This is a genomic window from Aeromicrobium sp. MLTX1 (assembly GCF_046452335.1).
Taxonomy (GTDB): domain Bacteria; phylum Actinomycetota; class Actinomycetes; order Propionibacteriales; family Nocardioidaceae; genus Aeromicrobium.
The window spans coordinates 849,193-961,373 of record NZ_JBKFDN010000001.1; the positions used below are offsets into that span (position 1 = coordinate 849,193).

The window sequence follows — 112,181 nt, forward strand, 5'->3', positions numbered from 1 at the left end:
GCGGTGCCGTGGGCGGGATCCGTGATCACGGTCGGCGCCGCGAGCGACTGACCGGACTCGCTGTCGTCGTTCGACCGCACGTCGATCGTCCGCGGCGTCTCCACGGACGTCGTGGCCGAGTCGTCGTCCGCCGTGACCGTGTTCGCGCCCACCGTCACCGAGACGGTGACGAGGGTGCACTGCACCGGGCTCGAGGTGTCGCACACGCGGACCTCGAACTCGTCGTCACCGGTGTAGCCGGCGGCCGGCGTGTAGGTCAGCTCGCCCGTCGTCGGGTCGACCGTGACGGTCCCGTGCGAGGGAGCGCCCGGGACGGTCACGCGCGTCGGGTCCAGCGGGCGGCCCGAGCTCGAGACGACGTCGTCCAGCTCGATGGTCTTCGCGGTGTTGTGCGGCGTCGAGACGCCGTCCTCGGCCGCGGTCCCGTCGGAGAAGACGTTGTCGACGGTCACCGTCACCGTGGCGGTGTCGCACACGGCGGTCGGCGTGGAGGTGTCGCACACCTGGTACTCGAACGTGTCCTCGCCCGAGAAGCCGTCGGCCGGCGTGTAGGTGATCCGGCCGTCGGACTCGACCACGGCGGTGCCGTGGGCGGGGTCCGTCGTCACGGTCGGCGCCGCGAGCGACTGACCCGACGCGCTCTCGTCGTTGCTGCGGACGTTGATCGTCCGCGGCGTCTCGACGGTCGTGGTGGCCGTGTCGTCGTCGGCGGTGACCGTGTTCGCGCCCACCCTGACGGAGATCGTGACGGTGGTGCACTGCACCGGGTCGGACGTGTCGCACACGCGGACCTCGAACTCGTCGTCACCGGTGTACCCGGCGTCCGGCGTGTAGGTCAGCTCGCCCGTGGTCGGGTCGACGGTGACCTCGCCGTGGCTCGGGACCTCCGAGACCGTGACCTTGGTCGGGTCGATCGGCTGGCCGGTCGCGGAGACGACGTCGGCCAGCGGGATGTCCTTGGCGGTGTTCTGCGGCGTGCTCACGCCGTCCTCGACGGCGGTCTCGCCGGCGAACACGTTCGTCACCGTGACCGTGACCGAGGCGGTGTCGCACACCGCGGTCGGCGTGGAGGTGTCGCACACCTGGTACTCGAACGTGTCCTCGCCGGAGAAGCCCGCGTCCGGGGTGTAGACGACGCGGCCGTCGATCGTGACGGACGTCGTGCCGTGCTCGGGCTCCGTGGTCACGGACGGCAGCGCGAGCGCCTGGCCCGAGGCCGACGTGTCGTTCTGGCGCACCAGCACGGGCACGGCGGTGCCGACCGGGGTGGTCGCGGTGTCGTCGACGGCCGTCACTGTGTTGGCGCCGACCGTGACGGAGATCGTCACGGTGGTGCACTGCGAGGGGTTCGAGGTGTCGCACACGCGGACGTCGAACTCGTCGTCACCGGAGTAGCCCGGGTCCGGCGTGTACGTCAGCTCGCCCGTGGCCGGGTCGACCGTCACGTCGCCGTGCGCGGGGGCGCCGGGGACGGTGACCTTGGTCGGGTCCAGGGGACGACCCGTCGCCGAGGCGACGTCGTCGAGCGGGATGTCCTTGGCGGTGTTCTGCGGCGTGCTCACGCCGTCCTCGACGGCGGTCTCCTCGACGAAGACGTTGCTCACCGTGACCGTCACCGTGGCGGTGTCGCACGCGGCGGTCGGCGTCGTGGTGTCGCAGACGCGGTACTCGAAGGTGTCCACGCCCGAGAAGCCGTCGGCGGGCGTGTAGGTGATCCGGCCGTCGGACTCCACCTGCGTGGAGCCGTGGGCCGGGGCGGTCGTGACCGTCGGCGCGGCGAACGGCTGGCCCGAGGCGCTCGTGTCGTTGGTCCGGACGTTGATCGTCCGCGGCGTCTCGACGGTCGTCGTGGCCTCGTCGTCGACGGCGGTCACCGTGTTGGCGGTGACCGTGACGGAGATCGTGACGGTGGTGCACTGCGCGGGGTCCGAGGTGTCGCAGACGCGCACCCGGAACTCGTCGGCACCGACGTAGCCGGGCCTCGGCGTGTACGTCAGCTCGCCCGTGGTCTCGTCGACCGTGACCTCACCGCGGACGGCCTGGTTCGCGACGGTGACCGTGGTCGGGTCGATCGGCTTGCCGGTCGCGGAGACCACGTCGTCGAGCGGGATGTCCTTCGGCGTGTTCTGGCGCGTCGTGATGCCGTCCTGGGCCGCGGTCTCCTCGACGAAGTCGTTGGTCACGGTGACGGTCACCGTGGCGGTGTCACAGATCGCCGTCGGGGTCGACGTGTCGCAGACGCGGTACTCGAAGGTGTCCACGCCCGAGAAGCCGTCGGCGGGCGTGTAGGTGATCCGGCCGTCGGACTCCACCACGGCCGAGCCGTGGGCGGGATCCGTCGTCACGGTCGGCGCCGCGAACGGCTGGCCCGAGGCGCTCGTGTCGTTGGTCCGGACGTTGATCGTCCGCGGCACCTCGACGGACGTCGTGTCCGAGTCGTCGACGGCCGTGACGACGTTCGGGGTCACCGTGACCGAGATCGTGACGGTGGTGCACTGGACCGGGTCCGACGTGTCGCAGACCCGCGCCACGAACTCGTCGTCGCCGATGTAGCCCGCGGTGGGCGTGTAGGTGAGCTCGCCCGTCGTCGGGTTCACCGAGACGGTGCCGTGCGCCGGCACGCCGGTGACGGTGACACGGGTCGGGTCGAGCGGCCGACCGGACGCGGAGACCAGGTCGGCCAGCGGGATCCGCTTCGGCGTGTTCTGCGGCGTCGTGACGCCGTCCTCGGCGGCGCTCCCGTCGCTGAAGACGTTCGCGACGGTGATGGTGATCGTCTGCGTGACGTCCTGGCCGGAGGCGTCGCGCAGCGTGTACGTGAAGCTGCCGGTACCGGAGAACCCGGCGGTCGGACGGAAGGTCACGACGCCCTGGTCGAGGCTGACGGTGCCGTTCTGGGCGCCGCCCACGGCGTGCAGCGTGAGGCCCGAGCCCTGGCCGAGCGCCTCGAGGGCGCCCGCCGTGATCGTCACCGGGGTGCCGACGGTCGTGGACCGGCTGTCCGGGTCCGCCTCGGGCGTGACGTTGATGATGACGGTCACGAGCGTGCCGTCCGAGGTCCGGTAGGTGAAGGAGTCGGGTCCGGAGTAGCCGGCCGGCGGGGTGTACGTGTAGCGACCGCCGGCGTAGGAGATCGTGCCGCCCTGGACCGAGGTGCGGTCGTAGGTGCCGTTCGAGCTGTCGGTGACCGTGGCCGGGACGTCCACCTGCGTGGCGATGACGACCTGGGTCTCCGCGGAGGTCGGCGGCGCGGGATCGGGATCCTCGTTGCCGATCGCGTAGGCGCGGTTGATCAGCGGGCCGGGGGTCGAGGGCGCGGTGGCGCGCACGGTGACGACCGCCTCCTGGCCGACCTCGAGGTAGCCGCCGTTGCAGGTCGCGATCTTCTGCGTCGTGCCGGTCACGACGCACGACGTGTCCGTGCTGGTGACGGAGAGGTTGGCGAGGTCGTTCGGGAGGATGTCGTTGAGGACGAAGCCCGACGTGTTGCCCGGGCCCTCGTTCTTCACGACGACGCGCCACGTGATCGGGTTGCCGACGACGACCGTGGCCGGGCCGGTCTTCGTCACGCTGAGCTTGGACGGGAGCGCGGTGGAGCAGTTCGTCGCGTCGCTGCGCTGGTTGGCCGGCGCGGTGACGCGGCTGATCAGCTCGAAGGTGGGCGACGCCTGGTCGGCGTTCCGGATCGCGATCTGGTACATGAAGCCGTTGGTCGCGATGAGGGCGAGGTTGCCGTTCGTCATCGTGAACGCCGAGCCGTAGGAGTTCGTCGGCATGACCGCGGTCGGGACGGCGAAGCTCGTGACCGCACCCGTGGTCGGGTTGATCCGGTAGAGCGTGGAGGACTGGCCGTAGTTCGCGGCCCACAGGTAGCCCTTGAGGAACGTCAGGTCGGCGAATCGGATGCTCTGCGACAGCGTGATCGTGGTGCGCGTCGGGCGCGGGGTGCTCGTGGCGCTCGTGACGTTCTTCAGGCCGGCGATCTTCTGGATCGTGGTGGTGCCGGCGTTGCCCGAGGCCACGTAGTAGTTGCCGTCGGCGTCGAACTCGCCGCTGTCCCACAGGGTGCTGGGAGGCGCGCCCAGGGCGGTGTTCGCATCGCCGAGCGGCGTCACGACGCCCGAGCGGTTGATGCGCGCGAACGAGCCGCGGATGTTGGTGCCCGAGGTCTGGCCGTAGAACGTGCCGTAGAGGTATTCGTCGGTGGGGTTGAACGCCAGACCGTTGAACACGTTCTGACCGGTGAAGTTCGACCCGATCTGGGTCCACTGCGAGCCGCCGGTGGTCGTGTACGAGCCGGAGTTGAGCTTCACCGTGCCGACCGGCTCCTCCGCCTGGGCGAAGAAGCGCGGGACCGTGCAGTCGAACGCCGGCGCCGGCGCCGCCTCCGCGGCCGGTGCGGGCGCCAGGACCGTCATGGTCCCGGCGAGGCTGAGGGCGATCAGCATGAAGGCTGAGGCACTGGTGAGCAGTCGGCTGCGCAGGCGGAACGCCATGGACATACGAGACCTCTCGGGCGGGAGATGCAGAGCACGCAGGAAGGCGCGAGATCGCACCGTCCGGCGCGACCTGGACCGTCATTGCCGCGGCCCCGAAGGAGCGCGATCCGACTCCCTCAGGATCCGCTCGCCCGGGACGCTACCTGTGACAGAGGGTGCTGGTGGTGTTTTCGGGGCGCGGTCGGCGAAGACCATCCTCAAAGGGTCCCAAAGAACTACACCATCAGGACCAAAGTGTCATGACACACACCACACGAGTCACAGGAGGCGCACTCAGAACCACCCGTCGCGTGTCGGCGACGCTGGCGGCTACGGCGCGAGACCCACGTACTTCGTCTCGAGGTACTCCTCGATGCCCTCGTCGCCACCCTCGCGACCGAAGCCCGAGGCCTTCATCCCGCCGAACGGCGCGGCCGGGTTCGACACGACGCCCTGGTTGATTCCGACCATGCCGGTCTCGAGGCCCTCGTAGACCTTGATGGCGCGCGAGTAGCTCTGCGTGAACGCGTAGGCCACGAGGCCGAACTCGGTGTCGTTCGCCATCCGCAGCGCCTCGTCGTCGTCGGTGAACGTGAAGATCGGCGCGACGGGACCGAAGATCTCCTCGCGCCAGACGCGGGCCTCCGTCGGGACGCCGGTCAGCACCGTGGGCGGGTAGAAGTAGCCCGCGCCGTCCGGCACCTCGCCGCCGGTGAGGACCTTCGCGCCGTGCTCCTTCGCGTCGTCGACGAGCTCGGCCACCTTGTCGCGCTGCTTCGCCTCGACGAGCGGGCCGACCTCGGCCTGCTCCATCCGCTCGGCGAAGCGGCGCGAGAACTCCTCGGCCAGCGACTCGTGCACGATGAAGCGGTTGGCGGCGGTGCAGGCCTCGCCGATGTTGCGCATCTTCGCCAGCATCGCGCCGTCGACCGCCTTCTCCAGGTCGGCGTCCTCGAACACGAGGAACGGGGCGTTGCCGCCGAGCTCCATCGACACGCGCAGCACGCCCTCGGCCGCCTGCTCGATCAGCGTGCGGCCGACCTCGGTGGAGCCGGTGAAGGTGAGCTTGCGCAGCCGCGGGTCCCGGATGATTGGCTCCATCACCTCGCCCGTGCTCTTCGTGGTGACGATGTTGAGGACGCCGTCGGGCAGGCCGGCCTCGGTGAGGATCTCGCCCAGGGTCAGCATCGTGAGCGGCGTGAGCGACGCCGGCTTGACCACCATCGTGCAGCCGGCCGCGATCGCCGGGCCGATCTTGCGGGTGCCCATCGCCAGCGGGAAGTTCCACGGCGTGATCATGAGGCACGGCCCGACCGGCTGCTTGAGCGTCAGCAGGCGCGTCGCGCCGTTCGGCGCGACGGAGTGCCGGCCCGAGATGCGCACGGACTCCTCCGCGAACCACCGGAAGAACTCGGCGCCGTAGGCGATCTCGGCCTTCGACTCGCTGACCGGCTTGCCCATCTCGGCGGTCATCTGCTCGGCCAGCTCGTCGGTACGCTCGGTGATGATCTCGAACGCGCGCCGCAGGATCTCGCCACGATCGCGGGGAGCCGTGCGCGCCCAGTCGGCCTGCGCAGCCACGGCGGCGTCGAGCGCGGCCCGGCCGTCGGCGGCCGAGGCGTCGGCCACCGTGGCCAGCGTCTCCCCCGTCGCCGGGTTCTCGACCTCGAAGGTCGCGCCGCCCTCGGCGTCGCGCCACTGTCCTGCGATGAAGAGCTGGTGGGTCATGCTTCGACGCTACCGCTGACGGGGGAACCCTTCGACCTGTCAGAATGCGGACCGTGCTCGACACCTTGCGGGGGGTGCTGCGTCCAACCCTCCCGGGACTGGTCGGCGCCCTCGTCTTCGCTCTCCTCTCGCTGACCCCGTCCCTGCTGCCGCGCCCGGCGCTGTTCCAGGGGCTCGTCACCGGCATCACGGCCGTGATCGGCTACGGGCTGGCGGTCGCCCTGGCGTGGGTCTGGCGCGCGTTCGCCGACCGCGAGGCGCGCCGGCCCTCGCGACGCGTCTGGCTCTGGACCGTGGGCGTCGGCGTGGTCGCACTCGGCATCGCCGACATCGTCAGCGTCCGCCAGCAGGACCGGGTCCGTGAGCTCATGGGCATGGGCGACGCGAGCACGTGGCGGTTCGTGACCGTGCCGCTCGTGGCGGTCGTCGTGTTCTGCCTGCTGCTCGCCGCCGGACGCGGGCTGCGCCGGGCCGCGCGCTGGCTGTCGGACCTGCTCGCCCGGCGGATCGGCGCCCAGGCCGCCCGGGCCACGGGCATCGTCGTGGTCGCCGCGCTCACGTTCTTCACGCTCAGCGGCGTCGTCTACGACAACGTCATCGCGGCCGTGGACTCCTCGTTCGCGCTCGGCGACCAGCAGGTCTCGTCGCGCCTCGACCCGCCCGAGAGCCCGCTGAGGTCGGGCAGTCCCGCGTCCGAGCTCGCCTGGGAGGACCTCGGCCGACAGGGCCGTCGCTTCGTGGCGCGCGGGCCCAGCGGCGACGAGATCGCCGCGTTCACCGGCCGGCCCGCGCTCGACCCGATCCGCGCGTACGCCGGGACCGCGAACGCCGAGGACGTCGAGGAGCGGGCGCGGCTCGCCGTGGACGACCTCGAGCGCGCCGGCGGCTTCGAGCGGGCGAACCTGCTGGTGGCCGGCACGACCGGCTCGGGCTTCATCGAGCCGAGCGCCTCGAACTCGTTCGAGTACCTGACCGGCGGCGACTCGGCGATCGTGTCGATGCAGTACTCGCACCTGCCGTCGTGGGTGTCCTTCCTGGTCGACCAGCGCGCCGCGCGCAACGCCGGACGGGCGCTCTTCGACGCCGTCTACGAGCGCTGGAGCACCCTGCCCGCCGACTCCCGGCCGCGGCTCTACCTGTTCGGCGAGAGCCTCGGGTCGTTCGCGCTCGAGACCGCGTTCAGCGGCGAGGCCGACCTGCGCAACCGGACCTCGGGCGGCCTGTTCGTCGGGCCGCCGGGGTTCAACTCGCTGTACACGGAGTTCCGCGAGCAGCGCGATCCCGGCAGCCGCGAGATCGAGCCGATCTTCCGCGACGGACGCACCGTGCGGTTCACGAACGACCCGTGGGGGCCGACGATCCCGCTGACCCGACCGTGGGACGGCCCGCACGTGCTGTACCTCGTGCATCCGTCGGACCCGATCACGTGGTGGAGCCCCGACCTGATCTGGAGCAAGCCGGACTGGCTGTCGGAGCCGCGCGGCTCCGACGTCGCGAACGCGATGCGCTGGTACCCGATCATCACGTTCTGGCAGACCTCGGCGGACATGGCCGTGGGGATGGCCGTGCCCTCGGGCCACGGCCACGACTTCGTCGGCGAGCACGTCGCCGGCTGGGCCTCGGTGCTCCAGCCCGAGGGCTGGACCTCCGCCGACCTGCGCCGCCTCCAGCAGCAGATCGTCGACGCCGACGCGGAGAACGCGGGCGTCCCCCCGTCGCTGCGCGACTGACCGTCGGTTTCCCCGGTTACGTGGGTTTCCTGTCACTGACCGGGGGTTGCGATCCCCGGGATGTGCAGGCGAACCCCGGCCGGTGGGGCCGCTCGGCCCTCGCGACGACTGAACGAGGTTTCCTGTCACTTAGCGAGGTTCGCAAACCCCGTGAAGTGACAGTTTCCCCGCTTAACCGGGGAAACCGTCAGTGCTCGCGCGGGTCGCGGAGCTCGCGGACGCGCGTGATGACGAACCAGCCGCAGACGACGAGGACGGCGAGGATCACGAGGCGCTGGAACCAGTCGGCGTAGGGCTCGATGACGTGCCAGTTCTCGCCGAGGGTGTAGCCCGCGCCGACGAAGATCGAGTTCCAGATGAGGCTGCCGAGCGTGGTCAGCAGGAAGAAGATCCCGAAGGGCATCCGCTCGACGCCGGCCGGGATCGAGATGAGGCTGCGGAAGATCGGCACCATCCGGCCGAAGAAGACGGCCTTCGTGCCGTGCTTGGCGAACCAGGCCTCGGTGACCTCGAGGTCGCGGACCTTCAGCAGCGGCGTCTTGGCGAACACGAGGGCCGTGCGGTCGCGACCGAAGGCCCGGCCGAGCCAGTACATGATGCACGCGCCGATGACCGACCCCGCCGTGGTCGCGAAGAGCGCGCCCGCCAGCGTGAAGCGACCCTGGCTGGCCGCGAGGCCCGCCATCGGCAGCACGATCTCGCTGGGAATCGGGGGGAAGAGGTTGTCCAGGCCGACCGCGAGGGCGGCGCCGAGCAGGCCCATGCGGTCCATCAGGTCGACCATGAACCCTGCCAGTCCATCGATCTGCTGGTCGCCCGCCTGCATCATCACCCGGCAGAGCATAACGAGCGGTGCACAGCGTGTCGCCGTTCAGACGCGGCGGGTACCGTCGCCCGGGTGCACCCGATCCGCAGAGCCCTCGCCACCGCCGGTGCGGCGGTCCTGCTGACCACTCTCCTGGCCGCGTGCGAGGGCGAGGACGGCCCGCCCGAGGCCGAGCAGGTGACCGCCGCGGAGCCCGACGGACTCACCGCCGCCTCGGCCGACGACGTCGTCGCCGTCTCCCGCTTCCTGCTCGACTCCGCGTCCGCCGTGGTCCTCGTACCCGAGCAGGACCCCGACGCGGCGTTCGCGCGCGCCCGCGACCTCGGCGTTCCGGCGCTGCCCGACACCCAGGAGGGCCGTGCGGAGGCCGAGCGACTCGGCGCCCGCATCCTCGGCCCGGACGAGAAGCCCGGGGACGAGGCCGAGCCCGTACAGCGCTCGGAGGCCGTCACGGTCGCCACCACCCGCAGTCCGTCGCGCGCGTTGGTCGACCTCGTCGCGCTGGGCGACGCGCGGCTCGTCCGGATCGCCTCCGATCCCCGCCGCCACGCCCCGTCGGCGAAGCTGCTCCGGAGCGATCCCGAGGGGCCGCTGCTGACCCTCGGCGCCTCGGGCTACGCCGTCCGCGTGATCCGCGCGAACGCCGAGGCCGTCGGCGGCGGTTGGTTCGCCACTCGCGGCAAGCACCTGCTGGCGATGTACGGCCATCCGTCGGGCCCGGCGCTCGGCGTGCTCGGCGAGCAGGGCACGCAGGCGTCGGTGGCGCGCGTCGAGCGGCTCGTGCGCAAGTACCGCAAGGTCGCCCCGGACGAGCACTTCGTCCCCGCCTTCGAGATCATCACCACCGTCGCGGCCGGCGAGAAGGGCCCGCACGGCGACTACTCCGCCCGCACGTCCGTGAAGGACCTCGAGCCGCTCGTCGACGCCGCCGAGAAGGCCGGCATCGTGGTGATCCTCGACCTCCAGCCCGGGCGCTCCGACTTCCTCTCCCAGGCCAAGGAGTACGAGTCGCTGCTGCGCCGGCCGCACGTGGGCCTCGCCCTCGACCCGGAGTGGAGGCTCGGCCCGAAGGGCAGGCCGCTCCAGCGGATCGGCCACGCGCAGGCACGCGAGATCAACCGCACCTCGGCGTGGCTGGCCGAGCTCACCCGCAAGCACACGCTGCCGCAGAAGGTCTTCGTGCTGCACCAGTTCCAGACCCAGATGATCCGCGACCGCGAGAAGGTCCGCACCGACCATCCCGAGCTCTCCACGGTGATCCACGTCGACGGCCAGGGCAGCCCGGGCGCCAAGTTCGGCACGTGGGGCGTCATCCGCGGCGACGCGCCGGAGAACGTCTCGTGGGGTTGGAAGAACTTCGTCGACGAGGACGAGCCGATGCTCGACGTCGCGCAGACCTGGCGCCGCGTGCGCCCGCACCCGGCGCTCATCACCTACCAGTGACGGTCAGAGCGTCGCGGCGATCCGCTCGAGGATCTGAGCGAGGCGCTCGGGGCTCGTCCCGAAGTTGAGCCGGGCGTACGTCGAGGAGTCCAGCGGCGTGTGCGCCGTGAAGTCGGGCCCGGCCGAGAGCCGCACCCGGCCGCGCTCGAGGATCGCGCCCGCGGGGTCCGCGGCGATCGACGTGCCCGCGAAGTCCAGCCACGCGAGGTAGGTGGCCTCGGCCGGCACGACGCCCACGCCCACCTCGGCGGCCCACGCGGTGATCGTGTCGCGGTTGCGCTGCAGCACCTCCACCAGCTCGGCCAGCCACGGTCCACCCTCCGTCCACGCCGCCACGGCCGCCGCACGCGAGAGGGTGCTGACGCCGCCGAGGTAGGCGAAGGGCAGCGCCGCGAGCGGCTCGCGCACCCGCGCCGGCCCGAGGTGGGCGACGGCGCACTGCAGCCCGGCGAGGTTGAACGCCTTCGACGCCGAGGTCACCGTGACGGTGCGGTCCTCGACGTCGGTGCCGAGCGACGCGAACGGCACGTGCGGCCGGCCGTCGAACGCGAGGTCGGCGTGGATCTCGTCGGCGAGGACCACCAGGTCGAGCTCGGCCGCCGCGTCCGCGAGGGGCCGCAGCTCCTCGGCGTCGAGCATGCGGCCGAGTGGGTTGTGCGGGTTGACCACCACGACCAGCCGGACACGCTCGCGCCGCCAGGTCGCGACGAGCTCGTCGGCGGTGGCGTTGAACGGGATCGGCACGACGCGACGGCCCGAGTCGTGGACGGACTCGAGGAACACCGGGTACGTCGGCACGTGCAGCGCGATCCCGTCGCCGGGCTCCGTGAGCAGGTCGGTCAGCACCTGGAACGCCTGGATGACGTCGGTGAACAGCCGGCCGCGACCACCGGCGGGCGTCCAGCCGTGGCGCTCGGCCATCCGCGTCTCGAAGGCCGCCACGAGCGGGTCGGGCGCCTCGAAGTCGGGGTAGCCGACGTCGCCGCGGGCGAGCTGCTCGTGGACGCGCCGCGTCACCACCTCGGGGACCGCCACGTCCATGTCGGCGACCCACGCGGGGATCACCCCGTGGGTGGTCGTCGTCCACTTCAGGTTGTCGCGGTCGCGCAGCGCCTCGTCAGTCCGGTCAAACACGCCTCGAGTCTGCCGCGCCCGCTCCAACTTTTGTGACGGGATTCGCCCCTGACGGGCGCCGACGGCCGAATCCCGTCACAAAAGTCGGGCAAGGCGTCACAAAAGTCGGGGCCGGGGACGGAAGCGGGCGGGCCGGGCTCAGTCGGCGAGCGCGCGCTGGGACTGCCAGGCCGTCTGGACCACCAGCAGCACGATCGCGACGATCGCGATCACGAGAGCCGGGGTGGACTCACCCGCGACGGCCGCGATGATGCCGATGAGCGCCCACACGACCGCGGCCGCGTAGAAGGGGCTCCGCGGCAGCTGGGCGTTCACGCCGAGGGCGAAGAGCGCGGCGCCCGCGAGCAGCGCGAGCTGCCAGCCGTGCTGGGCGGGCTGCGCGAGGTCGAGCTCGATCACGCCGGTGCCGAGGTTGAGGAACACGGCCGCGCTCACCCAGCCGGCGTAGACGCCCGACGTGGCGCGGGCGAGCCACGTGGTCCACGCGGGGTCGTGCAGGCGGGCGCGGGCGGCCAGGCGGGCCGCGTCGATCGCGACCACGGTCATGAACGCCAGAACGAGGAAGGTGGCCCAGCTGATGCCCGCGGCCGAGACGGCGATCCACACGGCCGCGCCGAGGTACAGCGCGATGAGGTCGCCGAGGAACCGGCGGCTGCCCACCCCGTCGCCCTTCCACAGCGTGACGACGGCGTGCGCCAGGGCGAGCCCGTAGATCAGGCTCCAGATCGAGAAGGCCCAGCCTGCGGGCGTGATGAGCAGGTCGTCGCTGCCGTCGCCGGGCTGCGACACGTCGGCCAGCGCCTGCACGACAGGGGCGGCGATCTGCGCGATGGCCGCCGCGAGCAGTGCCCAGCCGAGGCGTCGGTCGGTGTGCACGTCCGTGGAGGTCATGCCCTCCACGCTAGGCGCGGCCCACCGGCCCCGCATGGCGGCGACGGGCCGGTCAGTCCTTCGGGAACAGCACGTCGGCGACGTCCCGCGGCGCGAAGCGCTCCTCGAAGTCGCGCTCGTTCGGCTCCCAGACCTCGGCCCACACGCGGTCGTGGTCGTTGCCCTCGGCGCGGTCGCGCAGGATGCCCCGCTGGGTCGCGGTCCACAGGTCCAGGTCGCACCAGACGGTCAGGTCCAGCAGCGGCAGGGTGACGGGATGGAAGAGCCCCACGAGGTCGACCACCAGCACCTCGGCGCGCGGGACGGGCTCGGGGTCGGAGAGCCGGCCCAGGTCCCAGTCGTACCGCCGGAACTCCCCCGGCACGCCGTCGCGGAAGGGGCGGAGCACGTCGTCGACGAGCCGCTCGCGCTCGACGCCGTCCCAGTCCGGCGAGCGCCGGTGGACGCGGGCGGGATCGAGGAAGTCGTCACCGCGCAGGCGCACGGCGTCGGGCAGGGCCGAGACCAGGGTGCGGGCGAGCGTGGACTTGCCGGAGCCGCCGTAGCCGGAGATGCCGACCACGATCGGCCGGGCGAGCTCCCGCCGCCGTTGCAGCACGACACGGGCCAGCTCGTCCAGATCGCTCATCGACGTCCAGCCTCACCGGGCCGGGCGGACGGCGCAACCTCGGGCACGCATCGGCCGGGACGTGCAGCGCGCGTCCCGGTCGATGCGTCCCCCCGAGTAGGTCCCTCCCGAAGATTCGGGCGTGCCGCGGAGTGGTCCGACACCATGCAAGGTCCTCCCGACCGGAGCGAGCCCCGGCGTCTCCACAGACCCGGTTCCATCCTCACGGGGTCCCGCCGCGCGCGGAACCCCCGGAACCGGGGGGTCACTCCTCGTCGAGGACGTCTCCCGGGGCCAGGCCCACGGCGCGCTCGATGTCGCCGGGGCTCGTGTGCTGGAGGTAGTCGCGCAGCTTGCGGCAGGCCACGCGGTAGTGCTCGCGCGCCGTGTCCTCGGTGATGTAGAGGGTCGAGGCGATGTCGGCCCAGTGCCGGCCGCGGGCACGTCCCGAGATCACCTGCCGCTGGCGCGTGCTGAGGTCGAGCTTGGCGCCGCGGCGGTCGAGCAGCTCAGTGAGGCCGACGAGCGACTGCGTGACCACGACACGGTCGGCGTGCACGTCCTGCACCGCCTGCATCGTCACGTGGGGCGGGTCGGCCTTGTGGACCACGCCCTGCGCGCCGGCCCGCAGGCACAGCGCCAGCACGATCGGTCGCCGCTCGTCGGTGTAGAGGCAGACCTTGAGGCCCCGCTCGCGCAGCGCCCGGATCGCCGCGCGGCCCTGCTTGGTCGTGGTCGAGGTCGCGCGCTGCGGTCCGCGCAGCAGCAGGTCGAGCACGACGACGTCGCAGTCGACGCCGGAGGCCTCGAAGTCCTCCACGGTCGGGAACGTCGCGACGACGTCGAGGTCGGGGTGCACCGTGGCGAAGCCGCCCCGGATCACGGTGCTGTCGTCGATCACGACCACGCGGATCCGCTCGGTCATCGGGCCTCCTCGTGCACCGGGCCGGTGATGGTCACCGAGGTCCCGCGGCCGGGCGCCGAGCGCAGGTCGACCGAGACGCCGACGTCGCGCAGCGCCTGCCCCACCTGCGTGTCGAGGCCGAAGCCGAGGGGCTGGCTGTCCTGGTCGAAGCCGACGCCGTCGTCGGACACGACGACCTCCCACGTCTCGCCGTCGGTGTCGGCGTGCACGACGACCTGGTGGGCGCGGGCGTGCAGCCGGACGTTGTGCAGGACGGTGGTGACCGCGCGACCGGCGGCGACCCAGACGTCCTCGTCCAGCTCGACGTGGGCGCCGAGGGCGACGGCCGGCTCGAGCGGGAGGTCGTCGAAGCCCTCGAGCGCCGTGGCCAGCATCGCGCCGACCGTGCGCACCGAGGGGTGCACGGGTGCCGACTCGGCGCCGAGGTAGTTGCGCAGCCGCTTCGCCTCGCGGTCGGCCTGGACGCGCAACCCCGGCAGCACCTCGGCGGGCGTGTCCTCGTCGGACAGCAGGCGCAAGATGCTCGAGGCGTCGTGGACGGTGAGCTGGTAGCGCTCCAGCTCCAGCGCGCGGGTCGCCGCGACGGCGTCCTCGCGCGAGCGGTCGGCGTCGCGGGCGAGCGCGCGCAGGTAGTAGGTCAGCAGCGCGACGACCGCGGCGTAGCCGGGGACCGTCAGCGCGTTGCTGAGGTTGGTCTCCCACGAGGTCGTCCCGGCCGCGGAGGTCCAGACGAGGTACCAGCCGCCGAGCGCGAGGCCGTGACCCACGGCCACGGCCGGAGGCATCCAGGCCGCGGCGAGCGCGGCGACGTTGATCGCGAAGCCGGACGCCCACGCCTCCCACGTGCCGACGACGTGCGAGCCCGGCAGCAGCAGGTTCATCGCCGGGATCGCGATCCACGCGAGCAGGACGTCGGGCCAGTGCCACAGCCCCCGGCGGACCGATCCCGTGACGAGGCACTGGGCCATCAGCAGCACCGAGACCGCGATGACGCACAGGGTCAGCGCCCAGTACGCGACCGCGTGCACCGAGATGCTCGCGCCCGACGTGACGCTCAGCAGGATCTGCACCACCACGATCGCGCGCATCGTGGGCGCGACGAGCGCGATGCCCCACTCCGCACGGCGTGCGGAGGACCGCGACGACGCCCGGCTCAGCGCCTCGGATCGACTGCCCACGCCTGCCATCGTCGCAGACCGGCACGGCGCGGCCGTTCACTCCCGTCTCACCCGTAGCCTGTTGCGGTGCGACTGACCTCCCTGCACCGCTACCCGGTGAAGTCCGCGCGGGTCGAGGACCTGGCGACCGCCGACGTCGAGCCGTGGGGCCTGGCCGGCGACCGGCGCTGGATGGTGGTGGACGAGCGCGGCCACTTCATCTCGGCCCGTGAGTCGCACCGGCTGCTGACCGTGCACCCCCGCCTGGACGGGTCCGGACTGCGCCTCAGCGCGCCCGGCGTGGAGTCGATCGAGGTCGCGGCACCCGACCCGGCGCGGCAGGTGCCGGTCACGCTGTGGAAGACCACCTTCACCGCCGCGGAGGCGAGCGACGCGACCGCGTGGCTCAGCGAGCTCCTCGGCGGCGCGGTGCGGCTCGTGCACCTCGACGACCCCACGCGCCGGCCGATCACCGGCTTCGCCCGCCCCGAGGACCGCGTCAGCCTCGCCGACGGCTACCCCCTCCTCGTGACCACCGAGGCGTCGCTGACCGCGCTGAACGAGGCGATCGTCGACGGCGGCGGGGACCCGGTGCCGATGGAGCGCATGCGCCCGAACCTCGTCGTCGACGGCGACCTGTCGTGGATCGAGGACGACTGGCGCGTGCTGCGCGTCGGCGACGCGACGTTCCGAGCGGTGAAGGGCTGCGCGCGCTGCGTCATCACGACCCTCGAGGCCGACCACGCGTCCGGCGCGGTCGCAGGCGGCAAGGAGCCGCTGCGCACCCTCGCCCGCATCCGCCGCTTCGACCGCAAGGCCTGGTTCGGGGTGAACCTCATCCCCGACACCCCCGGCGCCGTCGTCCGCGTGGGCGACGAGGTCGAGGTCCTCGAGGCCGCCCCGCCCGGCGGCGGCCCCCTCCGCTGACCTCCTCCAGTCATCCCCGCCTCCGGCGGGCGAGATGTGTAGCGGTATCCACCCTTTTTCCGGTGGATCGGCCGAGAAAGGGTGCAGAGCGCTACAGATCTGGCGCTCGGAGAGCGACCCCGGCGGCCTACGCGAGCAGGTGGTCGACCCAGCGCGGGACGACCTCCGTGGCCGGGCCCTCGTAGACCGTGTGGAAGTCGCCCTGCGGCGTCGGCACGAGGTTGAGCTCGACCGTCGTGGCGCCGGACGCGTGCGCGTAGTCGACGAAGCCGGCCGCCGGGTAGACGACGCCCGAGGTGCCGATCGCCGCGAAGACGTCCACCTCGCTGAGCGCCTCGTGGATCTCGTCCATGCCGTGCGGGTACTCGCCGAACCAGACGATGTCGGGCCGCAGCGCGCGCCGCCGGTTGCAGGCCGGGCAGCGCGGCTCGTCGGCGAGCGTGCCGGTCCACTCGTGCCGCACGTCGCACTTCAGGCAGCGCACGCGGCGCAGCTCGCCGTGCATGTGCAGCACACGCCGAGAGCCGCCGCGCTCGTGCAGGTCGTCGACGTTCTGGGTCACCAGGAGGAGGTCGTCGCCGAGCGCCTCCTCCAGCCGCGCGAGCGCCTCGTGCGCGGCGTTCGGACGCACCCGGGCGAGCGACGCCCGCCGCTCGTCGTAGAACCGCTGGACGAGCGAGCGGTCGCGCCGGAACGCCTCCGGCGTGGCGACGTCCTCGGGGCGGTGGCCCTCCCACAGGCCGTCGGCGTCGCGGAAGGTGGCGAGCCCGCTCTCGGCGGAGATGCCGGCGCCCGTCAGGACGACGACCTTCATGCCTCGCCTCTCAGGGCGGCGGTCAGCTCGCGCACGGCGGTGGGCGGACCGGCCACCGACCACGCGAGTCCATGGGCGTCGACGCGCTCCGCGGCACCGCCGAGGCCCGCGACGAGTGCCGTGCCGGGCAGCCAGTCCCAGTCGGGCGTCGAGTGCTGGAACCAGCAGCCGAGCCGTCCGGTGGCCACGCCGACGAGGTCCATCGAGCCCGACCCGAGCATCCGGATCGTGGCCGGCAGGGCAGCGGCGCGGGTCCAGGCGTCGTACCCGGGACCGCTGCCGATGAAGGCCGGGTGCGCGTAGGTCGCGGCGCCGAGGCCGGCGAGCGGCGCGTCGGCGATCGGCGCGAGCGGATCGCCGTTGCGCGTCGTGGGAAAACCCGGCCCGCCCACGAGCACGGTGCCCGAGGCGTGGTGCGCGACGGCGCCCAGCAGGACGTCGTCGCCCTCAGCCAGCGCGATCGCCGAGCACCAGTAGTCCGAGCCGGTGGCGAAGTTGTAGGTGCCGTCGACGGGGTCGATCACCCAGCGGCGACCCGACGTGCCCTCGCGCGCCGTCCCCTCCTCGCCCAGCAGCCCGTCGTCGGGCCGGTCGCGGTCGAGCCGCTCCACCACGAGGGCCTCGGCGGCGAGGTCGGCCTCCGTGACGACGTCGGACACGTTGGTCTTGGCGCGGGTCGCGAGATCGCCCGTGTCGCGGATGCGGGCGGCGAGCGCCGCGGCCTCCACGACGAGGTCTCGGGCCAGGGTCACGTCGTCGGGTGTCACGCTCACGCCTCCACCGTAGGAGGTCGACCGAGGCCCGGTCCCCGTCAGGCCTCGGCCACCGGCTGGCGCAGGATCGTGCGGAGTCTCTCGGGCGCCGCGCGGCGCGGATCGCTGAGGTAGATCTCGTGGTGCCGGCCGGTGCGCACGAGCCCGCGTGCCGGGATGACCTCGTCGTGCATCCGCTCCAGCACCGGACCCTCGGCGTCGTACGGACCGAGGTGCAGGGTCTGCACGCAGAGGCCCTCGTCGAGCGTCTCCACTCGCAGCGCGTCGAGCCGCGGCGCGCCCTTGCGCTCCACGGTCGCGAGCGCCGCCTCCAGGTGCGCCTCCTTGATCCAGTCCGGGACGAGGCTCAGCACGGTCCAGTCCCACTGTGACTTGTCGCGCGCGGTGGTGAACGCCGCCATGTCCTCGGCCCACCACAGCGCCTCGAGCGGCGGCACCACGTAGTCGCGCTCGAGCTCCTTCTTGCTGAGGAACTTCAGCGCGTAGGCCATCGGGTAGAGCGTCGCCAGCGAGGCCTCGTACTCGGCGGCCACGTTGGGGTCGCCGTGGCCGTCGATCATCAGGTAGCGCAGTGGCGGCACGGTGACGAGCTCGAACTCGCCGTGCCGCGCGGCGTACGTGGGCACCTGCCTCTTGAGGTCGACCTTCATCCGCCCTCCTACGCGCCGGCGCCCGCCGCCATCAGCGCGGTCTGGAAAACGTAGCGGTTCCACGGGTCACGCGGATCGCGTCCGGTCGCGTCGGCGAGGCGGCGGAGCCGGTAGCGCACGGTCTGCGGGTGCAGGTGCAGTCGCGCCGCGGCCGGGGCGGCGCCGCCGGACTGCAGCACCGCGTCGAGCGTGGCCAGCGCGTCCGCGTCGGTGGCCACCGAGCCCAGCACCGTGGCGGCGACGCGCGCCGGGTCGGCGTCGGCGTGACCGGCCGCGAGCGCGATGACCTCGAGGTCGCCGTCGTCGAGCACCGGCCGCGTCCAGGCGAACTCGGGCGCGTGCGAGACGGCGTGCAGGGCGAGGCGGTGCGCCCGCGGCGCGAGGCGCGGGGAGACGCCGCGCTGGTGGGCGGCACGCAGGCCGTGGCGATCCAGCACCGCGCGCAGGTCGGCGTCGTCGGCGTGCGCCAGCAGGACGACGCCGACCCCGTCCATCACGGTGTGGATCGAGGAGACGAGTGGCCCGTCGGCCTGCTCGCGCACACCCGCGATCGCGGCGGCCGCCTCGGCGGCGTCGAGGCCGCCGGGCCGGACGACCACGAGGTCGAAGGTGGGCGGCAGCTGGGCCTCGAGCTCGCGCAGCCGTCCCGCGAGCGTGCCGGCGTGGCTCTGCCGACCGAGCAGCAGGTCGGACAGCAGCTGACGCAGCGAGCTCTCGCGGTCGGCGCCGAGCACCCGACCCGTGGCCTCGTACCCGTCGTAGATCGCCTCGGACAGCTCGTCGAGGACGGCGAACCAGACCCGCACGAGCGAGGTGACGTCGTCGATCGACACGTCGTCACGGAAGTGGTCGGAGACCTGGTCGAGGAAGACCGTGGCGGCCACGCGGTAGGCCCGCAGCACGGCCGACAGCGGGCGACCGTCGCGCGCGCGGACGGCGCCGACGCCACGGAAGAGGCGGATGTCCTCCTCGGTGAGCGAGCCCTCCTCGGCCCACAGGTCCAGCACCCGGCGCAGGGTCCACACGATGATCGAGCGGACCTCCTGCAGCTGCCGCTCGTCGAGTGTCGCGTACGCCGGGATCTCGCGGGAGATCGTGGCCAGGAAGGTCTCGGCGAGCGGGCCCTCTTCCTCCATGAGGACGGTCGCGATCGCGCGGCGCCGGTCGGTGGACGGTGGCATGGTCTCCTCGCAGGTCCTGACAACGTTCGTTGTCATGTGGGCACAAAGGTACTGGTCTCGCGGCGATCCGTCGGCGACCGTGTTCCCATGTCCTTCACGCCCGATGTCATCGTCGTCGGCGCCGGCCTCGCCGGTCTCGTCGCCACCCACGAGCTCGCCCAGGCGGGCAAGCGCGTCCTCGTGGTCGAGCAGGAGAACCGCAAGAACCTCGGCGGCCAGGCGTTCTGGTCGCTCGGCGGGCTGTTCTTCGTCGACAGCCCCGAGCAGCGCCGCACGGGCATCAAGGACTCCCCCGAGCTGGCGATCCAGGACTGGCTCGGCTCGGCCGGGTTCGACCGCCTCGACGACGAGGACGTCTGGGGCCGCCGCTGGGCCGAGGCCTACGTGGCCTGGGCCGCGGGCGGCAAGCGCGAGTACCTGCGCGAGCTCGGCCACCGCGTCATGCCGATGGTGGGCTGGGCCGAGCGCGGCGACGGCTCCGCCACCGGCCACGGCAACTCCGTGCCGCGCTTCCACATCACGTGGGGCACCGGGCCACGCCTGGTCGAGACCTTCGCCGACCCCGTGCTCCAGGCCGAGACCGGCGGGCTCGTGCAATTCGCGTTCCGCCACCAGGTCGACGAGCTCGTCGTCGAGGACGGCGCGGTCGTGGGCATCCGCGGCTCGGTCCTCGAGCCCGACGAGTCCGAGCGCGGCGTGAGGTCCTCGCGCACCGTCGTGGGCGAGTTCGAGCACCGCGCCGGTGCGGTCGTCGTCACCTCGGGCGGCATCGGCCACAACCACGACCTCATGCGCGCCAACTGGCCCACCGAGCGCATCGGCGCCGCGCCCGACCACCTCATCTCGGGCGTGCCCGCGCACGTCGACGGCCGCATGCTGCAGATCTCCGAGCAGGCCGGCGGCCGCATCGTGAACCGCGACCGGCTGTGGTCGTACACCGAGGGCATCACCAACTGGGACCCGATCTGGCCCGACCACGGCATCCGGATCCTGCCCGGTCCGTCGTCGATGTGGTTCGACGCGAACGGCCGGCGCCTGCAGGGCATGTCCGGCGTCCCCGGCGCCGACACGAACGGCGCGATGAAGCAGATCGTCGCGACCGGCCACGACTACTCGTGGTTCGTCCTGACGCAGTCGATCATCGAGAAGGAGTTCGCCCTGTCGGGCTCGGAGCAGAACCCCGACATGACGGGCCGCGACATCAAGTTCCTGCTCAAGAGCCGGCTCGCGAAGGGCGCCCCCGGCCCCGTCGAGAAGTTCAAGCAGCACGGCGTCGACTTCGTGGTGGCGTCGTCGCTCGACGACCTCGTCGTGGGGATGAACGAGATCGCCCGCGGGCCGAAGCTCGACCCCACGCTCTTCGAGCGGCAGATCGTGGCGCGCGACCGCGAGTTCGACAACCCGTTCACCAAGGACGTGCAGGTCATGGCGATCCACAACGCGCGCCGCTCGCGGATGGACAAGATCGTGCGCGTGGCCAAGCCGCACCGGATCCTCGACCCGACGAAGGGCCCGCTCATCGCCGTGCGGCTCAACATCCTGTCGCGCAAGACCCTCGGCGGCCTCCAGACGAACCTCGACTCGCAGGTCATCGGCCAGGACGGCGCCCCCGTCCCCGGGCTGTACGCGGCGGGCGAGGTCGCGGGCTTCGGCGGCGGCGGCGTGCACGGCTACAACGCGCTCGAGGGCACGTTCCTGGGCGGCTGCATCTTCTCCGGCCGCGCGGCCGGGCGCGCGCTCGCCCGCTCCTGACCCTCCGCGTCTTCCGGGTTCCCCAGACCAGATGTGTAGCGGTATCCACTGAATTCCGGCCGTTCCGGAGACGAGAGGGTGGATACCGCTACACATCTTGCGTCGCGGAGCGGCGGCCGCGGGCCCGGGGCGTGTCACCCTGAGGACGGGAGGTCCCATGCGCGCTCGGTTCGTCGTCGTCCTCGCCCTCGCGGCGCTGGTGCTCGGCGCCGCGCCGGCCGTCGCCGAGGACGCCCCGCGCCTGTCGAGCATCGCCGCGGCCGAGCGCGACATCGCTCCCGGCACCCGGGCCTGCTTCTCGGGCGCGGAGTCGGGCGAGACGCGGGCGCTCCCCTGCCACTACGGCCGGAAGGGCCCGCGCCTGCTGCTGATCGGCGACTCCCACATGCGCGCGATCTCGCCGGCGTTCCGGCGCCTGGCCGAGGCCGGCACGATCCGCGTCACCCTCCTCATCCGGTCACGGTGCGGGTGGTCGTCGCGGCCGATCAAGAACCTCAAGGCCTGGGTTCGCGACGACTGCCAGACGTGGCGCGCGAACGTGACCCGCTACATCCGGCGCCAGAAGAACCTCAGCGCGATCGTCACGCACCACCGCGCCTCGACGATGCCCGGCACCCGGGCCCGGCGCGGGCCGGACACGGTCAGGTCGTGGAGGGTCGCGCTGAATCGGCGCATCCCGGTGATCGCGGTGTCCGACTCCCCGAACTGGGTCCTCTCGCATCCCTCGCCCACGCAGTGCCTGCGCAAGAACTCCGCCCCTCGCGAGTGGCGCCGGTGCTCGGCCGAGGTCGGCGACGTCATGTGGTTCGACTGGACCGTGCCGTCGGTGAAGCTCGCGCGGAAGAAGTACGGCCCGCGCGCCGCGCTCCGGATCTCGATGAAGGAGACCTTCTGCCCGAAGCGCCGCTGCCGGGTGGTCACGCCGCGCGGTCAGATCATGTTCCGCGACCACCAGCACCTCACCGCGACCTACACGCGCTCGCTGGCGCCCCTGTTCGAGCGGAGGCTGCGCAGCCTTGGCGTGCTGCCGTCATAGGAACAGCTGCCCGAGGACCCCGGCCGCCACGACCGCGAGCCAGATCGGGACCCGGCCCCACCACTGCGAGGCGAACACCGCCACGGCCACCGCGAGCGTGCCCCACGAGATGATCCCCTGCGTGATCACCGGGTCGTAGAGCGCGGCGGCGAGGATGCCGACGACGGCCGCGTTGACGCCCATCACCACGCGCCGCGCGGTGGGAGCCTGGCGCAGCCGGTCCCAGAACGGCAGCACGCCCACGACGAGCAGGCCCGCCGGCAGGAAGACCGCCACCAGCGCGATCGACGCGCCCAGCACACCGCTCGGACCGGACTCCATGCTGGCGCCGAGGTAGGCCGAGAAGGTGAACAGCGGACCGGGCACCGCCTGCGCCGCGCCGTACCCGGCGAGGAACGTGTCGGCGTCGACGAGTCCGGCCTGCACGGTCTGCGCCTCCAGCAGCGGTAGGACCACGTGGCCGCCGCCGAAGACCAGCGCACCCGTCCGGTAGAAGATGTCGGCCAGCCGCAGGGTCGGGTCGTTCGTCACCGCGACGAGGATCGGCAGCGACACCAGCAGCACCGTGAACAGGACGAGCGCGACGATGCCGCCGCGGTGTGAGACGCGAGCGAGGTCGCGCACCGTCGCGGGCTGGTCGGCCCGCAGCCAGAGCCAGCCGATGAGGCCGCCCAGCACGATCACGCCGACCTGCGCCACCGGGCTCGCGACGACGAGCAGGACCGCGGCGCCCACCGCCGCGATCACGAGGCGCTTGAGGTCGGGCGTCAGCGTGCGCGCCATCTGGATCACGGCCTGCGCGACCACCGCGACCGCGGCCGCCTTGACGCCGTGCAGCCAGCCCGCGTCCGCGACGTCGCCGAACGCCGCGACCCCGTACGCGAACGCCACCAGCAGGATCGCCGAGGGCAGCGTGAAGGCGACCCACGCGGCGAGCAGGCCACCGGGTCCCGCGCGCCGCAGGCCGATCACCATCCCGACCTGGCTCGACCCGGGACCGGGGAGGAACTGGCACAGGGCGACGAGGTCGGCGTAGGCCTCGTCGGTCAGCCAGCGGCGGCGCTCGACGAACGCCTCGCGGAAGTACGCCAGGTGCGCCACCGGCCCGCCGAACGAGGTCAGCCCCAGGCGCAGGAACACCCAGAACACCTCGGCGACCGAGCCACCGCGCGCCGTCCCCGTTCCGGTCATCGCGACCATCATGACCCGTCGCCGCGCACGACCGCCCGCCGAGGGAGGGCTGCCACGTGCCGGACCCTCTTTCAGCCCCCGTTTGCGGGGGTATCCGCCGGATCGGCCCGGCCCGATCGTGGGGTCATCGGGTCCTCGACGACGCGGGCCCTCGGCGGAAGGACCCCACCATGACCACCTCCCGAACCCTGCGCGGCGGCGCCATCGCCGGCGCGACGGCCGTGCTCGGCCTGACGATGCTCGCCGCCCCACCGAGCCAGGCCTCGGCCTCGACCTCCCTGTGCTCGAACGTCATCACGGTCGTCGTCCGCGGCAGCGACGAGGCCGCCGGCACCACCAACACGGCCACCACCAGCACCGCGCTGTACGCCTACCGCACCGGCATGGGCCGGCCCGGCCCCGTGGCGGGCGACCTCCAGACGGTCAGCAAGAAGACCGTGTACATCTCCGGACTGAAGTACGCGGCGTCCATCGGCTGGGCCGGACTGGCATACAACAACAGCCGGCACGGTGGCATCGTCGCCCTGCAGAAGTCGCTCAACTACCTCGCCACGAAGTGCCCGAACTCCAAGACCGCGCTGATCGGGTTCTCGCAGGGCGCGCACGTCATCGGCGACGCCCTCTCCGCCAGCAGCGGGGTCCGCCCGAACGCCACCGCACGCGGGAAGATCGCCGCCGTCGTGCTCTACGGCGACCCGATGTACAACCCCACCGAGCCGTTCGTCGCCACGAAGGGGCTCACGAAGTTCGGCATGCTCGGCACGCGGGCGACGGGCGACCTGAAGGCCTTCGAGGGTCGTCTGCGGTCGTACTGCTACTCCGGCGACCCGGCCTGCCAGGGCTCGTCCAAGCGCGGCGGCCAGAACCTGCTCGCCCTCGACAACAACCCGACGGGCCTGACGATCCACCGCTCGTACTTCACCGCGCGCTCCACGCCGCGCGTCGGAGGGGTCAACTTCATCGCCGGCAAGACCGGCTGAGCCGCAGGCGGCTCGGGGGTCAGGCGAAGTCGGCCCCCGAGGCGCCGCCGGAGGCGCTCTCGGGCTCGCGCGCCATCGGCGTGAAGCGCGAGTAGTGGCCCTGGAACGAGACGGCCACCTTGTTGACCGGGCCCGAGCGGTTCTTGGCCACGATGATGTCGGCCTCGCCGGGGCGCTCGGACTCGCCCGCGCCGTGGGCGTCGGGGCGGTTGAGCAGCAGCACGATGTCGGCGTCCTGCTCGATCGAGCCGGACTCACGCAGGTCGGAGATCTGCGGCGTCTTGTCGGTGCGCTGCTCCGAGCCTCGGTTCAGCTGGCTGATCGCGACGACCGGGACGCCGAGCTCCTTCGCGAGCAGCTTGATCTGACGGGAGAACTCCGAGACCTCGACCTGACGGTTCTCGACCTTCTTGCCCGAGGTCATCAGCTGCAGGTAGTCGAGCACGACGAAGTCGAGGCCGTGCTGCTTCTTGATGCGGCGGGCCTTCGAGCGGATCTCGGGCATCGTCATGTTGGGGCTGTCGTCGATGACGATCGGAGCGGCCTGCACCATGGCCATCGCCCGGCCGATCGCGTCCCAGTCACGGCTGGACATCGAGCCGGCGCGCATGTGGTGGATCGCCACCTTCGCCTCGGCCGAGAGCAGTCGCATCGCGATCTCCGAGCCCGTCATCTCCAGGCTGAAGATCGCCGAGGTCATGCCCTGGCGGATCGAGGCGTTGCGGACGAAGTCGAGCCCGAGCGTGGACTTGCCGACACCGGGTCGGGCCGCGACGACGATCATCTGGCCCGGCTTGAAGCCCGTGGTGAGACGGTCGAGGTCGGGGAAGCCCGACATGACGCCGTGCACCTCGCCCGAGCGCGTCTCGAGCTCCTCCAGCTCGTCGATCGTGGAGGACATGAGGTCGGACAGGACGTTGTAGTCCTCGCCCGACTTGGTGCCGTCGACGTCGAGGACGGCCTTCTGGGCGCGGTCGACGATGTCCTGGATCTCGCCGGTGCCCGCCTGGCCGAGCTGGGCGACCTGCTGGCCGACCTCGACGAGGCGACGCAGCACGGCCTTCTCGTGGACGATCTCGGCGTAGTAGTCGACGTTGGCCGCGATCGGCACGCCCTGGACGAGGTCGTGCAGGTAGGCGGCGCCGCCGATGCGACCGATCTCGCCGCGGCGCGTGAGCTCGGCCGCGACGGTGATCGCGTCGGCCGGCTCGCCGCGACCGGACAGGTCGGTGATGACGTCGAAGATCAGCTCGTGGGCGGGGCGGTAGAAGTCGCGGCTCTCGAGCAGGTCGGTGGCCGGGTCGATCGCGTTCTTCGACAGCAGCATCGCGCCGAGGACGCTCTGCTCGGCCGCCATGTCCTGGGGCGGAACGTAGCCCGACGCCGCGGAGTCCGAAGGTCGCTCGGACTCGTACAGATCGGTAACGCTCACGGCACTCCTCGACGTGATCGGCAGCTGGATTGGAGGCTACGCAGTCCCACCGACAGTCCTGCCGATCACCGGCTCCCCCCGGCGCGGGACATCCACCTCGGGTGACCTTACGGGCCGGTAGGACCAGGGTCGAGACAGCAGTGCACAAGGGATGTGAAGAACTCCGGCAAACCTGTGGAAAACGCCGGTGATGAGTGTGCACAGTCGGTGGACGACTCTGTGGAAACCGTGGTGTGGCACGCGTCACACAGGCCTCTGACCTGCGGAAACGTGAGTCACATGGTGTGGAGCGAGGAATCCCGAGTGTGATTTTCGCGGTCGAGGTTTTCCACGGGTGCTAGCACGCCGAGCACCGACATGTCGATAAATCCACCACATTCGTCACAGGAGTATCGTCGCCCGCGTGCCGATCCCCTCTCTCGACCGTCGGATCCTGGCCATCACCCTCCCCGCCTTCGCCGCCCTGATCTGCGAGCCCCTCATGCTGATGGCCGACACGGCCATCGTCGGACACCTCGGCCGGGCCGAGCTGGCGGCCCTCGGAGCGGCCTCCACGATCCTGACGACCATCGTCGGCCTGTGCGTCTTCCTGGCCTACGGCAGCACCGCGACGGTCGCGCGGCACCAGGGCGCCGGCGAGCCGCGGCGGGCCCTCGAGTCCGCCCTCGGCGGCGTCTGGCTGGCCCTGCTCATCGGCGTCGTCCTGGGCGTGCTCGCGGCGCTCACCGCGGGGCCGCTCGGCGAGGCCCTCGCCAGCTCGAGCCGGGTCGCCGAGCTCACCACCCAGTACCTGACGATCGCCGCCGCGAGCATCCCCGCCGTGCTGCTCGTCCTGGCCGCCACCGGCGCGCTGCGCGGCGTGCTGGACCTGCGCACGCCGCTCGTCGTGATGATCGCCGCCAACGTCCTCAACGTCGTGCTCACGGTGGCACTGGTCTACGGCGCCGACCTCGGCATCCGCGGTGCGGCGCTCGGCCTCGTCCTGGCGCAGTGGGCGGCGGCGCTCGCGCTGGTGGGACAGGTCGTCCGCCGCAGCCGCGCCGCGCACGCCTCCGCGCGGCTGCGCTGGGCCGACGTCGTCCGTGCGGGCCGCGACGGCGTGCCGCTGCTGCTGCGCACCCTCAGCTTGCGCGCCGTGCTGCTCCTCGCGACCCTCGTGGCGGCAGGCTTCGGCGACGCGTCGCTGGCTGCCCACCAGATCGCGACCACGATCGTCATGCTGCTGGCGTTCGCCCTCGACGCGTTCGCGATCGCCGCCCAGACCCTCACGGGACACTCCCTGGGCGCCGGGGACGCCGAGGGCACCCGCCACGTCACGCGCCGAGTGATCGCGTGGGGCCTCGGCTTCGGCATCGTGTCGGGAGTCCTGCTGGCCGTCACCTCGCCGTGGGTCGCCCGCGCCTTCACCCCCGACGCCGACGTGCGCGAGGCCGCGATCCCGGCCCTGCTGATCGTCGCGCTGATCCAGCCGGTCTCCGGCGTCGTCTTCGTGCTCGACGGCGTGCTGATCGGCGCGGGCGACGGCGTCTACCTGGCCTGGGCGGGACTCGTCACGCTGCTCGTCTACACGCCCGTGGCCCTGCTGATCCGCGAGACCGAAGCCGGGTTCACGTGGCTGTGGGCGGCCTACGCGCTGTTCCAGGCCACGCGCTGGGTAACCCTGTGGCTGCGCCAGCGCGGCGACCGGTGGCTCGTCCTCGGCGCGCGCTGAGATCACGCCGAACGTTCACCTGCGTTTCAGCCCACTGACAGGTTCGCCCGCTGAGGTGGAGACATGAGCCTTCCCGTCATCGACGCCCTCCGGGGCCCGCGCTCACGTCGCGACCGCATCGGCCGCGTCTACGTCGTCTCCACCTCCGAGCTCGACTCGGTGCTGCGGCACCTCGGTCCGCACGAGGTCGTCTCCCACGAGGGACTGGCCAGCCACGTGGTCCGCGGGACGACGCGACCCGTCGGCTGGCTGCGCCTCGTCGGGCGTCCGCGTCACGTGCCGTGCGGCGACGTCGACCGCACCGAGATCGACCTCCCGAACGGCCGGGCCTGGATCGACCGCGAGCTCGGCACCGAACGGGTCGTGGTGCGCACGTGGGCCCCGCGCGACGGCTCGGAGCTCGACCACACGCTGTGGTGGCAGGGCCACCCGGTGGCCGCCCGCCAGCTCCACGCAGCCTGACTGAACGAGGTTTCCTGTCACTTCACGTGGTTCGCAAACCCCGTGAAGTGACAGTTTCCCCGGTTAACCGGGGAAACCGTCAGCGCCGCCAGTACCCGGTGGCGTCGAGGCAATCGCGCGGGACGGCGCGGTCGTCGGCGAGGTGGCGGCGCACCTGACGGACGGCGCCGGACTCGCCCGCGACCCAGCAGAACGTGGGCACGTCGGACCACGGCAGCTCGCGCACGGCCTCGACCCAGGCCTCGGCGCCGTGCACCCACCGCACCGTGACGCCGGGCAGGTCGGGCAGGTCCTGGATGCCGGCCGGGGAGGCGACCTCGACCACGACGTCGGCGGTCATCGTGCCCGGCCAGGCGTCGAGCAGGCGCGCGATGGCGGGCAGCGCGGTCTCGTCGCCCGCCAGGACCATCCGCTCGACCCCCTCGGGCAGCAGCAGCGACCGCGTGGGGCCGACGATCCACGCCGGGTCGCCCGGGGTGGCGCGACGGGCCCAGCCCGCGGCGAAGCCGCCCTCGTGCAGCACGAAGTCCAGGTCGAGCTCGCCGTCGGCGAACCGTCGCGGCGTGTAGTCCTTGGCCACGGGGCGGCCACCCGCACCGCCCCACTCGAGGCGGTCGGGGCCCTGCACCGGCAGCGGCGGCCGGTCGGTGCCCTCGAGCGGCACGAGCAGCTTCACGTGGTCGTCGAAGCCCTCGGAGCGGAACGGCGCGGCGGTGCCGCCGGCGACCTCGAACTCCTCCAGCTGGTCGCCGACGAGCGTGACGCGGCGCGTGGTCTCGGTGACGTCGGCGACCCGCACGACCCGCAGCTCGCGCAGGATCGTGGGCGAGGCCACCGCCCGGCGCCGCGTGCGCGCCATCAGTCGCCCTTCTTCTTCGCCGCGAACCCGACCTCGGTCCAGTCCGTGTCGGCGAGCGCCGCGGGGCCGTAGTTCCGCACCGTCGGGTCGACCGCCAGCACCTGCGGGATCACCGCGAGCGGCATGATCGACGCCTGCGCCCGCGCGACCTCGTCGATCGCCGCGACCTGACGGGCGCGGGCGTCGTCGTCGAGGTCGGCGATGGCCTCGTCGAACGCCTTCCCGATCGCCTTGGACGCCTTGCCGGTGAAGTTCATCGGGCTGTCGATCGGGGTGAACAGGCGGCGCGTGTCGGCGAGGTCGAACGGCCTCACGCCCCACGCGAACGTGGTGAGGTCGAAGTCCAGCGGGATGACGACCTTCTCGAAGAACGTGGCGCCCGGGACGGTGGTGACCTTGACCTGGATGCCGACCTCGGCGAGGTCCTCGGCGATCGCCTCCGCCCGCTGCACGGCGCCCGAGCGGGTGTCGGGCACGGGCAGGCTGAGGGTGAGGGGCTTGCCCTTGCGGAGCGCGGGGCCGGCGCCGTCCTTGCGCCGCCAGCCGGCCTTCGCGAGCAGCTTCTCGGCGCGGGCGAGGTCGCGGGCCACCGGCTTGCCGGCCGGGGCGCCGACCTGGCCCGGCAGCAGCACCACCGAGTCCATGGCCACCGCCTCGACGCCGTAGCGCTTCGAGGTGTCGTCGACGATTCCGGGCCCATCGACCGCGAGCATGACGGCCCGCCGGACGTCGGCGTCGGCGAGCGCGCCGGTGCCGCCGTTGATCGTCAGGTGAGACCACTCCGAGCCGAGCGCCGAGCGCACGTCGGCCTTCGCGAGGGCCTCGCGGTTCGCCGGGGTCACGGGCGCGGACTCGAGCTCACCGGCGGTGAACGCCTGGGCGAGCACGTCCTCGTCGCCGATCCGCCACACGATCGAGTCGAGCCGGCCCGGCTCGCCCCACCAGCGGGGGTTGCGCTCGAGGGTGATCGTGCCGGTGCGGCGCTCGATCTCGGTGACCACGTACGGCCCGTTCGCCGAGGGCGCCTTCGCGGCGAGGCCGCGGTTGAACGTCTTGACCGACTTCGTGTACGCCTTCGGCAGCATGGGGTAGACCGCGGCCGGCCAGTCGGCGGTGGGCTCCTCGAACTCGACCTCGTACGCGAACTTCCCGTCGGGCTCGACCGAGTCGACGAGGTCGTAGACGGGCGCCGGCGCGGCGGCGTACTCGTCGTCCTGCATCGCGTCGACCCACGCGACCATGTCGGCCGAGGTGATGGGGGTGCCGCCCTGCCACACGGCCTGACGGTTGAGCTCGACGCGGACGGTCAGCGGGTCCTGGTCGACGACCTCGACGCTGCTGGCGTAGTCGGTGTCGACCGACCACGAGCCGTCCGGGCCCACCCGCACGGCGCTGCCGAGCGTGGGCTCGAGGATCTGGGGCGCGGTGCTGGCGACGCCGTCGGTGTGCACCGGGTTGAACTGCGCGGGGAAGGAGGTGATGCCCAGGCGCAGGGTGCCGCCGTCGCGGACGTCGGCCCGCTCGGCCGCGTGCACGTCGGCCATCGGCAGCGACGTGTCCTCCTCCGCGGCGGTCTTCTCGCCGGAGGAGTCATCTCCCCCGCCGCCGAGGCAGCCGGCGAGCAGCAGGCCCGCCAGTGCCCCGACAGCAAGGCGCCGGGCCCCGCGTGAAGCGGGACCCGGCGTCTTGAGGATCACTTGGAGGCGACGACGTTCAGCTTGACCGTCGCGACGACCTCGGGGTGCACGCGGACGGAGACCGTGTGCGCGCCGAGGCTCTTGATCGGGTTGCCGACCTCGATACGACGCTTGTCGACCTTCGCGCCGGCCTGGGCCAGCGCGTCGGCGATGTCGGTGACGGTGACGGCGCCGAACAGGCGGCCGCCCTCACCGGCGTGGGCCGGGACGTTGATCGCGGACGACTCGAGGTTGCCCTTGATCGACTGGGCGGTCTCGAGGTCGTGCACGGCGCGCGCGTCGCGCGCGGCCTTGATCGACTCGACCTGCTTGGCCGCGCCCTTCGTCCAACGGATGGCGAAGTTGCGGGGCAGCAGGAAGTTGCGGCCGTAGCCGTCCTTGACCTCGACGATGTCGCCGGGCTGGCCGAGGTTGCTGACCTCGTGCGTGAGGATGAGCTTCATCTGTCTCGTGCTCCTGACTCAGCGACCGCTGGACGTGTAGGGCAGCAGCGCCATCTCGCGCGCGTTCTTGATCGCCTTGGCGATCTGGCGCTGCTCCTGGACGGAGACGCCGGTGACGCGACGGGCGCGGATCTTGCCGCGGTCGGAGATGAACTTGCGCAGCAGCGCAGTGTCCTTGTAGTCGATGGTGGTGACGCCGGCGGCCGCGAGCGGGTTGCTCTTCTTCTTCGGCTTCCGGACTACGGGCTTGGCCATGATGCTCCTGGAAATGTTCTTGCTACGTGTGATGGATCAGAAGGGAGGCTCGTCGCTGGAGCCGGATCCGCCGCCCCAGGGGTCGTTGCCCCCGGAAGGCTGCTGCGGCGCCGAGGGCTGGGCCCACGCGCTCGCATCGGACTGCTGACCGGGCTGCTGGCCACCGAAGCCGCCGGAGTTGCCACCGGCGTTGCCGCCGAAGCCTCCGGAGTTGCCCCCGCCGAAGCCGCCCTGGCCGCCGCCGCCACCCGACGTGCGGGTGACCTGTGCGGTGGCGTTGCGCAGCGACGGGCCGACCTCGTCGACCGTCATCTCGACGCTCGTGCCGCGGCCGCCGTCCTGGCGCTCGTACTCACGGACCTTCAGGGCGCCGGTCACGATGACGCGGGTGCCCTTGGTCAGCGAGCCGGCGACGTTCTCGGCCAGCTGCCGCCAGGCCGAGCAGCGGATGAACAGCGTGTCGCCGTCCTTCCACTCGTTCGTCTGACGGTCGAACGTGCGCGCGGTGGACGCGACGGTGAAGTCGGCGACGGCCGCGCCCGACGGCGTGAACCGCAGTTCGGGATCGCGGGTCAGGTTGCCGACGAGGGTGATGGTGGTTTCGCCTGCCATGGATCAGCCTTCTCTCGAGGTGCTCTTCGCGACGAGTCTGTCGGATTCGGGGGACGGAAACACTCCGTCCACAGAATCACTTCGCGTCGGGACGCGTGACCTTCGTGCGGACGACGGACTCGTTCAGCGAGAGCTGGCGATCCAGCTCCTTGACCGAGTCGGGACCGGCGGACAGACCGATGACGGCGTAGATGCCCTCGGACTTCTTGTTGATCTCGTAGGCAAGACGGCGCTTGCCCCAGACGTCGATGTTGTCGACCGAGCCACCGTCGGCGACGATCGTGTTGTTGAGGTAGGTCGAGAGGCTCTTCTCGACGGAACGCTCATCGATGTCGGCATCGAGGATGACCATGACTTCGTACTTGCGCAGTGCCACTGCGGGTTCTCCTTTGGACTGAGCGGTGACGGGCTTTCCGTCACAGGAGGGTGTCGCCTCGAACGGCAACCTCACGAGTCTATCAGCGGGCCGTCGTTCCGGACGAATCCGTCGATGACCGGCTACTCGCCCGTGATCGCGCGCAGCACGTCGAGTCGCGCCGCGCGGCGGGCGGGCAGCACCGCGGCGAGCACGCCGACGAGCGCCGAGACCGCGACGAACACCGCGAGCGAGCCTGCCGGGATCGCGAGGTCGCTGATGCCGTCGTCGGCGAACGAGCGCTGCAGGGCGACGCCGAATAGCAGGCCCGCCCCGATGCCCAGCACGGCGCCGAGGATCGCGATGGCGACGGACTCCAGCCGCACCATCCGGCGCAGCTGCGGCCGGGTGAGGCCGACCGCGCGCAGCAGGCCGATCTCGCGGGTGCGCTCGATGACGCTCAGCGCGAGGGTGTTCACGATGCCGAGCACGGCGATCACGATGGCCAGGCCCAGCAGCGCGTAGATGAGGTAGAGCAGCGTGTTCACCTGGGCGCGCTGCGCCTCGGCGTAGCTCTGCTTGTCCTGCACGACGATCGTGGGGTTGTCGCCCACGGCGCGCTCCAGGTTGGCACGCACCGTGCCCGTGCCGGTGCCGGGGGTGGCGTTAACGGCGAGCGTGGTGTCGCCGCGCTGGATGCCGGCGGTGGTGACCGTCGACAGCGGCACGACCGCCTGTCCGACGATGTTGCTGTCGGCGAAGACGCCCGTGACCGTGGCCGGCACCTTGCCGGTGGTGAACGAGAGCTCGACGGTGTCGCCCGTGGTCTTGCCGAGCGACTCGGCGAGCGACTCGCTCAGCGCGATGGTGTCGTCCGCGGCGGGGGCCTGGCCGGAGACGTAGTCGAGGTCGAAGACCTCGCCGAACCGTGCCGGGTCGGTGGCCGACCCGAACACCTGGCTGCCGTCGGCGCGGAACACGATCGCCTGCACGGGCGACACCGCCGCGACGCCCGGGACCTCGGTGACGCTCTTCGCGATGCCCGGCGAGAAGGCCTGGCCGCTGACGTTCTGGATGACGAAGTCCGCCGAGAACTCGCGCTCGACCCCGGCGTCGATGGACTTGTTGATGGAGGCGCCGAGGATCGACATCGTCGTGACCAGGGCGAGGCCGATCATGAGCGCGGACGCGGTGGCGGCGGTGCGGCGCGGGTTGCGGCGGGCGTTCTGCGCGGCGAGCAGGCCGACGGAGCGGTAGACGGCGCGGTAGAGCGCGCCGAAGACGGCGAGCACGGGGGTGGCGATGATCGGGCTGCCCAGTGCCACGGCCATGAGCACGCCGAAGATGCCCGCGCCGACCCAGATGATGGGCCGCGGCACGTCGAGCCACGACCCGGCCGCCATCGCCCCGGCGCCCGCCAGGCCGAACAGCAGCGCGAGCACGAGACGCCAGCGCAGCGACGACTCCGGCATCGCGACCTCGTCGCGCATCGCGGCCACGGGCGGCACCCGGGCGGCCCGCCGGGCGGGGATCCATGCCGCCAGCATCGTCACGAGCACGCCCACGACGTAGGACAGCACGACGGTGCGGCCCCGGAAGACCAGCGACGTGCCCGACAGGTCGAGACCGAAGTTGCTGAACAGCACCTTGAGCAGCATCGCCAGGCCGAAGCCCAGGGCCAGGCCGAGCGTGGACCCGATGACGCCGATCACGAACGCCTCGGTGAGCACCGAGCGGCTGACCTGGCGGCGCGAGGCGCCGAGCGCCCGCAGCAGCGCGAGCTCGCGGCTGCGCTGGGCCACCAGGATCGAGAAGGTGTTGACGATGAGGAACGTGCCCACCACGAGCGCGATCCCGGCGAAGACCAGCAGGAAGGTGTTGAGGAAGCCGAGGAGCTGGTCGAAGAGGTCCTTGGACTCCTCGGCGACGGCGTCGCCCGTGACCGCCTCGGTGCCCTCGGGGATGACCTGCGCGACCTCGTCGGCCACCTGCTGCTGCGTGGCGCCGGGTGCGGCCTCGATCTGGATGACGCTGTACGCGTCCTCCCCGCCGAGGAAGTACTGCTGGGCGCTCGCGTCGTCGAACATCACGAGCGTCGCGCCGGCGAGCCCGCCGGAGGTGAAGTCGAAGATGCCGACGAGCTTCGCCTTGAGGATCGGCGGGTCCGCGGGCAGCGCGATCTTGACGGTGTCGCCCACGCGGTAGCCCGCGACCTCGGCCGAGCGGGAGTCGAGCGCGACCTCGCCCTCGCTCGCCGGGGGACGGCCGCGCTCCCAGCTCAGCATCTGCTGGCCCGCGGCGTTGGGGATCGGGTCGGCGGGTCCGGCGTTGAGCGCGATGGTCGGGGCGCCCGTGCCGCCGAGCAGCTTGTTGTTCTTCTTCACCACGAACAGGCCGGCTCCGTTGACGGCGCCCTCGGCGCGCGCCACGCCCGGGAGCGCCGCGACGTCGTCGATGACCGAGGCGGGGATCGTGCGGGCCTCCCGGTTGACGCTCATCGCGATGGCGTCGCCGTCGCCGGTGACCGGACGCACGGCGACGTCGGTGACCGTGCCGTACGCGATCTGGTCGAAGCTCCGGCCGATCGTGTCGGTGAACACCAGGGACCCCGACAGGAACGCGATCCCGAGCACGATCGCGAAGGCGCTCAGGAGCAGGCGGACCTTGCGGGCGACGAGGTTGCGCCAGGTGACCCGTCGCACGTCACGCGCCGATCCGGCGCTGCACCGCGCTCATGCGCTCGAGGACCTTCTCGGCGGTGGGCTCGCGCAGCTCGGACACGACGCGGCCGTCGGCGAGGTAGACGACCCGATCGGTGTAGCTCGCGGCGTGCGGATCGTGCGTGACCATGACGATCGTCTGGCCGAACTCGTCCACGCTGCGGCGCAGGAACGAGAGCACCTCGGCGCCCGACGTGGAGTCGAGGTTGCCGGTGGGCTCGTCGGCGAACACGATCGACGGCCGGCTGACCAGCGCCCGCGCGCACGCCACGCGCTGCTGCTGGCCGCCGGACATCTCGTTCGGGCGGTGCTTGAGGCGGTCGGCGAGGCCGACGGCGTCGATGACGTTGCGGTACCACGCGGCGTCGGGCTTGCGGTTCGCGATCGACAGGGGCAGCAGGATGTTCTCCTCGGCCGTCAGCGTGGGCACGAGGTTGAACGCCTGGAAGACGAAGCCGATCTTCTCGCGCCGCATCACGGTGAGGGCCTTGTCGTCGAGCTTGGCCAGCGTGGTGGGGCCGATCGTGACGCGGCCGGAGTCGGGGGTGTCCAGCGCGGCCATGCAGTGCATGAGCGTGGACTTGCCCGAGCCGGACGGCCCCATCACCGCGGTGAACTCGCCCTCGTAGATCTCGAGCGAGACGCCGTCCAGCGCTCGGACCTGGGCATCGCCCTTGCCGTAGGTCTTCGTGAGCTCGTGCGCGTGCGCCGCGACGGTCTTCTCCATGGCGGAGAGCCTAGGCGAGAAACGCCCAGAAACCATGCGGTGTCACTCAGAGTTACACGATGTGAGCAGAACCACCCCACAGATCGACCCGCGCATCGGCGTCGTGGCCGACCAGCTCGTCGATCCGGGAGAGCTCCTCGGCGGTGAAGTCCGTGCTGCTCGCGGCGGCCACGTTCTCGTCGAGCTGGCGCGTGCTGGAGGCGCCGATCAGGGCCGACGTGGCGGCCCCCGGACGCAGCACCCACGCGATCGCGAGCTGGGCCAGGGTCTGGCCGCGCTCGCGCGCCAGGTCGGCCAGCCCGCGCAGCCGGTCGCGGTTGCCCTCGACGACGGAGGCGTCGAACGAGGACCGCCCGCCGGACCGCTCGACCGGCTCGTCGCCGAGGTAGCGGTCGGTGAGCAGGCCCTGCGCCAGCGGGGTGAAGGCGATCGAGCCCATGCCGGTGTCCTCGAGGGTGGCGAACAGCTCGTCCTCGACCCAGCGGTTGACCATCGAGTAGGCGGGCTGGTGGATCACGAGCGGCGTGCCGAGGTCGGCGGCGACCTCGGCCGCGCGACGCGTGCGCTCGGCGGAGTAGGACGAGATGCCCACGTAGAGCGCCTTGCCCTGGCGCACCGCGGTGTCGAGCGCGCCGACCGTCTCCTCGACGGGCGTGTCCGGGTCGGCGCGGTGCGAGTAGAAGATGTCGACGTGGTCGAGGCTCATCCGCTGCAGCGACGCGTCGAGGCTCGACAGCAGGTACTTGCGCGACCCGAGGAAGCCGTACGGGCCCGGCCACATGTCCCAGCCGGCCTTCGTCGAGATGACGAGCTCGTCGCGGTAGGGCGCGAAGTCGCCGCGCATCATCCGGCCGAAGTTCTCCTCGGCGGAGCCGTACGGCGGGCCGTAGTTGTTGGCCAGGTCGAAGTGCGTGATGCCGAGGTCGAACGCGTGGCGCAGCACCTCGCGCTGGGTGTCGAAGGTGCGGTTGTCGCCGAAGTTCCACCACAGGCCGAGGCTGATCGGCGGCAGCAGGAGGCCCGACCGGCCGACGCGGCGGTACTCCAGACCCTGGTAGCGGTCGGCGTCCGCCTGCCACGGCTGATGGGTCTCGGGAACGCGGTTGCGGGTCCAGGCGGTGCTCATGGCTCCACCGTAGGGCGCGCCGCGGACACCGGCGACCGGCGCGGGTGCCGGTCCGCCGCGCTCAGGCCAGGCGGGTGATCTCGACCTCGACGGCGGTGGTGAACTCGCCGCTCGTGGAGTAGATGCCGCGCAGGTTCGGGTTGTCGTCGAAGTCGCGGCCGCGGGAGACCACGATGTGGCGCTCTCCCGGGGCCTCGCCGTGCGTGACGTCCCAGCCCACCCAGCGACCGTCCCACCACTCGAGCCAGGCGTGCGGCTCGGACGCGACGGGAGCGTCGACCTCCGGATCGGCCTCGGGGTGCACGTAACCGGCGACGAAGCGCGCCGGGATCTGCGCGTGGCGCAGCGCACCGATCGCGACATGGGTGATGTCGTGCGTGACGCCCTTGCCGGACTCCCACGTCTCCTCGGCGGTCGCGCTGACGTGCGTGGCCGCGACGAGGCGCTTGACGCGGCCGCGGATCAGCTCGACGACCCGCTCGACGTAGTCGCCCGGCGTGGCGGACGAGGCGCGGATCGCGTCGAGCTCGGCCACGAGGGAGTCGGCCGGACGCACCTTGTCCTGCTGGTGCACGAACTCGCAGTACCGGTCGAGGGTGTTGGCGTCGAGGGCGTCCCAGCCGATCGACTCGCCGGGCTCGGCCGGGTCGGCGGTGTCCACGACCGACGTGGCCACCACGGTGAGCTCGTCGTGCGGATCGGTGACCTCGAACGCGGTGACCGTGGCGCCCCAGTAGTCGCGGTACTCCTGCGACCACGCGGTGGGCGCGATCTCCAGACGCGACCGGCGCACGTACTGGTCGGCGGTGGTCTGCGGCGTCAGGCGTGCCTCGCTGTACGAGGCCACCGTGGGCTCGGAGTAGGTGTAGGTCGTCGCGTGACGCACCCTCATCCGCATACTCACAGCGACACCCTCCCCGTCCAGCTGTGCCAGTCCTCCTGGGCGAAGTACCGCGCCGTGACCGCGTCGCTGGCGGCGGCGCAGGCGCGCTGCAGCCGCTCCATCTCGAACGGCATCGTCTCGAGGATCTCGTTCAGGGGGCGGTACTCGATCTCGGTGCGCGCGCGACCCAGCAGCCGCAGGCCCTCGTCGGAGAAGCCGGCGCGGCGGCCGGCGACGTCGAGCCGGGTCAGCGCCCGCTCGGCCTCGCTCAGGCTCGACACGATCGAGCGCGGGAACCAGCGGTCGAGCAGCAGGTACTCGGCCGCGGCGGTGTCGCGCTCGATGCCGCGGTAGGTGCGCAGGAAGCTCTCGTAGCCGCCGCAGGCGCGCAGCGTGTTCTGCCACGCGATCCCGGAGGCGCCGGCGCTGGCCGCGGTGGACAGCAGCCGCGCGGTCATGTCGGTGCGCTCGATGCTGCGGCCGAGGACGTAGAAGTACCAGCCCTGGTCGCGCGGCATCGAGTCGTCGGCGGTGCCCGAGATCATCGCGGTGCGGCGGCGGACCCAGTTGAACATCTCGACGGGGCGCATCGACGTGGCCGCGGGGACGCCCTGCCACGTGGTGTTGATGGCCGACCAGACGTCGGTGGAGAGGGTCTCGCGGGCGCTGCGGGCGGCCTCGCGCATCGAGCCGATCACCGAGGCGATCGCGCTCGGCGACTTCTGGTCGTACGCCAGCAGGTCGAGCATCGACCAGCGGTTCGGCACGCCCTCGAAGTCCTCGATGCCCATGACGGCGAACAGCTGCTGGCAGCTGGTGACCTCGTCGGTGGCGGGGTCCTCCACGAGCATCTGCATCTGCACGTCGAGCAGGCGCGCGGTGTCGTCGGCGCGCTCCAGGTAGCGGCCGATCCAGAAGAGCGACTCGGCGATGCGGCTGAGCATCAGGCCTCCCCCCTCAGCGGTGCGTTGATCGGTGCCATGGTCTGCGTGGTGGTGACGGGGTCGAGGTCGTCGTCGGGCTCCTCGATCGGCTCGGTGGGCCTTGCCAGCACCCACGTGTCCTTGGAGCCGCCGCCGCGGCTGGAGTTCACGATCAGCTCGCCCTCGGGCAGCGCCACGCGGGTGAGGCCGCCGGGCAGGACCCACACGTCGTCGCCGTCGTTGACCGCGAACGGGCGCAGGTCGACGTGGCGGGGGCGGATGCCGTCCTCCACGAGCGTGGGCACGGTGGACAGCGAGATCACCGGCTGGGCGATCCAGTCGCGCGGCGCCGCGATGACCTTGGCGCGCAGCTCGTCGAGCTCCTCGCGGGTGGCCGACGGACCGATCACGATCCCCTTGCCGCCCGAGCCGTCGACCGGCTTGAGCACGAGCTCGTCGAGACGGTCGAGCACCTCCTCGCGCTGGTCGGCGTCGCCGCAGCGCCACGTGTCGACGTTGCGCAGGATCGGCTCCTCATGGAGGTAGTACCGGATCAGGTCGGGCACGTAGGTGTAGAGCAGCTTGTCGTCGGCGACGCCGTTGCCGACCGCGTTGGCGATCGTCACGTTGCCGGCGCGCGCCGCGTTGATGAGTCCCGGGACGCCCAGCGCGGAGTCGGCGCGGAACGACAGCGGGTCGAGGAAGTCGTCGTCGATGCGGCGGTAGATGACGTGCACCGGGGCGAGGCCGTCGGTGGTGCGCATCATGACGCGGCCGCCGTGGCACACCAGGTCGCGGCCCTCGACGAGCTCGACGCCCATCGTGCGCGCGAGCAGCGTGTGCTCGAAGTACGCGGAGTTGTAGACGCCGGGCGTGAGGACCACGACGGTCGGGTCGCTCACGCCGGCGGGCGCCGCGGCGCGCAGGGCCGAGAGCAGCTGGCGCGAGTAGCGCGCGACCGGCCGAATGCGGTGGTCGGCGAAGACCTCGGGCAGGCCGCTGGACATCGCCCGGCGGTTGGTCATGACGTAGGAGACGCCCGACGGCACGCGCGCGTTGTCCTCCAGCACGCGGAAGTCGCCGTTCCCGTCACGGATCAGGTCGATGCCCGAGACGTGGATGCGCACGCCGTTCGCGGGGTCGATGCCGGCGACGACGCGGTGGTAGTGGCTCGAGGTCACGACGGTCTCGCGCGGGACGACGCCGTCGCGGAAGAGCTCGCCGGCGCCGTACGCGTCGGCCAGGAACGCCTCGAGCGCCTTGACCCGCTGCTTCACGCCGGCCTCGACCTCGTCCCAGGCGTCGGCCTCGATGATGCGCGGCACGATGTCGAGCGGGAAGGGCCGCTCCTCGCCCGCGACGCCGAACGTGATGCCCTGCTCGAGGTAGGACGAGGCGAGCCCGTCGGCCCGCTGCCGGACCTCCTCGGGCGGCATCTTCCCGAAGGCCGCGTGCACGGCGGTGTAGAGGTCGCGGACGCCCGACTCGCCGTACATCTCGTCGTAGCCCGCGACGGGTCCGTATCCCTCGAACAGTTGCGCCTCGGTCACGCCCACCACCTTAGGGGCGGATTGTCACTTGCACGTTTCGGCGAGCGTTCACCCCGGAATGACCGCGTTCTGGTTACGCTTCGTAGCGGAAAGGGGCGCGCCCATGACCGCTGGTGACGTCTTGGTGCTCAACGCGAGCTACGAACCTCTGCAGCGCGTGTCGCTGCGCCACGCGATCAAGATGCTGGTGCGCGAGGTGGCGGTCATCGAGGAGGCGGCCGACGACTCGTTCGGCCCGTTCCCCCGGCCCCGGGTGCTGCGCCTGGTCCGCTACGTCGTCGCTCGCTGGATGCACCGCCGCTCGCACCTGTGCACGAAGAGCGCCATCAAGGCCCGCGACCGCTCGTGCGCCTACTGCGGCGGCCTGGCCGAGACGGTCGACCACGTCATCCCGCGCTCGCGCGGCGGTGGGCTCACGTGGGAGAACGCCGTCGCGGCCTGCCTGCGCTGCAACCACAAGAAGGGCAACCGCACCCCCGCCGAGGCCGGCATGCCCCTGCTCATCACCCCGGCGCGTCCGGCCTCGTTCGTCGCCTGATCCGCCTGCTGGACGGTCGGGTGACCCGGCTCGGCCCGTCGGTTAGGCTCGCCTAACTCGACCGAGGAGGAGCCATGGCGAAGGCGAGCGAGCTGGTCAAGCCGGACCGTCAGCAGCTGATCCGGCTGGAGGTCCTGCGGAGCGAGCGGATCTCGCCGCACTTCCAGCGCGTCACGGTGGGCGGCGGGTCGATCGAGCAGTTCACTCCGATGGGCTGGGACCAGTGGTTCCGCATGTTCATCCCCACCGCGGGCGAGACCGGGCTCGACCAGCTGCCCGACCGGGTCAACCTGCTCGGCTACCTGCGCTACCTGCGGATCGACAAGGGCGAGCGGCCCGTGCTGCGGAACTACACCGTGCGGGCGTTCCGCTCGGTCGGCGTCAGCGGCCCCGAGCTGGACATCGACTTCGTCATCCACGGCAGCCCCGAGGACGGCACCGCCGGACCCGCCTCGACCTGGGCGCAGACGTGCCGGCCGGGCGATCCGATCGGCATCGTCGACGAGGGCATCGCCTTCAACCCCGGCCGCGGGACCGACCGCGTGCTGCTGCTGGCCGACGAGACCGGCGTGCCCGCGGTGGCGGGCGTCCTGGCCAGCCTGCCGGACACCGCGACCGGCACCGCGATCCTCGAGGTGCCGACGCAGGAGGACCGGTTCGACCTGTCCCACCCGCCGGGCGTCGACGTCTGGTGGCTGAGCCGCCCCGCCGAGGCCCACGCGGGCGACATCGCCCTGCCGGCCCTGGTCACGGTCAGGCCCGAGCCCGACGTGCACGCGTTCCTCGTCGGCGAGCAGTCCATGGTGCAGGGAGCGCGCCGCCACCTCGTCACCGCCGGCGTCCCGAAGGACCGGATCAGCTTCGTCGGCTACTGGCGCCGCGGCACCGCCGGCCACTGACCGCGCCTCCGGCGCGCAAGATCTGTAGCGGTATCCACCCTTTTTCCGGGGGATCGGACGAAAAAGGGTGGACAGCGCTACACATCTGGCGCCGCAGCGCGGCGGGAGTCAGAGGCCGACGGACTCGTAGATCGTGTCGAGCTCGTCGAGGTAGGCGCCCTCGTCCTCGCCGGCGCGCTGGTAGGCCTCCATGGCCTGCGCCTGCACCTGCTCGGCGACCTGCTCGTAGCGGGCGTTCCACTTCTCGGCCTCGATCTGCCAGTAGCCGCACGTGTAGAAGGACGCCTGCGGCCAGCCGAGCTCGCGGCGCAGGTGCTTGCGCGTGGCGCGCCCGGCGCGGGCCTCGCCGGCCACCCAGACGTAGCGGCCGGACGGGTCGACGGGCAGGTCGCGTCCGCGGACCACGGCCTCGATCGCGTCGGGGATGTCATGGTCGTTCTCCACGACCTGCCACGTCACGGTGACGTCGGCGACCGACGGCAGCGGGACCTCGTCGGCAGCATCGGTGAGGACGACGTGCACGTCGGCGCGGACGCCGGGCTCGAGGCCGCGGAGGATCCGCGCGAGCGCGGGCACGCCGGTGAGGTCGCACACGAGCAGCTGGTCGGTGGCATCCGCCGCGGGTCGGTAGAGGCCGTGCGGCTCGAGGATGCCCACGCGGTCGCCGGGCTCGCACGTGCGGGCCCAGTCGGAGCCGATGCCGTGGTCGTGCAGCGCGACGTCGACGTCCACGCGCACGCGGCCGTCGACGATGCGGTGGTCGGAGATCGTGTAGACGCGGGGGACGAGCTCCTCGGCGCCCTCGGGGTACGTGATCGACCAGTCCTCGCCGATCTCGGGCAGCACCACCGGCGCACCGGGACGCGGCGGCAGCAGCAGGCGGACGTACTCGTCCGGGATGCCCGTGGACTCCCACGCGTCGATGTCACCCAGGGTGATCGAGACGAGGTGCGGGGTCAGGACGCGGCGACCGAGCACGGTCGCGACAAAGGTCTTCACGAGGATTCCTCCAAGGTTTCGGCCTCGGGGCCGACGGCCCGGAGCGGCGTTGGGGCACGTCCGGGGTGCTTCGTTAGGAGAGCCTAACAAACATCGTTGGATAGCCTCGAGCCGTGAGCCTGCACGTACGGACCATCGGACCCGATCAGCACCTGGCGTTCGTCGCCTCGCGCGGTTCCGCGAGCTTCCTGCAGACCCCCGCGTGGGCGGCGGTCAAGGGCGAGTGGCGCGGGGAGTCGATCGGCTGGTTCCGGGGCGACGAGCTCGTCGGCGCGGGCCTCGTCCTCTACCGCCAGGTGCCGAAGCTCAAGCGCTACCTGGCCTACCTGCCCGAGGGTCCGGTCCTCGACTGGAGCGGCGACGTGGCCGAGGCGCTCGACGCGATGCGCACCCACCTCAAGGCGAACGGCGCGTTCGGGATCCGCATGGGTCCCGCGCTGGTGACCCGCCGCTGGGGCGCCGCCACCCTGAAGGCCGCGCTGGCCGACGACGTCCTCACGCGGCTCGGCGACGTCCCGGCCGACCACACCGACGACGCCGCGCTGGCCGTGGCCGACCAGCTGCGCTCGCTGGGCTGGCGCGAACAGGCGGCCGAGGGCGGCTTCTCCGCCGGGCAGCCCAAGTACAACTTCCAGGTGCCGCTCGCCGGCCGCTCCGAGGACGACGTCCTCGCCGGCATGAACCAGCTGTGGCGCCGCAACATCCGCAAGGCCGCGAAGCAGGGCGTCGAGGTCACCACGGGCACCCGCGAGGACCTCGCCGAGTTCCACCGCGTGTACGTCGAGACCGCCGAGCGCGACCACTTCACGCCGCGGCCGCTGTCGTACTTCGAGACGATGTGGGACGCGATGACCGCCGAGGATCCGCAGCGACTGCGCCTCTACCTGGCCCGCCACGAGGGCGACCTCGTCGCGGCGACCACGCTCGTGCAGGTGGGCACGCACGCCTGGTACTCCTACGGCGCCTCCACCACCGCCAAGCGCGAGGTCCGCGGCTCGAACGCCGTGCAGTGGCAGATGATCCGCGACGCGCTCGCGGGCGGCGCCGAGGTCTACGACCTGCGCGGCATCACCGACACCCTCGACACCGAGGACTCCCACGTGGGCCTGCTGCAGTTCAAGGTCGGCACGGGCGGCGAGGCCGTGGAGTACCTCGGCGAGTGGGACCTGCCGATCAACAGGCCGCTGTACGCCGCCTTCACGGCCTACATGAAGCGCCGCGGCTAACCTCGTCCTGGCCTTCCGCGGGCCCGCCCGCGCCAGATCTGTAGCGGTATCCACCGTTTTCCGGCGGATCCGCCCGAGAAAGGGTGGACACCGCTACACATCTCGCCCGCCGGAGGCGGGAGCTCGGGAGCGGTCCGGAATGATGGAGCCATGGCGTTCGACCTCGAGATCCGTGCCGCCGACTGGCGGGCCCACCTGGCCGCGACCCACGCCGCCCTGCCCGGGCTCGTGCCGGTCGTCAAGGGCAACGGCTACGGCCTCGGACGCCAGCGGCTCGCGCACGAGGCGAGTCGCCTCGGCGCCGACCTGATCGCCGTCGGCACGTACGAGGAGGCCCACGAGCTGCTCGGCTCGTTCCTGGGCGACGTGCAGGTGCTGACGCCGTGGCGCCCGTTCCTGCCGCGGGTGTCCGACCCGCGCCTCGTGCACACGCTCGGCCGCCTCGCCGACATCCCCGCGCTCGCCCAGCAGCAGCCCGGCGCGCGCGTGGTCGTCGAGATCGAGACGTCGATGGCGCGCCACGGCTTCGACCGCCACCACCTGGCCGAGGCCGCCCGCGCGATCGCCGAGGCCGGCCTCAAGGTCGAGGGCTTCGCGATGCACCTGCCGATGACCGGCGGCAACCTCGAGGAGGCCCGCCTGTGGTGCGCCGTCCTGGAGGCGTCGGCCCTCGAGACCACCACCGTCTTCTGCTCGCACCTGAGCCTGAACGAGCTCGAGCAGCTGCGCGGCGAGCGACCGAACCTCACGCTGCGCCCCCGGGTGGGCACGAGCCTGTGGCTCGGCCGACTGGACACCCTCGCGGTGCGCGCCACCGTGATGGACGTCCACACCGTGCAGCGCGGCGAGCGGATCGGCTACCGCCAGGGCCGCGTGCCCCGCGCGGGTCACGTGCTCGTGATCGCGGGCGGCACGAGCCACGGCATCGGCCTCGAGGCGCCGCGCGCGGTCGCCGGGGTCGCGGGTCGCGGCAAGGCCGCCGCCAAGGGAGGCCTCGCGGCCGCCGGTCTCGCGCTCTCGCCCTTCACGATCGACGGCAAGCTGCGCTGGTTCGCCGAGCCTCCGCACATGCAGGCCAGCATGGTGCTGCTGCCCGAGGGCGCGACGGTGCCCGCCGTCGGCGACACCGTGCCGGCGCAGGTGCGCTACACGATCGCCAGCTTCGACACCGTCCGCGAGATCTGAGAGGGCCCGCCCACCCCGAGGGGTGAGCGGGCCCGAGCTCAGTCCTGACCGGCTCCCTCGCCGGGCGCCGGGATCGACGGCTCGGTCGGATCCGGCGACGGCGGAGGCGTGGTGACCGGCGGCGGCGTCGTGGGCGCCGGGGTGGTGGGCGCCGGGGTCGTCGGCTTGGGCGCCGGCGTGGTCGGACGCTTCGTGGGCTCGGTCTTCTTCTTTTCCGGCTCCTTCTTCTTCGGAGCCTGGTTGAAGATCTTCGTGCCCTTCTCGCCCTTGATGTTCGCGCGCGCCGGGAAGGAGCCGCACTCGGATCCCTCGAGCGCGCTGTTCATGTACGCGCGGAAGGTCTGCGCCGGGTACGTGCCGCCGAAGAACGGGTTGAGGTAGCCCTCGAGCTCCTCGTTGCCCTTGCCGCGGTTGTACATGACGGCCGTGGCCATCTTGGGCGTCGCGCCGACGAACCACGAGGACGAGACGCGCTCGTTGTCTCCGTCGCCGTCGGTGGCGGTGGCGGTTCCGGTCTTGCCGGCCGTGGGGCAGAAGGTGCGGGCCTGGACGCCCGAGCCGCTGCGGACCACGGTCTGCATCGCCGCGAGCGTGTCGGCCGCGACGTCCTCGTCGATCGCCTGCGTGGTGGCGACCTTGTGCTCGAAGACCTTGGTGCCGCGCGCGTCGCTCACCCGGTCGATGACGAACCAGTCGGCGCGCTTGCCGTCGGCCGCGAGGGTCGCGTACGCGTTGGCCATGTCGATCGGCGAGACCGGGGCGTAGCCCAGCGAGACGCCGATGACGGGCTCGATCCGGTCGATCGTGGACTCGGGGATGCCGGCCTCGCGGGCGGCCTCGATGATCTTCTCCGGACCGTCCTCCATCTGGTCGGTCAGGTCGACGAACGCGGTGTTGACCGAGAACTCGGTGGCGCGCTCGAGGTTGATCTGGCCGTACGACCGGCCACCGGAGTCGCCCTGGTTCTGGATCTCGGCGTCGCCGATCCGCAGCGGCGCGTTGCCGTTCAGGCTGGTCTGGAGGCTGTAGCCGTTCTCCAGCGCCGCGACCACCGCGAACACCTTGAACGTCGAGCCCGGCTGCGTGCCGAGCGTGGCCCAGTTCAGCTGGTTCTTCAGGTAGTCGGGGCCGCCGTACAGCGAGCGGACGGCGCCGGTGCCCGGCTCCACCGAGACGAGGGCGGTGTTGAGCTCGTCGAGGCCGTCGGGACGGACCTCCTTGACGGCGGCGACGGCGTCGTCCTGCATGTCCTTGTCGATCGTGGTGACGACGCGCAGGCCGCCGCCCTCGATCTCGGAGTCGAGGAAGCCCTCGGTGCGCATCTGCTTGCGGACGAGGTCGAGCACGTGGCCCTTCGGACCCTCGAACCGCTGGTTGGCGCGCTGCTTCTTGAACTTCGGGAACTTGCCCTTGTGCGCGGCGGCCTGCTCGGCGGTGATCGAGCCCTGCTTGACCATGCCGTCGAGCACGTAGTTGTAGCGGGGCAGCACGCGGTCGGCGGCGCCCTCGGCGTAGGGGTCGAAGTACGAGGGGTTGTTGATCACGGTGGCCAGGAAGGCGGCCTGCCCGACGTTGAGCTTCGCGGCCGGCTTGCCGAAGTAGGTGCGCGACGCGACCTCGACCCCGTACGAGCCGTTGCCGTAGTAGATCGTGTTGAGGTAGCCCTCGAGGATCTCCGACTTGGTCAGCTGGTTGTGGATCTTGACCGAGAGAATGGCCTCCTTGATCTTGCGCGTGTACGAGCGCTCCTGGTTGAGGTACAGGATCTTCACGTACTGCTGCGTGATCGTGGAGCCGCCGCCGGTGATCTGACCGCTCGTGGCGTTGTTGCGGGCGGCGCGGACGATGCCCTTCACGTCGATGCCCTGGTTCTCCCAGAACGTGCGGTCCTCGGCGGCCACGACGGCGTCGCGCATGACCTCGGGGATCTCGTCGAAGTCGAGGCTCTCGCGGTTCTGCGTCGCGAAGCTGCCGAGCTTCGTCTTGCCGTCGGAGTAGTAGACGTTCGTCGTCTCGGTCTGGAAGTCCGCGTTGGGGTCGGGGATCTTCGTGGTGGCGTACAGGATCGCCACGGCGAGAGCGCCCAGGACGAATCCGATGACGCCGAGGAACAACAACCACCGCAGGACGCGCACGGGCCACGACCCGGTGCCCCCGATCCTGCGGGCGAACCGCGAGAGCGGTCCTTGCTTCTGCTTCGTGCGAGTTCTCGCCACGAATCGGTTCCTTTCGGACGACGACTACCAACGAGCCAGTCTGACGGAGATTCCTGAGAAACGAATGACCGGCGGGCCGGGGTCTCGATATTCGCCCGACTCGATGTATCGTACCGATATAGCCATTCGTGGCATCGAATGGAAGCACGTGCAGGGGAAGGGGGCGACACATGGCGCGACGCGGAGCAGCTCTGGAGCTGGCCGTCCTCGGCCTGCTCGCCGACTCGCCCATGCACGGGTACGAGTTGCGCAAGCACGTCAACGGTCTGCTCGGCTGGACCCGGCTGCTGTCCTACGGCACCCTCTACCCCTGCCTCAAGCAGTTGACCCGCGGCGGCTTCATCGCCGCCGACAGCGAGACGTCGCCTCGCGGCAAGCGGCCGCGGATCGTCTACCGGCTCACCGCCGAGGGCAAGGAGTACTTCACCTCCCTGCTCGAGGACGGCGGACCGTCGGCGTGGGACGACGAGAACTTCGGGGTGCGGTTCGCCCTGTTCGCCCGCACCAGCTCCCCCACCCGGGTCCGCATCCTCGAGGGACGTCGGTCCCGCCTCGAGGAACGCCTCGAGAACGTCCGTTCGGCCGCGGTCCAGCGCCGCGAGCGGATGGACGCCTACACCCGAGAACTCCAGCGACACGGCCTCGAGTCCGTGGAGCGCGAGATCAACTGGTTGACCGAGTTGATCGACCGTGAGCGCGCCGACGCGTTCACGGAGCAGGAAGAAACCAGTACGACAGACAAGGAAAAGTGAGGTCTCCATGAGTTCGGAGAACAAGGTCCGCGTGGCCATCGTCGGCGTTGGAAACTGCGCCACGTCCCTGATCCAGGGCGTCGAGTTCTACAAGGACGCCGACCCGGAGGGCACCGTCCCCGGGCTCATGCACGTCTCGTTCGGCCCGTACCACGTCGGTGACGTGGAGTTCGTCGCCGCGTTCGACGTCGACGCCAAGAAGGTCGGCTTCGACCTGTCCGAGGCCACCCAGGCCAGCGAGAACAACACCATCAAGATCACCGACGTCCCGCCGCTCGGCGTGACCGTCCAGCGTGGTCCGACGCTCGACGGCCTGGGCAAGTACTACCTCCAGACCATCGAGGAGTCCGACGCCGAGCCCGTCGACGTCGTCCAGGTCCTCAAGGACACCCAGGCCGACGTGCTGGTCTCGTACCTGCCCGTGGGCTCGGAGGAGGCCGACAAGTTCTACGCGCAGTGCGCCATCGACGCGAAGGTCGCGTTCGTCAACGCCCTGCCCGTGTTCATCGCGTCCGACCCCGAGTGGGCCAAGAAGTTCGAGGACGCCGGCGTCCCGATCATCGGCGACGACATCAAGAGCCAGGTCGGCGCCACCATCACGCACCGCGTCATGGCGAAGCTGTTCGAGGACCGGGGCGTCGCCCTGGACCGCACGTACCAGCTGAACGTCGGCGGCAACATGGACTTCAAGAACATGCTCGAGCGCGAGCGCCTGGAGTCCAAGAAGGTCTCGAAGACGCAGGCCGTCACGTCCAACCTGCACGGCTCGCTGGCCGGCAAGGTCGACGACAAGAACGTCCACATCGGTCCCTCGGACTACGTGGCGTGGCTCGACGACCGCAAGTGGGCCTACGTGCGCCTCGAGGGCCGCGCGTTCGGCGACGCGCCCCTGAACCTGGAGTACAAGCTCGAGGTCTGGGACTCGCCGAACTCGGCCGGCATCATCATCGACGCCATCCGCGCGGCGAAGATCGCCAAGGACCGCGGCGTCTCGGGCGCCCTGCTCTCGGCCTCGTCGTACCTGATGAAGTCGCCGCCGGAGCAGCGCCCCGACGAGGAGGGCCGCGCCCGCCTCGAGGCCTTCATCGAGGGCACCGAGGAGCGCTGAGCCAGCCTCAGCCCGTGTCGAGCGACGCACCGGATCCTTCGGGATCCGGTGCGTTTCTCGTCTCGGTGGGCCGTAGCATGCGGTCGTGACGACCTACCTGTCCTTCCTGCTGTTCGCGACGCTGCTGGCGGTCGCCCCGGGACCGGACACCTTCCTGACCCTGCGCGCCTCCGTGGTCGGGGGCCGCCGCCGCGGCCTGTTCACCGCCGCCGGCATCACGCTGGCCTGCGCGGTGCAGGGCATCCTCGCCGCCTCGGGCCTGGGCGCCGTGATCGCGCACGCCGAGCCGGTGTTCCAGGCGATCCGCTGGGCGGGCGTGGCGTACCTGACGTGGCTGGGCTTCACGGCCCTGCGGTCGGCGCTGCGACGCGACTCCAGCGTGTGGGCCGTGGGCCAGTCCGGGCCGAGCGTGAGCGCGCGTGCCGCGTTCCGTCAGGGCTTCGTCTGCAACATCACCAACCCGAAGGTGCTGGCGTTCAACCTCGCGGTGCTGCCGCAGTTCGTCAGCCCGGGCCAGGGCCTGCCGGCGCTGCTGGCCTACGCGCTGACCCTGGTCGCGGTGGGCGCCGTCGTGCTGCTCGTCGTGATCGAGATCGCGAACGCCGCCGCGAACAAGCTGGTGCGGCCCACCTTCCGCCGCGTCGTCGACGGCTCGACGGGCGCCGTCATGCTCGGCTTCGCCACCGCGCTCGCCGTGGAGTCCTGAGCGCTCACCCTCCGCCCGGTGACGAGATGTGCTCCATTTTCGACTTTTGAGAGGTCTTGAAAGGTCGAAAACGGAGCAGATCTCGGGACGGGACGGGGTCAGTGCGCCGCGGAGGCCGTGCCGCGGCGGAGGCGCTTGACGCCGTTGACCAGCAGCACCACCACGGCGCCGATCAGCAGGCCCAGCACGGCGGAGGCCGCGGTGTTGGCGACCCACTCGAACGCGCCGTCCGCGAAGGGCATGACGCCGGCGATCCAGTGCTCGAGGTCGTGCACCCAGCCGTAGAGCGTGTGCCAGCCGAGGTCGTCGGTGCCGACGAGGATGATGTGCCCGCCGACCCACAGCATCGCCGCGATGCCGATGATCGCGAGCGCCGACAGCACCTTGGGCATCGCCTTCACGAGCAGCGTGCCCGTGCGCTGGGCGAGCGTGGAGGTGCGGGCCGCGAGGCTCACGCCCACGTCGTCCATCCGCACGATCAGCGCGACGACGCCATAGACCAGCGCCGTGATGCCCAGCGCCACGATCACCAGGATCACCGCGCGTGACAGGAACGGCTCGTCCGCGACCTCGTTGAGGGAGATCACCATGATCTCGGTGGAGAGGATGAAGTCGGTCCGGATCGCGCCGGAGACGACCTGCTGCTCGGCCTCGGGGCCCTGCGCACTGGAGGGCTCCTGCTTCTTCTCGTGGTGCGCGTGCAGCACGTGCCAGATCTTCTCGGCGCCCTCGAAGCACAGGTAGGCGCCGCCGACCATGAGCAGCGGGGTCAGCACCCACGGCAGGAACTGGCTGAGCAGGAGCAGTCCCGGGAGGATGAAGAGCAGCTTGTTGCGCAGGGAGCCCTTGGCGATCCGGCCGATGATGCTGAGCTCGCGCTTCGGGTCGACGCCGTGCACGTAGCGGGGCGTCACGGCCGCGTCGTCGACGACGACACCGGCCGCCTTCGCGCTCGCCTTGCCGGCCGCCGCCGCGACGTCGTCGACCGACGCCGCCGCGAGTCGGGCGAGCGCAGCCACGTCGTCGAGCAGGGCGACAAGTCCTCCAGCCATGCGCTCAGCGTAAGGCCGGTCGTTGACACCCACGAGCGGACGCCGCGAGGATGACCCCCACTGTCCGCGATCTCGGGGGAGCCTCTCCATGTCCGCACGCCGCCATCAGCTCTTCCAACGGGCGGTCGCCGCCACCGGAGCCGTCACGCTGGGCATCGGCCTCATGTCCGCCACAGCCTCCGGCGCCAGCGCGAGCCCCGGCGAGGTCGACCTCCGCGAGGCCCCACGGACGGCGACCGTGGACCCGGGCGCGGCGAGCAAGGCCGCCCGGACGCCGGCCTCCTCGAGCACCGACTTCTCCCAGGGCGCCATCAACCGCTCCGCGCGGATCGCCGACCCGCTGCCCTCGCCGAACGACGGCACCGTGGTGCGCACCGACGTGGTTCAGGACCTCGCCGCGCAGCGGCTCAAGGCGACCGTGACGTTCCGCGGCACCCCCAGCGGCGATCCCGCGGTGCTGGTCTACTTCGGCGAGCTCAGCGGGTCGAGCTGCGTCCGTCGGGTCGGGATCGGTGGCGCGGCGAGAACGGCCGAGGCGAGCGGGCAGTTCCTCGAGGCCGGGAGCAGCTTCGCGGTCAGCCGCTCGCGCTCCGGCTCCGTCCTCACGCTGACCTCCCAGGCGCTCTCCACGTTCCGCACCGCCGAGTACGACTGTGCCTACGTCTACGTCACCGACGGCGCGAGCACCGTCACTCAGGCGTTCTACGCCGAGAGCCTCGTCACCCGCTGGACGCCGAGGCTCTCGATCGCCGGCGGCCACCCGGTCAAGGCCGCCCAGAAGGGCAAGTGGGTCCGGGTGCGGCTCGAGGTCAGCAACACCGGCCGTGCGCCAGCCGCGAACACCCGCGTCGTGGCGAGCGGTGCGGGCCTGAAGATCTCGCCGCGCAGCCGCAGCCTCGGCACGGTCGGCTCGCGCTCGACGAAGTACGGCGTCACCTTCAAGGTGCGCGTCGCGAAGGGCGCCAAGACCCGCAACCTGCGCTTCACCGCGACGGCGAGCGGCGCCAAAGCCACGAAGGCCTACAAGGTCGGCGTCGCGCCGAAGCCGCGCACGTACAAGAGCCTCAGCGGCCGGTACTTCTGGGGCTTCGCCACCACCTCGGTGTCCGACAGCCAGGGCTGGGACACCCAGACCGTGTGGTTCCTCAACAAGCGGTGGGCGTACGTGGGCGAGGCCCGCCACGGTGTGGTGCCGAAGTGCCGCAAGACCACGAGGACCTGCAAGAAGTACTCGTACAACGCCAGGAAGGGCATCGCGCGCATCGGCGGTCAGAAGGTCAAGGTGAACACCTACGGCTTCACCTACCGGGCCAACCGCAAGGACGAGCGACGCTTCTACGAGCCCGCGACCTTCCCGCGCAAGGGCGCCCGCATCGGCGCGAGCCTGACGAACCGCGACTGGAGCGGCAACTGCCTGCTGTCCTGCACGTCGACGACGACGAACCTCACGCTCGACCGCGCCGGCCGGTTCGTCCGCAGCAGCGTGTCTATCGGCTCGTGGCCGGGCCTGGGGTCGTCGTGGGCGTCGTTCCCGCCCGACCAGCGCGGCACCTACCGGATCATCAGCAAGGGACGCATCGAGCTGCGGTTCGCCAACCGCAAGATCGAGCGTCACCGCATCGGCCTGCTGCACGATGCGCTCAACCGTCCGTCGGCCACGACGGGGCTCGTCCTCGGCACCACGAACTACTACTTCGAGGACTGAGCGGACGCCGCGACCCCCGGAAGCCTCGACGAGCGACCTCGCGCCGCTAGGGTTCTGGCATGGCCATGGGGTTCGGGATCGACATCGGCGGCACGGGCACGAAGGGGGCACCGGTCGACCTCGACCAGGGCACCCTCGTGGGTGAGCGGTTCCGCATCCCCACACCGAAGCCCGCCACTCCGCGTGCGGTCGCCGAGGTCGCGGCGCAGATCGTCGAGCACTTCCCCGACGCGGCCGACGTGCCGCAGATCGGCGTCGCCATCCCGGCGGTCGTGCAGCGCGGCGTGGCCCGGTCGGCGGCCAACATCGACCCCTCGTGGATCGACACCGACGTCGACGCGCTCTTCACCGAGGTGCTCGGGCGCAACGTGCACGTGGTCAACGACGCCGACGCCGCGGGCGTCGCCGAGAACGACCACGGCGCGGCCGTCGACGAGCACGGCCTGGTCTGCGTGATCACCCTCGGCACGGGCATCGGCTCGGCCCTCATCAACGCCGGCACCTTGGTGCCCAACACCGAGTTCGGCCACCTCGAGGTCGCGGGACACCCGAACGCGGAGAAGTGGTGCGCGACGAGCGCCCGCGAGCGCGAGGACCTCACGTGGGAGGAGTGGGCCGAGCGCCTGCAGGTCTACTTCAGCCACCTCGAGAAGATCCTGTCGCCCGACCTGTTCGTCGTGGGCGGCGGCGTGAGCAAGAACAGCGAGAAGTTCCTGCCGCTGCTGAGCCTGCGCACCCCCATCGTCCACGCGACGCACCGCAACAACGCGGGCATCATCGGCGCGGCCGCCCTCGGCGCCCGGGGCTGACCGAACGAGGTTTCCTGTCACTTCACGTGGTTCGCGAACCTCGTGAAGTGACGGTTTCCCCGGTTAACCGGGGAAACCATCACACCGAGCCCAGCAGGGCGCGCACGGAGCGCTCCATGACCTGACGGCAGTGGTCGGCGGGGTAGCCGTGGTCGTCGAACAGCAGCGACCACGCGTTCCAGCTGACGGCGACCGTGAGGGAGTCCACCAGCTGCACGGGGTCGTCGACGAGGGCGAGCTCGGTGGCGAAGGTCCGCTCGACGTCGGCGCGCACCCGCGTGATGTGCCCCTGACGGCTCGCGCGCAGCGCCTCGTACTCGGGCTCGCCGAGCACGGCTGCCCGCGCGGCCGGCGCGATGTTCACGAGCCGGCGCTGCCGTTCCGTGCAGAACCGGTCGATCCGCTCCTCCAGTGAGGCGGCCGGATCGATCTCGGTCCGCAGCTCGTCATCGAGCCGGAACCAGTACGCCACGGTGCTGCCGAGCAGGTTCTCCATGTCGTGGAAGTTGGTCCACAGGGTGCGCCGCGACACGCCCGCGCGCTCGGAGATCTGCGCGGCCGTGGGCTTGAGGACGCCCTCGCGCAGCAGGTCGACGTGCGCCTGCACGATCAACGCGCGGGTGCGCTCGCTGCGCTGCATCCGCCCGTCGGTCTGCCGATATTCCATTGCTCCCACCGCTCCATGGTCGCGGAGGGATCTCCGACGACGACTTTCGACACACCGAGTGTAGATAGGTAGTGACTTGACTCACAACGTATGTGAGGATGTCGTCACCTTCATTTGAGGGGCTGCCGAACGAATCGAGGGAGTGAAGGTTTGCTGACGGTCAAGAACCTGGAGGTCGTCTACAACGACGTCATCCTGGTCCTGCGCGGCGTGAGTCTGACGGTGCCGCAGGGTCAGATCGTGGCCCTGCTGGGTGCCAACGGTGCCGGCAAGACGACATTGCTGCGCGCGCTCTCGGGCCTGCTGGACATCCACGACGGCGAGATCACCAAGGGCGAGATCACCCTGCGCGACGTGCCCATCCAGAACGCCGACGCACCCAAGATCGTCGCCGCCGGCCTCGGCCAGGTGCTCGAGGGTCGCCGCGTGTTCGGCGAGTTCACGGTGGAGGAGAACCTGCGCGTCGGCGGCCACACCCGTCGCGGCAGCCTCGCCGAGGGCATCGAGGAGGTCTACGAGCTCTTCCCCGTGCTGAAGGAGCGCCGCAAGAAGACCGCGGGCTACCTCTCCGGCGGCGAGCAGCAGATGCTCGCCATGGGCCGCGCGCTCGTGGCCCAGCCCGAGATCCTGCTGCTCGACGAGCCGAGCCTGGGCCTGGCGCCCCGCATCGTGTCGCAGATCAAGGACATCGTCGTCCAGATCAACGAGCGCGGCACCACCGTCCTGCTGGTGGAGCAGAACGCCACGATGGCGCTATCGATCGCCCAGCACGGCTACGTGATGGAGCACGGGAAGATCGTGATGGACAAGCCCGCCGCCGAACTGCTCGACGACGAGGACATCCGCGACTTCTACCTCGGCCGCGGCGACATGGCCACGAGCTACCGCGACGTCAAGCACTACAAGCGCAGGAAGCGCTGGCTGTCGTGACCCCTGCGTCCCCCCACGTCCCCCTTCCCACACCGTCCCGTCCCGGAGGGTTCCCTTGTCACAACCTGTCGTGAGTGTCCGCGGCGTCGAATTGTCGTTCAGCGGGGTCAAGGCCCTGCAGGGCGTCGACTTCGACGTCTTCGACAACGAGCTGTTCGCCGTGATCGGCCCGAACGGCGCCGGAAAGACCTCGATCTTCAACGTCCTGTCGGGCGTCTACCGTCCCCAGCAGGGCTCGGTCGAGTTCGCCGGCGCCGACATCCGCGGCATGCGGCCGCACCGCATCGCGAATCTCGGCATGGCCCGCACGTTCCAGAACATCGAGCTCTTCGAGAACCTCGACGTCGTCGACAACCTCATGCTCGGCCGCCACGCCCACCTGGGCTACGGCTGGCCCGCCGCGGTGGCGTGGCTCGGCAAGGCAAAGCACGCCGAGGTCGCCAACCGCCGCCGGGTGGAGGAGATCATCGACTTCCTCGAGATCGAGGGCTACCGCCAGCTGCCCGTGGGGATGCTGCCCTACGGCATCCAGAAGCGGATCGAGCTCGGCCGCGCCCTGGCGATGGAGCCGAAGCTGCTGCTGCTCGACGAGCCCGTCGCCGGCATGAACGGCGAGGAGACCGAGGACATGGCCCGGTTCATCCTCGACATCCGCAACGAGCTGCACATCCCGATGATCCTCGTCGAGCACGACATGGGTCTGGTCATGGACCTGGCCGACCGCGTCATGGCGATGGACTTCGGCAAGCCGGTCGCCACGGGCACCCCGCACGAGGTGCAGTCCCATCCCGACGTCATCCGCGCCTACCTCGGGCCCGTCGACGACGCCACGCTGGCCGAGGTGCAGGGGGAACTGGCATGACCACGCTGCCGCAGCGCATCCGCACGCGCGCCCAGGAGACACCCGACCGCATCGCGATGCGCGAGAAGAACTACGGCCTGTGGGACGAGATCACGTGGGCCGACTACTGGGAGCGCTCCTCCCTGGTCGGTCACGCGCTGCTCGCCCTCGGCGTCGAGGTCGGCGACCGCGTCGCCGTCCACAGCGAGAACCGCTGCGAGTGGCTGTTCTCCGACATCGGCATCACGGCCGTCCGCGCCGGCACGGTCGGGCTCTACCCCACCAACCCCGCGCCCGAGGTGCTGCACGTCCTGCGCGACTCCGGCTCGTGCGTCCTCATCGCCGAGGACCAGGAGCAGGTCGACAAGTACCTCGAGATCGCCGACGAGCTGCCGGACCTGCGCACGGTCGTCTACATCGACCCGCGCGGCATCCACGACCGCTACACCGACGAGCGGCTCATGTCGTGGGACGCGTTCCTCGCCCTCGGCGAGCAGCACCGCACCGAGCACCCCGACGCCGTCACCGAGCGGCTCGAGGCCGCCCGGCCCGACGACCTCGCCACGCTCGTCTACACGTCGGGCACCACGGGCCCACCCAAGGGCGCGATGCTCTCGATGGACAACGTCGAGTTCGTCATCGAGACGCTGCAGAGCGGCGGCGCGTTCGTCGACCCGCCGGCCAGCGACCGCGACCTCGTCGTGTCCTACCTGCCGCTGTGCCACGTGGCCGAGCGCGTGTTCACCACGTGGTTCAACGCCGCCGTCGGCTCGCAGGTGAACTTCGCCGAGTCGATCGAGACCGTGCAGCAGGCGCTGCGCGAGGTGCAGCCCACGCTGCTGTTCGGCGTGCCGCGCATCTGGGAGAAGATCGCGGCCGGCGTGCACATCCGCATGAGCGGCGCGTCCTGGTTCAAGCGCAAGAACTTCGAGTTCTGGATGAAGCGCGCCGAGTGGATCGGCCGCACCCTCGTGGAGAACCAGGGCAACCACACCGCGTCCACCAAGGCGGTCTACGCGCTCGGCTGGCTGTGCCTCTACCGCCCGCTGCGCGAGCGGCTCGGCCTGGCCAAGGTCCGCTATGCGGCCTCGGGCGCGGCGCCGATCGCGCCGGAGGTGCTCGAGTTCTTCATGGGCATCGGCATCCCGATGCACGAGGTCTACGGCATGACCGAGAACTCCGCGATCGCCACGGCCAACATGGCCGGACGCGTCAAGGTCGGCACGGTCGGCGAGCCCCAGGTGGGCGCGGAGGTGCGGATCGACGACGAGACCGGAGAGATCCTCACCCGTCACCGCGGCACGTTCGTCGGCTACTGGAACAACCCCGAGGCCACGGCGCGCACGATCGACGCCGACGGCTGGCTGCACACGGGCGACGTCGGCGAGTGGGTCGACGGCTCGCACATCAAGATCACGGACCGGATCAAGGACATCATCATCACCGCGGGCGGCAAGAACATCAGCCCCAGCGAGATCGAGAACAGCCTGAAGTCCTCCCCGTACATCAAGGAGGCCATCGTCATCGGCGACCGCCGCAAGTACCTGACGGCCCTCATCGGCATCGAGCTCGACACCGTGGGCAACTGGGCCCAGGAGCGCAAGCTCGGCTTCACCACCTACCGCGACCTGTCGCAGAAGCCCGAGGTCATCGCACTCGTGCAGTCCATCGTCGACGAGACCAACCGCAAGTTCGCCAGCGTCGAGACGATCAAGCGCTTCGCGATGCTCCCGAAGGAGCTCGATCACGAGGAGGGCGAGCTGACCGCCACCCAGAAGATCAAGCGCTCGGCCATCAACGAGCGGTTCGCCGAGGCGATCGAAGGCCTCTACTCCGACTCGAGCCAGGAGGTGAAGGCATGACCACGTTTCTGCAGTCCCTGTTGAACGGGCTGGCGCAGGGCTCGATCTACGCGCTGTTGGCCCTGGGCTACGTGATGATCTACAAGGCCACCCACGTCATCAGCTTCGCCCAGCCGGCGCTCATGGTGTGCGGCGGACTCTTCGCCTACCACGCGACGAGCGAGTGGGGCCTGGGCTTCTGGCCCGCCCTCGTCGTCGCCATCATCCTCGGCGCGCTGCTGGGCATGCTGGTCGAGCGACTCGCGCTGCGCCCCATGGTGGGCAAGCCGGTGTTCACGCTGGCGATCATCACGATCGGCGTCGACATCGTGCTGCGCATCTTCGCCAACCGGTACATGGGCCCCGACCCGCGGTCGGTGCCGTACCCCGGCGGCAGCGAGCGCTACGAGTTCTGGGGCCTGTCGATCTCGCACCAGCGCCTCGGCCTGATCGCCGTCACCACCGTCACCGTCATCGCGCTGGCGCTGTTCTTCCGGTACGCCAAGACCGGCCTGGCGATGCGCGCCACCGCGCTCAGCCAGGAGACGGCGCTCGCGCAGGGCATCCGGGTCGGCGCGATCTTCGCCCTCGCCTGGGCCATCGCGGGCGGCCTCGCCGCCATCGCCGGCACGTTCGTCGCCGCGACCGGCGCCGGCCTGGAGCAGAACACCTGGATCATCGCGCTCAAGGCACTGCCGGCCATCATCATCGGCGGCCTCGACAGCATCCCCGGCGCCGTCATCGGCGGTCTCGCCGTGGGCGTGGTCGAGTCGGTCACCGCCGTCTACCAGCCCGACGTCGCGCCCTGGCTCGGCAACAACTTCGCCCTCGTGGCGCCCTACGCCCTCATGTTCGTGGTGCTGCTGGTCAGACCGTACGGACTCTTCGGCACGAAGGAGGTGGAGCGGGTATGAGCACGATGCTGCGCTCGACGCCCTCGAAGCACGCCCGCAAGGCCACCGGACTCCGGGGCCGCCCCCTGCTGCGGACCAGCTACGACCAGGACCTCACCCTGGCGAACACCCCGGCCAAGCGCCGCAGTGTCGTCGCCCTGGTGATCGCCTCGTTCGTGGTGCCGTTCCTGCTCACCGACGACCTGCTGCAGGTCCTGACCCTCGGCATGATCTCGGCCGTCGGCGCGATCGGCCTCAACCTCGTCACCGGTTACGCCGGCCAAGTCTCGCTGGGTCACGCCTTCTTCATCGGCGTCGGCGCCTACACCGGCGCGGTGCTGGGCGGCGACCCCGACGGGGCGCTGCTCGGCTACGGCCTGCCGATGTGGATCTGGCTGCCGGCCGCCGGCATCGTCGCGGCGATCGCCGGCCTGCTGGTCGGTCCGCTCGCGGTGCGCCTGCGCGGCCTCTACCTCGCGATCGTCACCCTCGGACTGGTGTTCCTGGGCGACCACATCTTCCGCGAGGCCCGGAACATCACCGGTGGTCCCGGCGTGGGCCGCCGTGGCGCCGAGCTCGAGCTGTTCGGCATCGACTTCGCGTCCATGGAGCCCATCTCCGGCCTCTCGCGCGGACAGGCGCAGTTCTTCCTCGGCCTGGTCTTCCTCATCGTCTTCGCGATCCTGGGCCGCAACATCGCCCGCTCGGGCGTGGGCCGCGCGTTCGGCGCCGTCCGCGACCGCGACGTGGCCGCCGCCGTCATCGGCGTCGACCTGACGAAGTACAAGGTCATGGCGTTCGCGATGTCGTCGTTCTTCGCCGGCGTCACCGGTGCCCTCTACTACGCCGTGATCGGCGTGTTCGAGCCCGGCGCGTTCAGCCTGCTGCTGTCGATCCAGTACCTCGCCATGGTGCTGATCGGCGGCGTGGCCACCATCAGCGGATCGATCATGGGCGCGCTGTTCATCGCGCTGCTGCCGCGGATCAGCCAGTTCATCGCGCACTACATCCCCGGCGAGCTGCTGACCGTGTTCCAGCTCGAGGCGATCCTCTACGGCCTGCTGATCATGGGCTTCCTGATCTTCGAGCCGCGCGGACTCTTCGGGATCTGGACCCGGATCCGCAACTACTGGAAGGGCTGGCCCTTCTCCTACTAGACCCCGGCCGCGAGGCCGTGGCGGTGCGCCCGCACCGTCGAACCACCCAGGAGGAAAACAATGAAGCAACACCGCAAGTTGGCCCGCGTGGTCGCCGGTGCGGCGGTGGCGGCCCTCGTGCTGACGGGCTGCCGCGGCGGCGGGGACGATGACAGTGCGTCGGGTCCCGGCATCACCGAGGAGGCGTGTCCCGACGCCGTGAACGAGGACAACGGCTGCATCTACCTGGGCGCGATCTCCGACCTCACCAAGGGCCCGTTCGCTCCGCTCGCCGTGCCGATCACCGAGGCGCAGAAGGCGTTCTGGGACAAGGTCAACCAGGACGGCGGCATCGGCGGCTTCGACGTCAACATCGACAAGTACGTCGCGGACGCCGAGTACAACCCCGAGATCCACAACAAGAAGTACCAGGAGATGCGCAACGACATCCTGGCGCTCGGCCAGACCCTGGGCTCCTCCCAGACCCTGGCGATCCTCGAGGACATGAAGGCCGACAACGTCATCGGCGTCCCGGCCTCGTGGAACTCGGCGTGGGACTTCGAGGACCAGATCCTCCAGTCCGGTGCGAACTACTGCTTCGAGGCCATGAACGGCGTCGACTGGGCCGTGGCCAACCGCGGCGTCAAGGGCAAGGTCCTGGCGATCCACTACCCGAACGACTACGGCGGAGACGCGGCCGCGGGCGTCGAGGCGGCCGCCAAGGCCAACAACCTCGACTTCAAGGCCATCGAGACCGCCACCGGCCAGGACAACCAGGCCGGTGCCGTCGCGGCGGTCCTGAAGGAGAAGCCGTCGATGCTCTACATCACCACGGGTCCGGCCGAGATGGCCACGATCCTCGGTGGCGCGGCCGCTCAGGGCTGGAAGGGCACCGTCGTGGGCTCGAGCCCCACGTGGAACCCGGCGCTGCTGCAGACCGAGGCCGCTCCGGCGCTCGAGGCGATGTACTTCCAGGCGGGCCCGTGGGGTCCGTGGGGCACCGAGTCGGACGGTCACGCGGCCATGCGTGACGCGCTCGCCGACGTCGACTCGCCCAGCGACGGCTACACGGCCGGCTGGGTGTGGGAGTACCCGCTGCTCGCGGCGCTGAAGTCGGCGGCCGACATGGACGGCGGCATCACCCGCGAGAACGTCGTCAAGGCGGCCACCGAGCTCGACAGCGTCGACTACGAGGGCATGCTCCCCGACGAGGCGTTCAACCAGACCGGCGAGCCGAACGACGTCGCCTGGCGTCAGAGCGTGATCTCGAAGGTCGACAAGGAGGCGCCCACCGGCGTCTCGATCGAGCAGGAGATGCAGGCCGGCCCGACGGCCGAGGGCTACGACTACACCGAGCCCTGCTTCGCCCTGGGCTGATCCAGCACCACGTGAAGGGGGCCGACCCGGCTGGGTCGGCCCCCTTTCGCGTGCCTCGAAGTTTCCCCGGTTAACCGGGTTTCCTGTCACAGAGCGGGGAAAACTTCCCCCGCATGGTGACGGATTCCCCTGTTAGCCGGGGAAACTTCACTCGACCTCGAGCCGGCGGTCGAGGGCCAGGTCGTCGAGGAACGGCTCGTCGTGGCTGACCACGAGCAGCGCACCCCGATAGGCCTCGAGCACCTCGGTGAGGTGGGCCACGCTCGCGAGGTCGAGGTTGTTGGTCGGCTCGTCGAGCACCAGCAGCTGGGGCGCGGGCGTGGCCAGCAGCAGGCTCGCCAGCGTGGCTCGCCAGCGCTCGCCGCCCGAGAGCGTCCCGGTCACCTGGTCGACCGCGTTCCCCCGGAACAGGAACCGGGCCAACTGCGCGCGCACGGCGTGCGGCTCGGCGTCCGGAGCGGCCCGACGCACGTTCTCCAGGACCGTCAGCCCGGGCTCGAGCAGGTCGACGCCCTGCGGCAGGTAGCGCCACGGCACGTACACGGTGACCTGACCGGCCCGCGGCTCCTGAAGCCCGAGCATCGCGCGCAGCAGCGACGACTTCCCGGCGCCGTTGCGCCCCACGAGCGCGATCCGCTCGGGCCCGCGCAGGTCGAGGTCCATCGGCTGGGCGGTGCCGAACGCCGGCACCAGCCCTTCGGCCCGCAGCACCTCGCGACGCGGCGGCACCTCGGTGTCCGGCAGGTCCACGCGGATCCGCCGGTCGTCGCGCACGCGGTCCTCCGCGGCGGCCAGGGCGGAGCGCGAGCTGTCCAGACGGTCCTCGTGCATCCCGCGGAGGCGCCCGGCGCTGACCTCGGCCTTCCGCTGGTAGGCGCCGGCCACGATCTTCGGCAGGCTGCCGGCGTTGGCCCGGCCCTGCCGGTCGCGTCGCGCCTGGCGGGTCTGCTGGTCGACGAGGTCCTGGCGCTGCCGGCGCACGTCGGCCTTCGCGGCCGACACGGCGCGCAGGGCGGCCTCCTGCTCGGCCTCGATCGCCGAGGCGTAGTCGCTGAAGGCGCCGCCGAACCAGCGCACCGCGCCCGCGCGCACCTCGCCGATGTGGTCCATCCGCTCGAGCAGCCGCCGGTCGTGGCTGACCACGACGAGCACGCCGGTGAACGCGTCGACGATGTCCTCGAGCCGCTCGCGCGCCGGGCCGTCGAGGTCGTTCGTCGGCTCGTCGAGCAGCAGGATCTCGGGGTCGGCGAGCATCAGTCCGGCCAGCCGCAGCAGGGTGGCCTCGCCTCCCGACACCGAGCTCACGGGTCGCGAGGGCTCGATCCCCGCCAGGCCCACCCGGTCGAGCCAGCGCTCGATGCGGTCGGGCAGGTCCCAGCCGTCGCCGACGAGGTCGTAGTCGGCGGGGTCGACCGAGCCACCCTCGATGCGCGCCAGAGCGGCGAGCGCCGGGGCCACCCCAAGGACGTCGGCGACGGTGGCACCGGCGGCCGCCCGCGCCTGCGGCAGGTACGCGAGGCGTCCGTGGACGTCGACCGTGCCCGACGTGGGCGCGAGCTCGCCGGCCATCAGCCGCAGCAGCGTGGACTTGCCGCTGCCGTTGTCGCCGACGATTCCGTGACGACCGGGCGCGAGACCGAACGTGAGGTCGTGGAGGATCGTGCGCCCCGCGGGCAGCACGAACGAGGCATGGGAAAGAGAGAGGAAGGATGACATGAGATCTCCGGGGTCGCGGGTGGGCGGGGCGGGATCTCAGTTCTCCATGTCCGCCAGCATACGTGACGTCGCGGCGCGACCGATAGACTCGACCCTTGTGGCTGATCTGACCGCGCACGAGAAGACGCGCCTCGACGAGCTGCGGGCGAACCACCCCGTGCTCACCGAGCTGGGCGCCCGTTTCGTCGACGCCGGCCACGAGATCGCCCTCGTCGGCGGACCCGTCCGCGACGCCCTGCTGGGCCGCGCCGTCACCGACCTGGACTTCACCACCTCGGCCTCGCCCGACCAGATCGAGTCGATCGTCGAGGGCTGGGCCGACACCACGTGGGACGTGGGCCGCGCCTTCGGCACGATCGGTGTGCGCAAGGGCGCCGACATGCTCGAGATCACCACGTACCGCGCCGACGAGTACGACCCCGAGTCCCGCAAGCCGGTCGTCGCGTTCGGCACGAACCTGTCCGACGACCTCGCCCGGCGCGACTTCACCGTCAACGCGATGGCCGTGCGGCTGCCGGACCTCGCGTTCGTCGACGTCCACGGCGGGCTCGACGACCTCGCCGACCGCACGCTGCGCACCCCGATCGGGCCCGACGTCTCGTTCGGCGACGACCCGCTGCGCATGATGCGGGCGGCGCGCTTCGTGGGCCAGCTCGGCTTCCTCTGCGCGCCCGACGTCCTCGAGGCGATGGTCGCGATGGCCGACCGCATCGAGATCGTCTCGGCCGAGCGCGTCCGCGACGAGCTCAACAAGCTGCTGCTGTCCGACCACCCCGTGCAGGGTCTGCGCGTGCTCGTCGACACCGGGCTGGCCGAGCGCGTGCTGCCCGAGCTGCCGGCGCTGCGCCTCGAGCGCGACGAGCACCACCGCCACAAGGACGTCTACGAGCACTCGCTCACCGTGCTCGAGCAGGCGATCGAGCTGGAGCACCGGCTCGACGAGCGCCCCGACCTCACGATCCGGCTGGCGGCGCTGCTCCACGACATCGGCAAGCCGAGGACGCGCCGCTTCACCGGCGACGGCCAGGTGACGTTCCACCACCACGACGTCGTGGGCGCGAAGCTCACCCGCAAGCGGATGCGCGCCCTGCGGTACCCGAACGACGTCACCGACGACGTCTCCACGCTCGTCGAGCTGCACCTGCGGTTCCACGGCTACGGGTCGGGCGAGTGGACCGACTCGGCCGTGCGCCGCTACGTGCGCGACGCCGGCCCCCTGCTCGAGCGGCTGCACATCCTCACCCGCGCCGACAGCACCACGCGCAACCAGCGCAAGGCGCTGCGGCTCCAGCGCACCTACGACGACCTCGAGACCCGCATCGCGCAGCTCGAGGCGCAGGAGGAGCTCCAGTCCATCCGGCCCGACCTCGACGGCAACCGGATCATGGAGGTGCTGGACATCGGTCCCGGCCGCGAGGTGGGCGAGGCGTACCGCTTCCTGCTCGACCTGCGCATGGACCGCGGCCCCCTGCCCGAGGACCAGGCGATCGAGGCGTTGCGCGCGTGGTGGGCCGCGCGCTGAGTCGCAGCCGCGGGAGCCGTCGTCCGTCCCACTACGATGACGTGGTGACGTTCCGCGCCTGGCTCACCGCCTTCGTGGTCGCGGTGTCACTGCTGGTGGGTGCCCCGAGCCCCACGGCCACCGCCTCCGACGGCTCGCTGGGGGTGCGGATCGACGGCCTGACCCCCACGCGGCTGTCCGCGAAGGCCACCATCACGATGACCGGCATCGTCCGCAACACCGGCTCCACGCCGTGGACCTCGGTGCAGGCCTACCTCGTCATCCCGCGCAGCCCGTTCGAGTCGCGCGCCCAGATCGAGGCGGCGATCGAGGACGGGCAGTCCTACACGGGCGAGCGCGTGGTGGACGCCGGCTCGTTCGCCGAGCTCGGCGACATCGCCCCGGGGTCCTTCCGCCGCTTCCGCATCGAGGTGCCGGTGTCGCAGCTCGGTCTCTCGGGCGCGGGCGGCGTCTACCCCGTGGGCGTGCAGGTGCTGGCCACCGACGAGGAGGGCCAGCGCTCGAACGACGCGGTGGCGCGTGCGACCACGTTCCTGCCCTGGGTGCCCAACCCCGCCACGGCGATCCCCGCCGGTCTCGTCTGGCCGTTCACCCCCACGTGGACGCCCGAGGACGCCGAACCCGAGGAGATCCTCGCCTCGGTGCAGGACGGACAGCTGCGCCACTACCTCGACGCCGCCGCCGCGACCCCGCGCGAGGGTCGCACCGTGGTGCTCGACCCGTCCCTGCTCGACGCGCTGGCTCCGCTCACCGACGCGGAGAGCCCACCGAAGGACGTCGAGCTCTCCACGGTCCAGGCCGCCGCGGTGGTGGACTGGCTGGCCGACCTGCGCGAGCTCGCGCTCGGCTCCACCACGTGGATCGTCTCGTACGCCCGGCCCGACGAGCTGGCGCTGAACCGCTACCCCGAGAACGCCGAGACGCTGTGGGACGTCGTCGACGACGCCACGGCCGACGCCCTGGCCGACCACGCGCTCACGGGACCGCGCGCCTCGTGGCCCACGATCGCCGGCACCACCCTGCCCGTGCTCGAGGACATCCGCAGCCGTGGTGAGGGTCCCACCCTCGTCTCGCGCCAGAGCGTGCCCGGCTGGGAGCCGCGGCTGGGCTCGGTCGTGAGCCTCGAGACGCGCAACGGCCCGCTGCCGCTGCTGGTGAACGGAGCCCTTCCCGACGTCCCCGGCAGCGAGACCGCCGTGACGCTGCGCCAGCGGATCCTCACCGATGCCGCACTGGGGGCCATCGAGCGCGAGAGCGACCCGAAGTCGCGCGCCGACGCGATGACGATCGTCGATCCCAGCTGGGATCCCGGCACCACGGGTGGCCAGGTCGTGGCCCGCGCGGTCACCACGCGCGGCTCGGGCGGCCTGACCCGACCGGCCACCGCCACCGAGCTGGTGCGCTCCGCGCCCGTCAGCTACAGCGGCGCCGTGCTGGAGGAGGTCGACACGACGTCGCTCGGGGCGTCCACCCTCGACCGCGTCGCCAACCTCTCGAAGGTCGCCGACCTCCACGACGCGATCGTGGTGGACCCCAGTCGGCCCGACCACGACCGCGAGATCGCCTCGCTGCTGTCGGTGCGCTGGCGCACCGACCAGGCCGCCCTCGACGCGAAGATCGCCGCCGAGACCGAGGCGCTCGAGTCCGAGCTCAAGGGCATCTCGATCGACAGTCCCTCGACCATCACCCTGTCGAGCAGCCGCGGCGGGTTCCCGCTGACGCTCTCCAACGAGACCGACAGCACCGTGCGCGTGGGACTCGAGCTCGTCGCCGACAACCCGGGGCTCAACGTTGACGACATCGAGCCCGTCGAGATCGACGCCGGCGAGCGGCACACGTTCACGGTGCAGGTCGACCTCGGCGACCAGACCTCCAGCACCGTGAGCGCCCGCCTGGCCACCGAAGCCGGCGTGACCTTCGGCGAGCCCGCCGTCTTCAACATCCGCACGAGCAACGTCGGCCTGATCGTGTGGGTCACGATGGCCGCCGCCGGACTGCTCGTGATCTTCACCTGGGCCCGCCGGTTTCTCGGCCGACGGCGTCGCCGCGGTGCCGAGGCCGCCGCCCCCGCGACCGACGCCGAGGACCTCGATGACTGACCCGAACCTCGCCCGCGCCAGCGCCTGGATGGCGCTCGGGACGATCGTCTCGCGCATCACGGGCCTGCTCCGCTCGCTCGTGCTGCTGGCCGTGGTCGGCTCCGCGCTGAACGGCTCGCTGTTCAACGTCGCGAACTCGATCCCGAACTCGCTCTACATCCTGGTCGCGGGCGGCATCTTCAACGTCGTCCTCGTGCCGCAGCTGGTGCGCGCGATGAAGAACGATCCCGACGGCGGCGACGCGTACGCCAACCGGATCATCACCCTGGGCCTGCTCGTCCTGGGCATCGCCACGGTCGTGCTCATGCTCGCGGTGCCGGTGCTGCTGCGGCTGCTGTTCGGTCCCGACCTGTTCACCGACGACTTCACGCGCCAGCGCGAGTCCGCGCAGCTGCTGATGCTGCTGTGCATGCCGCAGGTCTTCTTCTACGGCGCGTTCGTGCTGGTGGGCCAGATCCTGAACTCGCGCCAGCGGTTCGGCCCGATGATGTGGGCGCCGATCGTCAACAACCTCGTGGCCCTCGGCGTGCTGGGCGCCTACGCCGTGGTGTTCGGGGTCGCCACCCCGGGCGCCGCCGACGGCTTCAGCACCGGCGAGGCCTGGCTGCTGGGCCTGGGCTCCACGCTCGGCATCGCCGTGCAGGCGCTCGTGCTGGTGCCGTACCTGCGTCAGGTGGGCTTCCGCTTCCGCCCGCGCTTCGACTTCCGCGGCGTCGGCCTCGGGCACACCCTGCGCCTCGGCGCCTGGACGCTCGCGTTCATCGTGGTCAACCAGATCTCCTACTTCGTCATCGTGCGGCTGGCGTCCAGTGCCGACATCGAGGGCAAGAAGGAGGGCGTCCCGAGCGCGGGCCAGGTGGTCTACGACGTCGGCTTCCTCATCAGCCAGGTGCCGCACGGGGTCATCACGGTCTCGCTGGCCACGGCGATCATCCCCACGCTGGCGGCCCGCGCGGCCGAGCACGACTACACCCGGATGCGCCTCGAGCTGAGCCGCACGCTGCGTCTGGCCCTCATGCTGATCGCGCCGATCGCGGTGGCCGTGGCATGCCTGGGCTCGCCGGTGGCCTCGGTGCTCGCGGGCTTCGGCGCCGCGCGCGGCAACACCGACGCGATCGGCACGACGATCTCGGCCTTCGCGCTCGCGCTCGTGATGTTCAGCCTCCACTACGTCGTGCTGCGCGGCTTCTACGCCCTCGAGGACACCCGCACCCCGTTCTTCATCCAGACGGCGATCGCTGCGGCCAACATCGTGCTGGCGGTCGCGGTCACCACCGGCGCCCCGCCCATCGAGGTCTCCACGCGCCTCGCCCTGGCGTACGGCTTGGCCTACACGATCGGCCTCGCCATCTCGGCCACCGTCCTGTCGCGCCGGATCGGCACGCTCGCCGACCCCGAGACCGTCCGTTTCGTCGTGCGGCTCGTCCTGGTGTGCGCGTTCGCCGCCCTCGTGATGCTGCTGGGGCGCTGGGCCTGGGAGCGGTTCCTCGTCACCGGGGATCCCTCTCCGGCCTGGGCCCTCGGGGAGCTCGTGCTCGTCGGGGCGGCCGGCGCCGCGGCCACCGTCCTGGCCGCGCGCCTGCTGCGCGTCGAGGAGCTGCGCTATGTCGTCTCCAGCGTCCTGCGTCGAGGCTGACGCACGTACGATGGTCGGAGGTGCGCCCGCACCGGCCGAGGAGGACTGATGAGCGACCGGAGACCCCACGTCTCCGGTGACGTGCTCGCCTCGCGGTACGAGCTGGCCGATCTGGTCAGCGAGAGCCTCGGCGCCTCCAACTGGCGCGCGGTCGACCGGGTGCTGCACCGCAACGTGCGGGTCGAGCTGCTGCCCGCCGACGACCCCCGCGGCCCCAACTTCCTCGAGGCCGCCCGCCGCTCCACCAGCGTCACCGACCACCGCTTCCTGCGGGTGCTCGACCTGCTCCAGGACGAGGACGGTGTGCACGTCGTGGTCCGCGAGTGGGCCAAGGCGACGCCGCTGAGCCGGCTGCTGGCCCAGTCGCCGCTGCCCAACCGTCGCGCCGCGGCGATCGTGGCGGAGGTCGCCGAGTCGCTCGCCCACGCCCATGACCGCGGCCTGGTGCACCGACGCCTCACACCGCACCAGATCCTGCTGAAGGAGTCGGGAGCGGTGCGCATCGTGGGTCTGGGTGTGGCCACCGCGCTCGCCCCGGCCGACCACCAGGACTCCGACGACGACCTCGCCTCCTACCGGGCGGCCGACGTGGTCGCGCTGGGCAAGGTGCTCTACGCCTGCCTCGTGAGCCGTTGGCCGGGGGGCCACGTCGACGGCCTGCGCGCCGCTCCCACCGAGCACGGCCACCTGTTGCGGCCCCGCCAGGTGCGCGCCGGTGTCCTGCGCGAGGTCGACGAGATCTGCGACCGGATCCTCGAGCCCTCACGGCACCCCTACGACGCGCTGACATCGGCCGAGGAGATCGCGCGGGCGCTCTACGAGGCCGGCGAGGGTGACGACGACCTGTTCGACGAGCCGCTCGGCTACGACGTGACGTCGCCCGACCTGCTGCGGCTCGACCCCGTGATCGAGCCCTCGGGTCCCCCGCCGGGGCTCGAGCCGCCGCGTCGCCGCCCCAAGGCGTACGAGCCGAAGCCGCCCACGCGACGCGAGCGGTTCACCGCGCGCATGCAGATGATGACGCACGGCGACCGGGCGCTCGTGCTGCTCGGTCTCATCACCGCGATCGTGCTGTCGGGCGTGCTGGCGTTCCTCGTCGGGCGCGAGGCCGGACAGGTGGGCGACCCGTATGCCCAGTCCGCACCCGAGACGCCCGTGCGGGTGCTGCCGCTGGCACGCGTCGTCGACTTCGACCCGCAGGGCGAGGACCGTCGCGAGAACCCGGAGCTCACCCAGGCGATCCTCGACGAGGACCCCGAGACGGGCTGGCGCACCGCCACGTACTACGGCCGGGCCGACCTGGGCGGCCTGAAGGACGGCGTCGGGCTGATCCTCGACCTCGGCACCGTACGGCAGGTGGAGCAGGTTCGGCTGCGCCTCGCGGGCACGCCCACCGACCTGTCGATCCTGACCGCCCCGTCGTCGATCTCCGAGCTGCCGCGCAACCTCGACGACCTGCGCGAGGTCGCCACCCTCAACAGTGCGGCCGAGGACCTCTCGGTCGCCCTGCCCCGCGACGTGCGCACGCGTTATGTCGTCGTGTGGCTGCGCGGACTGCCCCAGATCGCCGACGGCGAGTACCGCGGCGAGATCCGGCGAGCCATCGTCCGCGGCCGGTGAGCCGACCGCGACTGCGGGGAACATTCACCGCCTAGAATCCGTTGAAGCACGTGAACCCGATCGAAAGCGCTCCTTCATGACCGACGTCCGCAGTCTCATCATCATCGGCTCCGGCCCCTCCGGGTACACCGCTGCCATCTACGCCGCACGTGCCAACCTCAAGCCGCTCGTCTTCGAGGGCTCCGTGACCGCCGGTGGTGCGCTGATGAACACCACCGACGTGGAGAACTTCCCCGGCTTCCCCGACGGCATCATGGGCCCGGCGCTCATGGACAACCTCCGCGCCCAGGCCGAGCGCTTCGGCGCCGACCTCGTGGCCGACGACGTCACCTCGGTCGACCTCACGGGCGACGTCAAGACCGTGAAGCTGGCCGACGGCTCCACCTTCCAGGCGCACGCGGTGATCCTGGCGATGGGCTCGGGCTACCGCAAGCTCGGGATCCAGGGTGAGGACGCGCTCTCCGGCCACGGCGTCAGCTGGTGCGCCACGTGCGACGGCTTCTTCTTCCGCGGCAAGGACATCGCCGTGGTCGGCGGTGGCGACTCCGCCGTCGAGGAGGCCCTGTTCCTCACCCGCTTCGCCGACAAGGTCACCCTCGTGCACCGCCGCGACGAGCTGCGCGCCAGCAAGATCATGGCCGACCGTGCCTACGCGAACGACAAGCTCGAGTTCGCGTGGAACAGCGAGGTCGCCGAGATCCACGGCGACGGCATCCTCGAGGGTGTCACGCTGCGGGACACGACGAACGGCGAGTCGCGCCGCCTCGACATCAGCGGCCTGTTCATCGCGATCGGCCACGACCCGCGCTCGGAGCTGCTCGTCGGCCAGGTCGACCTCGACGACGAGGGCTACGTGCTGACGCAGGGCGGCTCCACCGCCACCAACCTGCGCGGCGTCTTCGCGGCCGGCGACCTCGTCGACCACACGTACCGCCAGGCGATCACCGCCGCCGGCACCGGCTGCCAGGCCGCCCTGGACGCCGAGCGCTTCCTGGCCGACATCGAGCACGCCGGGCACCCCGAACCCGCGGTCGCCCTGACCGACTGACCACCACACCACCCTGAGGAGAATCCATGGCTGACATCGCCGCCGTCACCGACGCCGACTTCGAGTCCACCGTCCTGAAGGCCGAGGGCCCCGTGCTCGTCGACTTCTGGGCGTCCTGGTGCGGCCCGTGCCGCCAGCTCGCTCCCATTCTCGAGGAGATCGCGAACGAGAAGGAGGGCGCGCTGACCGTCGTCAAGATGGACGCCGACGCCAACCCCGTCACGCCGGCGCAGTACCGGGTCACCGGCCTGCCGACGATCAACCTGTACTACCAGGGGGAGCTCGTCCGCTCCATCGTGGGCGTTCGTCCGAAGTCCGCGATCCTCACCGAGATCTCGGAGTTCGTCGCATGACCTAGTCTCATCAACAAAGCCACTTGTCGATTTGTCGACAAGTGGCTTTGTTGTTTTGGTGACTAGTTGATGGTTACTCCGGCTTGGGAGCCGGGTCCATGAGGTCGACGATGCGCTCGAGGTCGCCGATCGTCGCGAACTCGACGACGATCTTGCCCTTGGACTTGCCGAAGTCGACCTTCACGCGAGTGTCGAAGCGCTCGGAGAGCCGGTGCGCCAGCTCGCCCACGCGGGGCGAGGTGGGACGGGTGTTGAGCTTGCGGGCCGCGGGCGTAGCCTCCTCGTCACCGAAGCGCACGATCTCCTCCAGCTGGCGCACCGAGATGCCCTCGGCGACCACGCGGGAGGCGAGGCGGTCCTGGAGCTCGGGGTTCGGCACCGCCAGGAGCGCGCGGGCGTGTCCTGCGGACAGCACCCCGGCCGCCACCCGGCGCTGGACCGCCGGAGGGAGCTTCAGGAGCCGGATCGTGTTGGTGATCTGCGGCCGCGAACGCCCGATGCGCTCGGAGAGCTCCTCCTGCGTGCAGCCGAAGTCCTCCAGCAGTTGCTGGTAGGCGGCCGCCTCCTCCAAGGGGTTCAGCTCGGACCGGTGGAGGTTCTCCAGCAGCGCGTCACGCAGCAGGTCCTCGTCGGTGGTCTCGCGGACGACGGCCGTGATGGCGTCGAGTCCGGCCTTCTGGTGGGCGCGCCAGCGCCGCTCCCCCATGATCAGCTCGTAGGCCTCGGACCCGGTCTGCCGCACCACGATGGGCTGGAGCAGTCCGATCTCCTTGATGGAGTGGACGAGCTCGGCCATGGCCTCCTCGTCGAAGACCGAGCGCGGCTGGCGCGGGTTCGGCGAGATCTGGCCCACCGGGATGTCGCGCAGGCGCGCTCCCGTGACCTCCGCGAGACCCGTCTCCTTCGCCTGCGCCGGCGAGGTGGGAATCAGGGCGGACAGTCCGCGGCCGAGGCCGGGGCGGGGGTTGCTCATGACGATGCTCCTTGGTCGGCCGGCGCCGCGCCGCGCTGGGTGATCTCGCGAGCGGCCTCCAGGTAGGAGAGCGCGCCCGTCGAGTTGGGATCGTAGGTGATGATCGTCTGCTGGTAGCCCGGCGCCTCGCTGATGCGCACCGAGCGCGGGATCGCCGTGAAGAGCACGCGATCGCCGAAATGCCCTCGAACCTCAGCGGCAACGCTGGACGAGAGGTTCGTGCGTGCGTCGTGCATCGTCAGCAGGATCGTCGACACGTCGAGGTCGGAGTTCAGGTGCTGCTGCACGAGCTCGATGTTGCCGAGCAGCTGGCTCAGGCCCTCGAGCGCGTAGTACTCGCACTGGATCGGGATCAGCACCTCGCGGGCGGCGACCATCGCGTTGACGGTCAGCAGACCGAGCGACGGGGGACAGTCGATGAAGACGTAGTCGACATCGCGCCCGGGTCCGGTGAGGTACCCGTCGATGGCCTTGCGGAGGCGACGCTCACGCTGCTCGAGCATCACCAGCTCGATCTCGGCGCCGGCCAGGTCGATCGTGGCCGGCACGACGCGCAGTCCCGGCACATCGGGACTCGTCTGGACGGCCTGGTCGATCGGCAGCTCGTCCAGGAGTACCTCATAGGTTCCCGGCGTGCCCGACGCGTGCGGGATCGCGGCCGCGGTCGACGCGTTGCCCTGGGGATCGAGGTCGATGAGCAGCACCGAGAGGCCACGGGCTGCCATCGCCGCGGCGAGGTTCACCGACGTGGTCGTCTTGCCCACGCCACCCTTCTGGTTGGCGACGACGAACACCCGCGTCTGGCGCGGTCGCTCGTAGCGGCCGGTCGAGGCCAGTCTCTCCATGAGTTGGACGTGATAGCCGGCCTGGTCGGCGAGGGGGGTGGACGCTGACGTCCCCAGCGGCTCCTCGGCGAAGTCAGCGGCGGTCGGAATCGTCACTACGGCTCCTGTCATGTTTCACGTGGAACATCGGGTGTTCCACGGCGTGTCATCGGCGCTGGACTTCGACGAGCGTGGTCGGGACCTCGAGGTCCCACCGGTGCCCGTACGTCGCCACCACGATATCGCCGGCCTTGAGCCGAGCGAGGGTGGCGCGCGCAGCCTCCACCTCTTCTGCTGCACTCCGCCCCTTGAGGGCGAGCAGCAATCCTCCCGGGCGCACCAGCGGCATGCACCAGCGGGCCAGCTTGTCGAGCGCCGCCACGGCACGGGCGGTCACGACGTCGAAGGTCTGGTCGACGTCCTCAGCACGGGAGCGCAGCACGGTGACCTGGTCCTCGAGACCGAGATCGGCGACGACCTCCTCGAGCCACGTGGTGCGGCGGAGGAGCGGCTCGATCAGGGTGACGTGCAGATCCGGGCGCGCGATCGCCCACACCATGCCGGGGAGTCCGGCACCCGCACCGACGTCCGCCACGGTCGCACCGTGGGGAACGCGCGCGACGGGGGCGGCGCAGTTGAAGAGGTGCCGCTCCCACAGCCGGTCGACCTCGCGAGGCCCGATCAGGCCTCGCTCGACCCCGGACGTCGCCAGCAGCTCGGCGTAGCGCTCGGCGAGCGGAAGCCGCTCGCCGAACACCGTTTCACGTGAAACGGTCACTCGGCCGGAAGCACGACGACGTGGCGACCCGCGCCCGCGCCGTCGGACTCGCTGCGCAGGCCGGCGTCGGCGACCGCGTCGTGGATGACCTTGCGCTCAAAGGGGGACATGGCGTCGAGGGCGACGGACTCGCCGTCGGCCTGGACCCGCTCGATGGCCTCCGCGGCGATCTTGACCAGCTCGGCCTTGCGAGCGGCACGGTGACCATCGACGTCGAGCATGAGACGGCTGCGTACACCGGTCTCGCGGTACACGGCCAGGCGCGTCAGCTCCTGCAGGGCGTCGAGGACCTCACCGTCGCGACCGACGAGGTGGCTCAGGTTGCCACCGATGATCTCGACGGCGGCACGGTCGCCGTCTACGTCGATGTCGATGTCGCCGTCCAGGTCGGCGATGTCGAGCAGCTCCTCCAGGAAGTCGGCGGCGATGTCGCCCTCGCGCTCCAGATCGGTCTCACTCATCGGAATCCTCCTTGCGGGGCTGGGACTGCTTGGGCGGCGTGCCGCCCTTGCGACGCTGGTCGCGGGACTGCTTCTTGGGCTGCTGGCGCTTGGCCTTCTGCTCCTCGGCCGCCTGCTTCGCCTCGGCGATCGGATCGGCCTGGACGATCTTGCCCTTGGCCGCGTCGCGCTTCTGCTTGGCGGCGAAGGCGGGAGTGCCGGGGGCGGGGTTGTTGCGGATGACCCAGAACTGCTGGCCCATCGTCCACAGGTTCGAGGTGGTCCAGTACACCAGCACGCCGAGGGGGAACGCCACACCCGAGACCGCGAAGACGACGGGGAGCACGTAGAGCAGGATCTTCTGCTGCTGGGCGAACGGGCCGTTGAGCGCCTCCGGCGGCATGTTCTTGGCCATCAGCTGCTTCTGCGTGAAGAACTGGGTGGCGCACATCGCCACGACCATGACCATCGCGATGATCTTGGTCTCGAGGTGCTCGCTGGAGATGAACGTGTCGGCGATCTTGCCGCCGAGCCACTGGGCGTTGGCGATGGACTCGGCCTGCTCGCCGGAGAGGAAGCCCTTCGCACCCTCGGCGCCGTTACGAGCGGCCTGGTCGATCACGCGGAACAGGGCGAAGAAGATCGGCATCTGCAGCAGCAGCGGCATGCAGGAGGAGAACGGGTTCGTGCCCGTCTCCTGGAACAGCTTCATCTGCTCCTGGGCGAAGCGCTCGCGGTCGTGACCGTACTTCTTGCGCAGCTCCTGCAGCTGCGGCTGGATCAACTGCATGTTGCGACTGGAGTTGATCTGCTTGACGAACAGCGGGATCAGCATCGCGCGGATCGTGATGGTCAGGCCCACGATCGACAGGACCCAGGTCCAGCCGCCGTCGGGATCCATGCCGATCTGCTCGAACAGCCAGTGCCACGCCAGGATGATTCCCGAGACGAAGTAGTACAGCGGCGTCATGATGGCGCTGCCGATGGTGCCTAGGAAGTCGAACATGCTTCTCCTCGATCACGGCCCGGAACGGGGTCGAACCCGCCCGCGGCCCAGGGGTGACAGCGGCCCAGTCGACGGATCGCGAGCCAGCAGCCCTTGAGGGCGCCGTGCGTCTCGACCGCCTCGAGGGCGTATGCCGAACAGCTGGGGTGGTACCGGCACACCTGCCCGTACATCGGGCTGATGACCAGTCGGTAGGCGCGCAGCAGGCTCGCCACGATCCAGCGCATCATGGCCGGATCCGTGACGACGCCGTGCGCAGCGCCTGGTCGAGTTGGGGTCCGAGGTCTGCCGCGCGTCGGTGGGCCGAGCCTGGAAGGGCACGGATCACGACGCGTGATCCCATGGGGACCGCGTCGATGCGCTCGCGCATGAGGTGACGGAGCCGGCGCTTCACGCGATTGCGATCGTGCGCCGGGCCGACCTTCTTCGACACGACGAAACCGACGGACGTGACGTCCGTCGGTTCGACAGGTCCACCCACGTGGACGACGAGGTCGGGCTGGACGCCCTTGCCACCACGGCGGATCGCCTGGCGGAACACCTCACCGTCGCGCATGCGGTGCACGCGCGGCAGCACGCGGAATCAGGCCGACAGCTTGTCGCGGCCCTTGCGGCGGCGCGCGGCCAGGATCGAGCGGCCGGCACGCGTGCGCATGCGGAGGCGGAAGCCGTGCTTCTTGGCGCGGCGACGGTTGTTCGGCTGGTAGGTGCGCTTGCTCACAGGAGGTCCTTCGGTACGGATACGTGGCCGGTTGGAGTGGCCACCGCTCGCCCATGACCGGAACTGTTCATGGGCACGCGGCGGACGTCGTTCGAGACGACCCCTTAACGGTACGGGGGGCGGCCTGACGTGGTCAAACCGACCCAAAGCGGCCAGTCTTATCCTGATCCGCGCAGGGCGTCCACACGACACGCCGCAGCGTCCCCACAAATCGTCCAACCCGCTTGTGACGAATCGCCACCGGCTGCTAGCGTCACCGGATATCCACAGGACACCTCCCCTGAACGGACGTGTCGTCCACTCGATTCATACACAACGTGTGGACAACAGTGTGAACAACCGACGTCGGTCGACCTCGATGCCGGGAAGAACTCGGGAATGTCCTGCCATGGGTGGGAAGGAAGGCTGTGCGGTGCGCGACGAGGCTGAGCTGGACCTGGAGACCGTCTGGCGCGATTCCGTCGCCACCTTGTCCCCCGGAGCCAAGGTCTTCGTCTACGCGGCCAAGCCGCTCTCCCTGCACAACGGCATCCTCATCGTCGCCGTCCACGACGACCTCTCGCGCGCCCAGCTCGAGTCGCGCGTGCGCCCGGCCCTCGAGCAGGCGCTGACGACCCAGGCCGGCGAGGACATCCGCCTCGTGGTCACGATCGATCCCGACGTCGTCGACGAGGCGCCCGACCTGGTGTCCGCGCCGATCACCGTCGAGGAGGAGCCCGATAGCGACAAGTCGACAAATCGTCTTGTCGACCGTGACGACGACTTCGAGGACGACGACGACTCGCTGACCCCCAGCTGGGTCAGCCGCCCCACCGCCCCGCAGGGCGGCCCCGGCCCCTCGCACCGAGCGAACATCGCCGAGGCCCGCCTCAACTCGCGCTACCAGTTCGAGAACTTCGTCATCGGCTCGTCCAACCGGTTCGCCCACGCGGCCGCCGTCGCCGCGGCCGAGGCGCCGGGCAAGGCCTACAACCCGCTCGTCATCCACGGCGACTCCGGCCTGGGCAAGACCCACCTGCTGCATGCCATCGGCCACTACGTCATCAACCTCTACCCCTCGTCGCGCGTGCGCTACGTCAGCTCCGAGGAGTTCGTGAACGACGTCATCAACGCGATCGGCGAGAACCGCACCCCCGCGCTGCGACGCAAGTACCGCGAGATCGACGTCCTGCTCGTCGACGACATCCAGTTCATCGAGAACAAGGACGCGACGCAGGAGGAGTTCTTCCACACCTTCAACGCGCTGCACAACGAGAACAAGCAGATCGTCATGACGTCCGACCGGCCGCCGGCCGAGCTGCGCACCCTGGAGGAGCGTCTGCGCAACCGGTTCAGCTGGGGCCTGCAGACCGAGATGCTGCCGCCCGACCTCGAGACCCGCATCGCGATCCTGCGCAAGAAGGCCGCCACCGAGAAGCTCACCGCGCCGGCCGACGTGCTCGAGTTCATCGCCAGCAAGGTGCAGACCAACATCCGTGAGCTCGAGGGCGCGCTCATCCGCGCCACGGCCTTCGCCAACCTCAACGGCACGACGGTCGACCTCCAGCTCGCGCAGATCGTCCTGAAGGACCTGATCGCCGAGGGCGACGACCCCGAGATCACCGCCGGCATGATCATGGCGCAGACCGCGGCCTACTCCGAGTACACGATCGAGGAGCTGTGCGGCCCCAACCGCTCGCGCAACCTCGTCCTGGCCCGCCAGATCGCGATGTACCTGTGCCGCGAGCTCACCGAGATGTCCCTGCCGCAGATCGGCAGCGAGTTCGGCGGCCGCGACCACACCACGGTGATGCACGCCGAGCGCAAGATCCGCAAGCTCATGGCCGAGAAGCACGCCGTCTACAACCAGGTCACCGAGCTGACGGCCCGCATCCGCCAGCAGGCTCGCCAGTCTTGACATTCTCCGGCGCCCACACCTGGGGAAACGCCTGTGCATGAACGGCCCTCATCGGTGCATCCGGACGATCTGCATGTGAATCACCTGTGAACACGCGATGATCGTCCACAGCCCGGACGAGTCCCCCCACTGCACGAACCACAACTTCATCCACCGACAGATTTCCCGCAGCGCAGCACAAACGAGGGTTGTCCACCGAATCCACAGCCCCTACTACGACGACGGAAAGTACAAAGACCGAAACCCGAGTCGAAGTCACGTGCACCCATGGGTGTGGAAGAACGCTCACCGTGGCAGGATTCGACTGACGAATGAGAGGCCTCCGAACGTGAAGTTCCGCATCGATCGCGACACCCTCGCCGACGCTGTCGGCTGGACCGCCCGCAGCCTGCCGACCCGCCCGAGCGTCCCGGTGCTCACGGGCCTGCTGCTGGAGACGGTCGGCGACGAGCTGCACCTCTCGGGCTTCGACTACGACACCTCCACGCGCGCCACGCTGCCCGCCGAGGTCAGCGACGAGGGCAAGGCGCTCGTCTCGGGCCGCCTCCTCGCCGAGATCGTCCGCGCGCTGCCGGCCGGCAAGCCCGTCGACCTCGTCCACGACGGCACCAAGGTCCAGGTCACGTGCGGCAGCTCGCGCTTCAGCCTCCAGACGATGCCGGTCGACGAGTACCCCCAGCTCCCCGCGATGCCCACCTCCTCCGGCACGGTCAAGTCCGAGGACTTCGCCACCGCCGTCGGCCAGGCCAGCGCCGCCGCCTCGCGCGACGAGATGCTGCCCCTGCTCACCGGCATCCGCCTCGAGCTCGAGGGCTCGACGATCTCCCTGATGGCCACCGACCGGTTCCGCGCCAGCCTGCGCGACCTGGCCTGGTACCCCGAGGCCTCCGACATCTCGGCGCGCGCCCTCGTGCCCGCCCGCGTGCTGTCCGACACCGCCAAGGCGCTCACCGCCGGCGGCGACATCACGATCGCGGTCTCCACCAGCGAGTCCGGCGACGGCCTCATCGGCTTCGAGGGCACGGTCGGCGGCGGCGTCCGCCGCACCACCACCCGCCTGCTCGAGGGCGACTTCCCGCGCGTGCGCCAGCTGTTCACGGCGCAGGCCGAGACGGTCGCGTACGTCGGCACCCAGACGCTCGTCGACGCCGTGAAGCGCGTGGCCCTGGTGGCCGAGCGCAACACGCCCGTGCGCCTGTCGTTCTCCGAGGGCCAGGTGCTCCTCGAGGCCGGCAGCGGCGACGAGGCCCAGGCCTCCGAGAGCGTCGAGGCCACGATCGAGGGCAACGACATCTCGATCGGCTTCAACCCCAACTACATGCTGGAAGGGCTGTCGGTCATGACCGAGCCGGTCGTGCACCTGTCCTTCACGCAGCACACCAAGCCCGCCGCGATGTCCGGAGTCGCGGAGGTGGGAGCGGATCCCGATGGCGCGTTCCGCTACCTGATCATGCCGGTTCGTCTTCAGAACTGAACGCGCCACGACGTCGGGAGGCGCCCATGCACATCGGACTCGTCGGACTGGGAAAGATGGGCGGCAACATGCGCGAGCGCATGCGCAACGCCGGTCTCACGGTCATCGGCTACGACCGCGATCCCGAGCTGAGCGACGTGGCGTCGCTCGCCGAGATGGTCGACCAGCTGCCCAGCCCCAAGGTGGTGTGGGTGATGGTCCCGCACGGTGGGCCCACGCACAGCACGATCACCGAGCTCCAGGAGCTGCTGGGCGAGGGTGACGTCGTCGTCGACGGCGGCAACTCGCGCTGGACCGACGACGAGATCCACGCGGCGCAGCTGGCCGAGAAGAACATCGGCTACGTCGACTGCGGCGTGAGCGGCGGCGTCTGGGGTCTCGAGAACGGCTACGCGCTGATGGCGGGCGGCGACGCCGACGACATCGCGAAGGTGCAGCCCGCGTTCGACGCGCTGCGTCCCGATGCCGAGAACGGCTTCGTGCACGCGGGCCGCGTCGGCGCCGGCCACTTCAGCAAGATGGTCCACAACGGCATCGAGTACGCCATGATGCAGGCCTACGCCGAGGGCTACGAGCTGCTCGAGGCCGTCGACATGGTCGAGAACGTCACCGAGGTGCTCGACTCGTGGCGCGTCGGCACGGTCGTGCGCTCGTGGCTGCTCGACCTGCTGGTCAAGGCGCTCGAGGAGGATCCGGGCCTGTCGAAGGTGCGCGGCTACGCCGAGGACTCGGGCGAGGGTCGCTGGACCGTCGAGGCCGCGATCGCCAACGCGGTGCCGGCGCCCACGATCGCCGCGTCGCTCTTCGCGCGGTTCGTCTCGCGCCAGGACGAGTCCGCCGCGATGCAGGCCGTCGCCGCGATGCGCCAGCAGTTCGGCGGCCACGCGGTCCGCGCCGCCCAGGAGAGCCCCGACGTACCGCCGGCCTGATCCTGTCGCTCCCGCGACCCAGATGTGTAGCGGTGTCCACCGTTTCTGCGCCGAAATCGGCTGAAACAGGTGGACACCGCTACACATCTCGCCGGCCGTAGGCTGGGCGCATGCACGTGACCCGGCTCGAGCTGACCGACTTCCGGTCCTACGGCTCGGTCGCGATCGAGCTCGCCGCCGGTCCGGTGGCCTTCATCGGCGCCAACGGCCAGGGCAAGACCAACCTCGTCGAGGCGATCGACTACCTCGCCACGCTGGACTCGCACCGCGTCTCCTCCGACACTCCCCTCGTGCGCGCCGGCGCCGACCGCGCGATCGTGCGCGCGCAGCTCCAGCGCGAGGACCGCTCCGCGCTGCTCGAGCTCGAGATCACGCCGGGGAAGTCGAACCGCGCGCGGGTGAACGGAAATCCCCTGCCGCGCGTGCGCGACCTCGTCGGCATCGCACGCACCGTGCTGTTCTCCCCCGAGGACCTGGCGCTCGTGAAGGGCGACCCGTCCGACCGGCGACGCTTCCTCGACCACCTCATCGTGATGCGCACGCCGCGCCTGGCCGGGGCGAAGGCCGACTACGACCGCGTGCTCAAGCAGCGCAACACCCTGCTGAAGACCGCCGGCCGGCGCAGCAACATCGAGATCTCCACGCTGGACATCTGGGACGAGAACCTCGCCCGGGTCGGCGGGCAGCTGGTCGCGGCGCGTCTCGCGCTGCTCGACGCCCTGGCCCCTCACGCCACCGACGCCTACCGCGACGTCGCCGCCGGTGCGGCCGCGGACCGGCAGGTCGTGTCGCTGGACTACAAGCCCTCGGTCGAGGGGGTGCAGGACCTGCGCGACCCCGACGACATCGCCAAGGCGCTGCTGGACGAGATCGGGCGTCGCCGGCGCGAGGAGCTCGAGCGCGGCATCAGCCTCGTCGGTCCGCACCGCGACGACGTGCTGCTCTCGATCGGCGCGCTCCCCGCCAAGGGCTACGCGAGTCACGGCGAGTCGTGGTCGCTCGCGCTCGCCCTGCGGCTGGCGGCGTTCGCGCTGCTGCGCGAGGAGGGCGACGACCCGATCCTCATCCTCGACGACGTGTTCGCCGAGCTCGACAGCGATCGCCGCTCCCGGCTGGCCGCCCGCGTGGCCACGGCCGAGCAGGTCCTGGTGACGGCGGCGGTCGAGGGTGACGTCCCGCCCGAGCTCGTGGGCCAGTCGTTCGACGTCGCGGCCGCGGTGGTGACCCCGCGTGGCTGACGACGACGTCCTGCGCCTCGCCCGCGAGATCGCGGACGCCTACCGCAACGGCAACGCGCCGCCGGCGCGCCCGCGACGACCGATGCGCCGCAACGCGCCGCCGCGTCGGGGTGGTCGGGAGGACGCTGTCGCGCTGGGTGACGTCCTCGGCGAGATGGTGCAGAACCAGGGCTGGAACGACCGGCTCGCGGCGTCGCGCGTGTTCTCCGACTGGGCCGCGATCGTGGGGCCCGAGGTGGCGCAGCACTGCAGGGTCGACAGCTTCTCCGACGGCGTCGTGCACCTCGAGACCTCCTCGACGGCGTGGGCGAAGGAGCTCAAGCTGCTCGCCCCTCGCCTGGTGGCCAAGCTGAACGAGGAGCTCGGCGACGGCCAGGTGCTGCGGATCGACGTCCGCGGCCCGCAGGCCCCGAGCTGGAAGAAGGGCCGCCGCTCGGTGAAGGGCCGCGGTCCGCGCGACACCTACGGGTGAGCACGCACGATGAGGCATTCGGGTACCCCAGCGGGGCGCAATGCCTCATCGTTCGTCACCCCGGAGGGGCGGGCTCAGGCGTCGGGCGCGATCCAGGCCATCGCCGAGACCGTGACGGCGGTGATCAGGGAGACGGCCCCGAGCACCAGGGAGGCGTCGATGAAGCCGTCCATCCCGTCCACCGGACGCACCCCGATCAGCACGATCGCGAGCAGGGCGGCGACGGCGCCACTGAGAGCGGTGGGCAGCACCGCACGAGACCTCGCCCGCCGGCCGCCCTGCACCACGACGGCCACCGCGCACCAGCCGAGCGCCACGACGAGCGCCGCGACGACGTCGGCCGGGCGGTGCCAGCCGGCGACGATCGTCGAGAGACCGGTCAGCCCGACCGCGAACGTGCCGAGGCCCGCGACGGCGGCCCGCGCGCCTGCCGGCACGACCAGCATCAGGGCGGCGACCACCGATGCGGCGACGGTGACATGGCCGCTCGGCAGGGAGTTGTGGAAGCCGTACCCGAGGTCGGGACGCTCGAGAACCCCCTGCTTGAGCACCTGGGTGGTGACGTTCGCGCCCACGATCGCCACCGCGGCGCCGGTGACGGCGCGCCAGTGGTGGCGACGGGCGGCCAGCACCAGGCACACGACCGCGAGCGTCGCGGCGGACCAGATCGGCACGCGCCCCAAGATCGACAGCAGGGTCAGCTCGGCCTCGCGCCCGGCCGCCACGGTGAGCATCGCGTGCTCGTCGGCGGCCTGTCCGCGCGACGACATCAGGGCGGCGCGCACCAGAACGAGGAACACGGTGACGGCGGCGGCGCCGACCACCAGCGCCGGCCCCGACACCCGTGACGGGAGGCGGGTCGTGGAACTCACCCCTCCACTTTCCCAGACCGTGGGTGACAGCCAGGTTGCCAGACCGTCACGGACGCCCCAGAGGGGTGGTGGACGATGGGAACCTTGATCGACCCCCTCGTCGTGACTCCCAGAGGCCTTCTAGCGCCGTTCAGCGGCACTTGTGGATGAAGGAACAACGCTCCACAGGAGGTGTCGTGTCGTGAGACGCACAGAATGGCCCCGTATACTGGTTCAGTGACCCAGGCGCCCGAGACACCCAGCACGTACGACGCGAGCAACATCCAGGTCCTGGAAGGGCTCGAGGCGGTCCGCAAGCGACCCGGCATGTACATCGGCTCCACCGGTGAGCGCGGCCTGCACCACCTCGTCTACGAGGTCGTCGACAACTCGGTCGACGAGGCCCTCGCCGGCTATGCCACCAACATCCAGGTGGTGCTCCAGGCCGACGGCGGCGTCAAGGTCGTCGACGACGGCCGTGGCATCCCGGTCGACGAGCACCCCGAGGAGAAGATCCCGGCGGTCACCTTGGTGCTCACCTCGCTGCACGCCGGCGGCAAGTTCGGCGGCGGCGGCTACAAGGTGTCGGGCGGTCTGCACGGCGTCGGCGTCTCGGTCGTCAACGCGCTCTCCACGAAGATGCACGTCGAGGTCAAGCGCGACGGCTACCGCTGGACCCAGTCGTTCACGTACGGCGTGCCGGACGCTCCCCTCGAGCGCGGCGAGGCCACCGACGAGACCGGCACCACCACCACGTTCTACGCCTCGGCCGACATCTTCGAGACCACCACCTACGAGTACGAGACGCTCAAGACGCGCTTCCGCGAGATGGCGTTCCTCAACAAGGGCCTCGAGATCACGCTGCGCGACGAGCGCCACCAGGGCGAGGACGACCCCAACGGCGTCGCCGACGACGTCGAGCGCGAGGTCACCTTCCGCTACGACGGCGGCCTGGTCGACTACGTCAACCACATCAACGTGGGCAGCAAGGCCCCGATCCACCGCGACGTCATCAACCTCGAGCGCGAGGACGAGGCCAACGGCCTGTCGCTCGAGCTCGCGATGCAGTGGAACGACAGCTTCAGCGAGTCGGTCCACACCTTCGCCAACACGATCAACACGCACGAGGGCGGCACGCACGAGGAGGGCTTCCGCGCGGCGCTGACCACCACGGTCAACCGCTTCGCCGAGACCAACAACCTCATCAAGAAGAAGGAAGACCGCCTCACCGGCGACGACATCCGCGAGGGTCTCACCGCGATCATCTCGGTCAAGCTCGCCGAGCCGCAGTTCGAGGGCCAGACCAAGACCAAGCTCGGCAACACCGAGGCCAAGGGCTTCGTCCAGCAGGTGCTGAACGACGAGCTCGGCGCCTGGTTCGAGCGCAACCCCGCCGAGGGCAAGAACATCGTCCGCAAGTCGATCGACGCCGCCGCGGCGCGCGTGGCCGCCCGCAAGGCGCGCGACCTCGCCCGCAACCGCAAGGGCTTCGGCTCCGGCGGCGGCCTCCCGGGCAAGCTGGTCGACTGCTCCAGCCGCAACCCCGAGGAGTGCGAGATCTTCGTGGTGGAGGGCAACTCCGCCGGCGGCTCGGCCCGCAACGGCCGCGATCCCGCGACCCAGGCGATCCTGCCGCTGCGCGGCAAGATCCTCAACGTCGAGAAGGCGCGGATCGACAAGATCCTCCAGAACACCGAGGTCCAGGCGATCATCAGCGCGCTCGGCACCGGCGTCCACGAGGACTTCGACATCGCCAAGCTGCGCTATCACAAGATCGTGCTGATGGCCGACGCCGACGTCGACGGCCAGCACATCACCACGCTGCTGCTGACGCTGCTGTTCCGGTTCATGAAGCCGCTCATCGACGCCGGCCACGTGTTCCTGGCGCAGCCGCCGCTGTACAAGGTGAAGTGGACCAACCACGCGCACGAGCTGGCGTACTCCGACGCCGAGCGCGACGCCGTGATCGCCGCGGGCACCGAGGCCGGCTACCGCCTGCCGAAGGAGGCCCCGGTGCAGCGCTACAAGGGTCTCGGCGAGATGAACGCCAGCGAGCTGTGGGAGACCACGATGGATCCCGAGGGCCGCCTGCTCCGCCAGGTCACCCTCGCCGACGCGGCCGTGGCCGACGAGATCTTCACGATCCTCATGGGCGAGGACGTCGACCAGCGACGCTCGTTCATCCAGCGGAACGCCAAGGACGTCCGCTTCCTCGACATCTGACCTCCACCTCCCCGGTGGTCGGCGGCGCGCTGCGTAGCCCGGCCACAGACAGAAGGACACAGAAGTGACCGACACCCCGATCGAACGCGACCGCATCGAACCGGTCGAGCTGCAGGACGAGATGCAGCGTTCGTACATCGACTACGCGATGAGCGTGATCGTGGCGCGCGCGCTGCCCGACGTGCGCGACGGCCTCAAGCCGGTGCACCGTCGTGTCCTGTACGCGATGTACGACGGCGGCTACCGCCCCGACCGCGGCTTCAACAAGTGCAGCCGCATCGTCGGTGACGTCATGGGTCAGTACCACCCGCACGGCGACTCGGCGATCTACGACACCCTCGTGCGTCTCGCGCAGCCGTGGTCGATGCGTGCGCCGATGATCAGCGGCCAGGGCAACTTCGGCTCGCCGGGCGACGACCCGGCCGCCGCGATGCGGTACACCGAGTGCAAGCTCGCGCCGATCGCGATGGAGATGCTCCGCGACATCGAGCAGGAGACCGTCGACTTCAAGCCGAACTACGACGGTCGCTCGCAGGAGCCCACGGTCCTGCCGGCGCGGATCCCGAACCTGCTGGTCAACGGCTCGGCCGGCATCGCCGTCGGCATGGCCACCAACATCCCGCCGCACAACCTGCGCGAGGTGGCCGAGGGCGTGCAGTGGGCGCTCGAGCACCCCGACGCGTCCCGCGAGGAGCTCCTCGAGGCGCTGCTGGCCCGCATCAAGGGCCCCGACTTCCCCACCGACGGCCTCATCGTCGGCACCCACGGCATCGAGGAGATGTACCGCACGGGCCGCGGCTCGGTCCCGATGCGCGCCGTGGTGAACATCGAGGAGGACACGAAGGGCCGCATCCAGCTCGTCGTCTCCGAGCTGCCGTACCAGGTCAACCCGGATGCGCTCATGCGCAAGATCGCCGACCTGGCGCAGACCGGCCGCGTGCAGGGCATCTCCGACCTGCGCGACGAGTCCAGCGACCGCGCCGGCCGCCGCATCGTCATCGAGGTCCGCCGCGACGCCGTGGCCCGGGTCGTGCTGAACAACCTCTACAAGCACACCGACCTGCAGACGAACTTCAGTGCGAACATGCTCGCGATCGTCGACGACGTCCCGCGCACGCTGACCCTCGACGGTTTCATCACGCACTGGATCCGTCACCAGGTCGACGTCATCCGTCGTCGCACCGAGTACCGCCTGCGCAAGGCCGAGGAGCGCGCCCACATCTTGCGCGGCCTCGTGAAGGCCCTCGACCAGCTCGACGACGTGATCGCGCTGATCCGTCGCAGCCCCACGGTCGACGAGGCCCGCCACGGCCTGATGGAGCTGCTCGACATCGACGAGCTCCAGGCCACCGCGATCCTTGACATGCAGCTGCGTCGCCTGGCGGCCCTCGAGCGCCAGAAGATCATCGACGAGCTGTCCGAGATCGAGGCCGAGATCGCCGAGTACAAGGCGATCCTGGCCAGCGAGGCCCGTCAGCGCGAGATCGTCGGCGAGGAGCTGGCCGAGATCGTCGCGAAGTACGGCGAGGACCGCCGCTCGCGGATCATCGCGGCCGACGGCGACCTCTCGGACGAGGACCTGATCCCCGACGAGGAGCTCGTCGTCACGATCACCAAGGGCGGCTACGCCAAGCGCACGAAGACCGAGCTGTACCGCGTGCAGAACCGCGGCGGCAAGGGCGTGCGCGGCGCGTCGCTGCGTGGCGAGGACGTCGTCGAGCACGTGTTCTCCACGACGGCGCACCACTGGATCCTGTTCTTCACCACGGCGGGCCGCGTCTACCGCGCCAAGGCGTACCACCTGCCCGAGGGCGGCCGTGACGCCCGCGGCGGCCACGTGGCCGGCCTGCTGGCGTTCCTGCCCGATGAGGAGATCGCCCAGGTGCTGGCGGTCCGCGACTACGAGCAGGCGCCGTACCTGGTGCTCGCCACGAAGCGCGGCCTCGTCAAGAAGACGCGCCTCACGGACTACAACAGCCCGCGCCAGGCCGGCGTCATCGCGATCAACTTCCGCGACGAGGACGACGAGCTGGTCGGCGCCGAGCTGGTCTCGCCCGAGGACGACATCCTGCTGATCAGCCGCAAGGCCCAGTCGATCCGCTTCCGCGCCGACGACGAGCAGCTGCGTCCGATGGGTCGCGCCACCTCGGGCGTCACGGGCATGAAGTTCCGCGACGACGACTCCCTGCTGTCGATGACGGTCATCAAGGCCGGTGCCGACGAGGAGGGCGAGGGCGAGGACGACGACAGCCAGAAGCTGTACGTCTTCACCGTCACCGACGGCGGCTACGCCAAGAAGACGCGGATCGACGAGTACCGCGTCCAGGGCCGTGGCGGACTGGGCATCAAGGCCATGCAGATCACCGAGTCGCGCGGCGAGCTCGTGGGCGGGCTGGTGCTCCGTGACACCGACGACGTCATCAGCGTGACCGAGTCCGGACAGATCACACGCAGCCTCGTGTCCGGCGTTCCTGTGAAGGGCCGTGGCACGATGGGAGTGAGTTTCGTGAAGTTCAAGGGCAACGACCGCGTGGTCACCATCGCCCGGAACACCGAGGTCACCACCCCGGAGAACACGGACGAGAACGACGAGACGGCCGAGCAGTCGAACGCGAGCGGGGACGACAGTGAGTGAGCAGAAGCCGGAGAACGGTCAGCAGAACGGCATGCCTGCCAAGAACGCCAAGGCGAACGGGACGACCCCTTCGGTCACCGCGCGCCGGCCGCTGAGCAAGGCGGAGTACGCGCGGACCACCCAGGCGTCGCCCGACACGACCTCGGTGATCCCGGCGGTCCGTGACGACCAGCCGGCGCCGCCGAAGGCGCCCGCGCCCTCCACCGACGACCGTCCCACGCAGACGATGAAGGCCGTGCCGGCCCAGCCGCCGGCGAGGAAGCCTGAGCCGAAGAAGGCCGAGCCGAAGAAGCAGCCCACGCGTCCTGAGGCCAAGGCCACTCCGGCGCCGAAGGCTCCGGGTGCGGGTGCTGCCGTCGGTGGCGCCGCTGCCGCTGCCGGGGGTGCGGCTGCTGCCGCGTCGGCGTCCACGCAGGCCGCGGCCGCGCCTGCTGCCGCGCCGGCCGCCGCGCCGGCTCCCGCCGCGAAGCCTCAGCAGAAGGCCGAGCCGAAGCCGGCTCCGGCCAAGAAGCAGAAGCCCGAGCCCAAGAAGGCTCCGAAGCAGACCGAGTCGGCGGGCGAGGCCACCAAGACCGCTCCGGCGGCCACGGGTCGCTCCGCGCGCCTCAAGCTCAGCCACGTGGAGCCGTGGAGTGTCACGAAGATGGCGTTCGTCGTCTCGGTGGCGCTCATGGTGGTCAGCGTCGTCGCGGTCACGGTGTTCTGGCTGGTCATGCAGATCACCGGCGTCTGGGGCGCCCTGAACGACAGCGTCTCCAACGTGCTCGCCGACGACGCCTCCGGCTTCGACATCACCGAGTACCTCGGCTTCGGCCGCGTCGTCGGCCTGACGCTCCTCGTGTCGAGCCTCAACGTCATCTTCATGACGGCCCTGGCCACGATCGCCGCGCACCTGTACAACCTCGCCTCCGGCATCCTCGGTGGCATCGAGATGACGTTCGGCGAGCGCCAGTAACGCCCGCAGCCGCCCCTCCCCGCGAGTGGCGCGAAACGGCCCGCCACTCGCCGAGTGGCGGGCCGTTCTGCGCCTCTGGGCGTCACGTGACCGACCACTCGCCGACCCGATTGGAACTCGCCGGGGACCTTCGGGTAATCTCTTCTATTGCTGCCCGGGGCCTATAGCTCAGCTCGGTTAGAGCGCTTCCCTGATAAGGAAGAGGTCGATGGTTCAAGTCCATCTAGGCCCACCGAAGGAGGAATCGACGTGAAGAAGATCCTCACCCTGGCACTCGCGGTCGCTGGAGCCGTCTGGTTCTCGAGCCGCCGCAAGGCCGCTGCGCAGCCCGATCCCTGGGCGCAGCACAGCGACTCCGTCTGACACACCCACCACGGGGCCTTGGCGCAATTGGTAGCGCACCTGCTTTGCAAGCAGGGGGTTAGGGGTTCGAGTCCCCTAGGCTCCACCACTTTCACCAACCCGCAGGAATCTCCTGCGGGTCCTTTTGTTTTCCCCACCTGTGGGTCAGTCTGTGGACTGAACTACACGCATGTCATTTGCTGTCGAATCTACGATCGTCAACATGCTGAGACTGATCGCGAACGCCCGATGACCGCCGGAATCGACACGCCGGACCGCCGGGGGCGCACTGGCCTGCACCTCACCGGGCGCGACCTGGACCGCAACCCCGACGTCGTCGTGAAAGACGTGGAGGTGCTGGCGAACGACTGGTACGTCCTGCGTGCGACGACGTTCGAGCAGCGGATGTCCGACGGCACGTGGCGCACCGAGCGGCGCGAGACCTACGACCGTGGGGACGGCGCCACGATCCTGCTCTACGACCCCGACGCCAGGACCATCCTGCTGACGCGGCAGTTCCGCTTCCCCGTCTACGTCAACGGTCACCCCGACGGGATGTTGATCGAGACCGCCGCGGGACTGCTCGACGAGGACGACGCCGAGGCCGCGATCCGGCGCGAGGCCGCCGAGGAGACGGGCATCGAGGTCGGGCCCGTGCAGCACGTGTTCGACGTGTTCATGAGCCCCGGCTCCGTCACGGAGCGACTGCACTTCTTCGCCGCGCCCTACCGCTCGGGCGACGCGCACGGGACCCGCCACGGCGTCGCCCACGAGGGCGAGGACATCGAGATCGTCGAGCTCGGCATCGACGAGGCGCGCGCCTCGATCGGCACGGACATCGTCGACGCCAAGACGATCATGCTGATCCAGTGGGCGCTGCTCGACGGTCCCTTCGCCTGAGGCGCTGTGCAACGAGGACCAGTGGGATCAGTTTGCGTCGAGGAATGTCTGGTAGCGAGCCTCGAGCAGCGACGGGTCGGGTAGTTGCGCGCGTCGCTCTGGCAGCACCATCAGCCTCTTGCCGTGGAACTCTTGGATGCCGTGTCGCAGCATCGGCCCGTCGACTTCCTGCAAAACGTCGGCGTTGACGCGGACCTCATACGAGGGCGTAATCCCCACGATCTTCCGGTCATAGGCAGCATGGTGCATCTTGCAGAGCGACAGTCCATTGGTGACCACCGGGCGTCCGCCAGCGCCATCCTCCTGAATGTGGGCAGCGTCGAGGAGATCGCTGTGGCGAAGCGAGCAGACGGCGCAAGACGTGCGGTAGGCGCGCAAGACGGCTGCTCGGAACGGTCGTTGATGCAAGCGGAGCTTGGTGAGTTGCTGACGGTAGGAGGGATCAAGTTCGAGCTCGACCGAAGGCCACGTGATGTCGGGCTGAGGAACCGCGTCGATATCGACGACGAACTGCAGATCTGCTCGCTCCTCGCCGACTAAGTAGATCGGGTAGAGGGCGCTGTAACCGCCACCCTGAACACCCAGCCACCAGATCAGCGGAAGTCGCTCCGCCATGGCCTGTCGGAGTGCGCGGTTCTGATAATGATCGGGATCGTCCCCGCGCATCTTGTAGCGATAGAGACCGTCGACTCCCACGCTGTCGTCGTATGGCCGAAGACCACCCTCGGGCCGATAGACCGTGCGAAATGAGAGCGCAGCTCCCAGCTGGCCCGGCTTCCAGATCCCCTGCTGCGTGGGCATCAGGCGAATGGTCTCTCCAGCCAAGTTCAGGCCGCTGGTGTCTTCCTGCGAGAAAGTCTCGTGGCCCGCCGCTCGCTCGCGGTCGAGCCACGCGAAAGCAGCATGCCGGATGGCAAGCTCGCGCAGCCTTTCCTCAGGAGTCACACCGCGATCATTCCAGGATCGCGGTCCGAGCGTGCCGTCTTTGTCAGGCCTACGGCGAGTCGAGCGCTCGTGGATCGCAGCGACAAGTCAGCCGACGAGTTCGCCGACGTGACTCCTCGCCCGCCGTCTGACCCCGATTCCTCCGACGAGCGGCCTCGTCTCGACTGCGGTACCAAGGAATGAGAGGGCCCGGCGCACCAGCGTCGACCGACGCAGCCGTGGCCCGCGGACGGAGAAGTGCGATGGACAACGTCGACACCTGGGTCTGGATCCTGATCGCCGTCGTGGCGGTCCTGCTGCTGCTGGCGCTCGTGGCCGCGCTGGCGAAGAGGGGGAGCAAGGCCAAGGAGGAGCGCCGACTGGAGCAGGAGCGCCAGCACCGCGAGGAGGCCGCGCGACTGCGCGACGAGGCTCGGGAGGCCTCGGTCACCGCCAACCAGACCGCGGCGGGCGCCGCCGCGGCCCGCGCCGACGCCGACCAGGCGCGCCTCGACGCCGAGCGACTCGAGCGTCAGGCGAAGGATCTCGAGCACGAGGCCCACGAGACCAAGCAGCACGCCGATCACCGCCTGTCGAAGGCCGACGAGATCGACCCGGACGTCACCACCGACGAGCACGGCAACGTGGTGCGTCGCAACGACGCGACCGACCGACCGGTCGCCGGGGAGCAGCACGAGCACCACGTCGGCGAGCGCGCCGTGACGGACGAGAACGGCAACGTCCAGTACGGCGACGGCGACACCCCGCCGGGCGACCAGCACGGCGACGCGCGGTTCGACGAGACCCGCGAGGACGTGCTCCGCTCGGAGCCCGACACCGGACCCGACACGCCGCGCCGCTGAGGGAGGTCGCCCGCTCTCGGTCCTGAATCCGCGCCTCGCGGCTCTCCATCCACACGGACGAGCACGACGACGGAGGACGACATGAGCGAGAGCGAGGCGTGAGCCATGGTCGCCCTGGTGCTCGCGTTCCTGTGCGGCATGGCCTTCACCGTGTCGGTGGCCGTCCTGCTGGCCACCGGCATGGTGACCCGGGCCGTCGCCTCGTTCTCCCTCGCCGAGGAGGACCAGGGAGTGGACGACTTCGCCCACCTCAGGTGACCGCGGCAGGCGCCCGGTTTGTCCCCAGCTGTGCACAGACGTGTGGACAAACCACACGGATGTGATTCCTGCGATTCCGGGCGATTTCCCGGGCCGCGGCGCCCGGGCCCGATCTGCGAAGCTCCATCCTCAGTAGGATGGTCGAATGCCGCTGATCGCCCCCGATGTCCTGCGTGCGGCAGGCGTCGTGAGCGTCGTCGCGGCGACGATCCAGGGCGGCTGGATGGGCTTCGCCCTCTTCTTCCTCGTGCTCGGCGGGCTGTTCATCCCACGCGCCATCGGCACCGGTCCGGCCCTCGACGTCGCCTACTGCACCGCCCTGCTGCTGGGCGGCTGGGCCGCCCAGCTCGACTGGTACGTCGCCGTCCCGGAGCTCGACATCGTGGTGCACGCCGTCGCCACCGGGCTCATCGCCGCGCTCACGTGGCAGGTCCTGGTGAAGGTCGGCGCCCTGCCCGCCCACGACGATCCGCGCATCGCCCGGCCCCGCCTCGGCGCGTTCATCGTCACGATCACCACCGCCGTCGCTCTCGCCGTCGTGTGGGAGTTCCTCGAGTGGATGGGCCACACGTGGCTCGACGACCGCATCCAGGTGGGCTACGACGACACGATCGGCGACCTCGCCGCCGGCGCGCTCGGAGCGCTCGTCGCCGCGCTCGTCGTCAGCCGCACCTCGGTCGCGGAGCCGCGATGACCGGGCCCACCGTCTCGGTGGTCATCCCCGTCCACGACGACGCCGCCGAGCTGGCCGAGTGCCTGCGGCTGCTGGCCGTTCAGACCGTCGCCCCGCTCGAGGTCGTCGTGGTCGACAACGCCAGCACCGACGACTCCGCCGCCGTCGCGACAGCCGCCGGAGCCCGCGTGGTGCCCGAGTCGCGCCTCGGCATCCCGCCCGCCGCCGCCACCGGCTACGACGCCGCCCGCGGCGAGGTGATCGCCCGGCTCGACGCCGACTCGCGCCCCGGCCCCGACTGGATCGCGCAGGTCACCCGCGCCATGGCCGATCCGGAGATCGACGCGGTCACCGGAGCCGGATACTTCCACGACCTCCCGCCCGTCCTGCGCCAGATCGCCACGGCGGTCTACCTCGGCGCCTACTACGTGCTGACCTACCTCGCGCTCGCCCACCATCCGCTCTGGGGATCGAGCATGGCCGTCCGCCGCACCACGTGGGAGCGCGTGCGCGGTCGGGTGCACCGGTTCGACGACGTCCACGACGACATGGACCTCGCCTTCGTGCTGGGACCGGAGTCCGTCATCCGCTACGACCGCTCGCTCCGACTGGCCGTGTCGGGTCGCTCGGTGCGCGGCCGCGCCCAGCTGGCGCGCCGGATGGACCGCGCCGTCACCACACTGCGGCTCAACTGGGCGGAGCGACCGCCGTGGGTGCGCTGGCAGGACCGCTTCCGCGCCCTCAGGTGAGCGTGATCCAGATCAGCAGCTGCGTGACCATGAACCCGGTCAGGAAGTTCAGCCACAGGAAGCGCCGCCACGCGACGTTGGCCTCCTCGCAGGTGGCGTCGGTGATCGAGCGGTAGGGCCAGATGTTCGCCACGTACGGCAGGACGAGCAGCGCGGCCAGCGTGGCCGGCCACGGCAGGAGCAGCAGGCAGACGCCGCCGAGCAGGTAGGCGCCGAGCGCGAACCACGTGGTGCGGCGGGCACCCAGCGCGGTGCCGATCGAGCCGATGCCCGCGGCGCGGTCGGCCATGACGTCCTGCACCGCGCCGAACGCGTGCGAGCCGATGCCCCACGCGAAGAACCCGACCAGCGCGGCCACGACGGGCACGGTGACCTCGACGTCGCTGCCGCGGGCCGCCGCGAGGGCGAGACCGTAGACGGCAGGGCTCACGAAGTGCGTGCTCGACGTGATCGAGTCCAGGAACGGCCGCTCCTTGAACCGCAGCACCGGCGCCGAGTACGCGATGACGGCGAAGATGCTGATCGCCAGCACGAGGTTCGAGACCGCCGAGCCCATCGCGGCGAGCACCACCACGAACGGCACGTTCGTGACGACGGACGACCAGATCGTCAGCCGGTGCACGCGCCGGTCGAGCACGATTCCCTCGACGCCGCCCTTGCGCGGGTTGCGCAGGTCGGACTCGTAGTCGAAGACGTCGTTGATCCCGTACATCATCAGGTTGTAGGGGATGAGGAACCAGAGGCAGCCGATCCAGAACGCCGCGTCGAACCCGCCGTCGGCGAGCAGGTACGCGGCGCCGAAGGGGAACGCCGTGTTGATCCAGGACAGCGGGCGCGAGGAGGCCAGGACCTGCCCGGCGCGACTCACGACCGGTCCTCGGCCGGCTCGCGCGCCGGCGCCAGGAGCAGCAGCAGCGACGAGACGAGGATCGTCGCGGCGATCGGCCACGCGAAGTCCTCGATCGGGGCGAGCCCGACGTGGATCCCGGTGAGCGACTCCTCGTCGAAGCGGAAGAGGTCGGCGGCGATCATGATGCTGTCGAAGACCGCGGTCAGCACGACCAGCGCGAGTGCCGTGAGTCCCGTGGCGGCCCACCAGCGGCGGTCGGGGCGGCGCCTCACCACGGCGACGGCCAGCACCGGCACGGCGGCGGCGGTGAACACGGCGGCCAGGCCCAGGTACGTCATCGCGCGGCTCCCTCACGGTCGAGGACACGTGTGAACAGCCCGTGCAGCACACCGGTGACGTAGCAGAGGAACGCGATGAAGAAGAGCTCCTCCAGCGGCAGCTCGCGGGCGACCTCGATGCCGGTCATGGCGGGAGACTCGCCGCGGCTGTAGACCTCGAGCTGGATCGCCACGAGGTCCCACACCAGGAAGAACACGAACCCGATCCCGAGCACGACCAGCGCCCGGCGCGGCCAGCGGAACAGGAACAGCCGCCAGCGATGGTCGACCAGGCCCATGCAGAAGCCCGCCCCGACGACCGAGGCGAGGTAGAGCCAGCTCACGCGACCACCGTAGTGCCGGACGGCTCCGCGGACGGGCCGGCCGACCGATCGCCGCGCAGGCGCTTCAGCACGAGCTCGGCGCTGATGAGGCACATCGGCAGGCCGATGCCCGGGATCGTGCTGGAACCGGCGTACAGCAGACCGTCCACGTGGCGCGACGCGTTGCGGGCGCGCAGGAACGCGCTCTGGCGCAGCGTGTGCGCGGGACCGAGCGCGCCGCCGGACCACGCGTTGAGGTCGGCCGCGAAGTCGCCGGGGCCCACCGTCCGGCGGACCTTGATGCGCGAGGCGAGGTCGGGCACGCCGGCCCACGTGGAGATCTGCGCGATGGCGGCGTCTGCGGTCTTCTCGATGACGGGATCGCCCGCTCCGTCGACACCACCGCGACCGAGGCCGACGTCGGCCGGCACCGGCACGAGGACGAACACGTTCTCGTCGCCCGAAGGCGCGACCGTGGGGTCGGTGGCCGACGGCTTGCAGACGTAGGACGAGGCCGGGTCGGGCACGCGACCGGGCCGGCCGAGGACGTCGTCGAAGTTCGACGCCCAGTCCTGCGTGAAGAACATCGTGTGGTGCGCCAGCTGCGGCAGCTCGCCCTCCACACCGAGGTACGCCAGCACGGCACCGGGCCCGGGGTCGCGTCGGCGCCACCAGGACTCGGGGTACGTGCGCAGGTGCTCGGGCAGGAGCCGGGTCTCGAGGTGGTGCAGGTCGGTCGCGCCCACGACGACGTCCGCGCCGATCCACTCGATGCGCTCCGCGGTGCGGAAGGTGACGCCCTCGACGCGCGCCCGTGCACCCGGGACGAAGGGCGGACGATCGGACGCGACGGTGTCGATGCCGATCACCGTGGCGCCGGTGTGGATCCGCACCCCGCGCGCCCGCGCGAGGGCGGCGATCGCGTCGATCAGCGTGGAGAAGCCGCCCTGCGGGTAGAGCACGCCGCCGGCGAGGTCCATGCCGCTCATCAGGTGGTACATGCTCGGCGCGCGCGACGGTGACGAGCCGAGGAAGACCGCGGGATAGCCCAGGATCTGGCGCAGCCGGACGTCGTCGAACCGCGAGGCCACGTGCGACTCGAGCGACCGGCCCAGCAGGCCCGCCAGCTGCGGCGCCCGGCGCAGCACGTCGGCGTGCGCGAGGTTCGCCGGCCGGTCGAAGCTCGTGTAGAGGAAGTGGTCCACCGCCATCGCGAGCGCGTCGTCGGCCGAGTCGAGGTACTGCTCGAGGCGCTGACCGGCGCCCGGCTCGATCGCGTCGAACAGGGCCACGTTCTGCGCTCGCGTGGTGAGCACGTCGACCGGATCGGCGTGACCCTCGAAGAAGACGCGGTAGGCCGGGTCGAGCTGGACGAGGTCGAGCTGCTCCGCGGCCGAGGTGCCGAGCAGGCGGAAGAAGTGGTCGAAGACCTCGGGCATGAGGTACCAGGAGGGACCGGTGTCGAACCGGAACCCGCCCTGCTCCCAGGTGCCGGCGCGACCGCCGACCTCGTCACGCTGCTCCAGCAGGTCGACGGACCAGCCGTCGGCCGCGAGCAGCGCGGCGGTGGCGAGCCCCGAGATCCCGCCGCCGATGACCGTGACGCGCCCCATCACACGCCCACCGTGACCGCGCGTGCGACGACCCGGGCCTTGGACGGGCCGGGGACGCGAATCCGCTCGGACCTGATCTGCTCGGGCGAGGCGTTGCGCAGCCGGCGCGAGAGCTCGGCGAACAGTGCGTGCGCGGCGGCCACCGCCCGACGGCTGCCGGACGGCAGCTGCGGGATCACGGCTGCGGCGGCCGCGAGATCGGCGTCGATGTCGTCCAGCAGACGGTCGCGCATGGCCACGTCGAAGTGCTCCGGGTCGAGGCCGGGCACGTAGCTGCGGCCGAGATTGTCGCGGTCGTCGCCGAGGTCGCGCAGGAAGTTCACCTTCTGGAAGGCGGCGCCGAGTCGACGCGCGCCCGGAGCCAGTCGCTCGTAGGCGCCGTTGACGTCGGGCTGGTCGAGCAGGAACGCCTTGAGGCACATGAGCCCGACGACCTCGGCCGAGCCGTAGACGTAGGTCGCGAAGCTGGCCTTGTCGTGCTCGGTGCGGAACAGGTCGGTGCGCATCGAGTCGAAGAACGGGTCCACGAGGTCGGTGCCGATCCCGCACGCCCGCGCGGTGCGGGCGAAGGCGTGGACGACGAGGTTCGCGCTGTGACCCGTGCGCATCGCCTCGTGGACCTCGGCCTGCAGCGAGTCGAGCAGCCGCAGCTGCTGGTCGTGGTCGCCCTCGGGTCGTGGCGCGTCGACGATCTCGTCGGCCACCCGCACGAGCGCGTAGATGTTGCAGACCCGCGTGCGGATCGGCTCGGCGAGCAGTCGCGAGGCCAGCGAGAACGAGGTGGAGTACCGCTTGATGACGAGCGCGGCGGCGCCCTCGGCGACCTCGTCGTACAGCGCGTACGCCTCGGTGGCGGCGGTGGAGCCCGACTTCCCGTGCTCGTCGGGGTGCAGGACGCTCATGCCGCACCGGCCCGGGCGGCCCGCGTCAGCGCCGTGGGCGTCATCCGCCAGGCCTGCTCGACGAGCGGGTCGAGCAGCGAGCACTCGAGGCCGAGTGAGCGCGCGTGCTCGCGGGCGACGGTGAGGTGGCCCTCGGCGAGGTCCTCGATGTGGTGGCGCGAGCCGCACTCCTCGAGGGCCTCGCGCACGGCGGCGCCCGCGGCCTCGGTGAGGTCGGGATTCCCCAGGTGCGGGGCGATCCGCGCCCACGCGTCGGTCTGGGAGGCGTGCACCATGAGCGGTGTGCGCTTGCCCTCGCGCAGGTCGCCCAGCGGGTCCTTGCCGGTCTCGGCGGGGTCGCCGAAGATCGCCATCACGTCGTCGTGCAGCTGGAACGCGATGCCGAGGCACCGGCCGATCTCGCCGAGCGCTCGCACCGCGGCGTCGTCGGCTCCCGCGAGCACGGCTCCGGCCTGCAACGGCAGCACGAACGAGTAGACGGCCGTCTTGTGCTCGGTGACGGCGATGGCCTCCTCGGCGCCCGGCATGGCAGGGCTGAGGGCGAGCCGCACGTCCGCCAGCTCGCCCGCGGCCGACGCGTGCAGCGTGGCGTCGAGGAGGTCGAGCAGGCGGTGCGTGGTGGCGGCGTCGACGCCGCACGTGGCCACGGCGCGGATCGCGGCCGCGAGGGCGAGGTCGCCGGCGAGGATCGCACCGGCCCGCGAGTACGTGTCGTGGTCGCCGGGCGCCGTGCCCAGCTCGGCCGCGTCGCTGCGGAAGTGTCCCGGCACGCTGGGACGCCCGCGTCGGGTGTCGTCGTTGTCGATCACGTCGTCGTGGATGACGAAGGCCGTGTGCAGCAGCTCGGTGGCGGCGGCCACGGCATCGACCACCGTCTCGGGCTGGTCGCCGTCGAACGCGGCGTGCACGGTGGTGACGAGCCAGGGCCGGAAGCGCTTGCCGCCCGAGCTGCCGAGCTCGAGCGCGTGCAGCAGGGCCGTGTGGTCACGGTCGAGTCCCGGCACCCGCGCGGAGTACAGCAGCGAGTCGAGCTCGGACTGGAGGGTCATGGGTGGGTCTCCGTCTCGTCCGGCGCCAGCTCGTGCCACGCGCCGGCCTCCTCGATCGCCGCGGCCTGCTCCACGAGCCACGGGCTGAGCGCCCACGGCGCCACCCTCACGGTCTCGCGCAGGTCGGACACGTGCACCCAGCGGTGCTCCTCGACCTCGTCGGGGTGCGGCTTTACGGCTGCGGTGGCCCGGGCGACGAAGACCGGGCAGACCTCGTTCTCCACCACGCCGGAGGCGTCGACCGCGCGGTACGCGAAGTCGGGCAGGACGGGACGGATGGCCTCGGGCTCGAGCCCCAGCTCGCCGCGCCCGTGCCGGCTCACGGCGTCGACGACGTCCTCGCCGGGTCGCGGGTGGCCGCAGAACGAGTTGGTCCACACGCCGGGCCACGACCGCTTCCCCAGGGCGCGCCGCGTGAGCAGCACGCGGCCCTCACCGTCCACGAGGTAGCAGGAGAACGCGAGGTGCAGGGGCGTGTCGGTGCCGTGCACGCCGTGGCGCGGCGCGGTGCCGATGGGCCGGTGATCGTCGTCCAGGAGAACGACGAGGTCGTCGGGGTCGCCGTGGGGCAGCCGGTCGGGCAGGTCCGCGCGCACGGCAGCGGCCGAGGCAGCGGCATCCACTGCGCCGGGCGAGAGGTCGAGCACGGGTTCCACGGTTCCTCCTGGGGACTCTGAAACCGTATTGCTAACCAGTCTAGATATCAACTTATAGAAATAGTGGCTAGCATGGAGCCGTGCCCCTGACCCCACGTACCCCGGTGGCGCCCGCCTACACCGATGACGAGCGCGACCTGCTGCGCGCGGTCCGTGAGCTCGTCCGCGCGGATCGCGAGATGCGGAATCGCCTCAGCGACGCGATGCGCGTCAACCCGACCGACCTGCGCTCGCTGCGTCACGTCATCCGGACGGTCGAGCAGGCGGAGGCCGGCCTCACGGAAGGGGCCCTCCCGGGCGTCACGCCACGGCGTCTCGCCGACCATCTCGGCATCAGCACGGCCGCGGTCACCACGCTCGTCGATCGGCTGGTGGCCTCGGGCCACCTCGAGCGGACGCCGCACCCCACCGACCGCCGCTCGGTGCTGCTCGTGCCCACCGAGCAGGCCCGACGCGAGATGTCGGCGCACCTGGCCGACATGCACGAGCGGATGAAGGCGATCGCAGCCAAGGTGCCGCACGACGCGCGCCCGGCGATCATCGACTTCCTGCAGTCCCTGACGTGGGAGATGGAGCGCGGCACGCTGGAGGTCGGACCGCCGTCCTGAGGACGCGTTGTCCCCATGTGGGGACAACGCTGTGGGTAAACCACACTCGTGTAATTCACCCTGTCCGAGGCCGGAAAAGACGAGGCACCCGGCCGCCGCAGCGGTCCGGGTGCCTCGTCGTTCGAGACTGTCGAGCGATCACACGTGGGGCATGATCTCCTCGGCGACGAGCGCCAGGTGGTCGAGGTCGGCCAGGTCGAGCATCTGCAGGTAGATCCGCTCGGTGCCGGCCTCGGCGAAGGCGCCGATGCGGTCGACGATCTCCGCAGGAGTGCCGGCCAGGCCGTTCTCCCGCAGCTCGTCGACCTCGCGACCGATCGACGCCGCACGGCGGGCGATCTCGGCCTCGTCCGCGCCCGCGCACACCACGAGCGCGTTGGACCAGGCCAGCGTCGCCGGATCCCGCTCGGCCTTCTCACAGGCCTCGCGAACCCGCGAGAACAGCGTGCGCGTCTCCTCCACCGAGACGAACGGCACGTTGAACTCGTCGGCGAACCGTGCGGCGAGCGCCGGGGTGCGGCGCTTGCCCTTGCCGCCGACGATCACCGGAATCCGCTCCTGCGCCGGCTTGGGGAGGGCCGGCGAGTCGGAGATCGTGTAGTGCTCGCCGTCGAACGAGTACGAGCCGGTGGTGTCGGCCCAGAGCCCGGTGATGATCTCGAGCTGCTCCTCCAGGCGGTCGAAGCGCTCCGGGGTGTCGGGGAAGCCGATTCCGTACGCCCGGTGCTCGGCGTCGAACCAGCCGGCGCCGAGGCCGAACTCCACCCGGCCCCCGCTCATCTGGTCGACGCCGGCCACGGTCACCGCCAGCGGTCCAGGCAGCCGGAACGTCGCGCTGGTGACCAGCGTGCCGAGCCGGATGGTGGACGTCTCGCGGGCCAGACCCGCGAGCGTGGTCCATGCGTCGGTCGGTCCGGGCAGCCCGTCCCCGCCCATCGCGAGGTAGTGGTCGGAGCGGAAGAACGCGTCGAAGCCCAGCCGTTCGGCCTCCTGCGCGACCGCGAGGAGGTCGTCGTACGAGGCGCCCTGCTGGGGCTCGGTGAAGATCCTCAGCCGCATCAGGCGCGCGAGTCCGGCTCGTCGGTGCCGAGCGGGTTCGGCGACGCGAGGTCGTCGGAGCCGGCCTCGTCGATGTCGAACGGCGCCTTCTCGTCGGCCTTGCTCGCGTCGGCGCGCAGGCCCTCCGAGCTGGTGCTGTAGGCGAGGGTCGTGGCGTCGGCCTCGGGTGCCTCCGAGGGCTCCGAGGTCGTGCCCGAGGTCTTGTCGGGGCTCGTGCTCGGGGGCGTGCTCGTGGTCGGCGTGGCGGACCCGAAGCTGGCGGCGGCGACGGTGGCCGGCCCCGGGGCGGGGGTCGGCGTGGCGTCGCTCGAGGCGTCGTCCTTCGAGAAGTCGGCGGCGGTCTTGACCTTCTCGGTCGCGGTGTCGGAGGCGTCCTTGGCCTGGCTCGTCACGTCCTTCGCCTTGTCCGCCACGGTGCCGGAGACGTCCTTGGCCTTCTCGGCGACGGTGCCCGAGACGTCCTTCGCGGTCTCGGCGACCCGGTGACCGGCCTCGGCGGCGGCGGCCTTGGCGGTGTCCTGGGCCTTGTGGGCGGTCGTCTGCACCGGCTCGGTGTTCCACACCTTCTCGGCCTGACGCTTGATCTGCTCGTAGCGGCCGCGGCCGGCGCGGGTTCCGAGGACGTATCCGACGGCAGCGGCCGTCAGCAGCGCAAGCTTCTTCACGAGGAATCACTCCTAGATGTCGGGTGGCAACTCCTCCATTGTGTCGTGCATCGGGCCGATCCTCATGTCGTGGAGCGCGCGGGCGGGGCCATCGCCCAGCCGATCGCGCGCGTGACGGCGACGCCGCCGGCGCGCACGGCAGTGGCCTCGGTCACCGGCAGCCTCGGGAGTCGCAGGGGCCGGCGGGCGAAGCGCGGCAGCAGCCCGACCGCGGCCGCCGCGAGCATCCCGTAAGGGGCACGCACGGTCCACGGCACGGGCGGGTGGATGAGCATGAAGCGGGCGGCCGCGCGCGCGGCGGGCGTGCTCTCGAGCTCGGGTCGGTACGCCCGGAGCGTCTCGCGCAGCTGATCGACGTCCTCGGGCACGTCGGTGGCGCCGAGCAGGCGTGCGGTGATCGCGGCCTGGGCCACGTACCGGTCGCGCTCGGCCGGGGTCAGGGGCGTCGAGCCGTAGCGGTCGTGCGCGCGCAGGAAGGAGTCGATCTCGGCGACGTGCACCCAGCGCAGCAGGTGCGGGTCGGAGGCGGCGTACGGACGGCCATCGGGCGCGGTGCCGGTGACGCGCTCGTGGATCCCCCGCACGGCGGCGATCGTGCGGTCGGCGTGCTCGATCGTCCCGAAGGTGGTCATCGCGATGAAGCCGCTCGTGCGCTGCAGGCGTCCCCACGGGTCGCCGCGGAAGCCCGAGTGCTGGTCGACGCCGGCCATCGCCAACGGGTGCAGCGACTGCAGCAGCAGCGCGCGGATCCCGCCGACGAACATCGAGGCGTCGCCGTGCACGCGCCACACGGGGTCGTCGGGCGCGAACCGCCGCGGACCGGGCGTGCCGTGGATGCGGTCGCGACGTCCCTCGCCCTCGGGGCCGGCCACGCGGGCGAAGATCGCCGCACCGGCGTGGCCGCGGACGCGCTCGATCATGACGCCAACGTAGCCCCGGCGGCGTGGGGTCGCCGCCGGGACTGCGGGCGGGAGGGCCTCCGGGGGGTGAGGCCTCCACGTCGGCCGGCGCCGGGAAGGGGGCGCGGGCCGGGAGGGCGGCCGGTGGTGCTCCCGGCCGCCGTGACTCAGTGCTCGACGAGCTCGTCCGCCGATTCGACGTCCACCGTCTCGGCGGTGGAGGTCGTCGGCACCGCGACGACGACGCACTGCGCGTGGGTGAGGCAGTAGTGGCTCACCGAGCCGAACAGGACCCGGCTGATGCCGGTGTGCACGCGGGTGCCGACGACGAGCATGGCCGCGTCGCGCGAGGCGTCGACGAGGGTCGGGCCGGGGGCGCCCTGCACGACGTCGATGCGACGGGGACGACCCTGCGCGTCCTGCGCGCCGATCGTGTCGGCCACCCAGCGGGCGGCGTTCGAGCGGGCGTCGGTCTCGTAGGCCAGCCACGGCACCTCGGCGCCGGCCATCGCGACGGCCGCGTCGATCTGCCAGACGTGCACGATCTTGAGGTCGGCGCCGCGCAGGTCGGCCTCACGGGCGGCCCAGCTCAGGGCGGCCGTTCCGGCGGGGGTCTCGTCGACACCGACGACGATGGTGTTGGTGCTCATGGACTCGTTCCTTTCTGACACCTCCATCGTGCCGCGCGCGCCGGCTCGGGAGCAGGGCCGAAGGTCACGAGTTCTCGGGACCTCGGGCCCGTGGCCCTCGGTACGGTGAGCGCGTGGATGAACAGGACCGGAAGCGCTGGGAGCACATCGTCGAGGCGGCGGTGGCGGTGACGTCCGACCTCGATCTGGACAGCCTGCTGGCCCGCATCATCGAGCTGGCCCGCGACCTGACCGGTGCGCGCTACGGCGCCCTCGGCGTCCTCGGGACCGACCCCGACGAGGGCCTCGTCGAGTTCCTGACGCAGGGCATCGACGACGAGACCGCCGCCGAGATCGGTGCCCTGCCGCGCGGCGCCGGAGTCCTCGGCGTGGTCCTGCGTGGCGGCGTGCCGCTGCGGCTCGACGACGTGGCCTCGCACCCCGACTCGGTGGGCTTCCCGCCGCACCACCCGCCGATGGGCGCCTTCCTCGGGGTGCCGATCCGGATCGACGGGCGGGTGTTCGGCGACCTCTACCTGACCGAGAAGGCGGGAGGGTTCAGCGAGGACGACGAGCGGCTGGTCACCGGCCTGGCCGCCGTCGCGGGCACGGCGATCGCCAACGCGCGGCTGTTCGACGAGCTGGCCACGACGCGCGCCGAGCTGGCCCGGATGGCCGTGGTGGAGGACCGCAACCGGATCGCGCGCGACCTGCACGACCTCGTCATCGGGCGGCTGTTCGCGGTGGGCCTGTCGCTCGACCGGATCGCCCGTCACGTGGACGAGCCCTGGGCCGGCCGGGCCTCGCAGGCCGTGGACGACGTCGACCGCGCCATCGCCGACCTGCGCGGCGCGATCTTCGCGCTCGGCTCCGACGCCGCCACCGACGAGGCGCGGCTGGTCCGGCTGCTCAAGGCCACCGCGGCGCCGCTGGGCTTCCCGCCGTCCATCGACATCGAGGGCGACCTCGGCCTGCTCGACATCGGGCGCCGCAGCGACGTGCACGCCGTGATGAACGAGGCGCTCGCGAACGTCATCCGTCACGCGAGCGCGACGTCGGTGCGGCTGCACCTCGTCGTCGCGCCCGAGAGTGTCGTCGCGGAGATCACCGACGACGGCGTCGGGATGGGCGACCAGCAGCCCGCGAGCGGCCTCGCCAACCTGCGTGAGCGCGCCGAGCGGTCGGGAGGATCCCTGCTGATCGAGCCAGGTCCGGGCGGTCGGGGCACGCGCGTGACGTGGGGGGTCCCGCTCGAGAGCACCGAGCCCGCGGTCGACCTTCCGTAGGCTGACCCCCGTGAGCGAACCCATCCGCGTCTTCCTGCTCGACGACCACGAGGTCGTGCGGCGCGGCGTCGGCGACCTGCTCGAGGACTCGGGCGTCATCACGGTGGTCGGTCAGGCCGGCACCGTCGCCGAGGCCGCCACGCAGATCGAGAGCCTCCAGCCCGACGTCGCGGTCCTCGACGCGCGGCTGCCCGACGGCTCGGGCATCGAGCTGTGCCGCCGCGTGCGGATCATGGCGCCGCGCACGTCCGTGCTGATCCTGACGTCGTACGAGGACGACGAGGCGCTCTTCGACGCGATCATGGCGGGCGCCTCCGGATTCCTGCTCAAGCAGGTGCGCGGCAACGACCTGGTCGACGCGGTCCAGCGGGTCGCGGCGGGGCAGTCGCTGCTCGACCCCGCCATGACCCGCGCGGTGCTCGACCGGCTGCGCCGCCAGGACGAGCCCGACCCGCTCGCCGAGCTCACCGCGCAGGAGCGCAAGGTCTTCGACGAGCTGCGCCTCGGCCGCTCCAACCGCGAGATCGCCGAGACCCTCTTCCTCTCGGAGAAGACGGTGAAGAACTACGTCTCCACCGTCCTCTCCAAGCTGGGCCTCGAGCGCCGCGCCCAAGTCGCCGCCTGGGACCGCTGACGGTCCGGCGTCAGGCCCCCGTGAGGAGGTCGCCGCGCTCGGCGCGACGGCGACGCTGCTCCACCGGGTCGGGCACCGGCACGGCGGCGATGAGGCTGCGCGTGTAGTCCTCCGTGGGCCGGCGCAGCACCTGGTCGCGCGGGCCGAGCTCCACGAGACGCCCGCGCTGCATGACCGCCACCCGGTTCGCGAGCCGGTCCACGACGGCGAGGTCGTGCGTGATGAACAGGCACGCGAACTGCAGGCGCTGCTGCAGGTCGAGGAACAGCTCGAGCACGCGCGCCTGCACCGAGACGTCGAGCGCCGAGGTGGGCTCGTCCGCGATGAGCAGGTCGGGCTCGAGCGCGAGGGCGCGCGCCAGGCTGATGCGCTGGCGCTGGCCGCCCGACAGCTCGTGCGGGTACCGCTCGGCGAAGTCGCGCGGCAGCTCCACCGAGTCGAGCAGGCCCTGGACCTTCTCCCGCACCTGCGCGTCGGAGAGGTCGGTGTGCACCCGCAGCGGCTCGGCGATGCAGTCGAGGATCGACATCCGCGGGTTCAGCGAGGAGGCCGGGTCCTGGAACACGAACCCGAACCGGCGGCGGAACGGGCGCAGCTCGGCGTCGCTCAGTCCCGAGATCTGCTCGCCGCCGACGCGCACGATGCCCGAGGTCGGCTGCTGCAGGCCCACGGCGGTGCGGCCCAGCGTGGACTTGCCCGAGCCGGACTCGCCCACGAGACCGAGGACCTCGCCGCGGTGCACCTGCAGGCTCACGTGGTCGACGGCGCGGAAGGTGGGCTCGCCCCAGCCGCCCGGGAACTCCACCACGATGTCGTCGAGGTCGAGCACGACGGGCGCGTTCTCCAGCGGCGCCGGACCCGCGTCGCCCTCGACGACCTTCGGACGGCCCAGGTGCGGGACGGACTCCAGCAGTGCCCGCGTGTACGGGTGCTCGGGAGCGGAGAACAGCCGGTCGACCGGCGCCTGCTCGACGATCGTGCCCCGGTACATGACCACGACGCGGTCGGCGATGTCGGCGACGACGCCCATGTTGTGGGTGATCAGCACGATCGCCGTGCCGAGCCGGTTCCGCAGGTCGAGCAGCAGCTCGAGGATCGCGGCCTGCACCGTCACGTCGAGGGCCGTGGTGGGCTCGTCGGCGACGATCACGTCGGGCTCGCAGGCGATCGCGATCGCGATGACCACGCGCTGCTTCTGCCCGCCGGACAGCTGGTGCGGGTAGTAGTCGACGCGCCGCTCGGGGTCGGGCAGGCCAACCAGCTCGAGCAGCTCGATCGCGCGCTTCTTCGCCTCGGACTTGCTGGTCTCGCGGTGGGCGCGGATCGCCTCGATGATCTGCCAGCCGACGGTGCGCACGGGGTCGAGCGCGGTCGAGGGCTCCTGGAAGACCATCGAGATCTCGTCGCCACGGATGGGCCGCAGCGCCTGCGGGCTCATGCCGATGAGCTCGCGCTCGTCGGCACCGCCCGTGCGCAGCACCGCGGAGCCGTCGACCTTCGCGGTGCTCGGCAGCAGGCCCATGACGGCACGCGAGGTGACCGACTTGCCCGAGCCGGACTCGCCGACCACCGCGACGACCTCGCCGGGCTCGACGTCGAAGCCGACCCCGTCCACCGCGACCACGCGTCCCGCGTCGGTGCCGAAGCTGATCCGTAGGTCGGACAGCGACAGGACCGCTGTCCGGTGGGGCGGCTCCGCGGCAGCCGAGGTCCCGGCCAGGTCGTCGCCCAGCTCGGGCGCGGCGGAGAGGTCCTCGGCCAGCTCGACCTCGAGCTCGCCCTCGGCCTTGTCGGCGGCGCGGGTGCGCAGCAGCGGGTTGGTGATGTCGTTGAGGCTCTCGCCGAGCAGCGTCACGCCGAGGACGACCAGCACGATGGCCAGGCCCGGGTAGAGGCCCGTCCACCAGATGTCGTTGGTCGCGTCGGGCATGGCCTTGTTGAGGTCGTAGCCCCATTCGGCGGCGGCCGACGGCTCGATGCCGAAGCCGAGGAAGCCCAGGGCCGCGAGGGTCAGGATCGCCTCCGACGCGTTCAGCGTGGCGATGACCGGGAGCGTCTGCGCCACGTTGGACAGGATGTGGCGGAACAGCACGCGCGGGGTGCGCACGCCGACGACCTTCGCGGCGTCGACGTACGGCTCGGTCTTCACCGAGACGGTCGCGTTGCGGATCACGCGGTAGTACTGCGGGATGAAGATGACGGTGATCGAGATCGCCGCCGACGCGATGCCGCCGAGCGCACCGCTGGATCCGCCCGAGACCACGATCGACACGACGATCGCCAGCAGCAGCGACGGGAACGAGTACAGCGCGTCCATGATCAGCACGAGCGTCTTGTCGAGCCAGCCGCCGAGGTAGCCCGAGACGAGACCGAGCGGCACGCCGATCACGCTCGACACGATCACGGCCAGGACGATGACCTCCATCGCCGTGCGGGCGCCGTAGACCACGCGCGACAGCACGTCGGCGCCGCCGACGGTGGTGCCGAACAGGTGGTCGGCGCTCGGCGGCTGCTGCGTGCCGAACAGCACGCCGTCGTCGCCGCGCACCTGGTTGAAGTCGTAGGGCGCGATCCACGGCGCGAAGACCGCGAGCACGAGGAAGAACAGGATCAGCCCGACGCCGAGCAGCAGCATGAAGCGCTGCAGGCCGTGGGACTGCTGGATGACGGAGCGACCGGGGTAGCGCATCAGAACCTCACTCGGGGGTCGACGAGCGCCACGATGGCGTCGATGAGGAAGCTCGCGATGCACACGACGAACGCGATCGCGGTGACGATGCCCTGCACGGCGAGGAAATCGCGCCGGATGAGGTACTGCGCCAGCTCGTAGCCGATGCCCTTCCACTCGAACGTGGTCTCGGTCAGCACCGCGCCACCCAGCAGGATCGCGATCTGCATGCCCATCACCGTGACGACGGGGACGAGCGCGTTGCGGAAGGCATGCTTGCGCTCGACCTGCCGCTCCGAGACGCCGCGGGCGCGGGCGGCGGTGACGTAGTCCGCGCGCAGCGTTTGCAGCAGGTTCACGCGCACGAGGCGCAGGAAGATTCCGCCGGTGAGCAGGCCGAGGGCGATCGCCGGCAGCACGGCGTGCTGCAGGACGTCCCAGATGTACTCGGGCTCGCCCCACAGGATGGCGTCGATGATCATGATGTTCGTCTGCGGCTCGACCTTGGCGAGCGTCAGCTCGGTGGCCGTCGAGGCCCGGCCCGAGGTGGGCCAGCCGAACGGCGCGACGGCCAGCTTGAGCAGCAGGCCGACGAAGAAGACGGGCGCGGCGTAGGCGACGATCGCGAACAGCCGCAGCAGCACGTCGGGGCCGCGGTCGCGGTGGCGCGCGGCGATGCGACCGAGCGGGATGCCCACCGAGAACGCCACGAGCAGCGCCCAGAACGTGAGCTCCAGCGTGGCCGCGCCGTTGACGATGAGGATGTCGGTGACCTCGCGGTTGTCCGTGAGGGTCGTGCCGAAGTCGCCGCGCAGGATGTTGCCGAGGTACTCGACGTACTGCACGAGGATCGGTCGGTCGAGGCCCGCCTCGGCCTTGCGCTCGGCGATCTGCTCGGGGGTGAGGCGGCCGCCCTGCGCCGCGGTGATCGGGTCGCCGATCACGCGCATCAGGAAGAACACGACGGTGACGAGCACCCACAGCATGGGGACGATGAGCGCGAGCCGGATCAGCAGGTACCGCGCGAGCGGGCTGAGGCCGCCGCGGCGACCGGGGGGTTCGGCCGACGGTGTGTCGGCGGCGACGAGGACGTCTGTGGTCACGCTGCACTCCTCCTACGTGGAAGCGGGGCCCCGGCACGCGCTGGGCGTGCCGGGACCCCGGTTCCGGGTGTCCGTTACTTCGACAGTGCCGTGAACCGGAACTTGAACGACGGGTCGAGCGTGTCGCTCACGCCCTTCACGTCCTTGCCGGCGACGGCCACCTGGGCGCCCGTGAGCAGCGGCAGGATCGGCACCTGGTCGGCCACCATCTCCTGGGCCTGGGCGAGCGTCGCGTCACGCGAGGCCTCGTCGGCGTCCACGCGCTCGGCGTCGAGCAGCTTGGTCATCGCGTCGTCCTCGTAGTGCGACTGGAGGAAGTTGTTCGGCGCGAAGAACGGCGTCAGGTAGTTGTCGGGATCCGGGAAGTCCGGGAACCAGCCCAGCTGGAAGGCCGGGTAGGCATCCTTGACGCGCTCCTCGGAGTAGGTGTTCCACTCCGTCGACTGCAGGTTGACCGTGAAGAGTCCGCCTTCCTCCAGCTGGCGCTTGACCGCCTGGTACTCCTGGTCGGAGCTGCCGCCGTAGTGGTCGGGGTTCCACTGGAGGTTGAGCTCGACGGGCGTCGAGACGCCGGCGTCGTCGAGGGTCTTCTTCGCGGCGGCCTGGTCGGGCGCGTCGCCGTACTTGTCCTTGAACGCCTCGGTGGCGCCCTTCTGACCCTCGGGGACGGCCGAGTAGGCCGGCGTGTAGGTGCCCTTGTAGACCTCCGAGGCGATCTCCTCGCGGTTCACGAGGTACGCCGCGGCCTGGCGGACGGCCTGCTTCTGCGCGTCGTCGTCGCCGGGCATCGTCTTGAGGTTGAACACGATGTAGCGCAGCTCGCCGCCGGGTCCGGTGTGGACGGTGACGTCGTCGGACTTCTTGAGGCTGTCGATGTCGGTCGGCGTCAGCGAGCGGTAGGCGACGTCGATGTCGCCCTTCTCCACGTCGAGCTTGAGGTTGTTCGAGTCGGCGTAGTAGCGCATCGTCACGTCGGACTTGGCCTCGCCGTACGTGCCGTCGTAGTCGGGGTTGACCGTGAACTCGGCCAGCTCGTTCTTCTTGTACTCGCCGATCGTGTACGGGCCGGAGAACGCGTTGGCCTCGACCGCGGCGTCGTCGTCGAGCAGGCCGTCGGCGGGGTACGTGTCCTCGTCGACGATCGGGCCGGCCGAGGTCACGAGGACCTGGGCGAAGGTCTGGTCGTTCGGCGCCTTGAGGGTGAACGCGACGGTCTTGTCGTCACGCGCTTCCACCGACTCCATGGCGCCGAGCAGCGAGGCCGGGCCGTTGGGGTCGTTGATGTCGACGATCCGCTTGAACGAGAAGGCCACGTCGGAGGCGGTCAGGTCGTTGCCGTTGGCGAACTTCAGTCCGTCCTTCATGGTGCAGACGTAGACCGTCGGCTCCTCGAAGTCGCACTTCTCCGCCGCGTCGGGGGTCAGCTCGGTGCTGCCCGCCGGGAAGTTGAGCAGGTACTGGTAGACCTGCGTCTGCACCGCCATGGAGCCGTTGTCGTACGAGCCGGCGGGGTCGATCGAGACCACCTTGTCGGTCGTTCCCACGATCAGGGCCGCATCGCTGTCGTCGTCGTTCTGTCCCGCTCCGCAGGCCGCCAGCACGGAGCCGGCCAGTGCCGCGGTCGCCAGGACGGTGACGCGTCGCCGCATCGAGTTCATCTGTTTCCTCCCCGGGGTTGTGTCCACCATCCGGACACTCGCTGTGACGCTACTCCCGTCGCGGAGTCGGGGCCATCCGCAGGACGGTTGCGTTTTGGTTACGCTCCCGGGGGGCGCGCGGATCTGGGCTCGCGGCCCGGGCGATATCCTCGGACCATGAGCCACGACCAGCATCTCGCCGATTTCGATCCCGACATCGCCGCGCTCCTCGACGCCGAGCTGGTCCGCCAGCAGACGACGCTCGAGATGATCGCTTCGGAGAACTTCGCTCCCGTCGCCGCCCTCGAGGCGCAGGGCAGCGTGCTCACGAACAAGTACGCCGAGGGCTACCCCGGCAAGCGCTACTACGGCGGCTGCGAGTTCGTCGACCAGGTCGAGCAGCTGGCCATCGACCGGCTCAAGCAGCTCTTCGACGCGGACTACGCCAACGTGCAGCCCCACTCGGGCGCCTCGGCCAACGCCGCCGCCCTGCACGCCATCGCCACCGCGGGCGACACGATCCTGGGCCTCGACCTGGCCAACGGCGGTCACCTCACGCACGGCATGAAGCTCAACTTCTCCGGGCGCCTCTACAACCCGATCCCGTACCACGTGATCCCCGAGACCGGCTTGGTCGACATGGACGAGGTGCGCGCGCTCGCGATCGAGCACCGCCCCCGGGTGATCATCGCCGGCTGGTCGGCGTACCCCCGTCAGCTCGACTTCGCCGCGTTCCGCGCGATCGCCGACGAGGTCGACGCGATCCTGTGGGTCGACATGGCGCACTTCGCCGGCCTCGTGGCCACGGGCCTGCACCCCAGCCCGCTGCCCCACGCGCACATCGTCACCACCACCACGCACAAGACCCTCGGCGGCCCGCGCGGCGGCGCGATCCTCACGAACGACGAGACGATCGCCAAGAAGATGCGCTCGGCCGTGTTCCCCGGCCAGCAGGGCGGCCCGCTCGAGCACGTCATCGCGGCCAAGGCCGTGGCCTTCAAGATGGCGCTGCAGCCCGAGTTCGCCGAGCGCCAGCAGCGCACGATCGAGGGTGCGCGCATCCTCGCCGAGCGTCTGCTCGCCGACGACGCGGTGGCCGCGGGCATCCAGGTCCTCAGCGGCGGCACCGACGTGCACCTCGTGCTCGTCGACCTGCGCAACTCCGAGCTCGACGGCCAGCAGGCCGAGGACCGCCTCCACGAGGTCGGCATCACGGTCAACCGCAACGCCGTCCCGAACGACCCGCGTCCCCCGATGGTCACCTCGGGCCTGCGCATCGGCACGCCGGCCCTGGCCACGCGTGGCTTCGGCGCCGACGAGTTCCACGAGGTCGCCGAGATCATCGCCGCGGCGCTCCAGCCCGGCGAGGTCGACATCGAGGGCCTGCGCAAGCGCACCCACGTGCTCGCCGAGCGCTTCCCGCTCTACCCCGGCATCAAGCCGTTCACGTCGTGAACGACCGGCCGGGGGTGGGTGCGTGGTTCCGCCCGGCCGTCCTCGGCCTGCACCTGTTCGCGATCGCGGCGATCGGGTTCTGCCTGTTCATGGGCACCTGGCAGCTGGGTGCGTACGACCAACGTCAGGAGGACGAGCGCGCCGAGCAGGGTGAGTCCACCGCGGCGGTCCCCCTCGAGTCCGTGTGGGCCCCCGGCGACGTCTTCACCACGGACCAGGACCAGCGCCCGGTCACGGTGACCGGCACGTTCCGGTCGGCGTCCGAGCAGCTCTGGGTCACCGACCGCGAGCAGGACGGCGCCACCGGCGTGTGGCTGCTGGCTCCCGTCACGGTCGGCGACGCCCAGCTGATGGTCGTGCGCGGCTGGGCGCCCGAGGCCTCCTCGACGTTCCCCGACGTGCCCGTCGGCGAGACCTCGTTCGAGGCCGTCCTCCAGCCGGGCGAGGAGTCCGCGTCCGGCTGGGACCCCGCCGCGCGCACGATCGGCTCGGTCCGGATCCCCACGCTGCTCAACGAGCTCGGCTACGCCGACCTGTGGTCGGGCTTCGCGATCTCCACCGACCCGGCGGTGGCCGGCGGCCTCGACGTGGCCGAGGTCCCGGAGGCCGACGTCTCGTGGACGGCCGGCGGCCGCAACCTCGGATACGGCCTGCAATGGTGGGTCTTCGCGGCCTTCGCGCTGTTCATGTGGTGGCGCATGGCGCGTGAGATGGTGCTTGGCCGAGATCGATAGGCTGGGGCGGTGAACGACCGACTTCTGCGCGCCTACCAGGTCATGGCGACCATCGTGGGACTCAACCTCCTCATCGTGATGGCCGGCTTCATCGGCAAGATCGCCACCGACGAGGGC

Annotated in this window: 103 protein-coding genes and 2 tRNA genes (2 of these 105 only partly in view); 50 read left to right on the forward strand and 55 right to left on the reverse strand. The window is 71.0% G+C overall.

Annotation, left to right across the window (positions count from 1 at the left end):
- Positions 1–4,502: the 5' portion of an Ig-like domain-containing protein gene (locus tag ACK99Q_RS03905; protein ID WP_410184931.1), read on the reverse strand. 1,543 nt of this gene lie to the left of the window's left edge; 4,502 of the gene's 6,045 nt are visible here — the first part of the coding sequence; it begins with the start codon at positions 4,500–4,502; the stop codon falls past the left edge of the window.
- A gap of 306 nt (positions 4,503–4,808) precedes the next feature.
- Positions 4,809–6,206, reverse strand: coding sequence for an NAD-dependent succinate-semialdehyde dehydrogenase (locus tag ACK99Q_RS03910; protein ID WP_410184932.1), 1,398 nt, complete (start codon positions 6,204–6,206; stop codon positions 4,809–4,811).
- Positions 6,207–6,259: 53 nt separating this feature from the next.
- On the opposite strand from ACK99Q_RS03910, the gene ACK99Q_RS03915 reads away from it, so the two are divergent.
- On the forward strand, positions 6,260–7,936 hold the full coding sequence (locus ACK99Q_RS03915) for an alpha/beta hydrolase (protein WP_410184933.1): 1,677 nt from the start codon (positions 6,260–6,262) through the stop codon (positions 7,934–7,936).
- A 187-nt stretch (positions 7,937–8,123) separates the two neighbouring features.
- Here ACK99Q_RS03915 and ACK99Q_RS03920 read toward each other — a convergent pair whose 3' ends face one another.
- Positions 8,124–8,765, reverse strand: coding sequence for a DedA family protein (locus ACK99Q_RS03920; protein ID WP_410186054.1), 642 nt, complete (start codon positions 8,763–8,765; stop codon positions 8,124–8,126).
- Positions 8,766–8,834: 69 nt separating this feature from the next.
- On the opposite strand from ACK99Q_RS03920, the gene ACK99Q_RS03925 reads away from it, so the two are divergent.
- Positions 8,835–10,205 (forward strand): hypothetical protein, encoded by a 1,371-nt coding sequence (locus tag ACK99Q_RS03925; protein WP_410184934.1) that lies wholly within the window; start codon positions 8,835–8,837, stop codon positions 10,203–10,205.
- Between the two features lie 3 nt (positions 10,206–10,208).
- Here ACK99Q_RS03925 and ACK99Q_RS03930 read toward each other — a convergent pair whose 3' ends face one another.
- From ACK99Q_RS03930 to ACK99Q_RS03950, 5 genes are all read right to left on the reverse strand, one after another.
- On the reverse strand, positions 10,209–11,339 hold the full coding sequence (locus tag ACK99Q_RS03930; protein ID WP_410184935.1) for a MalY/PatB family protein: 1,131 nt from the start codon (positions 11,337–11,339) through the stop codon (positions 10,209–10,211).
- A 138-nt stretch (positions 11,340–11,477) separates the two neighbouring features.
- Positions 11,478–12,230 carry a hypothetical protein gene (locus ACK99Q_RS03935; RefSeq protein ID WP_410184936.1) on the reverse strand — a complete coding sequence of 251 codons (753 nt, stop codon included), beginning with the start codon at positions 12,228–12,230 and terminating at the stop codon, positions 11,478–11,480.
- Positions 12,231–12,282: 52 nt separating this feature from the next.
- On the reverse strand, positions 12,283–12,858 hold the full coding sequence (locus ACK99Q_RS03940) for a uridine kinase (protein ID WP_410184937.1): 576 nt from the start codon (positions 12,856–12,858) through the stop codon (positions 12,283–12,285).
- Positions 12,859–13,102: 244 nt separating this feature from the next.
- A complete protein-coding gene (locus ACK99Q_RS03945; protein WP_410184938.1) occupies positions 13,103–13,762 on the reverse strand; it encodes a hypothetical protein in 660 nt (219 codons plus the stop codon).
- Complete coding sequence (locus ACK99Q_RS03950; RefSeq protein WP_410184939.1) at positions 13,759–14,940, reverse strand: sensor histidine kinase; 1,182 nt, start codon at positions 14,938–14,940, stop codon at positions 13,759–13,761. Before ACK99Q_RS03950 ends, ACK99Q_RS03945 begins: the two co-directional genes overlap by 4 nt.
- A gap of 66 nt (positions 14,941–15,006) precedes the next feature.
- Here ACK99Q_RS03950 and ACK99Q_RS03955 point away from each other — a divergent pair, with 66 nt between their 5' ends.
- The gene (locus ACK99Q_RS03955) at positions 15,007–15,846 is read left to right on the forward strand and encodes an MOSC domain-containing protein (protein WP_410184940.1); all 840 of its coding nucleotides are present in this window, start codon (positions 15,007–15,009) and stop codon (positions 15,844–15,846) included.
- Between the two features lie 127 nt (positions 15,847–15,973).
- Here ACK99Q_RS03955 and ACK99Q_RS03960 read toward each other — a convergent pair whose 3' ends face one another.
- Genes ACK99Q_RS03960 through ACK99Q_RS03975 form a run of 4 tightly spaced genes read right to left on the reverse strand, consistent with a single transcriptional unit; the run spans position 15,974 to position 19,264 of the window.
- On the reverse strand, positions 15,974–16,660 hold the full coding sequence (locus ACK99Q_RS03960) for an NAD-dependent deacylase (protein ID WP_410184941.1): 687 nt from the start codon (positions 16,658–16,660) through the stop codon (positions 15,974–15,976).
- Positions 16,657–17,433 (reverse strand): inositol monophosphatase family protein, encoded by a 777-nt coding sequence (locus ACK99Q_RS03965; RefSeq protein ID WP_410184942.1) that lies wholly within the window; start codon positions 17,431–17,433, stop codon positions 16,657–16,659. Before ACK99Q_RS03965 ends, ACK99Q_RS03960 begins: the two co-directional genes overlap by 4 nt.
- Before the next feature lie 38 nt (positions 17,434–17,471).
- On the reverse strand, positions 17,472–18,083 hold the full coding sequence (locus ACK99Q_RS03970) for a GyrI-like domain-containing protein (RefSeq protein ID WP_410184943.1): 612 nt from the start codon (positions 18,081–18,083) through the stop codon (positions 17,472–17,474).
- An 8-nt stretch (positions 18,084–18,091) separates the two neighbouring features.
- Entirely contained in the window at positions 18,092–19,264 is a 1,173-nt protein-coding gene (locus ACK99Q_RS03975) for a PucR family transcriptional regulator (protein WP_410184944.1), read from the reverse strand.
- An 87-nt stretch (positions 19,265–19,351) separates the two neighbouring features.
- On the opposite strand from ACK99Q_RS03975, the gene ACK99Q_RS03980 reads away from it, so the two are divergent.
- Together ACK99Q_RS03980 and ACK99Q_RS03985 are read left to right on the forward strand one after the other, a co-directional pair.
- On the forward strand, positions 19,352–21,016 hold the full coding sequence (locus tag ACK99Q_RS03980) for an FAD-binding dehydrogenase (RefSeq protein WP_410184945.1): 1,665 nt from the start codon (positions 19,352–19,354) through the stop codon (positions 21,014–21,016).
- A gap of 157 nt (positions 21,017–21,173) precedes the next feature.
- Entirely contained in the window at positions 21,174–22,052 is an 879-nt protein-coding gene (locus tag ACK99Q_RS03985) for an SGNH hydrolase domain-containing protein (protein ID WP_410184946.1), read from the forward strand.
- On the opposite strand, the gene chrA is transcribed toward ACK99Q_RS03985, so the two are convergent.
- A complete protein-coding gene (gene chrA / locus ACK99Q_RS03990) occupies positions 22,047–23,243 on the reverse strand; it encodes a chromate efflux transporter (protein ID WP_410184947.1) in 1,197 nt (398 codons plus the stop codon). The genes ACK99Q_RS03985 and chrA overlap by 6 nt on opposite strands.
- 170 nt (positions 23,244–23,413) lie before the next feature.
- Between chrA and ACK99Q_RS03995 the strand changes: the two genes are divergently transcribed.
- Positions 23,414–24,223, forward strand: coding sequence for a cutinase family protein (locus ACK99Q_RS03995; RefSeq protein WP_410184948.1), 810 nt, complete (start codon positions 23,414–23,416; stop codon positions 24,221–24,223).
- A 19-nt stretch (positions 24,224–24,242) separates the two neighbouring features.
- On the opposite strand, the gene dnaB is transcribed toward ACK99Q_RS03995, so the two are convergent.
- Positions 24,243–25,580 (reverse strand): replicative DNA helicase, encoded by a 1,338-nt coding sequence (gene dnaB / locus ACK99Q_RS04000; RefSeq protein WP_410186055.1) that lies wholly within the window; start codon positions 25,578–25,580, stop codon positions 24,243–24,245.
- Between the two features lie 478 nt (positions 25,581–26,058).
- On the opposite strand from dnaB, the gene ACK99Q_RS04005 reads away from it, so the two are divergent.
- Both ACK99Q_RS04005 and ACK99Q_RS04010 read left to right on the forward strand, forming a co-directional pair.
- Positions 26,059–27,366 carry an MATE family efflux transporter gene (locus tag ACK99Q_RS04005; protein ID WP_410184949.1) on the forward strand — a complete coding sequence of 436 codons (1,308 nt, stop codon included), beginning with the start codon at positions 26,059–26,061 and terminating at the stop codon, positions 27,364–27,366.
- 63 nt (positions 27,367–27,429) lie between these two features.
- The gene (locus tag ACK99Q_RS04010) at positions 27,430–27,828 is read left to right on the forward strand and encodes a hypothetical protein (RefSeq protein ID WP_410184950.1); all 399 of its coding nucleotides are present in this window, start codon (positions 27,430–27,432) and stop codon (positions 27,826–27,828) included.
- Between the two features lie 79 nt (positions 27,829–27,907).
- On the opposite strand, the gene ACK99Q_RS04015 is transcribed toward ACK99Q_RS04010, so the two are convergent.
- From ACK99Q_RS04015 to ACK99Q_RS04070, 12 genes are all read right to left on the reverse strand, one after another.
- Entirely contained in the window at positions 27,908–28,687 is a 780-nt protein-coding gene (locus tag ACK99Q_RS04015; RefSeq protein ID WP_410184951.1) for a siderophore-interacting protein, read from the reverse strand.
- Positions 28,687–30,384 (reverse strand): ABC transporter family substrate-binding protein, encoded by a 1,698-nt coding sequence (locus tag ACK99Q_RS04020; RefSeq protein WP_410184952.1) that lies wholly within the window; start codon positions 30,382–30,384, stop codon positions 28,687–28,689. Before ACK99Q_RS04020 ends, ACK99Q_RS04015 begins: the two co-directional genes overlap by 1 nt.
- Complete coding sequence (gene rplI, locus ACK99Q_RS04025) at positions 30,381–30,827, reverse strand: 50S ribosomal protein L9 (RefSeq protein ID WP_410184953.1); 447 nt, start codon at positions 30,825–30,827, stop codon at positions 30,381–30,383. The genes ACK99Q_RS04020 and rplI overlap by 4 nt, the downstream gene beginning before the upstream one ends.
- 18 nt (positions 30,828–30,845) lie before the next feature.
- Positions 30,846–31,082 carry a 30S ribosomal protein S18 gene (gene rpsR / locus ACK99Q_RS04030; RefSeq protein ID WP_067861076.1) on the reverse strand — a complete coding sequence of 79 codons (237 nt, stop codon included), beginning with the start codon at positions 31,080–31,082 and terminating at the stop codon, positions 30,846–30,848.
- 36 nt (positions 31,083–31,118) lie between these two features.
- Positions 31,119–31,694 carry a single-stranded DNA-binding protein gene (locus ACK99Q_RS04035; RefSeq protein WP_410184954.1) on the reverse strand — a complete coding sequence of 192 codons (576 nt, stop codon included), beginning with the start codon at positions 31,692–31,694 and terminating at the stop codon, positions 31,119–31,121.
- A 76-nt stretch (positions 31,695–31,770) separates the two neighbouring features.
- The gene (rpsF, locus tag ACK99Q_RS04040; RefSeq protein WP_179428349.1) at positions 31,771–32,064 is read right to left on the reverse strand and encodes a 30S ribosomal protein S6; all 294 of its coding nucleotides are present in this window, start codon (positions 32,062–32,064) and stop codon (positions 31,771–31,773) included.
- A 128-nt stretch (positions 32,065–32,192) separates the two neighbouring features.
- Positions 32,193–34,751: an ABC transporter permease gene (locus ACK99Q_RS04045; protein WP_410184955.1), complete on the reverse strand. Its 2,559-nt coding sequence runs from the start codon at positions 34,749–34,751 to the stop codon at positions 32,193–32,195.
- A 1-nt stretch (position 34,752) separates the two neighbouring features.
- The gene (locus ACK99Q_RS04050) at positions 34,753–35,496 is read right to left on the reverse strand and encodes an ABC transporter ATP-binding protein (protein ID WP_410184956.1); all 744 of its coding nucleotides are present in this window, start codon (positions 35,494–35,496) and stop codon (positions 34,753–34,755) included.
- 52 nt (positions 35,497–35,548) lie between these two features.
- Entirely contained in the window at positions 35,549–36,622 is a 1,074-nt protein-coding gene (locus tag ACK99Q_RS04055) for an aldo/keto reductase (protein WP_410184957.1), read from the reverse strand.
- A gap of 61 nt (positions 36,623–36,683) precedes the next feature.
- Positions 36,684–37,514 carry a transglutaminase N-terminal domain-containing protein gene (locus tag ACK99Q_RS04060; RefSeq protein ID WP_410184958.1) on the reverse strand — a complete coding sequence of 277 codons (831 nt, stop codon included), beginning with the start codon at positions 37,512–37,514 and terminating at the stop codon, positions 36,684–36,686.
- Between the two features lie 8 nt (positions 37,515–37,522).
- Complete coding sequence (locus tag ACK99Q_RS04065) at positions 37,523–38,449, reverse strand: alpha-E domain-containing protein (protein WP_410184959.1); 927 nt, start codon at positions 38,447–38,449, stop codon at positions 37,523–37,525.
- The gene (locus ACK99Q_RS04070) at positions 38,449–39,924 is read right to left on the reverse strand and encodes a circularly permuted type 2 ATP-grasp protein (RefSeq protein WP_410186056.1); all 1,476 of its coding nucleotides are present in this window, start codon (positions 39,922–39,924) and stop codon (positions 38,449–38,451) included. The genes ACK99Q_RS04065 and ACK99Q_RS04070 overlap by 1 nt, the downstream gene beginning before the upstream one ends.
- A gap of 157 nt (positions 39,925–40,081) precedes the next feature.
- On the opposite strand from ACK99Q_RS04070, the gene ACK99Q_RS04075 reads away from it, so the two are divergent.
- Both ACK99Q_RS04075 and ACK99Q_RS04080 read left to right on the forward strand, forming a co-directional pair.
- Positions 40,082–40,516: an HNH endonuclease gene (locus tag ACK99Q_RS04075; RefSeq protein ID WP_410184960.1), complete on the forward strand. Its 435-nt coding sequence runs from the start codon at positions 40,082–40,084 to the stop codon at positions 40,514–40,516.
- A gap of 74 nt (positions 40,517–40,590) precedes the next feature.
- Complete coding sequence (locus tag ACK99Q_RS04080) at positions 40,591–41,415, forward strand: siderophore-interacting protein (RefSeq protein WP_410184961.1); 825 nt, start codon at positions 40,591–40,593, stop codon at positions 41,413–41,415.
- 108 nt (positions 41,416–41,523) lie between these two features.
- Here ACK99Q_RS04080 and ACK99Q_RS04085 read toward each other — a convergent pair whose 3' ends face one another.
- Positions 41,524–42,414 carry a siderophore-interacting protein gene (locus tag ACK99Q_RS04085; protein ID WP_410184962.1) on the reverse strand — a complete coding sequence of 297 codons (891 nt, stop codon included), beginning with the start codon at positions 42,412–42,414 and terminating at the stop codon, positions 41,524–41,526.
- Positions 42,415–42,527: 113 nt separating this feature from the next.
- Between ACK99Q_RS04085 and ACK99Q_RS04090 the strand changes: the two genes are divergently transcribed.
- Both ACK99Q_RS04090 and ACK99Q_RS04095 read left to right on the forward strand, forming a co-directional pair.
- On the forward strand, positions 42,528–43,640 hold the full coding sequence (locus ACK99Q_RS04090; protein WP_410184963.1) for a lipid II:glycine glycyltransferase FemX: 1,113 nt from the start codon (positions 42,528–42,530) through the stop codon (positions 43,638–43,640).
- A 150-nt stretch (positions 43,641–43,790) separates the two neighbouring features.
- Entirely contained in the window at positions 43,791–44,825 is a 1,035-nt protein-coding gene (locus tag ACK99Q_RS04095; protein WP_410184964.1) for an alanine racemase, read from the forward strand.
- A 38-nt stretch (positions 44,826–44,863) separates the two neighbouring features.
- On the opposite strand, the gene ACK99Q_RS04100 is transcribed toward ACK99Q_RS04095, so the two are convergent.
- On the reverse strand, positions 44,864–47,041 hold the full coding sequence (locus ACK99Q_RS04100; protein WP_410184965.1) for a transglycosylase domain-containing protein: 2,178 nt from the start codon (positions 47,039–47,041) through the stop codon (positions 44,864–44,866).
- Between the two features lie 170 nt (positions 47,042–47,211).
- Here ACK99Q_RS04100 and ACK99Q_RS04105 point away from each other — a divergent pair, with 170 nt between their 5' ends.
- From ACK99Q_RS04105 to ACK99Q_RS04115, 3 genes are all read left to right on the forward strand, one after another.
- The gene (locus ACK99Q_RS04105) at positions 47,212–47,793 is read left to right on the forward strand and encodes a PadR family transcriptional regulator (RefSeq protein WP_179427322.1); all 582 of its coding nucleotides are present in this window, start codon (positions 47,212–47,214) and stop codon (positions 47,791–47,793) included.
- A 7-nt stretch (positions 47,794–47,800) separates the two neighbouring features.
- On the forward strand, positions 47,801–48,901 hold the full coding sequence (locus ACK99Q_RS04110; RefSeq protein ID WP_410184966.1) for an inositol-3-phosphate synthase: 1,101 nt from the start codon (positions 47,801–47,803) through the stop codon (positions 48,899–48,901).
- Positions 48,902–48,986: 85 nt separating this feature from the next.
- Entirely contained in the window at positions 48,987–49,607 is a 621-nt protein-coding gene (locus tag ACK99Q_RS04115; RefSeq protein ID WP_179427327.1) for a LysE family translocator, read from the forward strand.
- Positions 49,608–49,705: 98 nt separating this feature from the next.
- Here ACK99Q_RS04115 and ACK99Q_RS04120 read toward each other — a convergent pair whose 3' ends face one another.
- A complete protein-coding gene (locus ACK99Q_RS04120) occupies positions 49,706–50,659 on the reverse strand; it encodes a DUF808 domain-containing protein (protein ID WP_410184967.1) in 954 nt (317 codons plus the stop codon).
- A gap of 88 nt (positions 50,660–50,747) precedes the next feature.
- Here ACK99Q_RS04120 and ACK99Q_RS04125 point away from each other — a divergent pair, with 88 nt between their 5' ends.
- Together ACK99Q_RS04125 and ppgK are read left to right on the forward strand one after the other, a co-directional pair.
- Positions 50,748–52,364 (forward strand): hypothetical protein, encoded by a 1,617-nt coding sequence (locus tag ACK99Q_RS04125; protein ID WP_410184968.1) that lies wholly within the window; start codon positions 50,748–50,750, stop codon positions 52,362–52,364.
- A gap of 59 nt (positions 52,365–52,423) precedes the next feature.
- Positions 52,424–53,173 carry a polyphosphate--glucose phosphotransferase gene (gene ppgK, locus ACK99Q_RS04130; RefSeq protein WP_410184969.1) on the forward strand — a complete coding sequence of 250 codons (750 nt, stop codon included), beginning with the start codon at positions 52,424–52,426 and terminating at the stop codon, positions 53,171–53,173.
- Between the two features lie 79 nt (positions 53,174–53,252).
- Here ppgK and ACK99Q_RS04135 read toward each other — a convergent pair whose 3' ends face one another.
- Entirely contained in the window at positions 53,253–53,840 is a 588-nt protein-coding gene (locus ACK99Q_RS04135) for a TetR/AcrR family transcriptional regulator (RefSeq protein WP_410184970.1), read from the reverse strand.
- Positions 53,841–53,990: 150 nt separating this feature from the next.
- Between ACK99Q_RS04135 and ACK99Q_RS04140 the strand changes: the two genes are divergently transcribed.
- The 6 genes from ACK99Q_RS04140 (at position 53,991) to ACK99Q_RS04165 (ending at position 60,858) form a co-directional block, all read left to right on the forward strand.
- On the forward strand, positions 53,991–54,770 hold the full coding sequence (locus tag ACK99Q_RS04140; protein ID WP_410184971.1) for an ABC transporter ATP-binding protein: 780 nt from the start codon (positions 53,991–53,993) through the stop codon (positions 54,768–54,770).
- A 70-nt stretch (positions 54,771–54,840) separates the two neighbouring features.
- Positions 54,841–55,632, forward strand: a complete 792-nt coding sequence (locus ACK99Q_RS04145; RefSeq protein ID WP_410184972.1) for an ABC transporter ATP-binding protein — start codon at positions 54,841–54,843, stop codon at positions 55,630–55,632.
- Positions 55,629–57,473 carry an AMP-dependent synthetase/ligase gene (locus ACK99Q_RS04150; RefSeq protein ID WP_410184973.1) on the forward strand — a complete coding sequence of 615 codons (1,845 nt, stop codon included), beginning with the start codon at positions 55,629–55,631 and terminating at the stop codon, positions 57,471–57,473. The genes ACK99Q_RS04145 and ACK99Q_RS04150 overlap by 4 nt, the downstream gene beginning before the upstream one ends.
- Complete coding sequence (locus ACK99Q_RS04155) at positions 57,470–58,366, forward strand: branched-chain amino acid ABC transporter permease (RefSeq protein ID WP_410184974.1); 897 nt, start codon at positions 57,470–57,472, stop codon at positions 58,364–58,366. The genes ACK99Q_RS04150 and ACK99Q_RS04155 overlap by 4 nt, the downstream gene beginning before the upstream one ends.
- Positions 58,363–59,502: a branched-chain amino acid ABC transporter permease gene (locus tag ACK99Q_RS04160; protein ID WP_410184975.1), complete on the forward strand. Its 1,140-nt coding sequence runs from the start codon at positions 58,363–58,365 to the stop codon at positions 59,500–59,502. Before ACK99Q_RS04155 ends, ACK99Q_RS04160 begins: the two co-directional genes overlap by 4 nt.
- A 60-nt stretch (positions 59,503–59,562) precedes the next feature.
- Positions 59,563–60,858 carry an ABC transporter substrate-binding protein gene (locus tag ACK99Q_RS04165; RefSeq protein ID WP_410184976.1) on the forward strand — a complete coding sequence of 432 codons (1,296 nt, stop codon included), beginning with the start codon at positions 59,563–59,565 and terminating at the stop codon, positions 60,856–60,858.
- 147 nt (positions 60,859–61,005) lie between these two features.
- On the opposite strand, the gene ACK99Q_RS04170 is transcribed toward ACK99Q_RS04165, so the two are convergent.
- A complete protein-coding gene (locus tag ACK99Q_RS04170; RefSeq protein ID WP_410184977.1) occupies positions 61,006–62,574 on the reverse strand; it encodes an ABC-F family ATP-binding cassette domain-containing protein in 1,569 nt (522 codons plus the stop codon).
- 46 nt (positions 62,575–62,620) lie between these two features.
- Between ACK99Q_RS04170 and ACK99Q_RS04175 the strand changes: the two genes are divergently transcribed.
- From ACK99Q_RS04175 to trxA, 6 genes are all read left to right on the forward strand, one after another.
- Positions 62,621–64,096, forward strand: coding sequence for a CCA tRNA nucleotidyltransferase (locus ACK99Q_RS04175; protein ID WP_410184978.1), 1,476 nt, complete (start codon positions 62,621–62,623; stop codon positions 64,094–64,096).
- A gap of 44 nt (positions 64,097–64,140) precedes the next feature.
- Positions 64,141–66,195: a DUF6049 family protein gene (locus ACK99Q_RS04180; RefSeq protein WP_410184979.1), complete on the forward strand. Its 2,055-nt coding sequence runs from the start codon at positions 64,141–64,143 to the stop codon at positions 66,193–66,195.
- The gene (gene murJ / locus ACK99Q_RS04185; RefSeq protein ID WP_410184980.1) at positions 66,188–67,831 is read left to right on the forward strand and encodes a murein biosynthesis integral membrane protein MurJ; all 1,644 of its coding nucleotides are present in this window, start codon (positions 66,188–66,190) and stop codon (positions 67,829–67,831) included. The genes ACK99Q_RS04180 and murJ overlap by 8 nt, the downstream gene beginning before the upstream one ends.
- Before the next feature lie 48 nt (positions 67,832–67,879).
- On the forward strand, positions 67,880–69,451 hold the full coding sequence (locus tag ACK99Q_RS04190) for a protein kinase domain-containing protein (RefSeq protein WP_410184981.1): 1,572 nt from the start codon (positions 67,880–67,882) through the stop codon (positions 69,449–69,451).
- A 76-nt stretch (positions 69,452–69,527) separates the two neighbouring features.
- Entirely contained in the window at positions 69,528–70,499 is a 972-nt protein-coding gene (trxB, locus tag ACK99Q_RS04195; protein ID WP_410184982.1) for a thioredoxin-disulfide reductase, read from the forward strand.
- Positions 70,500–70,525: 26 nt separating this feature from the next.
- Positions 70,526–70,852 (forward strand): thioredoxin, encoded by a 327-nt coding sequence (trxA, locus tag ACK99Q_RS04200; protein WP_179427359.1) that lies wholly within the window; start codon positions 70,526–70,528, stop codon positions 70,850–70,852.
- A 73-nt stretch (positions 70,853–70,925) separates the two neighbouring features.
- Here trxA and ACK99Q_RS04205 read toward each other — a convergent pair whose 3' ends face one another.
- Genes ACK99Q_RS04205 through rpmH form a run of 8 tightly spaced genes read right to left on the reverse strand, consistent with a single transcriptional unit; the run spans position 70,926 to position 75,594 of the window.
- The gene (locus ACK99Q_RS04205; protein WP_410184983.1) at positions 70,926–71,825 is read right to left on the reverse strand and encodes a ParB/RepB/Spo0J family partition protein; all 900 of its coding nucleotides are present in this window, start codon (positions 71,823–71,825) and stop codon (positions 70,926–70,928) included.
- Positions 71,822–72,766, reverse strand: a complete 945-nt coding sequence (locus tag ACK99Q_RS04210) for a ParA family protein (RefSeq protein WP_410184984.1) — start codon at positions 72,764–72,766, stop codon at positions 71,822–71,824. The genes ACK99Q_RS04205 and ACK99Q_RS04210 overlap by 4 nt, the downstream gene beginning before the upstream one ends.
- 49 nt (positions 72,767–72,815) lie before the next feature.
- Positions 72,816–73,406, reverse strand: coding sequence for a 16S rRNA (guanine(527)-N(7))-methyltransferase RsmG (gene rsmG / locus ACK99Q_RS04215; protein WP_410184985.1), 591 nt, complete (start codon positions 73,404–73,406; stop codon positions 72,816–72,818).
- A gap of 17 nt (positions 73,407–73,423) precedes the next feature.
- The gene (locus ACK99Q_RS04220; protein WP_410184986.1) at positions 73,424–73,888 is read right to left on the reverse strand and encodes a protein jag; all 465 of its coding nucleotides are present in this window, start codon (positions 73,886–73,888) and stop codon (positions 73,424–73,426) included.
- A complete protein-coding gene (gene yidC / locus ACK99Q_RS04225; protein ID WP_410184987.1) occupies positions 73,881–74,873 on the reverse strand; it encodes a membrane protein insertase YidC in 993 nt (330 codons plus the stop codon). Before yidC ends, ACK99Q_RS04220 begins: the two co-directional genes overlap by 8 nt.
- A complete protein-coding gene (gene yidD / locus ACK99Q_RS04230; RefSeq protein WP_223302982.1) occupies positions 74,858–75,103 on the reverse strand; it encodes a membrane protein insertion efficiency factor YidD in 246 nt (81 codons plus the stop codon). The genes yidC and yidD overlap by 16 nt, the downstream gene beginning before the upstream one ends.
- Positions 75,100–75,450, reverse strand: a complete 351-nt coding sequence (gene rnpA / locus ACK99Q_RS04235) for a ribonuclease P protein component (RefSeq protein WP_410184988.1) — start codon at positions 75,448–75,450, stop codon at positions 75,100–75,102. The genes yidD and rnpA overlap by 4 nt, the downstream gene beginning before the upstream one ends.
- Before the next feature lie 6 nt (positions 75,451–75,456).
- Positions 75,457–75,594 (reverse strand): 50S ribosomal protein L34, encoded by a 138-nt coding sequence (gene rpmH / locus ACK99Q_RS04240; RefSeq protein ID WP_078699619.1) that lies wholly within the window; start codon positions 75,592–75,594, stop codon positions 75,457–75,459.
- A gap of 388 nt (positions 75,595–75,982) precedes the next feature.
- On the opposite strand from rpmH, the gene dnaA reads away from it, so the two are divergent.
- The 5 genes from dnaA to ACK99Q_RS04265 all read left to right on the forward strand — a co-directional run bounded on the left by dnaA (position 75,983) and on the right by ACK99Q_RS04265 (position 81,604).
- On the forward strand, positions 75,983–77,491 hold the full coding sequence (dnaA, locus tag ACK99Q_RS04245) for a chromosomal replication initiator protein DnaA (protein ID WP_410184989.1): 1,509 nt from the start codon (positions 75,983–75,985) through the stop codon (positions 77,489–77,491).
- Positions 77,492–77,819: 328 nt separating this feature from the next.
- Positions 77,820–78,965 carry a DNA polymerase III subunit beta gene (dnaN, locus tag ACK99Q_RS04250; protein ID WP_410184990.1) on the forward strand — a complete coding sequence of 382 codons (1,146 nt, stop codon included), beginning with the start codon at positions 77,820–77,822 and terminating at the stop codon, positions 78,963–78,965.
- A 26-nt stretch (positions 78,966–78,991) separates the two neighbouring features.
- On the forward strand, positions 78,992–79,894 hold the full coding sequence (gene gnd, locus ACK99Q_RS04255) for a phosphogluconate dehydrogenase (NAD(+)-dependent, decarboxylating) (RefSeq protein ID WP_410184991.1): 903 nt from the start codon (positions 78,992–78,994) through the stop codon (positions 79,892–79,894).
- 110 nt (positions 79,895–80,004) lie between these two features.
- Positions 80,005–81,132, forward strand: a complete 1,128-nt coding sequence (gene recF / locus ACK99Q_RS04260) for a DNA replication/repair protein RecF (RefSeq protein ID WP_410184992.1) — start codon at positions 80,005–80,007, stop codon at positions 81,130–81,132.
- A complete protein-coding gene (locus ACK99Q_RS04265; protein ID WP_410184993.1) occupies positions 81,125–81,604 on the forward strand; it encodes a DUF721 domain-containing protein in 480 nt (159 codons plus the stop codon). The genes recF and ACK99Q_RS04265 overlap by 8 nt, the downstream gene beginning before the upstream one ends.
- Before the next feature lie 74 nt (positions 81,605–81,678).
- On the opposite strand, the gene ACK99Q_RS04270 is transcribed toward ACK99Q_RS04265, so the two are convergent.
- On the reverse strand, positions 81,679–82,476 hold the full coding sequence (locus ACK99Q_RS04270) for a phosphatase PAP2 family protein (protein ID WP_410184994.1): 798 nt from the start codon (positions 82,474–82,476) through the stop codon (positions 81,679–81,681).
- A gap of 195 nt (positions 82,477–82,671) precedes the next feature.
- Between ACK99Q_RS04270 and gyrB the strand changes: the two genes are divergently transcribed.
- The 6 genes from gyrB (at position 82,672) to ACK99Q_RS04300 (ending at position 89,510) form a co-directional block, all read left to right on the forward strand.
- Positions 82,672–84,678: a DNA topoisomerase (ATP-hydrolyzing) subunit B gene (gyrB, locus tag ACK99Q_RS04275; protein WP_410184995.1), complete on the forward strand. Its 2,007-nt coding sequence runs from the start codon at positions 82,672–82,674 to the stop codon at positions 84,676–84,678.
- Between the two features lie 64 nt (positions 84,679–84,742).
- Positions 84,743–87,313 (forward strand): DNA gyrase subunit A, encoded by a 2,571-nt coding sequence (gene gyrA / locus ACK99Q_RS04280; protein WP_410184996.1) that lies wholly within the window; start codon positions 84,743–84,745, stop codon positions 87,311–87,313.
- A gap of 31 nt (positions 87,314–87,344) precedes the next feature.
- Positions 87,345–88,268, forward strand: a complete 924-nt coding sequence (locus ACK99Q_RS04285; RefSeq protein ID WP_410184997.1) for a DUF3566 domain-containing protein — start codon at positions 87,345–87,347, stop codon at positions 88,266–88,268.
- Positions 88,269–88,425: 157 nt separating this feature from the next.
- Positions 88,426–88,500: transfer RNA gene (locus ACK99Q_RS04290), tRNA-Ile, on the forward strand.
- 143 nt (positions 88,501–88,643) lie between these two features.
- Positions 88,644–88,719: transfer RNA gene (locus ACK99Q_RS04295), tRNA-Ala, on the forward strand.
- 140 nt (positions 88,720–88,859) lie between these two features.
- Positions 88,860–89,510 (forward strand): NUDIX domain-containing protein, encoded by a 651-nt coding sequence (locus tag ACK99Q_RS04300; RefSeq protein WP_410184998.1) that lies wholly within the window; start codon positions 88,860–88,862, stop codon positions 89,508–89,510.
- Between the two features lie 27 nt (positions 89,511–89,537).
- Here ACK99Q_RS04300 and ACK99Q_RS04305 read toward each other — a convergent pair whose 3' ends face one another.
- On the reverse strand, positions 89,538–90,455 hold the full coding sequence (locus ACK99Q_RS04305; RefSeq protein WP_410184999.1) for an HNH endonuclease: 918 nt from the start codon (positions 90,453–90,455) through the stop codon (positions 89,538–89,540).
- 242 nt (positions 90,456–90,697) lie between these two features.
- Here ACK99Q_RS04305 and ACK99Q_RS04310 point away from each other — a divergent pair, with 242 nt between their 5' ends.
- The 4 genes from ACK99Q_RS04310 (at position 90,698) to ACK99Q_RS04325 (ending at position 92,977) form a co-directional block, all read left to right on the forward strand.
- Positions 90,698–91,297: a hypothetical protein gene (locus ACK99Q_RS04310; RefSeq protein WP_410185000.1), complete on the forward strand. Its 600-nt coding sequence runs from the start codon at positions 90,698–90,700 to the stop codon at positions 91,295–91,297.
- 105 nt (positions 91,298–91,402) lie between these two features.
- A complete protein-coding gene (locus ACK99Q_RS04315; RefSeq protein ID WP_269304422.1) occupies positions 91,403–91,555 on the forward strand; it encodes a hypothetical protein in 153 nt (50 codons plus the stop codon).
- A 145-nt stretch (positions 91,556–91,700) separates the two neighbouring features.
- Positions 91,701–92,249 (forward strand): hypothetical protein, encoded by a 549-nt coding sequence (locus ACK99Q_RS04320; protein ID WP_410185001.1) that lies wholly within the window; start codon positions 91,701–91,703, stop codon positions 92,247–92,249.
- On the forward strand, positions 92,246–92,977 hold the full coding sequence (locus ACK99Q_RS04325) for a glycosyltransferase (protein ID WP_410185002.1): 732 nt from the start codon (positions 92,246–92,248) through the stop codon (positions 92,975–92,977). The genes ACK99Q_RS04320 and ACK99Q_RS04325 overlap by 4 nt, the downstream gene beginning before the upstream one ends.
- Here the strand turns inward: ACK99Q_RS04325 and ACK99Q_RS04330 are convergent.
- The 7 genes from ACK99Q_RS04330 to idi are packed head-to-tail and all read right to left on the reverse strand — an operon-like array spanning position 92,970 to position 98,627.
- On the reverse strand, positions 92,970–93,845 hold the full coding sequence (locus ACK99Q_RS04330) for a prenyltransferase (protein ID WP_410185003.1): 876 nt from the start codon (positions 93,843–93,845) through the stop codon (positions 92,970–92,972). The two genes, ACK99Q_RS04325 and ACK99Q_RS04330, sit on opposite strands and share 8 nt — an antisense overlap.
- Positions 93,842–94,165, reverse strand: a complete 324-nt coding sequence (locus ACK99Q_RS04335) for a lycopene cyclase domain-containing protein (protein WP_410185004.1) — start codon at positions 94,163–94,165, stop codon at positions 93,842–93,844. The genes ACK99Q_RS04330 and ACK99Q_RS04335 overlap by 4 nt, the downstream gene beginning before the upstream one ends.
- The gene (locus ACK99Q_RS04340; protein WP_410185005.1) at positions 94,162–94,488 is read right to left on the reverse strand and encodes a lycopene cyclase domain-containing protein; all 327 of its coding nucleotides are present in this window, start codon (positions 94,486–94,488) and stop codon (positions 94,162–94,164) included. Before ACK99Q_RS04340 ends, ACK99Q_RS04335 begins: the two co-directional genes overlap by 4 nt.
- Positions 94,485–96,080 carry a phytoene desaturase family protein gene (gene crtI, locus ACK99Q_RS04345; protein ID WP_410186057.1) on the reverse strand — a complete coding sequence of 532 codons (1,596 nt, stop codon included), beginning with the start codon at positions 96,078–96,080 and terminating at the stop codon, positions 94,485–94,487. The genes ACK99Q_RS04340 and crtI overlap by 4 nt, the downstream gene beginning before the upstream one ends.
- On the reverse strand, positions 96,080–96,982 hold the full coding sequence (locus ACK99Q_RS04350; protein ID WP_410185006.1) for a phytoene/squalene synthase family protein: 903 nt from the start codon (positions 96,980–96,982) through the stop codon (positions 96,080–96,082). Before ACK99Q_RS04350 ends, crtI begins: the two co-directional genes overlap by 1 nt.
- Positions 96,979–98,031, reverse strand: coding sequence for a polyprenyl synthetase family protein (locus tag ACK99Q_RS04355; RefSeq protein WP_410185007.1), 1,053 nt, complete (start codon positions 98,029–98,031; stop codon positions 96,979–96,981). The genes ACK99Q_RS04350 and ACK99Q_RS04355 overlap by 4 nt, the downstream gene beginning before the upstream one ends.
- Positions 98,028–98,627: an isopentenyl-diphosphate Delta-isomerase gene (gene idi, locus ACK99Q_RS04360; protein ID WP_410186058.1), complete on the reverse strand. Its 600-nt coding sequence runs from the start codon at positions 98,625–98,627 to the stop codon at positions 98,028–98,030. The genes ACK99Q_RS04355 and idi overlap by 4 nt, the downstream gene beginning before the upstream one ends.
- 140 nt (positions 98,628–98,767) lie before the next feature.
- Between idi and ACK99Q_RS04365 the strand changes: the two genes are divergently transcribed.
- Positions 98,768–99,295, forward strand: a complete 528-nt coding sequence (locus ACK99Q_RS04365) for a MarR family winged helix-turn-helix transcriptional regulator (RefSeq protein ID WP_410185008.1) — start codon at positions 98,768–98,770, stop codon at positions 99,293–99,295.
- 138 nt (positions 99,296–99,433) lie between these two features.
- On the opposite strand, the gene ACK99Q_RS04370 is transcribed toward ACK99Q_RS04365, so the two are convergent.
- The 4 genes from ACK99Q_RS04370 to ACK99Q_RS04385 all read right to left on the reverse strand — a co-directional run bounded on the left by ACK99Q_RS04370 (position 99,434) and on the right by ACK99Q_RS04385 (position 102,568).
- Complete coding sequence (locus ACK99Q_RS04370) at positions 99,434–100,354, reverse strand: LLM class F420-dependent oxidoreductase (protein WP_410185009.1); 921 nt, start codon at positions 100,352–100,354, stop codon at positions 99,434–99,436.
- On the reverse strand, positions 100,354–101,019 hold the full coding sequence (locus tag ACK99Q_RS04375) for a hypothetical protein (RefSeq protein ID WP_410185010.1): 666 nt from the start codon (positions 101,017–101,019) through the stop codon (positions 100,354–100,356). The genes ACK99Q_RS04370 and ACK99Q_RS04375 overlap by 1 nt, the downstream gene beginning before the upstream one ends.
- A gap of 62 nt (positions 101,020–101,081) precedes the next feature.
- Entirely contained in the window at positions 101,082–101,939 is an 858-nt protein-coding gene (locus ACK99Q_RS04380) for an oxygenase MpaB family protein (protein ID WP_410185011.1), read from the reverse strand.
- Positions 101,940–102,085: 146 nt separating this feature from the next.
- Positions 102,086–102,568, reverse strand: coding sequence for a universal stress protein (locus ACK99Q_RS04385; protein ID WP_410185012.1), 483 nt, complete (start codon positions 102,566–102,568; stop codon positions 102,086–102,088).
- A 113-nt stretch (positions 102,569–102,681) separates the two neighbouring features.
- On the opposite strand from ACK99Q_RS04385, the gene ACK99Q_RS04390 reads away from it, so the two are divergent.
- Together ACK99Q_RS04390 and ACK99Q_RS04395 are read left to right on the forward strand one after the other, a co-directional pair.
- Positions 102,682–103,833 carry a GAF domain-containing protein gene (locus ACK99Q_RS04390; protein WP_410185013.1) on the forward strand — a complete coding sequence of 384 codons (1,152 nt, stop codon included), beginning with the start codon at positions 102,682–102,684 and terminating at the stop codon, positions 103,831–103,833.
- Between the two features lies 1 nt (position 103,834).
- The gene (locus tag ACK99Q_RS04395) at positions 103,835–104,467 is read left to right on the forward strand and encodes a response regulator (protein ID WP_410186059.1); all 633 of its coding nucleotides are present in this window, start codon (positions 103,835–103,837) and stop codon (positions 104,465–104,467) included.
- A 10-nt stretch (positions 104,468–104,477) separates the two neighbouring features.
- On the opposite strand, the gene ACK99Q_RS04400 is transcribed toward ACK99Q_RS04395, so the two are convergent.
- The 3 genes from ACK99Q_RS04400 to ACK99Q_RS04410 all read right to left on the reverse strand — a co-directional run bounded on the left by ACK99Q_RS04400 (position 104,478) and on the right by ACK99Q_RS04410 (position 109,896).
- On the reverse strand, positions 104,478–107,156 hold the full coding sequence (locus tag ACK99Q_RS04400; RefSeq protein ID WP_410185014.1) for a dipeptide ABC transporter ATP-binding protein: 2,679 nt from the start codon (positions 107,154–107,156) through the stop codon (positions 104,478–104,480).
- Positions 107,156–108,238: an ABC transporter permease gene (locus ACK99Q_RS04405; protein ID WP_410185015.1), complete on the reverse strand. Its 1,083-nt coding sequence runs from the start codon at positions 108,236–108,238 to the stop codon at positions 107,156–107,158. Before ACK99Q_RS04405 ends, ACK99Q_RS04400 begins: the two co-directional genes overlap by 1 nt.
- Positions 108,239–108,312: 74 nt before the next feature.
- Positions 108,313–109,896: an ABC transporter substrate-binding protein gene (locus ACK99Q_RS04410; RefSeq protein WP_410185016.1), complete on the reverse strand. Its 1,584-nt coding sequence runs from the start codon at positions 109,894–109,896 to the stop codon at positions 108,313–108,315.
- A gap of 156 nt (positions 109,897–110,052) precedes the next feature.
- Between ACK99Q_RS04410 and glyA the strand changes: the two genes are divergently transcribed.
- The 3 genes in view from glyA to ACK99Q_RS04425 are tightly spaced (at most 9 nt apart) and all read left to right on the forward strand, a layout consistent with a single transcriptional unit that may run on beyond the window.
- Positions 110,053–111,330, forward strand: a complete 1,278-nt coding sequence (glyA, locus tag ACK99Q_RS04415) for a serine hydroxymethyltransferase (protein WP_410185017.1) — start codon at positions 110,053–110,055, stop codon at positions 111,328–111,330.
- Complete coding sequence (locus ACK99Q_RS04420; RefSeq protein ID WP_410185018.1) at positions 111,327–112,064, forward strand: SURF1 family protein; 738 nt, start codon at positions 111,327–111,329, stop codon at positions 112,062–112,064. The genes glyA and ACK99Q_RS04420 overlap by 4 nt, the downstream gene beginning before the upstream one ends.
- Before the next feature lie 9 nt (positions 112,065–112,073).
- Positions 112,074–112,181 carry the 5' portion of a DUF3817 domain-containing protein gene (locus tag ACK99Q_RS04425; RefSeq protein ID WP_410185019.1) on the forward strand. 234 nt of this gene lie beyond the right edge of the window, so the window shows 108 of its 342 coding nt (coding positions 1–108); it begins with the start codon at positions 112,074–112,076; its stop codon lies off the right edge, out of view.

What these genes read in the sequence shown, in the direction of transcription:
- gyrB (WP_410184995.1), top strand. Translation starts at nt 82,672, where the DNA reads ATGGCCCCGTATACTGGTTCAGTGACCCAGGCGCCCGAGACACCCAGC.
- dnaB (WP_410186055.1), bottom strand. Translation starts at nt 25,580, where the DNA reads ATGGCGGCCGAGCAGAGCGTCCTCGGCGCGATGCTGCTGTCGAAGAAC.
- yidD (WP_223302982.1), bottom strand. Translation starts at nt 75,103, where the DNA reads ATGATGCGCTGGATCGTGGCGAGCCTGCTGCGCGCCTACCGACTGGTC.
- ACK99Q_RS03920 (WP_410186054.1), bottom strand. Translation starts at nt 8,765, where the DNA reads ATGATGCAGGCGGGCGACCAGCAGATCGATGGACTGGCAGGGTTCATG.
- ACK99Q_RS04335 (WP_410185004.1), bottom strand. Translation starts at nt 94,165, where the DNA reads ATGACGTACCTGGGCCTGGCCGCCGTGTTCACCGCCGCCGCCGTGCCG.
- ACK99Q_RS03995 (WP_410184948.1), top strand. Translation starts at nt 23,414, where the DNA reads ATGACCACCTCCCGAACCCTGCGCGGCGGCGCCATCGCCGGCGCGACG.
- ACK99Q_RS04350 (WP_410185006.1), bottom strand. Translation starts at nt 96,982, where the DNA reads ATGAGCGTCCTGCACCCCGACGAGCACGGGAAGTCGGGCTCCACCGCC.
- ppgK (WP_410184969.1), top strand. Translation starts at nt 52,424, where the DNA reads ATGGCCATGGGGTTCGGGATCGACATCGGCGGCACGGGCACGAAGGGG.
- ACK99Q_RS04315 (WP_269304422.1), top strand. Translation starts at nt 91,403, where the DNA reads ATGGTCGCCCTGGTGCTCGCGTTCCTGTGCGGCATGGCCTTCACCGTG.
- ACK99Q_RS04310 (WP_410185000.1), top strand. Translation starts at nt 90,698, where the DNA reads ATGGACAACGTCGACACCTGGGTCTGGATCCTGATCGCCGTCGTGGCG.
- ACK99Q_RS04105 (WP_179427322.1), top strand. Translation starts at nt 47,212, where the DNA reads ATGGCGCGACGCGGAGCAGCTCTGGAGCTGGCCGTCCTCGGCCTGCTC.
- murJ (WP_410184980.1), top strand. Translation starts at nt 66,188, where the DNA reads ATGACTGACCCGAACCTCGCCCGCGCCAGCGCCTGGATGGCGCTCGGG.
- ACK99Q_RS04205 (WP_410184983.1), bottom strand. Translation starts at nt 71,825, where the DNA reads ATGAGCAACCCCCGCCCCGGCCTCGGCCGCGGACTGTCCGCCCTGATT.
- ACK99Q_RS04320 (WP_410185001.1), top strand. Translation starts at nt 91,701, where the DNA reads ATGCCGCTGATCGCCCCCGATGTCCTGCGTGCGGCAGGCGTCGTGAGC.
- crtI (WP_410186057.1), bottom strand. Translation starts at nt 96,080, where the DNA reads ATGGGGCGCGTCACGGTCATCGGCGGCGGGATCTCGGGGCTCGCCACC.
- ACK99Q_RS03970 (WP_410184943.1), bottom strand. Translation starts at nt 18,083, where the DNA reads ATGAAGGTCGACCTCAAGAGGCAGGTGCCCACGTACGCCGCGCGGCAC.
- ACK99Q_RS04095 (WP_410184964.1), top strand. Translation starts at nt 43,791, where the DNA reads ATGGCGTTCGACCTCGAGATCCGTGCCGCCGACTGGCGGGCCCACCTG.
- ACK99Q_RS03975 (WP_410184944.1), bottom strand. Translation starts at nt 19,264, where the DNA reads ATGCCACCGTCCACCGACCGGCGCCGCGCGATCGCGACCGTCCTCATG.
- ACK99Q_RS04120 (WP_410184967.1), bottom strand. Translation starts at nt 50,659, where the DNA reads ATGGCTGGAGGACTTGTCGCCCTGCTCGACGACGTGGCTGCGCTCGCC.
- ACK99Q_RS03910 (WP_410184932.1), bottom strand. Translation starts at nt 6,206, where the DNA reads ATGACCCACCAGCTCTTCATCGCAGGACAGTGGCGCGACGCCGAGGGC.
- rpsR (WP_067861076.1), bottom strand. Translation starts at nt 31,082, where the DNA reads ATGGCCAAGCCCGTAGTCCGGAAGCCGAAGAAGAAGAGCAACCCGCTC.
- ACK99Q_RS04080 (WP_410184961.1), top strand. Translation starts at nt 40,591, where the DNA reads ATGGCGAAGGCGAGCGAGCTGGTCAAGCCGGACCGTCAGCAGCTGATC.
- ACK99Q_RS04175 (WP_410184978.1), top strand. Translation starts at nt 62,621, where the DNA reads ATGTCCGCCAGCATACGTGACGTCGCGGCGCGACCGATAGACTCGACC.
- ACK99Q_RS04385 (WP_410185012.1), bottom strand. Translation starts at nt 102,568, where the DNA reads ATGAGCACCAACACCATCGTCGTCGGTGTCGACGAGACCCCCGCCGGA.
- ACK99Q_RS03945 (WP_410184938.1), bottom strand. Translation starts at nt 13,762, where the DNA reads ATGACCGAGCGGATCCGCGTGGTCGTGATCGACGACAGCACCGTGATC.
- ACK99Q_RS04155 (WP_410184974.1), top strand. Translation starts at nt 57,470, where the DNA reads ATGACCACGTTTCTGCAGTCCCTGTTGAACGGGCTGGCGCAGGGCTCG.
- ACK99Q_RS04150 (WP_410184973.1), top strand. Translation starts at nt 55,629, where the DNA reads ATGACCACGCTGCCGCAGCGCATCCGCACGCGCGCCCAGGAGACACCC.
- ACK99Q_RS03935 (WP_410184936.1), bottom strand. Translation starts at nt 12,230, where the DNA reads ATGACCTCCACGGACGTGCACACCGACCGACGCCTCGGCTGGGCACTG.
- ACK99Q_RS04010 (WP_410184950.1), top strand. Translation starts at nt 27,430, where the DNA reads ATGAGCCTTCCCGTCATCGACGCCCTCCGGGGCCCGCGCTCACGTCGC.
- ACK99Q_RS04035 (WP_410184954.1), bottom strand. Translation starts at nt 31,694, where the DNA reads ATGGCAGGCGAAACCACCATCACCCTCGTCGGCAACCTGACCCGCGAT.
- ACK99Q_RS04170 (WP_410184977.1), bottom strand. Translation starts at nt 62,574, where the DNA reads ATGTCATCCTTCCTCTCTCTTTCCCATGCCTCGTTCGTGCTGCCCGCG.
- ACK99Q_RS04050 (WP_410184956.1), bottom strand. Translation starts at nt 35,496, where the DNA reads ATGGAGAAGACCGTCGCGGCGCACGCGCACGAGCTCACGAAGACCTAC.
- ACK99Q_RS04220 (WP_410184986.1), bottom strand. Translation starts at nt 73,888, where the DNA reads ATGAGTGAGACCGATCTGGAGCGCGAGGGCGACATCGCCGCCGACTTC.
- ACK99Q_RS03960 (WP_410184941.1), bottom strand. Translation starts at nt 16,660, where the DNA reads ATGAAGGTCGTCGTCCTGACGGGCGCCGGCATCTCCGCCGAGAGCGGG.
- ACK99Q_RS04410 (WP_410185016.1), bottom strand. Translation starts at nt 109,896, where the DNA reads ATGAACTCGATGCGGCGACGCGTCACCGTCCTGGCGACCGCGGCACTG.
- ACK99Q_RS04355 (WP_410185007.1), bottom strand. Translation starts at nt 98,031, where the DNA reads ATGACCCTCCAGTCCGAGCTCGACTCGCTGCTGTACTCCGCGCGGGTG.
- ACK99Q_RS04160 (WP_410184975.1), top strand. Translation starts at nt 58,363, where the DNA reads ATGAGCACGATGCTGCGCTCGACGCCCTCGAAGCACGCCCGCAAGGCC.
- ACK99Q_RS03985 (WP_410184946.1), top strand. Translation starts at nt 21,174, where the DNA reads ATGCGCGCTCGGTTCGTCGTCGTCCTCGCCCTCGCGGCGCTGGTGCTC.
- ACK99Q_RS04300 (WP_410184998.1), top strand. Translation starts at nt 88,860, where the DNA reads ATGACCGCCGGAATCGACACGCCGGACCGCCGGGGGCGCACTGGCCTG.
- ACK99Q_RS04015 (WP_410184951.1), bottom strand. Translation starts at nt 28,687, where the DNA reads ATGGCGCGCACGCGGCGCCGGGCGGTGGCCTCGCCCACGATCCTGCGC.
- ACK99Q_RS04380 (WP_410185011.1), bottom strand. Translation starts at nt 101,939, where the DNA reads ATGATCGAGCGCGTCCGCGGCCACGCCGGTGCGGCGATCTTCGCCCGC.
- ACK99Q_RS04125 (WP_410184968.1), top strand. Translation starts at nt 50,748, where the DNA reads ATGTCCGCACGCCGCCATCAGCTCTTCCAACGGGCGGTCGCCGCCACC.
- ACK99Q_RS04075 (WP_410184960.1), top strand. Translation starts at nt 40,082, where the DNA reads ATGACCGCTGGTGACGTCTTGGTGCTCAACGCGAGCTACGAACCTCTG.
- gnd (WP_410184991.1), top strand. Translation starts at nt 78,992, where the DNA reads ATGCACATCGGACTCGTCGGACTGGGAAAGATGGGCGGCAACATGCGC.
- ACK99Q_RS04060 (WP_410184958.1), bottom strand. Translation starts at nt 37,514, where the DNA reads ATGAGGGTGCGTCACGCGACGACCTACACCTACTCCGAGCCCACGGTG.
- ACK99Q_RS04325 (WP_410185002.1), top strand. Translation starts at nt 92,246, where the DNA reads ATGACCGGGCCCACCGTCTCGGTGGTCATCCCCGTCCACGACGACGCC.
- dnaA (WP_410184989.1), top strand. Translation starts at nt 75,983, where the DNA reads ATGGGTGGGAAGGAAGGCTGTGCGGTGCGCGACGAGGCTGAGCTGGAC.
- rplI (WP_410184953.1), bottom strand. Translation starts at nt 30,827, where the DNA reads ATGAAGCTCATCCTCACGCACGAGGTCAGCAACCTCGGCCAGCCCGGC.
- chrA (WP_410184947.1), bottom strand. Translation starts at nt 23,243, where the DNA reads ATGACCGGAACGGGGACGGCGCGCGGTGGCTCGGTCGCCGAGGTGTTC.
- glyA (WP_410185017.1), top strand. Translation starts at nt 110,053, where the DNA reads ATGAGCCACGACCAGCATCTCGCCGATTTCGATCCCGACATCGCCGCG.
- ACK99Q_RS04400 (WP_410185014.1), bottom strand. Translation starts at nt 107,156, where the DNA reads ATGCGCTACCCCGGTCGCTCCGTCATCCAGCAGTCCCACGGCCTGCAG.
- ACK99Q_RS04065 (WP_410184959.1), bottom strand. Translation starts at nt 38,449, where the DNA reads ATGCTCAGCCGCATCGCCGAGTCGCTCTTCTGGATCGGCCGCTACCTG.
- ACK99Q_RS03980 (WP_410184945.1), top strand. Translation starts at nt 19,352, where the DNA reads ATGTCCTTCACGCCCGATGTCATCGTCGTCGGCGCCGGCCTCGCCGGT.
- yidC (WP_410184987.1), bottom strand. Translation starts at nt 74,873, where the DNA reads ATGTTCGACTTCCTAGGCACCATCGGCAGCGCCATCATGACGCCGCTG.
- trxB (WP_410184982.1), top strand. Translation starts at nt 69,528, where the DNA reads ATGACCGACGTCCGCAGTCTCATCATCATCGGCTCCGGCCCCTCCGGG.
- ACK99Q_RS04190 (WP_410184981.1), top strand. Translation starts at nt 67,880, where the DNA reads ATGAGCGACCGGAGACCCCACGTCTCCGGTGACGTGCTCGCCTCGCGG.
- ACK99Q_RS04165 (WP_410184976.1), top strand. Translation starts at nt 59,563, where the DNA reads ATGAAGCAACACCGCAAGTTGGCCCGCGTGGTCGCCGGTGCGGCGGTG.
- trxA (WP_179427359.1), top strand. Translation starts at nt 70,526, where the DNA reads ATGGCTGACATCGCCGCCGTCACCGACGCCGACTTCGAGTCCACCGTC.
- ACK99Q_RS04110 (WP_410184966.1), top strand. Translation starts at nt 47,801, where the DNA reads ATGAGTTCGGAGAACAAGGTCCGCGTGGCCATCGTCGGCGTTGGAAAC.
- ACK99Q_RS04370 (WP_410185009.1), bottom strand. Translation starts at nt 100,354, where the DNA reads ATGCGGCTGAGGATCTTCACCGAGCCCCAGCAGGGCGCCTCGTACGAC.
- recF (WP_410184992.1), top strand. Translation starts at nt 80,005, where the DNA reads ATGCACGTGACCCGGCTCGAGCTGACCGACTTCCGGTCCTACGGCTCG.
- ACK99Q_RS04055 (WP_410184957.1), bottom strand. Translation starts at nt 36,622, where the DNA reads ATGAGCACCGCCTGGACCCGCAACCGCGTTCCCGAGACCCATCAGCCG.
- ACK99Q_RS04135 (WP_410184970.1), bottom strand. Translation starts at nt 53,840, where the DNA reads ATGGAATATCGGCAGACCGACGGGCGGATGCAGCGCAGCGAGCGCACC.
- ACK99Q_RS04070 (WP_410186056.1), bottom strand. Translation starts at nt 39,924, where the DNA reads ATGTACGGCGAGTCGGGCGTCCGCGACCTCTACACCGCCGTGCACGCG.
- ACK99Q_RS04285 (WP_410184997.1), top strand. Translation starts at nt 87,345, where the DNA reads ATGCCTGCCAAGAACGCCAAGGCGAACGGGACGACCCCTTCGGTCACC.
- ACK99Q_RS03940 (WP_410184937.1), bottom strand. Translation starts at nt 12,858, where the DNA reads ATGAGCGATCTGGACGAGCTGGCCCGTGTCGTGCTGCAACGGCGGCGG.